Annotated in this window: 76 protein-coding genes, 1 tRNA gene, 1 rRNA gene and 5 pseudogenes (1 of these 83 running past the window's edge); 53 read left to right on the top strand and 30 right to left on the bottom strand. The window is 60.6% G+C overall.

The features are described from left to right. Positions 1 to 97, top strand: a 5S ribosomal RNA gene (rrf, locus tag CKW19_RS17970); the annotation flags it as partial. A gap of 151 nt (positions 98 to 248) precedes the next feature. Here rrf and CKW19_RS17975 read toward each other — a convergent pair. Then, a pseudogene (locus tag CKW19_RS17975) lies at positions 249 to 504 on the bottom strand (lysozyme inhibitor LprI family protein). 238 nt (positions 505 to 742) lie between these two features. Here CKW19_RS17975 and CKW19_RS17980 point away from each other — a divergent pair. After that, entirely contained in the window at positions 743 to 1,231 is a 489-nt protein-coding gene (locus tag CKW19_RS17980; RefSeq protein ID WP_095059056.1) for an SRPBCC family protein, read from the top strand. 321 nt (positions 1,232 to 1,552) lie between these two features. Here the strand turns inward: CKW19_RS17980 and inhA are convergent, their stop codons facing one another. After that, positions 1,553 to 2,239, bottom strand: a complete 687-nt coding sequence (gene inhA, locus CKW19_RS17985) for an isonitrile hydratase (RefSeq protein ID WP_095059057.1) — start codon at positions 2,237 to 2,239, stop codon at positions 1,553 to 1,555. Positions 2,240 to 2,327: 88 nt separating this feature from the next. On the opposite strand from inhA, the gene CKW19_RS17990 reads away from it, so the two are divergent. Continuing rightward, positions 2,328 to 3,335 (top strand): GlxA family transcriptional regulator, encoded by a 1,008-nt coding sequence (locus CKW19_RS17990; RefSeq protein ID WP_095059058.1) that lies wholly within the window; start codon positions 2,328 to 2,330, stop codon positions 3,333 to 3,335. On the opposite strand, the gene CKW19_RS17995 is transcribed toward CKW19_RS17990, so the two are convergent. Beyond that, the gene (locus CKW19_RS17995) at positions 3,311 to 3,700 is read right to left on the bottom strand and encodes a hypothetical protein (RefSeq protein ID WP_095059059.1); all 390 of its coding nucleotides are present in this window, start codon (positions 3,698 to 3,700) and stop codon (positions 3,311 to 3,313) included. The genes CKW19_RS17990 and CKW19_RS17995 overlap by 25 nt on opposite strands. Positions 3,701 to 4,145: 445 nt before the next feature. Further along, a pseudogene (locus CKW19_RS18000) lies at positions 4,146 to 4,756 on the bottom strand (trehalase-like domain-containing protein); the annotation flags it as partial. A 246-nt stretch (positions 4,757 to 5,002) separates the two neighbouring features. Between CKW19_RS18000 and CKW19_RS18005 the strand changes: the two are divergent. From CKW19_RS18005 to CKW19_RS18040, 8 genes are all read left to right on the top strand, one after another. Continuing rightward, positions 5,003 to 6,175, top strand: a complete 1,173-nt coding sequence (locus CKW19_RS18005; RefSeq protein WP_095059060.1) for an MFS transporter — start codon at positions 5,003 to 5,005, stop codon at positions 6,173 to 6,175. 84 nt (positions 6,176 to 6,259) lie between these two features. Continuing rightward, on the top strand, positions 6,260 to 6,994 hold the full coding sequence (locus CKW19_RS18010; protein ID WP_095059061.1) for a thioesterase II family protein: 735 nt from the start codon (positions 6,260 to 6,262) through the stop codon (positions 6,992 to 6,994). Between the two features lie 228 nt (positions 6,995 to 7,222). Beyond that, positions 7,223 to 16,459, top strand: coding sequence for a non-ribosomal peptide synthetase (locus CKW19_RS18015; protein ID WP_095059062.1), 9,237 nt, complete (start codon positions 7,223 to 7,225; stop codon positions 16,457 to 16,459). Positions 16,460 to 16,512: 53 nt separating this feature from the next. Then, positions 16,513 to 17,571 carry a TauD/TfdA family dioxygenase gene (locus CKW19_RS18020; RefSeq protein ID WP_095059063.1) on the top strand — a complete coding sequence of 353 codons (1,059 nt, stop codon included), beginning with the start codon at positions 16,513 to 16,515 and terminating at the stop codon, positions 17,569 to 17,571. 11 nt (positions 17,572 to 17,582) lie between these two features. Further along, positions 17,583 to 20,678, top strand: a complete 3,096-nt coding sequence (locus tag CKW19_RS18025; protein WP_095059064.1) for a non-ribosomal peptide synthetase — start codon at positions 17,583 to 17,585, stop codon at positions 20,676 to 20,678. Beyond that, a complete protein-coding gene (locus CKW19_RS18030) occupies positions 20,675 to 32,479 on the top strand; it encodes an amino acid adenylation domain-containing protein (protein ID WP_095059065.1) in 11,805 nt (3,934 codons plus the stop codon). Before CKW19_RS18025 ends, CKW19_RS18030 begins: the two co-directional genes overlap by 4 nt. A gap of 262 nt (positions 32,480 to 32,741) precedes the next feature. Continuing rightward, on the top strand, positions 32,742 to 33,704 hold the full coding sequence (locus CKW19_RS18035) for an alpha/beta hydrolase (protein ID WP_095059066.1): 963 nt from the start codon (positions 32,742 to 32,744) through the stop codon (positions 33,702 to 33,704). A 240-nt stretch (positions 33,705 to 33,944) separates the two neighbouring features. Continuing rightward, a complete protein-coding gene (locus CKW19_RS18040; RefSeq protein ID WP_095059067.1) occupies positions 33,945 to 34,163 on the top strand; it encodes a DUF4287 domain-containing protein in 219 nt (72 codons plus the stop codon). A 67-nt stretch (positions 34,164 to 34,230) separates the two neighbouring features. Here CKW19_RS18040 and CKW19_RS18045 read toward each other — a convergent pair whose 3' ends face one another. Together CKW19_RS18045 and CKW19_RS18050 are read right to left on the bottom strand one after the other, a co-directional pair. Then, positions 34,231 to 34,530 carry a hypothetical protein gene (locus CKW19_RS18045; protein ID WP_095059068.1) on the bottom strand — a complete coding sequence of 100 codons (300 nt, stop codon included), beginning with the start codon at positions 34,528 to 34,530 and terminating at the stop codon, positions 34,231 to 34,233. A 118-nt stretch (positions 34,531 to 34,648) separates the two neighbouring features. After that, the gene (locus tag CKW19_RS18050; protein ID WP_095059069.1) at positions 34,649 to 35,392 is read right to left on the bottom strand and encodes a tRNA (adenine(22)-N(1))-methyltransferase TrmK; all 744 of its coding nucleotides are present in this window, start codon (positions 35,390 to 35,392) and stop codon (positions 34,649 to 34,651) included. Between the two features lie 339 nt (positions 35,393 to 35,731). Here CKW19_RS18050 and CKW19_RS18055 point away from each other — a divergent pair, with 339 nt between their 5' ends. Then, positions 35,732 to 39,583, top strand: a complete 3,852-nt coding sequence (locus CKW19_RS18055; protein WP_095059070.1) for an autotransporter outer membrane beta-barrel domain-containing protein — start codon at positions 35,732 to 35,734, stop codon at positions 39,581 to 39,583. Positions 39,584 to 39,700: 117 nt separating this feature from the next. Here the strand turns inward: CKW19_RS18055 and CKW19_RS18060 are convergent, their stop codons facing one another. Next, positions 39,701 to 41,899, bottom strand: coding sequence for an OsmC domain/YcaO domain-containing protein (locus CKW19_RS18060; protein WP_095059071.1), 2,199 nt, complete (start codon positions 41,897 to 41,899; stop codon positions 39,701 to 39,703). Positions 41,900 to 42,102: 203 nt separating this feature from the next. Between CKW19_RS18060 and CKW19_RS18065 the strand changes: the two genes are divergently transcribed. Continuing rightward, a complete protein-coding gene (locus CKW19_RS18065; RefSeq protein ID WP_095059072.1) occupies positions 42,103 to 42,555 on the top strand; it encodes a hypothetical protein in 453 nt (150 codons plus the stop codon). 122 nt (positions 42,556 to 42,677) lie between these two features. Further along, a pseudogene (locus CKW19_RS18070) lies at positions 42,678 to 42,791 on the top strand (VOC family protein); the annotation flags it as partial. On the opposite strand, the gene CKW19_RS18075 reads toward CKW19_RS18070, so the two are convergent. Beyond that, complete coding sequence (locus CKW19_RS18075; protein ID WP_095059073.1) at positions 42,788 to 43,183, bottom strand: GFA family protein; 396 nt, start codon at positions 43,181 to 43,183, stop codon at positions 42,788 to 42,790. The pseudogene CKW19_RS18070 and the gene CKW19_RS18075 sit on opposite strands and share 4 nt — an antisense overlap. A 159-nt stretch (positions 43,184 to 43,342) precedes the next feature. On the opposite strand from CKW19_RS18075, the gene CKW19_RS18080 reads away from it, so the two are divergent. Next, a complete protein-coding gene (locus tag CKW19_RS18080; RefSeq protein WP_371856298.1) occupies positions 43,343 to 44,284 on the top strand; it encodes a helix-turn-helix domain-containing protein in 942 nt (313 codons plus the stop codon). Positions 44,285 to 44,335: 51 nt separating this feature from the next. Here CKW19_RS18080 and CKW19_RS18085 read toward each other — a convergent pair whose 3' ends face one another. From CKW19_RS18085 to pvdM, 6 genes are all read right to left on the bottom strand, one after another. Continuing rightward, positions 44,336 to 46,255 carry a tyrosine-protein phosphatase gene (locus CKW19_RS18085; RefSeq protein ID WP_095059075.1) on the bottom strand — a complete coding sequence of 640 codons (1,920 nt, stop codon included), beginning with the start codon at positions 46,253 to 46,255 and terminating at the stop codon, positions 44,336 to 44,338. Between the two features lie 207 nt (positions 46,256 to 46,462). Next, positions 46,463 to 48,880, bottom strand: a complete 2,418-nt coding sequence (locus CKW19_RS18090; RefSeq protein WP_095059076.1) for a TonB-dependent siderophore receptor — start codon at positions 48,878 to 48,880, stop codon at positions 46,463 to 46,465. Positions 48,881 to 49,007: 127 nt separating this feature from the next. Further along, positions 49,008 to 50,657: a cyclic peptide export ABC transporter gene (locus CKW19_RS18095; RefSeq protein WP_095059077.1), complete on the bottom strand. Its 1,650-nt coding sequence runs from the start codon at positions 50,655 to 50,657 to the stop codon at positions 49,008 to 49,010. A gap of 305 nt (positions 50,658 to 50,962) precedes the next feature. After that, complete coding sequence (locus tag CKW19_RS18100; RefSeq protein ID WP_095059078.1) at positions 50,963 to 51,835, bottom strand: formylglycine-generating enzyme family protein; 873 nt, start codon at positions 51,833 to 51,835, stop codon at positions 50,963 to 50,965. 16 nt (positions 51,836 to 51,851) lie between these two features. Next, positions 51,852 to 53,132, bottom strand: a complete 1,281-nt coding sequence (locus CKW19_RS18105; protein WP_095059079.1) for an aminotransferase class V-fold PLP-dependent enzyme — start codon at positions 53,130 to 53,132, stop codon at positions 51,852 to 51,854. A 30-nt stretch (positions 53,133 to 53,162) separates the two neighbouring features. Next, positions 53,163 to 54,512 carry a pyoverdine-tailoring dipeptidase-like protein PvdM gene (pvdM, locus tag CKW19_RS18110; protein WP_095059080.1) on the bottom strand — a complete coding sequence of 450 codons (1,350 nt, stop codon included), beginning with the start codon at positions 54,510 to 54,512 and terminating at the stop codon, positions 53,163 to 53,165. A 206-nt stretch (positions 54,513 to 54,718) separates the two neighbouring features. Here pvdM and CKW19_RS18115 point away from each other — a divergent pair, with 206 nt between their 5' ends. Then, positions 54,719 to 56,338 carry a PvdJ/PvdD/PvdP-like protein gene (locus CKW19_RS18115; RefSeq protein WP_095059081.1) on the top strand — a complete coding sequence of 540 codons (1,620 nt, stop codon included), beginning with the start codon at positions 54,719 to 54,721 and terminating at the stop codon, positions 56,336 to 56,338. 129 nt (positions 56,339 to 56,467) lie between these two features. On the opposite strand, the gene CKW19_RS18120 is transcribed toward CKW19_RS18115, so the two are convergent. Genes CKW19_RS18120 through CKW19_RS18130 form a run of 3 tightly spaced genes read right to left on the bottom strand, consistent with a single transcriptional unit; the run spans position 56,468 to position 61,031 of the window. Beyond that, positions 56,468 to 57,862 carry an efflux transporter outer membrane subunit gene (locus tag CKW19_RS18120; RefSeq protein WP_095059136.1) on the bottom strand — a complete coding sequence of 465 codons (1,395 nt, stop codon included), beginning with the start codon at positions 57,860 to 57,862 and terminating at the stop codon, positions 56,468 to 56,470. A gap of 22 nt (positions 57,863 to 57,884) precedes the next feature. Next, a complete protein-coding gene (locus CKW19_RS18125; protein ID WP_095059082.1) occupies positions 57,885 to 59,858 on the bottom strand; it encodes a MacB family efflux pump subunit in 1,974 nt (657 codons plus the stop codon). Continuing rightward, positions 59,859 to 61,031, bottom strand: a complete 1,173-nt coding sequence (locus CKW19_RS18130) for an efflux RND transporter periplasmic adaptor subunit (RefSeq protein WP_095059083.1) — start codon at positions 61,029 to 61,031, stop codon at positions 59,859 to 59,861. A 297-nt stretch (positions 61,032 to 61,328) separates the two neighbouring features. Between CKW19_RS18130 and CKW19_RS18135 the strand changes: the two genes are divergently transcribed. From CKW19_RS18135 to CKW19_RS18165, 7 genes and pseudogenes are all read left to right on the top strand, one after another. Further along, positions 61,329 to 61,811 (top strand): sigma-70 family RNA polymerase sigma factor, encoded by a 483-nt coding sequence (locus CKW19_RS18135; RefSeq protein ID WP_095059084.1) that lies wholly within the window; start codon positions 61,329 to 61,331, stop codon positions 61,809 to 61,811. 144 nt (positions 61,812 to 61,955) lie between these two features. After that, on the top strand, positions 61,956 to 63,293 hold the full coding sequence (locus CKW19_RS18140) for a lysine N(6)-hydroxylase/L-ornithine N(5)-oxygenase family protein (RefSeq protein ID WP_095059085.1): 1,338 nt from the start codon (positions 61,956 to 61,958) through the stop codon (positions 63,291 to 63,293). Positions 63,294 to 63,864: 571 nt separating this feature from the next. Further along, positions 63,865 to 66,567, top strand: coding sequence for a magnesium-translocating P-type ATPase (mgtA, locus tag CKW19_RS18145; protein WP_095059086.1), 2,703 nt, complete (start codon positions 63,865 to 63,867; stop codon positions 66,565 to 66,567). A gap of 186 nt (positions 66,568 to 66,753) precedes the next feature. Then, positions 66,754 to 67,020, top strand: a pseudogene (locus CKW19_RS18150) (MgtC/SapB family protein); the annotation flags it as partial. 94 nt (positions 67,021 to 67,114) lie between these two features. Continuing rightward, on the top strand, positions 67,115 to 67,528 hold the full coding sequence (locus CKW19_RS18155) for a response regulator (RefSeq protein ID WP_095059087.1): 414 nt from the start codon (positions 67,115 to 67,117) through the stop codon (positions 67,526 to 67,528). 99 nt (positions 67,529 to 67,627) lie between these two features. Beyond that, positions 67,628 to 68,254: a response regulator transcription factor gene (locus tag CKW19_RS18160; RefSeq protein WP_095059088.1), complete on the top strand. Its 627-nt coding sequence runs from the start codon at positions 67,628 to 67,630 to the stop codon at positions 68,252 to 68,254. After that, positions 68,255 to 71,479 (top strand): transporter substrate-binding domain-containing protein, encoded by a 3,225-nt coding sequence (locus CKW19_RS18165; RefSeq protein ID WP_095059089.1) that lies wholly within the window; start codon positions 68,255 to 68,257, stop codon positions 71,477 to 71,479. 217 nt (positions 71,480 to 71,696) lie between these two features. Here CKW19_RS18165 and CKW19_RS18170 read toward each other — a convergent pair whose 3' ends face one another. Beyond that, a complete protein-coding gene (locus CKW19_RS18170) occupies positions 71,697 to 72,605 on the bottom strand; it encodes a LysR substrate-binding domain-containing protein (RefSeq protein WP_095059090.1) in 909 nt (302 codons plus the stop codon). Between the two features lie 104 nt (positions 72,606 to 72,709). Between CKW19_RS18170 and CKW19_RS18175 the strand changes: the two genes are divergently transcribed. From CKW19_RS18175 to CKW19_RS18195, 5 genes are all read left to right on the top strand, one after another. Beyond that, complete coding sequence (locus CKW19_RS18175) at positions 72,710 to 73,576, top strand: pirin family protein (protein WP_095059091.1); 867 nt, start codon at positions 72,710 to 72,712, stop codon at positions 73,574 to 73,576. Positions 73,577 to 73,670: 94 nt separating this feature from the next. Further along, on the top strand, positions 73,671 to 74,354 hold the full coding sequence (locus CKW19_RS18180) for an isochorismatase family protein (protein ID WP_095059092.1): 684 nt from the start codon (positions 73,671 to 73,673) through the stop codon (positions 74,352 to 74,354). Between the two features lie 51 nt (positions 74,355 to 74,405). Further along, positions 74,406 to 75,032: an isochorismate family cysteine hydrolase YcaC gene (gene ycaC / locus CKW19_RS18185; protein WP_095059093.1), complete on the top strand. Its 627-nt coding sequence runs from the start codon at positions 74,406 to 74,408 to the stop codon at positions 75,030 to 75,032. Between the two features lie 212 nt (positions 75,033 to 75,244). Next, positions 75,245 to 76,687, top strand: coding sequence for a mechanosensitive ion channel family protein (locus tag CKW19_RS18190; RefSeq protein WP_095059094.1), 1,443 nt, complete (start codon positions 75,245 to 75,247; stop codon positions 76,685 to 76,687). A 179-nt stretch (positions 76,688 to 76,866) separates the two neighbouring features. Beyond that, the gene (locus CKW19_RS18195) at positions 76,867 to 77,307 is read left to right on the top strand and encodes a carboxymuconolactone decarboxylase family protein (protein WP_095059095.1); all 441 of its coding nucleotides are present in this window, start codon (positions 76,867 to 76,869) and stop codon (positions 77,305 to 77,307) included. Between the two features lie 21 nt (positions 77,308 to 77,328). On the opposite strand, the gene CKW19_RS18200 is transcribed toward CKW19_RS18195, so the two are convergent. From CKW19_RS18200 to CKW19_RS18215, 4 genes are all read right to left on the bottom strand, one after another. Then, positions 77,329 to 78,921 carry a DHA2 family efflux MFS transporter permease subunit gene (locus CKW19_RS18200; protein WP_095059096.1) on the bottom strand — a complete coding sequence of 531 codons (1,593 nt, stop codon included), beginning with the start codon at positions 78,919 to 78,921 and terminating at the stop codon, positions 77,329 to 77,331. After that, positions 78,918 to 80,039, bottom strand: a complete 1,122-nt coding sequence (locus tag CKW19_RS18205; protein ID WP_095059097.1) for an HlyD family secretion protein — start codon at positions 80,037 to 80,039, stop codon at positions 78,918 to 78,920. The genes CKW19_RS18200 and CKW19_RS18205 overlap by 4 nt, the downstream gene beginning before the upstream one ends. A 199-nt stretch (positions 80,040 to 80,238) precedes the next feature. Continuing rightward, positions 80,239 to 81,420, bottom strand: coding sequence for an acetyl-CoA C-acyltransferase family protein (locus tag CKW19_RS18210; protein ID WP_095059098.1), 1,182 nt, complete (start codon positions 81,418 to 81,420; stop codon positions 80,239 to 80,241). Then, complete coding sequence (locus CKW19_RS18215; protein ID WP_095059099.1) at positions 81,417 to 82,199, bottom strand: enoyl-CoA hydratase-related protein; 783 nt, start codon at positions 82,197 to 82,199, stop codon at positions 81,417 to 81,419. The genes CKW19_RS18210 and CKW19_RS18215 overlap by 4 nt, the downstream gene beginning before the upstream one ends. 217 nt (positions 82,200 to 82,416) lie before the next feature. On the opposite strand from CKW19_RS18215, the gene CKW19_RS18220 reads away from it, so the two are divergent. Genes CKW19_RS18220 through CKW19_RS18230 form a run of 3 tightly spaced genes read left to right on the top strand, consistent with a single transcriptional unit; the run spans position 82,417 to position 85,886 of the window. Then, positions 82,417 to 83,523 (top strand): polyamine ABC transporter substrate-binding protein, encoded by a 1,107-nt coding sequence (locus tag CKW19_RS18220; protein WP_095059100.1) that lies wholly within the window; start codon positions 82,417 to 82,419, stop codon positions 83,521 to 83,523. 39 nt (positions 83,524 to 83,562) lie between these two features. Continuing rightward, a complete protein-coding gene (locus CKW19_RS18225; RefSeq protein WP_095059101.1) occupies positions 83,563 to 84,981 on the top strand; it encodes an aminotransferase in 1,419 nt (472 codons plus the stop codon). Between the two features lie 53 nt (positions 84,982 to 85,034). Continuing rightward, a complete protein-coding gene (locus CKW19_RS18230; protein WP_095059102.1) occupies positions 85,035 to 85,886 on the top strand; it encodes a helix-turn-helix transcriptional regulator in 852 nt (283 codons plus the stop codon). 20 nt (positions 85,887 to 85,906) lie between these two features. Here the strand turns inward: CKW19_RS18230 and CKW19_RS18235 are convergent, their stop codons facing one another. Continuing rightward, positions 85,907 to 86,698, bottom strand: coding sequence for a hypothetical protein (locus tag CKW19_RS18235; RefSeq protein WP_095059103.1), 792 nt, complete (start codon positions 86,696 to 86,698; stop codon positions 85,907 to 85,909). Positions 86,699 to 86,796: 98 nt separating this feature from the next. Then, a complete protein-coding gene (locus tag CKW19_RS18240) occupies positions 86,797 to 87,795 on the bottom strand; it encodes an alpha/beta hydrolase (protein WP_095059104.1) in 999 nt (332 codons plus the stop codon). Positions 87,796 to 87,878: 83 nt separating this feature from the next. On the opposite strand from CKW19_RS18240, the gene aroC reads away from it, so the two are divergent. Genes aroC through mtnC form a run of 5 tightly spaced genes read left to right on the top strand, consistent with a single transcriptional unit; the run spans position 87,879 to position 92,021 of the window. Next, the gene (gene aroC / locus CKW19_RS18245) at positions 87,879 to 88,970 is read left to right on the top strand and encodes a chorismate synthase (protein WP_095059105.1); all 1,092 of its coding nucleotides are present in this window, start codon (positions 87,879 to 87,881) and stop codon (positions 88,968 to 88,970) included. Positions 88,971 to 88,998: 28 nt separating this feature from the next. Further along, positions 88,999 to 90,150, top strand: a complete 1,152-nt coding sequence (locus tag CKW19_RS18250; protein WP_095059106.1) for an MFS transporter — start codon at positions 88,999 to 89,001, stop codon at positions 90,148 to 90,150. After that, positions 90,147 to 90,767 carry a methylthioribulose 1-phosphate dehydratase gene (locus CKW19_RS18255; protein WP_095059107.1) on the top strand — a complete coding sequence of 207 codons (621 nt, stop codon included), beginning with the start codon at positions 90,147 to 90,149 and terminating at the stop codon, positions 90,765 to 90,767. The genes CKW19_RS18250 and CKW19_RS18255 overlap by 4 nt, the downstream gene beginning before the upstream one ends. A 20-nt stretch (positions 90,768 to 90,787) precedes the next feature. Continuing rightward, on the top strand, positions 90,788 to 91,333 hold the full coding sequence (locus CKW19_RS18260; protein WP_095059108.1) for an acireductone dioxygenase: 546 nt from the start codon (positions 90,788 to 90,790) through the stop codon (positions 91,331 to 91,333). A 4-nt stretch (positions 91,334 to 91,337) separates the two neighbouring features. After that, on the top strand, positions 91,338 to 92,021 hold the full coding sequence (gene mtnC / locus CKW19_RS18265; RefSeq protein WP_095059109.1) for an acireductone synthase: 684 nt from the start codon (positions 91,338 to 91,340) through the stop codon (positions 92,019 to 92,021). A 108-nt stretch (positions 92,022 to 92,129) separates the two neighbouring features. Here the strand turns inward: mtnC and CKW19_RS18270 are convergent, their stop codons facing one another. Next, positions 92,130 to 92,405: a DUF3509 domain-containing protein gene (locus CKW19_RS18270; protein ID WP_095059110.1), complete on the bottom strand. Its 276-nt coding sequence runs from the start codon at positions 92,403 to 92,405 to the stop codon at positions 92,130 to 92,132. 378 nt (positions 92,406 to 92,783) lie between these two features. On the opposite strand from CKW19_RS18270, the gene CKW19_RS18275 reads away from it, so the two are divergent. The 10 genes from CKW19_RS18275 (at position 92,784) to CKW19_RS18320 (ending at position 101,879) form a co-directional block, all read left to right on the top strand. Next, a complete protein-coding gene (locus tag CKW19_RS18275; RefSeq protein ID WP_095059111.1) occupies positions 92,784 to 94,622 on the top strand; it encodes a long-chain-acyl-CoA synthetase in 1,839 nt (612 codons plus the stop codon). Positions 94,623 to 94,719: 97 nt separating this feature from the next. Then, the gene (locus CKW19_RS18280) at positions 94,720 to 95,238 is read left to right on the top strand and encodes an ankyrin repeat domain-containing protein (protein WP_095059112.1); all 519 of its coding nucleotides are present in this window, start codon (positions 94,720 to 94,722) and stop codon (positions 95,236 to 95,238) included. A gap of 154 nt (positions 95,239 to 95,392) precedes the next feature. Continuing rightward, the gene (locus tag CKW19_RS18285) at positions 95,393 to 95,923 is read left to right on the top strand and encodes a hypothetical protein (RefSeq protein ID WP_095059113.1); all 531 of its coding nucleotides are present in this window, start codon (positions 95,393 to 95,395) and stop codon (positions 95,921 to 95,923) included. An 82-nt stretch (positions 95,924 to 96,005) separates the two neighbouring features. Continuing rightward, positions 96,006 to 96,197, top strand: a complete 192-nt coding sequence (locus CKW19_RS18290; protein WP_095059114.1) for a PLDc N-terminal domain-containing protein — start codon at positions 96,006 to 96,008, stop codon at positions 96,195 to 96,197. Between the two features lie 253 nt (positions 96,198 to 96,450). Next, on the top strand, positions 96,451 to 97,326 hold the full coding sequence (gene speE / locus CKW19_RS18295) for a polyamine aminopropyltransferase (RefSeq protein ID WP_095059115.1): 876 nt from the start codon (positions 96,451 to 96,453) through the stop codon (positions 97,324 to 97,326). 215 nt (positions 97,327 to 97,541) lie between these two features. Then, positions 97,542 to 97,775 (top strand): hypothetical protein, encoded by a 234-nt coding sequence (locus CKW19_RS18300; protein WP_095059116.1) that lies wholly within the window; start codon positions 97,542 to 97,544, stop codon positions 97,773 to 97,775. A 210-nt stretch (positions 97,776 to 97,985) separates the two neighbouring features. Continuing rightward, the gene (locus CKW19_RS18305; protein WP_053157306.1) at positions 97,986 to 98,330 is read left to right on the top strand and encodes a ribonuclease E inhibitor RraB; all 345 of its coding nucleotides are present in this window, start codon (positions 97,986 to 97,988) and stop codon (positions 98,328 to 98,330) included. Positions 98,331 to 98,700: 370 nt separating this feature from the next. Then, on the top strand, positions 98,701 to 100,110 hold the full coding sequence (locus CKW19_RS18310) for a circularly permuted type 2 ATP-grasp protein (RefSeq protein ID WP_095059117.1): 1,410 nt from the start codon (positions 98,701 to 98,703) through the stop codon (positions 100,108 to 100,110). Between the two features lie 12 nt (positions 100,111 to 100,122). Then, positions 100,123 to 101,073 (top strand): alpha-E domain-containing protein, encoded by a 951-nt coding sequence (locus CKW19_RS18315; RefSeq protein WP_095059118.1) that lies wholly within the window; start codon positions 100,123 to 100,125, stop codon positions 101,071 to 101,073. After that, entirely contained in the window at positions 101,070 to 101,879 is an 810-nt protein-coding gene (locus CKW19_RS18320; protein WP_095059119.1) for a transglutaminase family protein, read from the top strand. The genes CKW19_RS18315 and CKW19_RS18320 overlap by 4 nt, the downstream gene beginning before the upstream one ends. A gap of 88 nt (positions 101,880 to 101,967) precedes the next feature. Here the strand turns inward: CKW19_RS18320 and CKW19_RS18325 are convergent, their stop codons facing one another. Next, complete coding sequence (locus tag CKW19_RS18325) at positions 101,968 to 102,774, bottom strand: cytochrome c (protein ID WP_256580350.1); 807 nt, start codon at positions 102,772 to 102,774, stop codon at positions 101,968 to 101,970. A 617-nt stretch (positions 102,775 to 103,391) separates the two neighbouring features. Here CKW19_RS18325 and CKW19_RS18330 point away from each other — a divergent pair. The 3 genes from CKW19_RS18330 to CKW19_RS18340 all read left to right on the top strand — a co-directional run bounded on the left by CKW19_RS18330 (position 103,392) and on the right by CKW19_RS18340 (position 107,592). After that, positions 103,392 to 104,597: an acetyl-CoA C-acetyltransferase gene (locus tag CKW19_RS18330; RefSeq protein WP_095059121.1), complete on the top strand. Its 1,206-nt coding sequence runs from the start codon at positions 103,392 to 103,394 to the stop codon at positions 104,595 to 104,597. A 25-nt stretch (positions 104,598 to 104,622) separates the two neighbouring features. Continuing rightward, positions 104,623 to 106,767, top strand: coding sequence for a 3-hydroxyacyl-CoA dehydrogenase NAD-binding domain-containing protein (locus CKW19_RS18335; RefSeq protein WP_095059122.1), 2,145 nt, complete (start codon positions 104,623 to 104,625; stop codon positions 106,765 to 106,767). 96 nt (positions 106,768 to 106,863) lie between these two features. Then, positions 106,864 to 107,592: an amidotransferase gene (locus tag CKW19_RS18340; RefSeq protein ID WP_095059123.1), complete on the top strand. Its 729-nt coding sequence runs from the start codon at positions 106,864 to 106,866 to the stop codon at positions 107,590 to 107,592. A 53-nt stretch (positions 107,593 to 107,645) separates the two neighbouring features. Here CKW19_RS18340 and CKW19_RS18345 read toward each other — a convergent pair whose 3' ends face one another. The 3 genes from CKW19_RS18345 to CKW19_RS18355 all read right to left on the bottom strand — a co-directional run bounded on the left by CKW19_RS18345 (position 107,646) and on the right by CKW19_RS18355 (position 110,399). Continuing rightward, positions 107,646 to 108,617: a magnesium and cobalt transport protein CorA gene (locus CKW19_RS18345; protein WP_095059124.1), complete on the bottom strand. Its 972-nt coding sequence runs from the start codon at positions 108,615 to 108,617 to the stop codon at positions 107,646 to 107,648. Positions 108,618 to 108,772: 155 nt separating this feature from the next. Beyond that, positions 108,773 to 109,495 (bottom strand): 1-acyl-sn-glycerol-3-phosphate acyltransferase, encoded by a 723-nt coding sequence (locus CKW19_RS18350; protein ID WP_095059125.1) that lies wholly within the window; start codon positions 109,493 to 109,495, stop codon positions 108,773 to 108,775. A 214-nt stretch (positions 109,496 to 109,709) separates the two neighbouring features. Beyond that, positions 109,710 to 110,399: a crotonase/enoyl-CoA hydratase family protein gene (locus CKW19_RS18355; RefSeq protein WP_095059126.1), complete on the bottom strand. Its 690-nt coding sequence runs from the start codon at positions 110,397 to 110,399 to the stop codon at positions 109,710 to 109,712. Positions 110,400 to 110,707: 308 nt separating this feature from the next. Between CKW19_RS18355 and CKW19_RS18360 the strand changes: the two genes are divergently transcribed. Beyond that, a tRNA-Ser gene (locus tag CKW19_RS18360) sits at positions 110,708 to 110,797 on the top strand. Between the two features lie 199 nt (positions 110,798 to 110,996). Here CKW19_RS18360 and CKW19_RS28750 read toward each other — a convergent pair. Beyond that, complete coding sequence (locus CKW19_RS28750; RefSeq protein WP_159953401.1) at positions 110,997 to 111,134, bottom strand: hypothetical protein; 138 nt, start codon at positions 111,132 to 111,134, stop codon at positions 110,997 to 110,999. A 294-nt stretch (positions 111,135 to 111,428) separates the two neighbouring features. Between CKW19_RS28750 and CKW19_RS18365 the strand changes: the two genes are divergently transcribed. The 3 genes and pseudogenes from CKW19_RS18365 to CKW19_RS18370 all read left to right on the top strand — a co-directional run. Then, positions 111,429 to 114,113, top strand: coding sequence for an EAL domain-containing protein (locus CKW19_RS18365; RefSeq protein ID WP_095059127.1), 2,685 nt, complete (start codon positions 111,429 to 111,431; stop codon positions 114,111 to 114,113). Positions 114,114 to 114,142: 29 nt separating this feature from the next. Next, a pseudogene (locus tag CKW19_RS29560) lies at positions 114,143 to 114,238 on the top strand (universal stress protein); the annotation flags it as partial. 156 nt (positions 114,239 to 114,394) lie between these two features. Next, a protein-coding gene (locus CKW19_RS18370) for an autotransporter-associated beta strand repeat-containing protein (protein ID WP_095059128.1) crosses the window boundary here: on the top strand, positions 114,395 to 115,343 show its start. It continues 12,968 nt past the right edge of the window; 949 of the gene's 13,917 nt are visible here — the first part of the coding sequence; it begins with the start codon at positions 114,395 to 114,397; its stop codon lies beyond the right edge, outside the window.

Below are 115,343 nucleotides of genomic sequence, written 5' to 3' on the forward strand. Positions count from 1 at the left end.
TGGAACCACCTGATCCCATCCCGAACTCAGCAGTGAAACGATGCATCGCCGATGGTAGTGTGGGGTTTCCCCATGTGAGAGTAGGTCATCGTCAAGATTAAATTCCGAAACCCCAATTGCGAAAGCAGTTGGGGTTTTGTTTTGTCCGCAGGAAAGTTCGTACAGCAATGACGGACAGGTCCCCGCTGTCATCGTCTACCTACGTAGTGCCGCCCGCGCCAATCGCGAGCAAGCTCAGCCTCAAATGACTAAACCCCCGGTACCGGGCAACTCATATCACCCTCCTGACACTTCAAGTACTGCTTGAACGTCTGAACCCGCGACTGGGTCCTTCTGACTGTCCGGGTTGCTTTTGAGCCGTGAAGTGATCTGCTGATACAGCGCGTTCAGCTCCTTGTCGGCCGCCGCATGCTGTTGCGCCGCGCACTGACTCATCGTCGACGGGTCACTGGCGTTTCCGCAATCCACGGCGAAAACGGGGGAGGTCAGCAACAGCGGTACCATTGCCAGTAGAAAGCGTGAGGAACATGGGGGATGCTCGCGGTTATCAGGGGAAATTGCGGTGCAGTGTAGCGAAGGGGCATTCGCTTGCTCTGCCAGCAGACTCCGACTCTTCCAGAACTTATGCCCGAAAATGCAGCCGAATATTTCGAACAGAATTGATCGCGTATCCTGATTAGTACAACTTCAGGGTTGGTCTTATGGTCTTACTGACCTACTGTTCAAGTACAGGAGGTGACTTATGAACCCAGCATCTGATCGCATCGAAAGGAAAATCCTGCTCAAGGCCAAGCGTTCGCAGGTCTGGCGCGTGGTGGCCAATGCCGAAGTGTTCGGGCAGTGGTTCGGCGTGGCGCTGGAGGGCAAGCGTTTTGTCGCCGGTGAGTGGACGCAGGGGCAGATTACTTACCCCGGTTATGAGCATTTGCGCTGGAACGTTCTGGTAGAGCGGGTTGAGCCTGAGCGGTTGTTTTCGTTTCGCTGGCACCCGTATGCCGTTAATCCGGAAGTGGATTACACCCAGGAGCCCACTACGCTGGTGAAGTTCGAGCTTGAAGACATGGATGACGGCACCTTGCTCAAAGTGTCCGAGTCCGGTTTCGATCACATTCCCCAGGCTCGACGGGAAAAGGCCTTCCGCATGGACAGTCGCGGTTGGGAGGAGCAGATGAACAACATAGAACAATTTCTGACCGACAGTGCCAAGGCCCGCCAGCAGGAGGACGGTTGATCCAGTTATCCGCTACAGGTCGGGAAAATCAAGGCGTCCAGGCTTGATGCCTGAGGTATCTAAGGGTTTTCGGAAAGTGCTTTATAGCGAATGTCTTACACGCGGTGGTAGTGATGTCGCCTGTTGCCCATTGGATCCGATGCGTAATCTGGCCTCACCCACTGAAGCACAGGAAGTGCTCAGGATCATGGATGATCGACCATAGGCAAGGAATGCCGCGACAAGGAGTCGTCATGGTCTTGGAAAAACCCGCTTCGGCGGGTTTTTTTGTGGGCGGTGAAAAGTCATGACTGCGGGCATTTGCATCCCGCAGCCATTTTTTCACTGACGGTCGAGCTTTGCCGCTGCGCGCTGAGTAATCTCGGCGCGCAATTTCAACGAGCCCGCAGCACGTTGGCGCGCTTCTTCAAGGACGCTGGTCGACGCTGTTTTGGGGCTGCCCGCCGCAAATGGCGGTGCCGGGGCGTATTCCAGTTGCAACTGCACCAGCTCGGCGGTGGCCTGGTCGAACAGCTCTGCGGCCAGGGTCAGGGCAAAGTCGATACCGGCCGTGATGCCGCCACCGGTCAGCAGGTTGCCGTCGCGAACGACACGATCTTGCACGGGGATGGCCCCTAAGGGCGCCAGCAGTTCGTGGTACGCCCAGTGAGTGGTGGCGCGTTTGCCCTTGAGCAAGCCTGCCGCACCGAGCACTAGCGAGCCGGTGCACACCGAGGTGACGTAACGCGCGTTAGCAGCTTGGGTCTTGATAAAGGCCAGGGTTTCGTCGTCCTCCATCAAAGGGCCGACGCCACTACCACCGGGGACGCAAATCACATCGAGGGCCGGGCATTCGTCGAACGTAGTGGTCGGTTTCAGCAGCAGGCCGGTGCTGGCGCTGATGGGCATCAGGTCCTTCCAGATCAGATGCACCTTCACATCCGGTAGTGAGGCCAGTACATCGTAGGGGCCGGTCAGGTCCAGTTGTTGAACCTGTGGAAACAACAGAAAACCGATCTGCAACGTCATGGCGCTTTTCTCGTGAAGTGGGTAGACGGTTTGACTGTAGGCTCGTAGTCTTTGGCGCATACGCCAATCTCCCCACGAATTACGCCAAATGCCGAAAACCATTCACGTACTTGCCTTCGCCAACGTGCAATTGCTCGACGTCACCGGGCCGTTGCAGGTATTTGCTTCGGCCAATGACATTGCCCGCCAGCAAGGATTGCCGTCGCCCTATGCGCCGTCGGTGATCGCCAGTGGCGGCGGGGCAGTCATGTCATCGGCAGGGCTGGCATTGCTGGCTGAACCGTTACCGGAGCAAGGCAGCGACACCTTGGTCATTGCCGGAGGCTGGGGCGTTTATGCGGCGGCGGAGGATGCTTCGCTGGTAGCGTGGGTACGCGAGCATGCGCGGGATTGCCGACGGGTTTCTTCGGTGTGCACGGGGGCGTTCCTGCTGGCGGCCAGCGGCTGGCTCGATGGTCGGCGCGTCGTGACGCACTGGACCCGTTGTGAGCAACTGGCGCAGCAGCACCCGCAATTGCAAGTCGAACCCAACCCGATATTCATCAACGACGGCCCGGTCTGGACCTCGGCCGGCGTCACGGCGGGCATAGATCTGGCGTTGGCCATGGTGGAAGAGGACCTCGGGCGGAGCATGGCCTTGGAAGTCGCCCGGCAACTGGTGGTGTTTCTCAAGCGTCCGGGTGGTCAGTCGCAATTCAGCGTGACCCTGTCCTTGCAAAAAGAAGGCAACCGGTTCGATGAGCTTCATGCCTGGATCAGCGAGAACCTCACCAAGGACCTCGGCATCCCGACACTGGCCCTTCAGGCCTGCATGAGCGAACGCAGCTTCGTCCGGCATTACCGCGCCGACACCGGCCAGACCCCGGCAAGGGCCATCGAACTGATTCGGGTCGAGACCGCTCGACGTTTGCTCGGCGACACCGGCGTGCCGATCAAACGGGTCGCGGTGCAATGCGGCTTCGGCAGCGAAGAAACCCTGCGCCGCAGTTTCCTGCGGGCCTTGGGCGTGACGCCACAGGCCTATCGCGAGCGATTTTCTGTTAGCGCCCCAGGTCCGGAGCCCGGTCCTCGTCAGGCTTCTGTTTCCGCCAGCTGATTGAAGTACTTCGTCCGATCCGGTGTAAACGTCACCACCATTGCGGTCCGTGAGCAGGTCAGCGCGCGTTCTTCGCTGAGATCAACGTCCAGATCCTCCCCACGCAAACCCTGCCATTGGGCGAGGTATTTGAGGGAGCCGTACTTTTCGAGTTTCTTCAGGCTACGGCTAACCCCGCCTTTCCAGCCCAGCACCGGCAGTTCGCCGTCGAGGCATTGCTTTGCAAGGTCAGGGAAGCGGGCGGCGCGCTGGCGGCCAACTTCCCAGCATTTGATCAGGCCCTTGTCGTGGGCTTCCCAGAGTGCTTCGCGGTTCAGACCGGTTCGAAGGGGAGTGTCGATGCTGCGATGAATGCGTTGGGTCATTCTGGTTCCTTGAATTCCGGGGGTGTTGGACAGCTCCGCTGTACCCGTTGGATCTGGATGTTAGGTGGGGATTTAATGGCTGGCAACAGGGTATTGCGACGAGTTTGCGGTGGTTTTGTTTAAGGGACGTAGGACGCCGATTGAGCAAAATTTGTGGCGAGGTAGCTTGCTCCCGCTGGGTTGCGAAGCGACCCAAAAGCCTGACAGTGCGATCTGTCAGATATATAGCCATTGCAGGGTTTACGACTGCTGCGCAGCCGAGCGGGAGCAAGCTCCCTCGCCACAAGAGTTCACTTGTTTATGAGGGTGATCTCACGGCTGCCAAAAACTCTTTTCCCCACTCAATTTCCGATCCAGAAAACACGCCGCATTGTTCATCCCAGAAATTGTCCCAGATGTCGGCGCGGCGTAGATAGCCTGGCGAGGCTGGTCCTAGCGGGCGAACGGCGCCGCCGTGGCCGGAGAGATGCGGGAGTTCTATCTCCGGCAGTTCCTGGCGGCCGTCGATGGCATACAGGATATTGAGCTTCTTCGGCTTGCCCAGGCGCATGAAGGCGTAGACGGTGAACGAGGCGTCGCGGATCCAGGTGAAGCGATAATCCCAGTTGCGTTCACCCCCTGGCGTTTCCGGCAGGCCGAAGGTCGCGGCGGCGAGAATGGCCCCGTGTTTGCGTGAGGTCAGCAGCTTCATGGCCAGGCCCGACCGCTGACCAGGCAAATCCGTCGCATCAGCAGTGGCGTGTCGTCCTCGGTATCGCCAATCGGCAGCAGATCGGTAACCTCGACCACTGCGCGGTCACTGAGCCAGCGGGTTTGCAGCACGTTGGTGTCGGGCAGGTAGATTTGTTCGCGACGGGCGTCGGGCAAGTCCGGCGACAATTGGAAAATGCCCGCGTCGGGGCTGTCCAGCAGCGAGCAGAAGATCGACGGGCTGTCGAATTCCGGCCAGCAGAAAAAGTCCACGCTACCCTTGTCATTGATCAGCGCCGCACTGCGCATGTCCCCGATGATACCGTGGGCGTCGATGGGGCTTTGGCGTTCGGGGTGATCAGCCATTGTCGCGAAACTCCGGCAACCAGGGGCCTATGTAGCTGACTGGTCCGGGGCTATGAGAGTTCATTTGGCGAGGGAGGTGAGTTGTCTGTTCTGGCCCCATCGTGAGCAAGCTCGCTCCTACAGTGGAATGCACTCCCTGTGGGAGCTTGCCCGCGATAGGGCCTTCACATTCAACCAACAAATTGCTGCTTTCCCGCCGGTCAGCCGTTATGGCAATTTGCAGACCCCTGATTAGATATGTACCCCATGGCCAACCCCTACCGCGAACTCTTCAAAGCCCCTGGCAGTGGCGCATTCGTACTGGCGGGCATGATCGCGCGCATGCCGATCTCGATGACCGGCATCGGCCTGATCACCATGCTCTCGCAGTTGCACGGGGGCTACGGACTGGCGGGTGCGGTGGCGGCGACTTTTGCGTTGGCCACGGCGTTTTGTGCGCCGCAGGTGTCGCGGCTGGTGGATCGATATGGCCAGGGGCGTATTCTGCCGGTGTCGGCACTGCTCGGTGGCGGGGCGCTGTTGCTGCTGTTGCTGTGCACGCGGTTGCAGGCACCCAACTGGACGCTGTTTGTCTTCGCCGCGTTGGCCGGGTGTATGCCGAGCATGTCGGCGATGGTGCGGGCGCGCTGGACCGAGGTGTATCGCGGCCGCCCGGAGCTGCAAACGGCCTACGCCCTGGAGTCGGTGCTGGATGAAGTCTGCTTCATCGTCGGGCCGCCGTTGTCCGTGGGTCTGTGCGTGGTGGCGTTCCCCGAAGCGGGGCCATTGGCCGCATTACTGGCGCTGGCCATCGGGGTGACGGCGTTCGTCTTGCAACGCAGCACGGAACCGCCGGTGCACCCCCACGAAGAACATCATCAAGGCTCGATCATTCGTTCCCGCGACATTCAACTGCTGATGCTGTTGATGGTGGCCATGGGCATCATCGTCGGCGTGGTGGACGTGGTCAGCGTGGCTTTCGCGCAGCAGCAGGGCCAACCTGCGGCGGCGAGCATCGTGCTTTCGGTGTATGCAATCGGCTCGTGCCTGGCGGGATTGGCGTTCGGTGCGTTGCGTTCCAAGTTGCCGCTGCCGCGCCTGTTTCTGTACGGCGGGGTGGCGACGGCGGTGACGACGTTGCCGTTGTTGTTGGCGGTGAACATCCTCGGCTTGTCCCTGGCGGTGTTTGTCGCCGGCTTGTTTTTTGCGCCGACGCTGATTGTAGCGATGGCGTTGATCGAACAAATCGTGCCGCCGGCCAAACTCACCGAGGGCCTGACCTGGCTGGTCACCGGGCTGAGCATCGGCGTGGCGATTGGCGCCGCCGGTTCGGGGTGGCTGGTGGATGCGTTCGGCGCGCGAAGCGGGTTCTGGCTGGCGATTGCGGCGGGGGCGGTGGTGCTGGGTTCCGCCATTTCGAGCTATCGCCATCTGAAATGATGTTTCCATGGAAAATGTCTGTACGACTAATTCCCGGCATACCTCATCCGTTCACCAATCAGACAACTTTCGAGGAAGAGCCCGGTGACCCAGCTGACATTGCTGTGCCTGCCCTATTCAGGCGCGAGTGCCATGGTCTACAGCCGTTGGCGGCGCAAGCTGCCGGAGTGGATCAAGCTGCAACCGGTGGAACTGCCGGGGCGGGGCGCGCGGTATGGCGAGCCCTTGCACACCGACATGCGGCGCCTGGCGCTGCAACTGGCCCATGAAATCAAAGCCACGCTCAAGGCGCCATACGCACTGTTCGGTCACAGCATGGGCGCGTTGCTCGCCTGCGAAATGGCCCATGCGTTTCGCTCGCTGGGCTGCCCGGAGCCGGTCGCGCTGTTCGCGTCCGGCACCGCCGCGCCGTCCCTGCGCGCCGACTACGACCGGCAATATGCCGAGCCGAAAACCGATGCTGAACTGATCGAGCAACTGCGCACCCTCAACGGCACCAGCGAAGAGATCCTGGCCAACGAAGAACTGATGAGCCTGACCTTGCCGGTGCTGCGTGCGGACTTCCTGTTGTGCGGGCGATTCGAGCCGGTGCAGCGGCCCTTGCTCAAGTGTCCTGTGCATGTGCTCGGCGGCAAAAACGATCGCGCCACCACCGAGCAGTTGATCGGCTGGAGCCAGGAAACCCGCGGCAGCTTTTCCGTGGACATGCTGGCCGGTGGGCACTTCTTCATTCATGAACATGAAGCCAAGGTGCTGCGGGTGATCAAGGATCAGCTCGAAGTGCATCATCGGCGGTACTCCATGGCTGCGAGCGCCTGATGATCGATTAATCCCGTTGTAGGAGCTGGCTTGCCAGCGAAGGCGGTCTTGCAGGTGGCACCATTTCTCCTGTCATGACCCTGTCGCTGGCAAGCCAGCTCCTACAAGAGCGGTGCGATTTACTCCCCTTCTGACACCTATTTCATTCGCTAATTTTTCCGGTCTGCATTCGTTTGATAAGGACGACGTGCCTTTGTGCTTCCCGCCACTGATCCGGATGCCTTGAAAATGAATGCTGAAGACTCCTTGAAACTTGCTCGCCGGTTTATCGGGTTGCCCCTGGAAAAGCGCCAGATGTTCCTCGCGGCATTGGCCAGGGAAGGCGTGGAGTTCGCCCGCTTTCCGATTCCATCCGGCGTCGATGCCGAGGATCGTCAGGCACTGTCTTACGCCCAGCAACGCATGTGGTTTCTCTGGCAACTGGACCCCCACAGCGGCGCCTACAACCTGCCGGGGGCGGTGCGGTTGACCGGGCGTCTGAACCTGTCGGCGCTGGAGCAGGCATTCGCCAGCCTGGTGGCTCGTCACGAAACCCTGCGCACGGTGTTTGCCCGCGATGCCGATGACAGCTTGCGGCAAGCCCCGAGCGCTGAGCCGCTGCGAATCGAGCACGTGGACTTCAGTGCACTGCCCGCCGCTGACCGTGAACGCGCCGTGGCTGAAAGCGCAGAGCAACAATCGGTATTGCCGTTCGATCTCGCAGTCGGCCCCCTGCTGCGGGTGACCTTGCTCAAGCTCGCCGAGCAGGAACATGTCCTGCTGCTGACCCTGCACCACATCGTCTCCGATGGCTGGTCGATGAACGTGCTGATCGACGAATTCATCGGCTGCTATGACGCGTTCGATGCAGGCACGCAACCGCAACTCGCGCCGCTGCCGATCCAGTACAGCGACTACGCCCTGTGGCAGCGTCGCTGGCTGGAGGCGGGCGAGCAGGCGCGGCAACTGGCCTACTGGCAGGCGCAGTTGGGCGATGAGCATCCGGTGCTGGAATTGCCACTGGATCACTCGCGTCCGGCGATGCCGAGTTATCGCGGCACCCGCTTCGAATTCGCGGTCGACGCACAACTGGCCGAACACCTGCGCTCTACCGCGCAGAAACACAACGTCACCCTGTTCATGCTCTTGCTCGGCGCGTTCAACGCGCTGCTGCATCGCTACACCGGGCAAACAGACCTGCGCGTCGGCGTCCCCATCGCCAACCGCAACCGGGCGGAAATCGAAGGGCTGATCGGTTTTTTCGTCAACACCCAAGTGCTGCGTACGCAACTGGACGGCCAGACGCGGGTCGACGACTTGCTGCGCGCCATCAAGGAAACCGCCCTCGGTGCCCAGGCCCATCAGGACTTGCCGTTCGAACGTCTGGTCGAGGCATTGAAACTGGAGCGCAGCCTCAGCCACACGCCGCTGTTCCAGGTGATGTACAACCATCAGCCGCACGTTGCGGACATGGCTTCGGTGAGCACCGCTTCCGGTCTTGAACTGAGTAGCGTCGACTGGCAAAGCCGCACCACCCAGTTCGACCTGACCCTCGACACCTGGGAGAAGGGCGGCAAGCTGCATGCGGCGCTAACCTACGCCAGCGACCTGTTCGAGGCCGACACCATCGCACGCATGGCCGGGCACTGGACGCGTCTGTTGCAGGCGATGGTCGACGACTCGACGCAAAAAATCGGCGAGTTGCCGATGCTGACGGCGGATGAACAGCAAGTGCTGGTGCATGACTGGAACCGCACCGCCGAGGTTTATCCTGTCGAGCAGTGCATGCATCAGTTGATCCAGGCCCAGGCCCGGCGCACACCCGAGGCGCCAGCCTTGGTGTTCGGTGAGCGTCAGCTCAGTTACGCGCAACTCGATGCACGCAGCAATCAACTCGCCCATTGCCTGCGCGAGCACGGTGTCGGTCCGGATGTGTTGGTGGGGATTTGCGTTGAGCGCTCGCTGGAAATGGTCATCGGCCTGCTGGCGATTCTCAAGGCCGGTGGCGCCTATGTACCGCTCGACCCGGAGTACCCGGCCGAACGCCTGACCTACATGATCGAAGACAGCGCGATTGGCTTGCTGCTCAGCCAAAGCGCATTGCTCGCCGCGTTGCCGACCGAGGGCGTCAAGGTCATTGCCCTCGACCAGCAAGGGGACTGGCTCGACGGCTACAGCGAAACCTGCCCGCAGGTTGAGGTGCACCCGCTGAACCTGGCCTATGTGATTTACACCTCCGGCTCCACGGGCAAACCCAAGGGCGCCGGTAACAGTCACGCAGCGCTGGTCAACCGTTTGTGCTGGATGCAGCAGGCGTACGGGATCGATGACAGCGACTCGGTGTTGCAGAAAACTCCGTTCAGTTTTGACGTCTCGGTGTGGGAGTTTTTCTGGCCATTGATGACGGGCGCACGTCTGGTGGTGGCACCGCCGGGTGCGCATCGGGAACCGGCGCGGTTGATCCGGATCATCAAGGATTACGGCATCAGCACTTTGCATTTTGTGCCGTCGATGTTGCAGGCGTTTATCCATGAGCCGGGTGTCGAGACGTGCTCAAGTCTCAAGCGTATTGCCTGCAGTGGCGAAGCGTTGCCGCTCGACGCACAGTTGCAGGTGTTCGCCAAACTGCCGGGCGCCGGGCTGTACAACCTGTATGGCCCGACCGAGGCCGCCATCGACGTGACCCATTGGACCTGCATCGACGAAGGCGCCGACAGCGTACCCATCGGCCGTCCCATCGCCAACCTGCGCACCCATGTGCTGGACGCGCAGTTGCTACCGGTCCCGGCGGGCGTGGCGGGGGAGTTGTACCTCGGCGGCGCCGGGCTGGCGCGCAGTTATCACCGGCGCCCGGCGCTCACTGCCGAGCGTTTCGTGCCGTGCCCGTTCCATGACGGCGCACGGTTGTACCGCACCGGCGACCGCGTGCGCCAGCGTGCCGACGGCGTAATCGAATACCTCGGTCGCCTCGACCATCAGGTCAAACTGCGAGGCCTGCGTATTGAGCTTGGCGAAATCGAAACCCGCCTGATGCAGCATCCGCTGGTGCGCGAAGCGGTGGTGCTGGTGCAGGGCGGCAAGCATCTGGTGGCGTACCTGGTGCTGGAAAACGCCGACGTCGATGCGCAATGGCCGCCAACCCTCAAGGCCTGGCTATTGAGCTCTTTGCCGGAATACATGGTGCCGACTTACCTGATGCCGCTGGACGCCTTGCCGGTGACCGCCAACGGCAAGCTCGACCGCAAGGCCTTGCCGCTACCGGAAGCCGCGCCGCAGCAAGCCTTCGTCGCACCGCAGGATCCGATGCAAACCGCGCTGGCGCAGATCTGGCAGGACGTGCTCGGGCTGGAGCGTGTCGGTCTTGAGGACAACTTCTTTGAGTTGGGCGGTGATTCGATCATCTCTATCCAGGTGGTCAGCCGTGCCCGTCAGGCCGGAATTCGCCTGAGTCCGCGTGATCTGTTCCAGTACCAGACGGTGCGCAGCCTGGCATTGATCGCGCTATTCGACAGCCACAGCGCTGTCGATCAAGGCCCGGTCAGCGGTGAGGTGATTCTGACCCCGGCGCAGCGTTACTTTTTCGATCAGGCCATCGCCCAGCGTCAGCACTGGAATCAGTCGCTGTTGTTGACGCCGCGAGAGGCGTTGAACCCTCAAGCGCTGGAAGCGGCACTGGTCAAGGTCATCAATCACCATGACGCCTTGCGTCTGCGCTTTATCGAAAGTGCTGACGACTGGAGCCAGCGTCATGCATCACCGGTCGAGTCTTCAGGATTGTGGCAGCGTCGTGCGTTGTCGACCGAAGAACTGACCGGGCTCTGCAATGACGCGCAACGCAGCCTCGATCTGGCAGACGGACCGCTGTTGCGCACTCTGCTGGTCGACCTCGACGATGGCAGCCAACGCCTGTTGCTGGCGATCCATCACCTGGCGGTGGATGGCGTGTCGTGGCGGGTGTTGCTCGAAGACTTGCAGCAGGCCTATCGGCAAGTGGCGTTGCCCGCGAAAACCAGCGCCTATCAAACCTGGGCCGCGCACCTGCAACAGCACGTCCAAACACTCAGTGAGCAGTTGCCGTACTGGCAGGCGCAACTGGCTGACGCGCGCGACTTGCCGTGCGACAACCCGCAGGGCAGTTTGCAGCATCGCCACGGGCACAAGATCGAATCGAAACTCGACGCAGGCTTGACCCAACGTTTGCTGCAACAAGCTCCGGCGGCTTATCGCACCCAGGTCAACGACCTGTTGCTCACCGCGTTGGCGCGGGTCATCTGTCGCTGGAGCGGGCACGACTCGACGTTGATCCAGCTCGAAGGCCATGGCCGCGAAGACCTGTTCGACGGCCTCGACCTGACGCGTACCGTCGGCTGGTTCACCAGTTTGTTCCCCGTGCGCCTGCAACCCGAGGCTGAGACTTGTGATGCAATCAAGGCGATCAAGGAGCAACTGCGCGCCGTACCGGCCAAGGGTTTGGGTTATGGGCTGCTGCGCTATCTCGGTGAACCGGCCCAGATCGAAGTCTTGAAAGGCTTATCGGCGCCAAGGATCACCTTCAATTACCTCGGGCAGTTCGACCGTCAGTTCGATGACGAGGCGCTGTTCGTCCCGGCCTCGGAGAGCGGTGGCCAGGCCCAGGGCGACGACGCGCCGCTGACCAACTGGCTGACACTGGAAGGCCAGGTCTATGGCGGACAACTCACGCTGCAATGGGGTTTCAGCCGCGACATGTTCGCCGACAGCACGGTGCAGCAACTGGCCGATGCCTATGCCGAAGAACTCAAGTCGTTGATCGAGCATTGCTGCGCGACAACGGCGGGCCAGGTCACGCCTTCGGACTTCCCGCTGGCGCAAATCACTCAGGCGCAACTGGACGCTTTGCCCGTCGCCGCGCCCGCCATCGAGGACGTTTACCCACTGACGCCGATGCAGCAGGGCATGCTGTTCCACACCCTGTACGAACCTCAGGCCGAGGCCTACATCAATCAATTGCGCCTGGATATTCAGGGCCTTGAAATCGCGGCGTTCGGCCGGGCGTGGCAGGCGGCGATCAATCGCCACGACATCCTGCGCAGCAGCTTCCACTGGCTGGGGCTTGAGTGCGCGCATCAGGTGATTCATCGCCAGATCGACCTGCAACTGCAAGTGATCGAAGCAGACGATATCGACCTCGATGCTTTGGCAACTGAAGCGCGCAGCCGTGGTTTCGAACTGAGCAGCGCGCCGTTGTTTCGCTTGATGCTGGTGCGTCGGGGCCGCGAAGACTGGCACCTGATCTACACCTGTCATCACATCCTCATGGACGGCTGGAGCAACGCGCAATTGCTCGGCGAAGTCATCCAGCACTATGCCGGCCAGACGTTGGCCAAGCCGTTGGGACAATACCGCGACTACCTCGGCTGGATTGCGCAACAACCGCTGCCGGCCGCCGAGCAGTTCTGGAAACAGGCACTGGCGCCGCTGGAAACCCAGACGCTGTTGGCGCAAGCCTTGCCGGCGCCGGTCGAAGGGCGAGGTATGGGCGAGCATCAACTGACTGTTGAAAGTGCCGCGCTGCAACGCCTGAGTGATTTCGCCCGCCAGCAGAAAATCACCCTCAACACCTTGCTTCAAGGTGCATGGGCGCTTCTGTTGCAGCGCTACACCGGCCAGTCTTGCGTGGCCTTCGGCGCGACGATTGCCGGGCGTTCCGCGTCGTTGCCGGGCATCGAGCAGCAGTTGGGATTGTTCATCAACACCTTGCCGATCATTGCCCATCCGTCAGCGTCGCAATCGGTGGGCGATTGGCTCAATCAACTGCAAACCCTGAACCTGAGCCTGCGTGAGTTCGAACACGTGCCGCTCTACGATATTCAGGGCTGGGCCGGGCAGCAGGGGGCGCTGTTCGACAGTCTGCTGGTGTTCGAAAACTTCCCGGTGGCCGAAGTCCTCAAGCAAGGCGCGCCAGCGGGCCTGACCTTCGGCGCGCTGCACCATCACGAAATCACCAGTTACCCGCTGACCCTCGGTATTGAAGTCGGCACCGCGTTGCGTCTGGATTTCAGTTTCGACCGCAGCCGGTTCAGCGCCGCGCAGATCAGCCAGTTGGGCGCGAGTCTGTTGCAGGTGCTGGCGCAGTTCGTAGCCCAACCACAGCAGGCACTCGGTGCTGTCAGCCTGCTGGATGCTCAGGCCCAAGACCGAGTACTGCGTAACTCGCGTCCACCGGCAGCGCGACTGGACAGCCCGTTGCTGGTCCATCAGCGTTTCGAGCAGCAAGCGACATGCACACCCGATTCGCTGGCGGTGGTAGCGGGTGACGAACGCCTGACGTACGCCCAACTCAATGCGCAAGCCAACCAACTCGCCCATCGCCTGCGCGCCCACGGTGTCGGGCCGGGGCAGCGGGTCGGCCTGTCGGTACGGCGCAATGCGCGGATGATCGTCAGCCTGATGGCGATCCTCAAGTCCGGCGCCGGGTATGTGCCGCTGGACCCGGATTACCCGGGCGAGCGCCTGGCCTACATGATCGAAGACAGCGGCATCGACCTGCTGCTGGCGCAATCGGGCCTGCTCGCCGATGTACTGCTGCCGCAAGGTTTGCCGCGCCTGACGCTGGACTTGAGCGAAGACGCCGGGTACTCCACCGACAACCCGGACAACCTTGCCAGCGCCGAAGACCTCGCGTACCTGATCTACACCTCCGGCTCCACCGGACGCCCGAAAGGTGTGTGCCTGGCCCATGCCGCACTGCGCGAGTTCTGTGTGATTGCGGCGGATTATTCAGGCCTGACCCCTGAAGACCGCGTGCTGCAATTCGCCACGTTCAGCTTCGACGGCTTCGTCGAGCAGTGCTATCCACCGCTGTGTGTGGGCGCGGCGTTGGTGATGCGCGGCGATGAACTGTGGGACACCGACATGCTTTATCACCAGATCATTGAGCATGACGTGACGGTGGCGGACTTGCCGGCGGCGTATTGGTTCTTGCTGTCCCGGGAGTGGGCCGCTCAGCCTCGGCGCGACAAGGGGCGTTTGCGTCAGGTCCATGTCGGCGGCGAAGCCATGTCCCTAGAAGGCTTGAAATTGTGGCACGCCGCAGGATTGAGCGATGTGCGTTTGCTCAACACCTACGGGCCGACCGAAGCGACCGTGGTTTCCAGCATCCACGAATGCACCCTGGCCGATACCCGCAACCCCATCGGCGTGCCCATCGGTAAAGCGCTGCCGGGCCGTGCGTTGTATGTGATCGACACAGAGGGTCATCTGCTGCCGAGCGGTTGCGTCGGCGAGTTGTGCATTGGCGGTGATGCGGGACTCGCCCAGCGCTATCACCAGCGCCCGGACTTGAGTGCCGAGCGCTTCATCGCCGATCCGTTTTCCACCACACCGGGGGCGCGGCTGTACCGCAGCGGCGACCTCGCACGCTATCGCGAAGACGGCGCGCTGGAGTATCTGGGGCGCATCGACCATCAGGTGAAAATCCGTGGCTTCCGGGTCGAGTTGGGTGAGCTCGAAGCGCACCTGCAAGGCTTGCCGATGATCAGCGAAGCGGCGGTGCTGGTGCACGAAGCCGTGGGTGGCAAGCAGTTGATCGGCTACGTGGTGCCGGCCAATGCCGAACTGCTGAGCACAGATTCGCGTCAACTCACCGACACCGTTCGCCGCGCCTTGGGTGAGCGTCTGCCGGATTACATGCTGCCCGCGCAATTGGTCCTGATGGCCGCGCTGCCGCTCAATCGCAACGGCAAGCTCGACCGTGCGGCGCTACCGGCGCCGGACGTCTGGGAAGCGGCCACAGGCACCGCGCCGCAGGGTGAGCTGGAAAACCAGCTGGCGCAGATCTGGCAACAGGTGCTGCAGATCCCACGGGTCGATCGCGAAAACAGCTTCTTCGAACTGGGCGGGCATTCGTTGCTGGCCACGCAGATCGTCTCGCAGATACGTCAGCGCCTCGGCCTGTCGGTGAGCCTGCGTAGCCTGTTCGAACACCCGCGCCTTGAGGATTTCGCCGCGCAGGTGCAAACCCTGCAACGCATCTGCGAGCGCCCGGCGCTGGTGGCGGACACTGGCGGCGAGCGGCAGCCGTTGTCCTTCGCTCAGCAGCGCTTGTGGTTCCTGTGGAACCTGGAACCGGACAGTTCGATGTACAACATGCCCGGTGCGTTGCGCCTGCGCGGTGAACTGAAACTTGAAGCCTTGCGCCAGACCTTCGACATTCTGGTGCAGCGTCATGCCGTGCTGCGCACCACTTTCTACGAGGAGGACGGCCAGGCTTGGCAGCGCGTGCAGGGGCAATTGCCGTTGAGTTTTGATGCCATCGACCTGCGGCATTTGCCATCGCCGGATAATGAGGCCCAGCAGTTGGCCCGCGAAGACGTCGCCCGGCCATTCGATCTGCGCCACGGTCCGCTGCTGCGAGTCCGCGTGCTGCGGGTCGCGGATCAGGAACACGTGCTGCTGTTGACCGTGCACCACATCGTTGCCGATGACTGGTCGTTCCGCATCCTGATCAACGAGTTCGTGACGCTGTACCCGAGCCTCAACCGTGGCGAAACGCCTCAACTTCCAGCCCACAGCGTGCAATACGCCGACTTCGCCAAATGGCAGCGTCAGTGGCTGGAGCAGGGCGGGGAACTGCAACGCCAGCTCGATTACTGGCAGCAGCGGCTCGGTGAGCCACTGCCCGTGCTGGAGCTCCCGGCTGACGGCGATCAACGCACGGCCGCGGAAGGCGCCAATGCGCATTTCACCTTCAGCGCAGAACTGAGCCAGCAACTGCGCGACTTCGCCCAACAGCACGATCTGTCGCTGTTCATGCTGCTGTTGGCCGGTTTCACCCTGGTGTTGCGCCAGCGCACCGAGGTCAATCGCGTGCGCATCGGCACCGATATCGCCAACCGAAATCAAGCCGAGCTTGAAGAAATGGTCGGCTTCTTCGTTAACCAATTAGTTCTGCAAATTGACGTGGAGGTCGAGCAGTCGGCCAGGCAGTTGCTGGACGCGTGCCGTCGCGCGGTGCTGGAGGCTTCGGACCATCAAGACCTGCCGTTCGAGCGACTGGTGGAAGCCTTGCGCTTGCCGCGTCGGGCCGGACGCTCGCCGCTGTTCGACATCAAGCTGATTTACCAGGAAGGCGTCGGTCGCCTGCCGTCGATGCAAGGCTTGCAGGTCGAGGACTTTGCGTCGGGGCGTCAAGCCGCCGAGATCGGCATGGTCGCCGCGTTCTACAACGACGCCGAGCACGTTCACCTGAGTTTCGAGACACCGGCCGGCCAGTACTTGCCGAGCACGCTGGAATGTCTGTTCGAGCAGATTCAGGCCGTGCTGCAAGCGCTGTTGCGCGTCGACGAGTTGAGCGTGGGCCAATTGCTGGAGGTGGCCACGGACGTGCAGCGCCGCGCCGAAACGCGCCTGAGTGAACAACGCAAGGCCTTGCTCGGCGGCGCCATGGCGATCAAGCGACGCTCGGCGAACCGCGGCGCGCCGACCGCGCAATCGGCGGCGGACTGATTCAGTCGACGGTGCTCAACCTGCACCGTCGTCAACATTTTCTGGAGGGGTTTATGAGCGTTTCAACGACCAGGTCCATTGCCAAATTGGGTCGTGGTGCCCGCAAGAGCCTGTCCACCGATCCGACGCAACTGGTGAGTTTCGCGCCGATGTTCGAGGGCGTCAGCATGCCGCTGGTGTGCCGTCCGGCCGTACCTGGCGTGAGTCTCGTGGAATGGGCGATCCAGAATCGCGCCCTGATCGAAACCCGCTTGCTGGAACACGCGGTGATTTTGTTCCGCGGCTTCCAGGTCGCCGACATCGCCGAGTTCAACCGTTGCGTCGATGCGATTTCCGGTGGCGCGCTGGAGTACCTGTTCCGCGCCTCGCCACGAACCCAGATCACCGGTCAGTTCAAGATCTACAGCTCCACCGATTACCCGGCGCCGGAGAAAATCTTCCCGCACAACGAGCACTCGTATTCGCCGGTGTTCCCGCGTCATCTGTACTTCTACTGCGACACCCCGTCGACCACCGGCGGTGAAACGCCGTTCGGTGATACCCGTCAGATTTTGGCGCGGATCGACCCGGCAGTGCGCGAGGAATTCCAGCGCAAACGCATCCAGTACGTGCGCAACTATGGCGACGGCATGGGCCTGCCGTGGCAGACCGTGTTCCAGAGCGAGGACCGCGCAGACGTCGAAGCCTACTGCGCGAAGATCGGTATCCAGGCCGAATGGAAGTCCGGCAATCGCCTGCGCACCCGGCAAAACGGCCCGGCCATCGTGCGCCACCCGCTGACCGGCGAACGCATCTGGTTCAACCACGGCACCTTCTTTAACGCGCTGACCCTGCCCGACAGCATCCGCGACAACCTGCTGCGCGAGTTCGGCCCGCAGGACTTGCCACAGAACACCTTTTTCGGTGACGGCACGCCGATTCCCGAGGACGTGATCCGTCACCTGCAAGGCATCTACCGCGACGTGATGGTCGAGTTCGCCTGGGAGAAGGGCGACGTGGTCCTGCTCGACAACATCCTCAGCGTGCATGCGCGCAACGAATTCACCGGCTACAGAAAAATCCTCACGGCCATGGCCATCGCGCAGAAAAGCGCCGACCTGGATCAGGAATAAGGACACCCGACATGAACACCACTGCCCTCGAACCTTCGGTAGACGTATTCCAGACTTCGGCCCAACAGGCGTTCTATCTGCGCGCCCAGGAACTGGCTGGACAAACCCTGTTTGCCGCCCTGACGCTGCCGCTGGCCCAACCGGTGACCGCGCAAGTTTTGCGCGCAGCGCTTGAAACGCTGGGCCAGCGCCACGAAACCCTGCGCACGGTTTATCGCCGCTTGCCGGGGATGAAATGGCCGGTGCAAAGCCTGTGCGATCAACTGCCGCTCACGTTGCTGGACCGCCAGCCTTGCGTGGCTGACGCCTTCGAGCGCAGTCGTGAAGCCATGCTCAACGATCCGATCCGGGTGCTGGCGGTGGCGCCGGTCGAGACCGCTGACGGACAGCATTGGGTCACGGTGCTGACGCTGGCGAGCAGCTTCGATGAAGCCTCGTTGCGCGTGCTTTCAAGCGAACTCGCCAGTCTGTTGCGCGGCGAAACGCTGCCCGTCGACGAAGAAGCACTGCAATACCTTGACTACACCGCGTGGCAGCAAGAACTGCGCGACGAAGACCTCGGCCATCAAGGCGCGGCGTTCTGGCGCAACCTGCAACAAAAGTTCGTCGTGGCGCACCGCTTGCCCTTCGAAAAAGCGGTCGACGTTGCGCGGGTGCGTCGTCAGGCCATGCTCGCTGACAGCCAATGGTTTGGCGACGTGCAGCGGACAGCCGCTGACTTCGGTGTCGAGGCCGAACAGGTGGTGTTGCTGCTGTGGAGTGCCTTTGTTGCGCGCATCGGCAATCAGGACAAGTTGTTGATCGGCTGGCAAGTAGAGGGGCGCAACGAGCAAACAACTGCGACCCTCGGACGCTTCGCCCGTCGCTTGCCGGTGGCCTTCGATTACCGCAGCCATCAAACATTGGCACAAGCGCTGGCATCGTTTACCGCCAACCTTGAGCAATCGCTGTCGTGGCTCGACTGCCTCAACGAGTTCGAGTTGAGCGCCGAAGGCACCGCGCCGCTGCGTTATGGTTTCGTCTATGAAACCGGTGTCGAACCCGCTATCGAGGTCGACGATGCCAACCCCGAAGTCCTGCGCCTGCGGGTTCAGGGTGAGCGGTTGCAGCTGTCGTGTCCGGAGGGCACAGTCCCGGAATCGATGCTGAGCGAATGGCTGGCCCAGTTTGCCGAGTTCAGCCGCCAGTTGCTCGCAGTGCCCGAGCTGACGCTGGCTCAGGCAAGTCTGGTCAATGAGGCGCAACTGAACCGATTGATCGAGAGCTTCAACCCGAACGCCACCGAGCAGGTGTTGCCGTGCCGCTTCCTGCAAGAACTGTTCAGCGAACAGGCGCGGCTGCACCCGCAGCGCATCGCGGTGAGCGTCAACGGTGAGCACCTGAGCTACGCCGAACTCGATGCACGCTCCAACCAGGTGGCCAATACCTTGCGCGGTCAAGGCGTCAAACCGGATCAGATCGTGGCGGTTTACGGCCAGCGTTCGCTGGAAATCGTCATCGCGCTGTTGGGCACGCTGAAGGCGGGCGCGGCGTATTTGCCGCTGGACCCGAACTACCCGATTGAACGTCTGGCGTTCATGCTCGCCGACACAGGGGCGCGTCAGGTATTGGCCTGTCAGCCGTTGCCAGAAGCGTTGCTCAGTGAACACGTTGTTTCCCTGATGCCGGGTGCCGAAGTCTGGTCCGCGTCGCCGACTCAACCTGAACCCCAGGGCGACAGCGCGAACCTGGCCTACGTCATCTACACCTCCGGCTCCACCGGCAAGCCCAAGGGCGTGATGATCAGCCATGCCAACGCCGTGGCTTCGACCCTGGCGCGCAGTGCCTTCTATCGTCAGCCGTTGCGTTCGTTCCTGATGCTCTCGTCGTTCTCCTTCGACAGCTCGGTGGCCGGGGTTTTCTGGGCGTTGGGGCAGGGTGCGACCCTGTGCCTGTCGGACGAAGACAGCTACAAGGATCCGGCGCAACTGGCGGCGTTGATCCAGCGGGAAGAAGTTTCCCACTACCTGACCTTGCCGTCCTATCACGCGCAGATTCTCGAACACCTCGACCGTCAGGCGCTGGCCTGCGTGATTGTCGCTGGCGAAGCGTGCAGTAACGCGCTGGTGCAACGACATCGCGAGGCATTGCCGGGGGTGGCGCTGGTCAACGAATACGGCCCGACCGAAGGCACCGTGTGGTGTTCGGCCTGGGAGCTACCGCTCGGCGAAGACGACAGTATTCCGATTGGTCAACCGATTGCCGGCATGCGCATCCACGTGCTGGGGCCGGACCTGCAACCGGTGGCCGTGGGCGTTGAGGGCGAGTTGTATGTCGGTGGTGCCGGCATTGCCCGGGGTTATCTGCAACGGGCCACGCTGAGTGCTGAGCGCTTTGTGCCCGACCTGTTCGCGAAAACGGCGGGCCAACGCTTGTACCGCACCGGTGACCTGGCGCGTTATCGCGCCGATGGCGTGCTGGAGTATCTGGGCCGGGTCGACCATCAAGTGAAAATCCGTGGTTTTCGCATCGAGCTGGGCGAGATCGAAGCGGCCATGCGCAACGCTCCGGGCATCGAAGACGCCGCGGTGATTGCCCGCGAAACCCCGACCGGTCCGCAACTGCTGGGCTTCGTGGTGTCCCCGACTGACACCGCCGACATCCGCCTCAACGAGCTGCGCAGCCACCTGGCCGAAGCGCTGCCCGAGCACCTGCAACCGACGCGCTTGCAGGTGCTGGAAGGTTTCCCGCTGATGCCCAACGGCAAACTCGATCGTCAGGCGTTGCTCGATCTGGATGTGCGCCGCAGCGCCTTCGTCGCCCCGCGCAACGATCTGGAAAAAGCGCTGGCGGCGATCTGGGCCGAAGCGCTGCACGTCGAGCGCGTTGGCGTGCACGACAACTTTTTCGAACTCGGCGGGCACTCGCTGTTGGCCACGCGCATTCGTGCGCGGATTCAGGAACAACTGAACCTGGCGATCCCGCTCAAGCTGTTCTTCGAAGGCGACACCCTGGAGCGTCTGGCGGCGCAGATCGAGCAGTTCCGTCAGCACAGTGAACATAAAGAAAACGATGTAGACGCTCTCGAAGCGTTGTTCGACGAAGTGGATGAGGAACACGCGCGATGAGTGCTGCACCGGACAGAATGATGACCCTGGCCCAGCGTTTCTGCGGCTTGAGCGTGGACGCCCGGCGTGCGTTGCAACAAAAGATGCACGCCCAGGGACTGACCCTGGAACGGCTGCCGATTCCGCCAAGGGATCCCAGCGTCGACACCCTGCCGGCGTCCTACGCGCAGCAGCGCTTGTGGTTCCTCTGGCAGATGCAGCCCCAGGCCACCGCCTACAACCTGACCGGTGCCTTTCGCCTGAATGGCGCGCTGAATCATGAGGCACTGGCGCAAACCTTGAGCGCGCTGGTGCAGCGTCATGAAGTGCTGCGCACCACGTTTGTCTTCGACGACCAGCAGGTGCTGCAAAAAATCCACCCGCACATGGACGCGCCGCTGGTCGACGTCAGCGCGGGCGACGAGGCCGAGCTGCAACGGCAAATCGCCCTGAATGCCGAGCAGCCGTTCGACTTGCAGAATGGCCCGCTGATGCGTTGCCGGTTGATCCGCCTCGACGCCGAGCAACACGTGTTGGTCATGACTTTTCATCACATCGTCACCGACGGCGGTTCGCTGCCGATCCTGTTGCAGGAGTTCACCCGACTTTATGCGCAACTGAGTGCCGGGCAGCCTGCGCAGCTGCCGGAGCTGGGCATCCAGTACGCCGATTTCGCCCGCTGGCAACGGCTATGGCTGGAGGCCGGTGAAGCTGAGCGTCAACTTGATTACTGGCACCAACAGTTGGGTAACGAACACCCGCCACTGAACCTGCCGACTGACCGTCGACGTCCGGCGTTCCCTAGCCAGCAGGGCGCCAGCGTCGAACTGAAGGTTTCAGCCGCATTGACTGCGCAGTTGCGCGAACTCGCCCGCCGCGAAGGTTGCACCCTGTTCATGCTGTTGATGGCGGCGTTGCAGACGTTGTTGCATCGCTACAGCGGCGAGCAGGACATCCGCGTCGGCGTGCCGATTGCCAACCGCACCCGCCAGGACGTGGAAAACCTGCTGGGCTTTTTCGTCAACACCCAGGTGCTGCGCAGCCAGCCCCAGGCGGACAAGCCGTTTGTGCAGTTGCTGGCTGAAATCAAAGCCGCAGCACTTGGCGCGCAAGCCCATCAGGATTTGCCTTTCGAACAACTGGTCGATGGCCTCGGTGTGGAACGCAGCCTGAGCCACACGCCGTTGTTCCAAGTGATGTTCAATCACCAGCGCGACAGCGCTGATCCACAGCGTTGGGACTTGCCGGGCTTGAGCGTCGAGCCGCTGATCTGGGATGAAAAAACCACCAAGTTCGACCTGATGCTCGACACCGTCGAGGGCGATGAGGCTATCCACGCGTCGTTCGTCTACGCCACCGAATTGTTCGATGCTTCGACCATCGAGCGTCTGGGCCGGCATTGGTTGAACCTGTTGCAGGCGATCTGCGCGGATAGCCGCGTGGCCCTGGCCGATTTGCCGATGCTCGACGAGTCCGAGCAGCACGCGACCTTGCTCGACTGGAATCGCAGCGCGGTATTGAACAGCGATCCGGCGAACGCTCTGTGCGCCCATCAATTGATCGAGGCGCAAGCTGCCGCGCATCCGCACAACATCGCCGTGACCGGCGAGGGCGCCACCCTCACTTACGCCGAGCTGAACAGCCGCGCCAACCGCATCGCCCATCGCCTGCGCGAACGCGGCGTGGGCCCGGACGTAATGGTCGGGATCGCCCTTGAGCGTTCGCTGGAAATGGTCGTCAGCCTGGTTGCGATCCTCAAGGCCGGTGGCGCCTATGTGCCGCTGGATCCGCAATACCCGCAGGATCGCCTGGCCTACATGCTCGCCGACAGCGGCACGCGCCTGTTGCTGACCGATTCCGCATTGCTGCCGCGCCTGCCGTTGAACGACAGCATTGAAGTGATCTGCCTCGATCACGCCAGCGACTGGCTGCTTGAGGCCAGTGCCGACAACCTGCCGAACCTGACAGCGCCGCAGAACCTGGCCTACGTCATCTACACCTCGGGTTCCACCGGCAAACCCAAAGGCACGCTGTTGCCCCACAGCAACCTGACGCGTCTGTTCAGTGCCACCGAACATTGGTTCGGTTTCAACGCCGACGATGTCTGGAGCCTGTTCCATTCCTATGCCTTCGACTTTTCCGTGTGGGAAATCTTTGGTGCGCTGTTCCACGGCAGCAAACTGGTGGTGGTGCCCCACGCGGTCAGTCGTTCGCCAGAAGACTTCGCGAACTTGCTCCGTGATGAGCGTGTAACGGTGCTCAACCAGACGCCGTCGGCGTTCCGCCAGTTGATGCCGTTCGCTTGTGCCGACGCGAAAAACATGGCCCTGCGTTACGTGGTGTTCGGCGGCGAGGCGCTGGACGTGGCCAGCCTGCGTCCGTGGTACGACGCGTTCGATGACCGGCAACCGTTGCTGATCAACATGTACGGCATCACCGAAACCACGGTGCACGTGACCTACCGACCGCTGTCCCGCGCCGATCTCGACGGCGCCAACGGTTCGCCGCTGGGCGAGCCGATCGGCGACCTGCGCTGGTACGTGCTCGACCCGCGCCTGAACCTGGTGGCCAAAGGCTGCGTGGGTGAACTGTACGTCGGCGGTGCCGGCCTCGCTCGCGGCTATCACCAGCGCGCTGACCTGACGGCTACGCGGTTTGTCCCGGATCTGTTTGCCGATGAGGCCGGAGGGCGCCTGTATCGCACCGGCGACCTGGCCCGCTATTGCACCGATGGCAGCATCGAATACTCGGGGCGCATCGACCATCAAGTGAAGATTCGCGGTTTCCGCATTGAACTGGGGGAAATTCAGGATCGCCTGCAAAGCCATCCGGCCATCGAGCAGGCGCTGGTGCTGGCGCCCGAGGTCAATGGCAGCGTGCAACTGGTGGCGTGGTTCACCGCGAACGGCGACGACGGCGATATGCGCCAGTCCCTGCGCGAGCATTTGCAGGCCGGTTTGCCGGATTACATGGTGCCGGCGCACTTGATCAAGCTCGACCAATGGCCGCTGACCGGAAACGGCAAGCTTGATCGCAATGCCTTGCCCAAGCCTGATGCCGCGCTGGCGCAACAGGCCTACACGGCACCGTTGGATGAGATGCAGGCTGCGTTGGCAGCGATCTGGCAAGACGTGCTCAAGCTCGAACGCGTGGGCATCGACGATAACTTTTTCGAGCTGGGCGGCGACTCGATCATCTCGATCCAGGTGGTCAGCCGAGCGCGGCAGGTCGGGATTCGCATCACCCCGCGGGACCTGTTCCAGCACCAAACCGTGCAGAGCCTGGCGAAGGTCGCCGAGCGCAGTGCAGGGTTGTTGATCGATCAGGGGGCGGTGCGTGGTGAGGTGTTGCTGACGCCGATCCAGCATTGGTTTTTCGAGCAGGACATCGAGGCGCGGCATCACTGGAACCAGTCGCTGCTGCTGGAACTGCGCGAGCCGCTGGACAGCGCCAGTCTGCAACAGGCCTTGGCCGCATTGGTGGAGCATCACGATGCATTGCGTCTGCGCTTGTGTGAGGTCAATGGCGTCTGGCAACAGGCCCAGGCCGAACAGTGGAGCAGCGCCGAGGTACTGTGGCAGCGACAGGCTGCCAACGCCGATGAACTGCTGGAACTGTGCAACGCCGCGCAAGCCAGTCTGAATTTGCAGGACGGCCCGCTGTTGCGTGCGTTGCTGGTGGACATGGGCGCGGCGGGCCAGCGATTGCTGCTGGTGGTGCATCACCTGGCGGTGGACGGCGTGTCCTGGCGTTTGCTGCTGGAAGATTTGCAAACCGCGTATCAACAAGCGCAGCAGGCTCAACCGCTGCGTCTGCCCGCGAAAACCAGCGCTTATCAAGCCTGGGCTGCTCGCCTGCAATCCCATGCGCAAAGCACTGAGCTGACCCGCCAGGCCGCTTATTGGCAGGACCAGTTCCGCGACGTGCAGGTCGAGTTACCTGCCGACAATCCGCAAGGCAGCCTCGCCAGCCACCATGCCGTGAGTGTGGAAACGCTGCTCGACAGCACCTTCACTCGCCAACTGTTGCAGGACGCTCCGGCGGCTTATCGGACTCAGGTCAACGACCTGCTGCTGACGGCGCTGGCGCGGGTGCTGGGCCAATGGACCGGCCAGCCGTCGACGCTGGTGAAGCTCGAAGGCCATGGCCGCGAAGATCTGTTCGACGACATCGACCTGACCCGGACGCTGGGCTGGTTCACCTCTATCTTCCCGGTAAAACTGACCCCGGCCAGCGATCTGGCCGGCAGCATCAAAGCGGTCAAGGAACAACTGCGCGCCGTGCCGGACAAGGGCATTGGTTTCGGTATCCTGCGCTATCTGGCCGACGCCGGGCTTGAGGATCTGCCGTCGCCTCAGGTCACCTTCAACTACATGGGCCAGTTCGACGCCAGCTTCGACGAGCACGCGCCGTGGCGCCCGGCCAAGGAAAGCGGTGGCGCCGAGCAGGGTGAATCGGCCGCAATGGACCGGGGCCTGAGCATCAACGGTCAGGTCTATGCCGGGCAATTGCGCCTGAGCTGGACCTTCAGCGGTGACGTGTTCAACCCGCAAACCGTGCAGCGCCTGGCCGATGCCTACGCCATGGAATTGCAGCGGTTGATTGAACACTGCCTCAGCGGTGCCGGTGGTTTGACCCCGAGCGATGTACCGCTGGTGCGCGTCGATCAGGTGCAGCTTGATGCTTTGCCTTTGGCCGCAAACCGGATCGAAGACATCCTGCCCCTGTCGCCGATGCAGCAAGGCATGCTGTTCCACAGCCTGTTCGCTCCAGATGCCGGTGCCTACGTGCCGCAGATGCGCGTGGATGTGCAAGGCCTCGACGTCGAAGCCTTCCGTGATGCCTGGCAACAGACGCTCAATCGCCATAACGTTTTGCGCGCCGCGTTCTTCAGCGAAAGCAATGGCTCGCGGCCGCTGCAAGTGATTCTCGCCGACGCCACGCTGCCGCTGACCGTGTTCGATTGGCGCGATCAGGCCGACGTTACTGACGCGCTGGATCGTCTGGCCGAGGACGACCGATTGCGCGGTTTTGACCTGATGGCGGCGCCATTGCTGCGCCTGACGCTGGTGCAAACTGCCCGCGATACGCACCACCTGATTTTCACCAACCACCACATCCTGCTGGATGGCTGGAGCACTTCGCAGTTGTTCGGCGAAGTGCTGCAACGGTATTCCGGAACCATGCCCGCGCCGGGTGTTGGCCGGTATCGCGATTACATGACTTGGCTGGACACCCGTGATCGCGCCGCTTGCGAAGCATTCTGGCTGGAGCAGTTGCAGACGTTCGCCGAGCCGACCCGTTTGGCCGGTGCCCTGCCGGGGCCGGTTGCGGGGCAGGGCGGTGGTCATCGCACTCTGCACCTGAGCCTGGATCGTACAGCCACCGAACGCCTAAGCGGGTTCGCCCGTCATGCGCGCGTCACGCCCAACACCGTGCTGCAAGCGGCGTGGCTGTTGCTGTTGCAGCGCTACACCGGTCAACAAACCGTCGCGTTCGGCGCCACGGTGTCGGGGCGTCCGAGCGAGTTGCAGGGGATCGAGCAGCAGATTGGCCTTTTCATCAACACCCTGCCAGTGATCGCCACGCCGCACCCCGAGCGCACGGTCAGCCAATGGATCGATGAAATCCAGGCCCTCAACCTCAAGTTGCGCGACGTCGAGTACACACCGCTGGCGGATGTGCAGCGCTGGGCCGGTCACTCTGGCGAGGCGTTGTTCGACACGTTGCTGGTGTTCGAAAACTATCCGGTTGCCCAAGCGCTGGAGGAAGGGAATTCCAGTGCATTGAAGTTCTCCGGCATCAGCAATCACGATCAAACCAGTTTTCCGCTGGCGATTGCCGCCGAGCTGGGCGAATGCCTGGACCTGCGTTTCAACTACGACACGGCGCTGTTCAGCGCCGAGGCCATCGAAGGCTTGAGCACACGTCTGCGCGCGTTGCTCGATACCATGGTGAGTGCGCCGCAGCAGCCATTGGGGCGTTTGAGCCTGCTCGATGCCGCACAAACGACGCAGCAGGTGGAAGGCTTCAACCGCACCGCGCAGACTTGGTCGGATATGCGTCCGGTCAACCAGTGTTTCGAAGATCAAGTGCTGAAGACCCCGGACGCACCGGCCCTGGTGTTTGCCGGCCAATCCCTCAGCTATCGCGAACTCAACCAACAGGCCAACCGACTGGCACACTACCTGCGCAGCCAGGGCGTCGGCGCCGAAGTGCTGGTGGGCATCGCTGCCGAGCGTTCGCTGGAGCTGGTGATCGGCCTGCTGGCGATCATGAAGGCCGGTGGCGCCTATGTGCCGCTGGACCCGGATTACCCGCGTGAACGCCTGCAACACATGTTCGAAGACAGCGGCGTGCACTTGCTGCTGACCCAGCGTCATCTGTTGGAGCGGTTGCCGATTCCAGCCGCCACCACGGCGATCTGCCTGGACGATATGGCGCCGTTGCTCGAAGGCCTGAGCGAAGAAAACCTGCCCTGCGTGGTCGAGCTGCAATCGCTGGCCTACATGATCTACACCTCCGGCTCCACGGGCAAACCCAAGGGCGCGGCCAACCGTCACGATGCCTTGTACAACCGTCTGGCATGGATGCAGGGCGCGTACCCGCTGGACGGGCGCGACACCGTGTTGCAGAAAACCCCGTTCAGTTTCGACGTGTCGGTCTGGGAGTTCTTCTGGCCGCTGATGGTCGGCGCACGCCTGGCCGTGGCCGAGCCGGGCGCCCATCGCGATCCGGCGCAATTGGTCAGCCTGATTGAGCAGTATCAGGTCAGCACTCTGCATTTCGTGCCGTCGATGTTGCAGGCCTTCGTCCAGGGCGAAGGCTTCGAGCGATGCGCCAGCCTGCGGCAGATCATGTGCAGTGGCGAAGCGCTGTCGGTGGATTTGCAGCACAGCCTGTTCGGCGTGTTGCCGCATGTCGGTTTGTACAACCTGTACGGTCCGACCGAAGCGGCCATCGACGTGACCCACTGGACCTGTGTCGATGACGGCGGCTTCAGCGTGCCGATCGGTTATCCGATTGCCAACCTGGTGACCTACATCCTCGACGACAGCCTGCAACCGCAAGTGGCGGGCTGCGTCGGCGAGTTGTACCTGGGCGGCATCGGCCTGGCCCGTGGTTATCACAACCGCCCGGACCTGACCGCCGAGCGCTTTGTCGCCAGCCCCTTCGGTGCGCAGGGCGAGCGCCTGTACCGCACCGGCGACCTGGCGCGTTACCGCGAAGACGGCGTGATCGAATACGTCGGTCGCATCGACCATCAGGTGAAAATCCGTGGTTTACGCATCGAACTGGGAGAAATCGAAGCCTGCCTATTGGAGCATCCACAGGTGCGCGAGGCCGTGGTGATCGCCCTCGATGTCGGCAAATCCAAACAGCTGGTGGCCTACGTCGTGGGTGATGCCGCCATCGATCCACTCAAGCAACACCTGCGCAACGCGCTGCCCGAGCACATGCAGCCGAGCCACGTACTGTTGCTCGATCAATTGCCGGTGACGCCCAACGGCAAACTCGACCGCCGGGCATTGCCGCAGCCGGACCAGCAAGTGCGCGAATACGTTGCGCCGCGCAATGCCGTGGAAACAACGCTGCAAGCGGTTTGGCAGGCATTGTTCGAAGTGCCGCAGATTGGCATGCAGGACAACTTCTTCGAACTGGGCGGCGATTCCATCGTCTCGATCCAGGCGGTCAGCCGTGCACGCAAAGCCGGGTTGAGCATTTCCCCCAAGGACGTGTTCAGCCATCCGACCATCGCCGAACTGGCGACGGTCGCCCAACCGCTCGCGGCGGCTCAACCCGTGCCGACACGGGTTGAGCCGGCAGCGGAAATCGAACTGAGTACCGCGCAATATCAGGCGCTGGAACTGACGGCGGACGAAGTCGAGGACGTCTATCCGCTGTCGCCGATGCAACAGGGCATGCTGTTCCATTCGGTGCAGGACGGCGATTCGGGGCTGTACGTCAACCAGATCGAAGTGGGCGTGCGCGGCGTCGATGGTGCACGTTTGCGCGAGGCGTGGGCCGACGCAGCCCGACGTCACGCGATCCTGCGCACCGCATTCCTGTGGGAGGGCGACAAGGAGCCGCTGCAAGTGGTGTTGCGCCACGCGTCTTCGTTGCTGACCGAACTGGACTGGCGCGGGCTGGATGAGCAGCCTGAGCGCGTGCGCCAATTGGCTTTCGAGGAGCGTGAGCGTGGCTTCTCGCTGAACCGTGCGCCGTTGCTGCGCCTGTTGCTGGTGCGTCTGGAGGACGACCGCTTTCGCCTGATCTGGACTTACCACCACATCCTCATGGACGGCTGGAGCGTGTCGCGCCTGATCGGTGAGGTGTTGCGTCATTACAGCGGTGAGGAGCACGAACCGGTTGCGGCCTATCGCGACTACATCGACTGGCTCGGCCAGCAAGTCGCCGAGGCCAGCGAAGCGTTCTGGAAAGACAAACTCAACAATCTCGAAGGCGCCACGCACCTGGCCCGCGCCTTGCCGGTCAAGGCGCCGCAAGCGGGTTATCACGCGATCTACACGCACCTGAGTGCCGAGCGGTCCGCACGTTTGCAAGCGTTTGCCCAGCAACAGCAGGTGACCCTCAATACCCTTGTGCAAGCCGCGTGGTTGCTGCTGTTGCAGCGCTACACCGGTCAGCGCACGGTGACGTTCGGCGCCACGGTGTCCGGTCGCCCGGAAACCCTCACCGGCTCGGAGAACATGCTCGGGCTGTTCATCAACACCTTGCCGGTGGTCAACACGGTGCCGACCGAGGCCCGCGTCGGCGACTGGTTACGGGAAATTCAGGCCTACAACCTCGACATCCGCGACTTTCAGCAAACCCCGCTCGGCGATATCCAGCGCTGGGCCGGGCAGGGCGGACAGTCGTTGTTCGACAGCATCATCGTGTTCGAAAACCAGCCGGTGGACCGCACGCTGCGCGAGTGGAACGGCGACTCCCTGCGTTTCGAGGACGTTTCCGATTTCGGCCTGACCAGCTTCGCCATGGACCTGATGGTCAGCCTCGATGAAGGGCTGCGCATCGAGTACATGCACCAGCGCGATCAGTTCGACCTGACGACCGTCGAAGTCCTGCGCAGTCACATGGAAAGCCTGATGCAGCGCCTGTGCGAGGACGCCGGGCGTGCCGTCGGCGAGCTGGGGTTGCTGATCCTGGACGAAGGGCGGGCGCTGGACGGCGAGCTGCCGGTGGTGGCTGACGGTGATGAAACACCGGTGCACGAGCTGATTCGTCAGCGTGCACGCCGGCAACCGGATCATACGGCGCTGGTCTTGAGCCATGCCGATCGCGATGCCGAGCACTTGAGCTACGCCGAACTGGACCGTCGCTCCGATGCCCTTGCGGTGCATCTGCTGGAACAAAGCGTGCAGGCCGAGGACGTGATCGGCGTGTTCATGGAGCGCTCGCTGGAACTGGTGGTGTCGTTGTTGGCGGTGATGAAGTGCGGCGCTGCGTACGTGCCGCTCGATCCGCAATACCCGCAGGAGCGCCTGCGCTACATGATGGCCGACAGTGACATGCGTCTGCTGCTGACTCAGGAGCGCTTGCGCGATGTTGCGCAGCTCAATCCGGGCACTGTGATGATTGCCGTGGATCGTCTGGATCTCGAAGTCGACGTGGCAACACCGAAACCTGGCGTGCACGCCGAACAACTGGCCTACCTGATCTACACCTCGGGTTCCACGGGCAAACCGAAAAGCGTCGCCGTGGCTCACGGACCGTTGAGCATGCATGTGCAAGCCATCGCCGACCTGTACGAAATGGACCCGGGCAATCGCGAATTGCATTTCATGTCGTTCGCCTTCGACGGTGCCCATGAACGCTGGATCACCGCGCTGATCAGCGGCTCGACCCTGGTGATCCGCGACAACACGTTGTGGACCGCTGAGCAGACCCTGGCGGTGCTGCACCGCCAGCGCATCAGTGTCGCCTGCTTCCCGCCGGCGTACCTGCTGCAACTGGCCGAGCACGCCGAACTGCAGGGTGGCAACCCACCGCCGGTGCGCATCTATTGCTTCGGCGGCGACGCGGTGCCGGACGCCACGTTCGAACGGGTCAAGCACACGCTCAGGCCGCAATACCTGGTCAACGGCTACGGCCCGACGGAAACCGTGGTCACGCCGCTGCTGTGGAAAATCGCTGCCGATGGCCAGTGCCAGGCGATGTATGCGCCGATTGGCCAACGCGTCGGCGCCCGCAGCCTGCATGTGCTGGACATGGACCTCAACCCGTTGCCGGTGGGCATGGTCGGTGAGTTGTACATCGGCGGGCGCGGTGTCGCACGCGGCTATCACCGTCATCCGTGGCAGAGCGCCGAGCGCTTTGTTGCCGATCCGTTCAGCCGTGAAGGCGGGCGCCTGTACCGTACGGGTGATCTGGTGCGCCGTCGCGAGGATGGCGTGTTTGATTACGTCGGGCGCATCGACCATCAGGTCAAGGTGCGCGGTTTTCGCATCGAACTCGGCGAAATCGAAGCGCGGTTGCGCGAGCAGGCCGGAGTCAACGATGCATTGGTGGTAGTGCGGGAAAACGGGCAAGGTCCGCAATTGATCGGCTATGTGGTGGCGGCTGAAGACGATGGCCTCGGCCCGCGTTGCCAGGCGGCATTGCGCGAGAGCCTGCCCGACTACATGGTGCCGACGCAGGTCGTGGTGCTGCCGCGCTTCCCGCTGACGCCCAACGGCAAACTCGACCGCAAGGCATTGCCCGATCCAGCCTTCACGGGCCGCGACTACGTGGCCCCGCGCACGCCGCTGGAATGGGCGTTGGCGGACATCTGGCAACAGGTGTTGGGCATCGAGAAGGTCGGCATCACCGACAACTTCTTCGAACTGGGCGGTGATTCGTTGCGCACCCTTAAAGTGATCTCGAAAGTCCGCGCTCTGAATCTGCCGGACTTCCAGCTGAAACTGCGCGACATGATGGCCAAACCGACGATTGCCGGGTTGTCCGGTGTCGATGAACAACCTGTGCGGCAGTGCCCGCTACCGCTGTTGCTGCTCAATCAGGTGGTAGGCGATCAGCCTGCGCTGTTCTGCCTGCACGCCGGTTTCGGCACGGTGTTCGACTACGAGCCGCTGGCCCGGCGCCTGGAGGGCGAGCGCACAGTTTACGGCGTGCAATGCCGGATGCTGCTCGATCGGCAGTGGCAGGACACGTCGCTGGCGCAAATGGCCGGGGATTACGTCGAAGCCATTCGAGGCAAGCAACCGCAAGGGCCGTACCATTTGCTGGGTTGGTCGCTGGGCGGGGCGTTGGCGTTAATGGTCGCTGATTTGCTTGAACAGCAGGGGCAGCGCGCCGCGTTCGTCGGGCTGGTGGACAGCTTTGTGCCGACGCCAGCCAATGCCGTAGCGAGCCCGGATGAGTGGCGCGTGGATCTGGCCGAATTTCTTGGCGCGACGCTGGGCATTGATACCGATGTGGTTGAACGGGCGTTGCATGCAGAAGCGGAGGGGGATCACGAGGCTGTGGCGCGGATCATTCGTGCAGTCATCGACACGCAAAGCGAGCAGGCCAGCGGGTATGCCTTGCTTGGTGCCGATGAGTTGGCCCAGACGTTCATGGTCAGCATGCGATTGAAGGCGCTGTCGCGGCAGGTCGATGCGTTGCCGATACCGCAAGCCGAGCTGTGCTGTTGGTGGGCCGATGGCAACCCGACGGCGGAGCGCGGGACCCTCGAACGCCAGCAACCGCGGTTGCGCAAGGTGCAAACGGTGACGGCCAGCCACTTCGATATTCTGCAAATGGATGAATGTCTGGAGGCTGTGGTGGCGTTGTTAGGCCGGGAGGTGGTGCCCCAGCTCTGAGCCAATAAATTGTGGTGAGTGGGCTTCCCTGTGGCGAGGGGGCTTGCCCCCGTTGGGCTGCGAAGCGGCCCTAAAACCAGCCACTGCGGTTATTCATGCATACCGCATTGTGCGGATTTGCGGCTGCTGCGCAGCCGAGCGGGAGCAAGCTCCCTCGCCACAGGTTTTCATTCAGCCTGAGGTTATCGAGTTCGCCCTAACGAACAACCCTCACGCTTCGTTTACCACGGTAAGCCTGTTTATTTTTTGGAGACTACCGCCCATGGCACTGCACCCGGACATCGAAGGGTTTCTTGAGCTGGCCGAGTTCGGCCGCCTCAGCGGCAAGAGCCAGCCCATGCATGAGTTGACCCCGGACGAGGCCCGCCAGCAATTCGAACAGACCTCACAGTTGCTCGATACCGCGCCGGTGGGTGAACTGACGGTGACGGCTGTGAGCATCCCTGCACGCGATGGGCATTTGCTCAGTGCACGTCTTTACGCCAAACCGCAGTCGGACAACGAACCGCTCCCGGTGTTGCTGTACTTCCATGGTGGCGGTTACGTGGTGGGCAGTCTCGATTCCCACGACACCTTGTGCCGACGCTTGGCACTAGCGGGGGAGTTTGCCGTGTTGTCGGCAGATTATCGCCTGGCGCCCGAGCACCGTTTTCCCACCGCTTACCACGATGCCGAAGACGTGACGCGCTGGCTGGCGAGCGGCGCGCCGGCGCTGCGGCTCGATGCGCAGCGGGTGGCGCTGGCCGGGGACAGTGTTGGTGGCAGCCTGGTGGCGTCGCTATCGATTGCCATCGCTCAGGACCCGCAGGCCTGGCCGCTTTCGCCACGCCTGCAAGTGTTGTTGTACCCGGTGATCGACGCCGTGAAAAAACGCCCGTCCCTGGAGCGATTCGCCGAAGGCTATCTGCTGGAAGCCACCACGCTGGAGTGGTTCTACCAGCAGTATCAGCGCAGCGAGGCCGACCGCAGCGACTGGCGGTTTTCACCCCTGTTCGCCGAACGCCTGGAACGACTGACGCCCACCGTGCTGTGGCTGGCCGAGTACGACCCATTACTGGATGAAGGTCTGGCCTGGGCCGAAAAACTGCGCGCAGCGGGCCAGCCGTTAGTGCTGGACGTGAAAGCCGGCATGACCCACGACTTTGCACGTATGGGCGAAATGGTCCAGGAAGTGCCGGGAATGCTGGCGCAACTGGCGGCGCAGATCAGCGAAAGCCTGGGTTGATACGGGCAATCCCTGTAGGAGCAAGCTTGCTCGCGATAGCGGCAGCCCATTCAACATCCCTGTGCCTGACACTCCGCCATCGTGAGCAAGCTCGCTCCCAAAAAAGTCCGCTACTTGACCCCGGTCGCGTAAGCATCAGCCTGTGCTTTAATTTGAACACTTCAATACAGCGTTCCACACGCAACTTGCAACGCGACATAACTTGTCGCCTGACTGTTGAGCCGAAAGGGAGTTTGCATCGTGACTGAAGAGATAAAAACCAAAGGCCCCGCCTCGTACTTCCCATCCATTGAAAAGAAGTACGGGCAACCAATAAGCCACTGGCTGAACCTGCTTAAAACAGTAGACGACAAAAAGCATATGGAAAGGGTGGCCTGGCTCAAGGCGGAACACGGTATGGGGCATGGCCACGCTAACGCTTTGGTTGCGTATTACCTGGCCACCGCCAAGAGCGACTGACTTGGGTTTTGTATTGAGCCAACACCGAACAGCGTCGCGTGTTGGCTCACTCAAAATGACGATTCAATCAGTCTCTGCGTTTATCAAGACATTGGCGGCGTAGCACCGTGCTGTTGATGTCCTTGCAATTGACCGAGTAATCGTCATCGTCATAGTCTTTGTTTTTTGCCTTGTCTTTGGCCTTTCCACAATTGCCATTGTCATTGCAATTGCCTTTACCCTTTTGATTGTTGTCGCTGTTGTTTTTCAGACAGTTTCTGACGTCACTGGCACTGCCCGCATCATCACAATCCGAACCGGCATAGGACAGCGATGGCAAGGCCAGGGAGAGCAGGGCGGTACACACAGCGGCCGCTACGATTCGCATAACAAAACTCCTGATTAGAATGCTTTTGCGCAACTATTGCCTTGAGACACTCACGGCTGACTATAGCAGGCCTCGGTATAAACGAATGCGTACGGCTTTATACCTTGCGTAACTCGACTCAAGCCTGTTCGCCGCTCGACGATCTGTCGAACGACCCCTGGGCCGGGCTCAACGCCAGCATTTCGCTGATCCAGCGAGCCTGCCGGGCGATGTCTTGTACCTTTTCCTCGGGCACCTGCCGCGCTCGCTCGAAGTGGCTCAGGGTCCGCTGCTTCTCACGCAGCAAGCGCTGCCACTTGGCCAGGAACACCGGGCTGCGTGCCTGCATCTGAAGCGGGCCGAAGTACAGCTCTCTGGCGGAATACATCACCGGCCCGGCGTGCTCGGCGACGATGACTTCATAGTAGAAACGGTTCTCCCGCAGCACTTCTTCGCTGAGGATGCGGTAGCCATTGTCCATCAGCCATTGGCGCAGAGGCTGTTCGCCGCCGTTGGGTTGCAGGATCAGGCGCTCTTGGCCGCTCAGGCACGCCTTGCCGCTGTCGAGAATGTCGCGGATGGTTTCGCCGCCCATGCCGCAAATGCTGATCGCGCTAATCCCGTCTGCCGGCTCGATCGCCGCCAGGCCGTTGGCCAGGCGCACGGTGATATTCAGTTCCTGGCCGCTCTCGCGCACCCTGCGTTGTGCTGCACCAAACGGTGTCAATGCGACCTCGCCGGCCACCGCCATCGCAATGGCGCCACGGCGCATCAATGCCACCGGCAAGTAGCCGTGATCCGAGCCGATATCGGCCAGGCGTGCACCCGCCGGCACATGTGCCGCCACGCGCTCCAGGCGCATGGACAATGTCTGTTCGTTCAACTGCAGCCTCTTACTCGCCCGGGTAAACGTTGCCGTTCATGCGTGAACAAACAATCCGGGGCAATTCTTTAAATAGGGATGAGTGCCATCTGGCGTGAGAGCCTCGCGACAGAAAGCAATCGGCCGGAAGGGTACATGGAAAAAGGGCCTGCACCTACGCTTGGTCTGGGTCATAACGCCGAACGGCGACTCACCCGGTTCTGATGTGCTGATTTTTCAGCTTTTTCGTCGCCCGCATTGAAAATCAACTAACGTTCATGACGGTGCGCAGCAGAACTTCAGGGAAGACGAAGTACCGACGTTACCAAACCAACGGTATAGCAAGACTGGGAGGTCAATATGCGATCCACGTCCGCGACAGAATCCATCGATTACAGCTTGGGCGGCCGCTGTGCTTTGCTGTTTGTCATCATCAACACGTTCTGGCTGCCGGATGCGCAAGCCGCGTGCGGGTCGGCGGCGCCCGGGGCCTATATCCTGTCCCAAACCTGTACGCCCGCGGCTGGATTTGATGCATCCATCACCACGCAACCGGGTACGACGATCACCACGTCTATTGGCTCGTCGGTGCTCAGTCGCGCCAATAACGGCAACTCGGCGATCACCCTCAGCGGCACCACGATCACCAGCACGCCGCCCACCGCCGCCAACGCGGTCTTCGCCAACGTGATAGGAGCGGGTGGTTCAGGGAATGCCACGCTCACGATTGATGGTGGCGTAAACACGGTCAACCTCGGTGGCTCTGGACTCGATGCGCTGGCGATCACCAACGTCAATACCGGACTGTCTACCGTCTCGGTCACGTCCGGCACTACGCTGACCATCCTCAATACCGTCGAAGGCAACGAACACGACGGCATCGATGTGAATGCCAGTGGCGGTGGCGCGATCAATGTGGCGCATAACGGCAACGGCTCGATCACCACCTCAGGCGGCAACGGCATCTGGGCCAAAGGCACGGGCAGCGGTAACGTCAATGTGAGCGTCGCAAGTGGCGTCAGTTTCCTCGTCGACAACGCCAGCGAACTGTCCAGCGGTCCGCCTATTGGCGACGATTCGTCGCCCACCGCGGGTGTTGGCAATCACGCCGGGGTCCATACCCGTGCGATCAACGGCAACACCACGGTCGATAATGCCGCCACGGTCGAAGGGCGCGGCATGAACGCTTTTGGCATTTTTACGGAAGGCGGCACCGGCGACACCACGTTGCACAACAGCGGCTCGATCACCACCAACGGGTTGAACGGCTTCGGTATCCGCGCGCTCTCGACTACCGGCAGCATTGCCGTGGTCAACGATGGCACGATCACCACGACCGGTGGCGGCGGCCACGGTATCTACGTTAACGATAACGTTGGGGCTCTGGGCAATATCAGCATCCAGAACAATGCTCAGCTCAATGTTGGCAGCACCACCGATATCACCGGTTCGCGCGCCATCTACGTGATCAAGCGCGGAACCGGGGACGTGAACGTAACGGGCAATGGCAATATCAATGTCGTCGGTGGCCTGACGACCACCCGCGCCTACGGCATCATACTCAGTGCAGAAGGTGGCAACATCGCCGTGGATTACGCGGGTGACATCTCGGCCAGCGGCGCCGGTGCAGGCGGCATTCGGGCCGAAGCGAGGGCGGGCAGTGTGCGTGTCGATTACACCGGCAATCGCATCGAGACGTTCAACGGCAATGCGAACGGCATCTACGCCTCGACCCAGTCGGCCACGGGAACCGTGGACATCAATGCTGGCGGGACGATCATCACCCACTCCAATACCGGCGGTGGCGACGGCACCGGCATCGGCTCGTTCGGCCTGCAGGCCTTGTCCCAGGGCGGCGATGTGAATGTGGCATTTACCGGGCCGCGTATCGACGTCAACGGTTCCGGCGCCGCCATCGTGGTCGGCAACGCGTTCGATTCGGGAACCGGATTGGGCAGCCTCAATGTCAGCAACAAGGGCGAACTCATTGCGCGGGGCAATCAACAACAGGGCATTCGCACGTTTTCAACCACCGGGCAGCAGACGATCACCAACACCGGTGCGATCCAGACGCTCGGTGCCAGCAACAGCCAGGGCATTCGTGCCGAGGCTTCAGGCGCCGCCAATGTGACGGTCAACAATTCTGGGGCGATCACCACCAAGGGCACCGGATCATCGGGGATCGACGCGCAGGCGCAAGGCGGATCGGTCAGCGTCAGCAACAGCGCGGCGATTTCGGGCGGATGGGCAGACAGCAGCGGCGTCACCCTGGCCGGTGCCACGCAAGTGTTGAGCAACACGGGCAACATTGCGGCGCTCAGCGATTCGGCCGTCCATGCGGATGCGAGCGGTACCGGTAGCACGTTCACACTCAATAATGCGGGGCAAATGACTGGCTCGGTCACGGCGGCAAGCGCTGTCAGCCAAGTCGCCAACTCAGGCACCTGGACCTTGCGCAATTTTGCCGACAGCACCGGCAGCGGGACCCGAGATACGTGGGGTGTTGCGGTCAGCAATCTGGGTTCGGCGACCGGCAATAGCATCGATAATACCGGTCTGATTCGCCTGGCGTCCCAGCCCACCTCCGGTATCGTCAACTTCGACAGCAGCGGGGCTTATTTACCCCTGGGCCAATCGGCCAATACGCCTTCAACGGGCGGTGTGGTGCAAGGTCAATTGCTGGGCGTGAGTCGTTTCACCCACAGTGGCACCCTTGACCTGCCCGGGAGCAGCAGCACCGTGGGCAACGTGCTGCTTATCAGCGGCGCGACCACTGCCGGTGCCGATGGGGGCGGGGTGTTCGTTTCCAACGGGGGCAGTCTGCTGCTCAACAGCACACTGAACGAAGGGGGAGCAAACAGCCGTTCTGACGTTTTGGTCGTCGACTCGACCTCGACAGGCAGCGGCGGTGCTACCAATGTTTCCGTCAGCAACATTGGCGGCCTGGGGGAGGTGACCCAAGGCAACGGGATTGCAGTGGTTGAGCTGACCAACAAGTCTGCCACGGCGAGCGACCCGAATGCCTTCCGCCTCGCGCGTCGGGTCGTCGCCGGGCCGTATGAGTATCGTCTGCAACAAGGCGCCGAGGATGGCAGCGCTAAGGACACTTGGTATCTACGCTCGGATGCCTTGATTCCGGATGATCCTCCAGGGCCTGATCCAGATCCAACGCCGGACCCAACGCCGGATCCAACACCAGACCCGGTGCCAAACTACCGGCCCGAGGTCTCGCTGTATGGTGCGCTGCCTGCGCTGGCCCTTGTCTACGGCCGGACGATGGTCGATACCCTGCATGAACGGGTCGGCGAAGAGCGCCTCAACCCTGGCGACCCGTTACCCGCCGAGGACCAGGCCACCTATTCGCCGTCGATGGGTTGGGGACGGGTGATTTATCGCAGCGGCAAGCAGGACGGGGATCGAAAAAATGCCTTGGGCAACACGCCGGAATACAACTATGACCTGACCGCGTTCCAGGTCGGTACCGACCTCTATCGCAAGGTCGACACAGATGGCAGCCATGATCAGGCGGGTGTTTCCCTGTCGGCGGGCACCCTCGATGCGGGCGTCAGCCATTACAACGGCCTGGCGGCCGGTCAGGACACCTTGCGTGCGTATGGGGTGGGCGCCTATTGGACCCATTTCGGACCTTCGGGCTGGTATCTGGACGGTGTGCTGCAAGTCAACCGCTTCGATATCGAGGCCAAGCCCAGCGAGTTGCCTGAACTGGAATCCCGAGGCTGGGGTTACACCGCTTCACTGGAGAGCGGCTACCCCTACGCAGTCGACAAAAACTGGTACGTCGAACCTCAACTCCAGGCCATCTACAGTACCGTTGACCTGGATGACAGCGATGACGCCGGGGCCAATGTGCGGTTCAAAGACGTGGAGTCATTGGTCGGGCGTTTGGGCGTGCGCATTGCCAGGGACTGGGAAACCGAAGGAACGGACAAGACCGCACGCCGCACCAACGGCTGGATTCGCCCGAGCGTCTGGCATGAATTCAAAGGGCAGCCGAAAACCGAGTTCAGTTCCCAGTCGGGTTACGTGCCGTTTGAGTCGGATATTCAGGGGACATGGGGCGAGGTCAACCTGGGGGTGGATTACCAGGCCAACCAGCGCACCACGTTCACGGCCTCGGCCGGTTATCGGCAGGGGTTCGACGGTGACAGTCATGGCTATGACGCCATGCTGGGGTTCAAGATCAACTTTTAACTGTTGTAGGAGCGAGCCTGCTCGCGATGGTCGTTAACGGAAACGCGTGCTTACTGGTTAAACGCAGCGCATTTGAGTCCATCGCGAGCAGGCTCGCTCCTACATAAAACAGAAAGGCTATTTGGTGGTGACGTTGGCCCGCGCTGTGTGCAGCTTCTTGTAGCTGTCGATCAGGCGCAGGTGTTTGTCGAGCCCTTCGAGCTTCATGCTCGTCGGCGTCAGGCCGTAGAAGCGGACGCTGCCGTCCACGGAGCCAATCACGGCGTCCATCCGCTCGTTGCCAAACATGCGACGGAAGTTGACCTCGTAATCGGCCAGTTCCAGGTCTTCGTCCAGCTTCATCTCCAGCACCGCATTCACGGCTTGGTAGAACAAGCCGCGCTCGACCGTGTTGTCGTTGTACTGCAGGAACATCTCGACCATTTCTTTCGCTTCGTCGAACTTCTGCAAGGCAAGATAGATCAGCAGTTTCAGCTCCAGAATCGTCAACTGACCCCAAGCGGTGTTGTCGTCAAATTCAATGCCGATCAACGTGGTGATGTCGGTGTAGTCATCCAGCTCGCTTTCTTCCAGGCGCTTGACCAGTGCTTTCAGACCGGCCTTGTCCAGGCTGTGCAGGTTCAGGATGTCTTCACGGAAGAACAGCGCTTTGTTGGTGTTGTCCCAGATCAGATCGTCCACCGGATAGATTTCCGAGTAGTCCGGCACCAGGATGCGGCAGGCAGTTGCGCCGATGTGCTCGTACACCGCCATGTAGCTTTCCTTGCCCATGTTTTCGAGAATGCCGAACAGTGTCGCGGCTTCTTCGGTGTTGGAGTTTTCACCCTGGCCGGAGAAGTCCCACTCGACAAATTCGTAATCCGACTGGGCACTGAAGAAGCGCCACGAGACCACGCCGCTGGAATCGATGAAGTGCTCGACGAAGTTGTTCGGTTCCGTCACCGCATGGCCTTCAAAGGTCGGCTGCGGCAGATCGTTGAGGCCTTCGAAACTGCGGCCCTGCAACAACTCGGTCAGGCTGCGTTCCAGCGCCACTTCGAGGCTCGGGTGCGCGCCGAAGGAAGCAAACACGCCGCCGGTACGCGGGTTCATCAGGGTGACGCACATCACCGGGAACTCGCCGCCCAGCGATGCATCCTTGACCAGCACCGGGAAGCCTTGCTCTTCCAGGCCCTGGATGCCGGCCAGAATGCCGGGGTATTTCGCCAGCACTTCCTGCGGCACATCCGGCAGGGCCATTTCGCCTTCGATGATTTCGCGTTTGACCGCGCGCTCGAAGATTTCCGACAGGCACTGCACCTGCGCTTCGGCCAGCGTGTTACCGGCGCTCATGCCGTTGCTCAGGTACAGGTTTTCGATCAGGTTGGACGGGAAATACACCACCTCGCCGTCAGACTGACGCACGAACGGCAGCGAAACGATACCGCGCTCTTCATTGCCGGAGTTGGTGTCGTACAAATGCGAGCCGCGCAGCTCGCCATCGCGGTTGTAAATCTTCAGGCAGTATTGGTCGAGAATCTCGGCCGGCAGTGCGTCTTTAGGGCCAGGCTGGAACCAGCGTTCGTCCGGGTAATGCACAAATGGCGCATTGGCGAGCTCTTCGCCCCAGAACTGATCGTTGTAGAAGAAGTTGCAGTTGAGACGCTCGATGAATTCGCCCAACGCCGACGCCAACGCGCCTTCCTTGGTCGCGCCCTTGCCGTTGGTAAAGCACATCGGCGAGCTCGCATCGCGGATATGCAGCGACCAGACGTTGGGAACGATGTTGCGCCACGAAGCGATTTCAATCTTCATGCCCAGCCCGGCGAGAATGCCCGACATGTTGGCGATGGTTTGCTCCAGCGGCAGATCCTTGCCCGCAATGTAGGTGCCTGCTTCTGAGGTAGAAGCAGGCATCAGCAGCGCCTGGGCATCGGCATCGAGGTTTTCCACTTCCTCGATCACGAACTCAGGCCCGGCTTGCACGACCTTTTTCACCGTGCAACGGTCGATGGAACGCAAAATGCCTTGGCGGTCTTTGTCGGAGATGTCGGCCGGCAACTCGACCTGAATCTTGAAAATCTGGTTGTAGCGGTTTTCCGGGTCAACAATGTTGTTCTGCGACAGGCGGATGTTTTCGGTGGGGATATTGCGGGTTTCGCAATACAGCTTCACAAAATAGGCCGCACACAACGCCGACGAAGCCAAAAAGTAGTCGAACGGACCCGGAGCCGAACCATCGCCTTTGTAGCGAATCGGTTGATCGGCGATCACCGTGAAGTCGTCGAACTTGGCTTCAAGTCGAAGGTTGTCGAGAAAGTTGACCTTGATTTCCATGAGGGTTACCAGATTGCGAGCTTCAAATTGGCCGCCATTATCCGGCTTTTCACCGGGAAGTCTTGCGCTTTTGCGCAATGCCCGCTGGCCGGTCCGCCTGCCTGGCCCTGTTGATGAGCCGGCCGCCAGCCAGCGGCTGAAGCGCCATAAATGAGCTATACCCGCTAATCTCCCTTTGCAGTTCTTTTCGCAGGAGTTTGGCCATGAAACTCAGGCATTCGCTGGCAGCGCTATTGATCGTCAGCAGTCTCTACGGCTGCACCACGTCATCCGGCCACAGTGTGTATGTTCCGTTGGTTGCCACGCGGCAGAACGTCGGTCAAATCGGCAATGTCACGCTGTCCCAGTGGGACAAGCAAACCGGGCTCAGTTTCTTCATCAGCGGTGCGCCCAGTGGTGCTGTTTTGCCTCTGCGTCTCTACAGCTTCATCAACAAAGGCAGCTGCCAGCAACCGGGGCCGGTGGCCTACGCGATGAACGATACCGTCACCACCGAGCGTCAGCCGATACGCGGTTGGACGTTCTCGAGGAGCGCGCCGGTCGAGCTGTCAGCCTTGCTGGCCGGTAACTACTCCGTGGTGGTGCGCACGGCGGCGACCGATGGCAGCGTCGAAATCTTTTGCGGCGATATCAAGGAACAAAGTGTGGCGAAGTAACGAACGCCGGGCGCGAATGTTGGCTGACGATGTCGAGCTAGAATGAACCGGCCAATGTCCGATTCTGGAGAACGCACATGTTTAGCAAAAACACGATTTGCCTCTGGTACGACGGTGATGCCCTGTCGACGGCGATCACCGATCCGGATCCTGCCGCAGCCAAACGCGCCTTCGAAGCGATGATGCAAATGGGCAAGATCGACATTGCAGGCATTGAGGCGGCGTTGAAAGGTTAGTCGTCTTCGAAACGCCCGATGCCTTCGCGATCACCCGCGTAGTGTCGGGTGAGCGGGAAGGGCGGCAACCAGGATTCGCGGCGCACGGTCCAGCTTTCGTAAGTGGGTTTGAGTTGGTCGGGTGCATCGAGTGACCCCAGATTCACTTCGATTTCGTCGCCGCTGCGCGCAAACACCGACGAGCCGCAACGGGGGCAGAAAAACCGTCCGGCGTAGTCGCGGGTTTCGCCCTTAATGGTCACCGCCTCCTGAGGGAATATCGCGGAGGCGTGAAACAACGCCCCATGGTGTTTGCGACAGTCCAGACAATGGCAGAGGCCGACCCGGTAAGGGCGGCCCGTCGCCACGATCTGCACGTTTGCGCACAGGCAACTTCCGGTGAATCGGTCCATATTGCGCCTCCTCTCGAATCGAGCGTTCATGAAGCATAGGCCGTCACGCGCCTGTCATTTACACCTGATAGATTCTGCGCGCCGCTTCGGCCCACTCAAGGCGACTCTCAGGTGTACTCAAGCACAACCCGCCAGCCAATTATCCTGCGCTCCGACGACATGCGCTGCGACGACTTTGGTGCAGTGTTTTCAAGGATGTTCGGCAACCTGTATGCCGACTCTCCACCGCCGCCGCGTAACATCATCATCGGTGGGGTATACGGCCGGCACGAAGGCGTGAGTTTCAGACGCATGCACTACCGGGGGGATTTCTCGGTCGACTTTCCCGAGCCTCTGGACGAGATCACTTTCGTCATTCCCACGGCCGGCAAGATCATCTTCAATCACGCCACCGAGTCGGTCGGCTTTGGTCAGATCGGCTTGGCCATCGACAAGGCCGATGTGCGTTCGGTGCGCTTTATTGAGAATCACGCGCAGCATGGCATTTCGATACGGCGCGCACTGATCACTGAGCGACTGTCGACCTTGCTGGGCAAGCCGATCCTGGAAAAAGTCGTGTTCGAGCCGGTGGTGGATCTGAAGGTGTCGGCCTTTCAGGGGATCCGTGCGCTGGTGGACCTGGCCACAGGCGCCGAGTTTGATCTGCTGATGAATACCGGTTCGCTGATGCCGTCGCGCCTGCGCGAAATGCTGGTCGATGCCGTGCTGGAGACCTGGCCGCACAACTTCACTGAAGCCCTGCGTCGCCCGGCGCCGATCATCGCGCCGCGGCATGTGAAGCTGGCGCTCGAATTCATTCAGGCGCATCCCGATAACCTGGTCAGCGGTACGGAACTGGCGAGCCTGACGAACGTCAGCCTGCGTGCGTTGCAGGACGGTTTTCAGCGTTTCGTCGGGATGTCGATCGTGGCTTACCAGCGGCAAGTGCGTCTGGAACGTGCCTATGGCGTGCTCACGCAAGGCGTCGCGCCTTCGGTGACGGAGGTGGCGTTGCAATTCGGTTTCAGCAATGTCGGCAGGTTCAGTCAGTATTTTCAGAGTGCCTACGGTGTCAGTCCGGTAGAGGTGAGGAAGGGGGTGCGGGTACGGCAACCGGCCTGATCGTTCGTGGTTCAAACCGCCGCGATGGCGGTTTGAACCGGTGGAGTTCCGTTAGAACAGATAACTGGCCTTGAGGCTGCCAAAACTGCCGTGGCTGTCACCGCCGCCCATGGCACCGAGCTCGGCACCCACGCTCAATGCGCCCAGATTTGCCATCACATTCACCCCACCCAGGAACTGGTCGCGGTTGTCGAAAGCGGCGCGCTGTTCGACGTCAAGACCCAGCAGATGGCCTTCGCTGTCGATTTCGTTGTCGCCCAATACGTGTTCGTAACCGACCTGTACACCCGGCACCAGTTGCCAGGCGCCAACGCTGACGGCGTTGAACGAGGCGTTGAGGTTGGCCACCGCGCTTTTGCGGGTCTGGTTGATGTCGTCGACGTCGAGGGCCAGCTCGCTGCCTTTTTCCTGGAAACCCGCCAGGTTCAGGTGACTGATGCGCACGCCGAGGCTCGGTTCCAGGGTCACGCCGCTGACCGGTACGCGGTAACCCAACGCCAACGTGGCACCGGTGAGGTTGCCGTGGCTGTCGCCTTTGGCCGTGCCCAGACCGCCGCCGAGGTCGCGGCTGCTGTCGTAGTCGATGTAGCCGGCGCTGGCGTCGGCGTCGATAAACAGACCGCGCTCCAGACCGTTCGGTGCAAACCGCGCACCAGCGCTGAGGAAAGTCAGGTCGGTGTCCGCTTCGCCCCCTGCGCCGCCGACGCTGCCCTTGCTGTAGCCAAAGCCACCGTAGGCGCTGAACTGCTCGGAGAAACGCTGTGTCAGGCCGATCATCAGGCCCTGGCTGTGCTCGTTGCTGCTCTCGGCGTGGGCCGAGCCGTCAGTGCCCAGATAGCCCGCCAGCGCGGTGCTCCACAACCGGTATTGCCCGGCCTTGAGGTCAATGCCGCTGGTGAACGGCGCCGCGGCCTGATCGATCATCGTGTTTTGACGCAGCAAATAGCTGGCGGCATCGGCATGCACCTGGCCGCCGACGGTGGACTGCACACCGCCAAGGTCACCGGCGTCGATGGCCGATTGCAGGTAGTAGTTGTAGTCGCTGTAAGTGCCGGACAGGCGGGTGTTCTGCAATTGTTGCAGCAGCTGCGCACCGGCCGCGGCATTGCCGACAAAACCTGCCTGGCCCGGCAGGCTGTTGTACTCGACCATCTTGCCGCGCAGCACGTAGATCGTCTCTTGCGACAGACCCAGGCCTTGCTTGAGGTAGTTGTCCATCGTGCCGTACTGCGCGGTGACTTCGTCCAGGCCGGCTTGCAGGTAGCTGGCCTCTACGCCGAGCAACGGCGCATAAATCGCCGCCATGCTCGGCGGCAACGCTTTGAGGGTCGCGGCCATGCGAGCAGCGGTGTAGTCGTTGGTCGCCAGGTAGTCGCTCATGATGGTTGCGCTGTCGACCCCGGCGATGCTTTGCAGCACGGCGGCGGTCCAGCCGGTGCGGTCCTTGCCAGCGGTGCAATGGAACAGTGCGGCGCCGTCAACCGCGGCGAGTTCATTGAACAGCCGGGTGAACTGGCCGCGCATCCCGGCGTCCCTGACGAAGGCGCGGTTGGTGTCTTGCATCATGGCGAGGGCTTCGGCGGCGCTGTGGAACGAGATGTTGGTGATGTTCGAGCCCGATGCGGTGGCGCCGATGATGTCGATGTTGCTGTAGGTCGCCCCGCTGATCAGGGTGTCGGGCGTGGCGGCGATTTCGCTCGGCGTGCGCAGGTCGTAGATCGACTTGATGCCCAGGCTGTTCAGGGTGGTCAGGTCTGCCGCAGACGGGGTCAGTGCATTGGAGCGATAGAACACCCCGGCGCGCATCGTGCCGTCGTTGGCTGTGGAATAGGCGGTGGTGGTGCCGGCGACATCCCGGAAATTGTCCATGCCCTTCAGGCGCGGGGTGTTGAGCGGGGCGGTCTCGGCAGCCTGGGCGGCGGCGATGGACAGGCTCAGAACGGACAGCGAACACACAAGACGTTGAAACACGATGCAGCCTCATTGATCAAGCGGTGGGCTGGCTACTATCTGATTCGAAATGACGCTTAATGTTACAAACTCTCGGTGGCAGAAAATGCCTGCGCGATCTGTCCAGAAGGTTCGTTTTCTGTCTGGTCAGCTGTTTTTTGGGGTGTCCAAAAAACAAAACCGGACCGCAAGGGGCCCGGTGGTGTGCAGCGATGAAGCCTTCGTCAATCAGTACTGGGCGCGTACGCTCAGGGTAAAGGTGCGCGGGTCACCGTAGAAGTTGGTGCCCCAGGCCGCATCGACGCGGTCGTAGTACTTGCGGTCGAACAGGTTGTTGGCAGTCAGTGTCGTCGACAGATGATCGTTGAACTTGTAGCCGATCTGGGCCGTGGTGACGGCATAGCCAGCTTGTTTGAATTTCACGTCACGCTGGTAGTACGTTTCGCTGACGGCACGCACGCCACCGCCGATGTTGAAGTCCTTGAGCGGTCCGTCGGTGAAGTCGTACTTGGTCCACAGGTTGTAGTTGTGCTTGGGCGTGATGGTGCTGAAGGTCTTGCCTTTGTTGGCGTCTGCGGCTTCCAGGTACTTGGTGCTGGTATAGGCGTAACCCGTGACGATGCTCCAGTTGTCGGTCAGGTTACCGCTCAACTCGGTTTCCCAACCCTGGCTGCGTGCCTTGCCCTCGGTCATGTAGGCACCGGTGGAGTCGTCGTACTCGGCCCGGTTTTCATCGTAGATGCGGAATGCAGCGATGCTGGCGTTCAGGCGACCGTCGAAGAACTCGCGCTTGAGGCCGATCTCATACTGTTCGCCTTCGCGGGGGCCAACCGGCTCGCCATCACTGCCGATTTCGCTTTGTGGCTTGAATACGCCGGTGTAGCTGAAGTAGGTCGACAGCTCCGGGGTGATCTTGCCGATGATAGCGCCGTACGGCACGACTTTGTGGGTGATGCTGGTGTGCGCTTCGCCGTAGTTGTTGAAGAAGGCGTTCTCGTTTTTCGCGTCGCTTTCGTACCAGGTTACGCGGCTGCCGCCGATGACATCGAGCCAATCGGTGACGTTGAATTTGGCGCGAGTGTAGAGGCCGTACTGGTCGGACTTGGACCAGTTGCCGTTGACGTGCTCGTAGTCGTTGCGTGGAATGTCGATGCTGCCCGGATCGTACACGTTGATCGGAAAGTACTCGCCACCGCCGTAGGTGAAGTCCTTGTCCAGATGCTGGTACTCGCCGCCCAGGGTGAACTCGTGCTGGCGATCGGCAAATTCGAATGGTGTGGTGACGAAGCTGTCGACGCCGATGGTCTTGATGTGGGTGTAGTAGTCGTACGCCACCGCCCAGCTGTCGCCGGTCTCGGGATCGACCGGACCGTCGGCCCAGGTGAAGTTACGCTCCGGGGTTTCGGCATCGCGGTAGGTCACGGTGGTCTTGAACTGACCGCCGTTGTCCAGCGCGTGGTCCACTTCAGCAAAGGTTTCCCAGACTTTTTCGTTGAGGGTGTTCCACTTGGCATCGACGAAGGTCGAGCGGGGGACGTCCAGCATGCTGCCGTCGGAGTAAGCCGGGAGGCCGAATGCCGGGGTGGAATTGTTCTTCTGGAAGGCGCCGCCGACCGACAGGGTGGTGGCCGGGTCGAGGTCGAACTCCAGACGACCGTAAACCATCGGGCGTTCGTTCTTGGCGTAGTCGACGTAGGATTTGTTGTTCTCGTAGGCGGTTACGAAACGCCCGCGAAAGGTGCCCTGGTCGTTCAACGGGCCGGTGACGTCCACCGAGGACCGGTAGTGGTCATAAGAACCGCCCGCCACTTCGCCACTCAGGGCAAATTTGTCCAGGGCGCGCTTGCGCACCACGTTGATCGTACCGCCAGGTTCGCCAGCGCCCTGATACAGGCCCGACGGACCGCGCAGCACTTCGACGCGGTCGTACATCGCCAGGTCGAAGCTGGTGGACAGGTCGCCCTGACCGGTCGGTTGCGACACGCCGTCGACCTGCACCTGGTCGACGAGGAAGCCACGCATGTAGACGTCGTTGAGGCTGGAACCGGCGTTGTAGGTCTTGATCGTCACGCCGGTGACCTGGCGCATGGCGTCTTGCAGGCTGTTCAGGTTCTGGTCGTCCATGCGCTGGCGCGTAACGACGGACACGGACTGCGGGATGTCTTTGACCTTGATATTGCCCTTGCCGATGCTGACTTCATCGCTGGTGTAGGAGTGCGTGCCTTCGGTGGTCGGCCCAAGCGCCAGGCCCGTGATCGAAGTGGCACCCAGTTGCAGCGTGCTGGAGTTGTCCGCCGTCGGTACCAGTGAAACCGTGTTGCCATTCAGTTGAAAACCGATGCCGCTCCCCAGCAGCAAGGTTTTCAGTGCCTGCTCCGGCTCCAGGTTTCCGGACACCGCAGTCGACTTGAGGCCGTTGACCATGTCCTGGCTGTAGAGAATCTGCAGGTTGGTCTGTTGACCCAGTTGGCGCAATGCACTGGCCAGCGACTGAGACGGCACGTTGACATTCACCGGCGCGGCTTCAACCTGGGAGGTGCCCAGCAGCAACAGGGTCAGCAGCGCGCCCGGCAAGACCGTTCGAAATTTCTTTTGCCGTTCGATGGCGAGTGCCAGCGGTGCGCGGGACAGAGTAAGGCTTTGCATTGCTCGAATCGCTCCAGAAGGGGGTGTGCAGATTTTTTGTTAATGATAATTATTATTAGACGGGCCGCTTCGGCTAAACCGGAAAACAAACTTCAAAAAACAATGACCTGCGTGTCGACTGCCGCTGTCAGGCGGCGGTGCGCTCGGTCACGACCCGCCCCGATGCCATGCGCACCAGTTGATCGGCCATGTCGAAATAGCGGTCGTCGTGGGAGATGACGATGATGGTTTTTCCCAGGCGCTTAAGGTCCGGGAGCAGCTCGGTGTAGAAGATCCGGCGGAAGGTCGGGTCCTGGTCGGCGGCCCATTCGTCAAACACCAGCACCGGGCGTTCTTCGAGCCAGGCATTGACCAGCGCCAGGCGCTTGCGCTGTCCGGTGGACAGGTCGGTGGTGCTGAAACGACCGTCGTTGACGCTGACCTTGTGCGCAATCTCCAGCCGTTGCAGGTATTGATTGGCGTCTTCCGGAATGTGCTGATCGCCTTGCACCACGTCATCGAACAGGTAGTAGTCGGCGAAAATTGTGGTGAACAACTGGCGATAATCGTCACGGTTCTGCGCGTCGATGCCTTGACCGTTGAGCAGGATGGCGCCCTGCTGCGGCGCGTAGAGGCCCAGCAGCAGTTTGATTAGCGTGGTCTTGCCACAACCGTTTTCGCCGACGATGAATATGATCTCGCCTTGTTCGATGGTCAGGTTCACCGGCCCCAGGCGAAACGCTTCGCTGCCCGGTGCGGCCGGGAACGCATAGCTGACATTGTCCAGTTGCAGGCGGTTGACCACGCTCGGCGCGATGCCTTTGTCGTTGAGCAACAGGTGCGGCTCGGGTGAGGAAAACTGGCTCGACAGCTCGGCGATGCGACGGAACGCAATGCGTGCCCGGCTCACGATCGGCAAGGTGCTGACCAGATGTTCAATCGGGCCTTTCATGTACAGCAGCACCAGCACGAAGCCGCTCATGACTGCTTTGTCGGCGCTCGGCCAGAACGATTGCAGGGCCAGTGCCAGGCCGATCACCACGAAGAACAACATCGAGCCCAGGGTCTTGGCGATCACGAAGGTGTTGATCGAACGCACTTGGGTGTTGCAGATGAAATCGGCCGTGCCCAGGATGCCCGACTCGAACATGCGCTGGCGACGCGGACGGTGAATGCGCAGCTCCTTGGCGCCACCGGCGATGGCGTTGTAGTGCTTCTGCAAGTCGTCTTCGGCGTCGCGGGCGGCCATGAAACCCTGGATGCCCTTGCCCTGTGCGTAGAATTGAATACCGCTGCCGATGGCAATCGCCACCACCATCATCAGGAACATCGGCCACGACAACATGGCCAGGTAACCCATGCAGCCGAGGGTCACGGTCAGGGAAATGGCCAGGGGCGCGAAGGCGAAAGCGAAGTCGCTGATGGTGTCGACGTCATGGGTCAGCACCGGGATCAAGCGATGGCTGCGGTAGCGCTCGATCTGTTCGATGGGCGCTGAAAGCACCTTCTCCCCGAGCTCTTTGCGCAGCTTGGCGATGATGTGCTGGCCGACGTAGTTGGTGCCGATGTCCGAGCAGATCGAGCTGCCGAGCGCCAGCAGGCACAGACCACCGAACAGGGCGACCACGCCTTGGGTCAGGCCATCCGCCGAGTGCAGCGCGTTGTTGATCGTGGCCAGCAGCACCGTCACGCACAGACCGCCGACCATACCCAGAAGGATCGACAGACTGACAACCAGCCGGAACGGTTTCAGGAGGGTGAACAATTCATGAATTGCACCACGCGTTGGCTGGGTCATGAGCAGAGGGTTCCTTGGGTGTTGAGGCAGATACCCAGTAGAACGTCTGATGGAGGGCTTAATTTAAACGGTGGACGATGCAAAACCTGTGGGAGCGAGCCTGTCAATCAACAACGATGTCGGATGTACCGGCCTGATCGCGAGCAAGCTTGCTCCTACAGGTTGGGTGTCGTTCGAGAACTTTGAGTTCGACGCAAAAACTGTAGGAGCTGGCTTGCCAGCGATGGCGGCCTGTCAGTCAACAACGATGTCGGATGTACGGCCTCTTCGCGAGCAAGTCTGCTCCCATAAGGGTTGGGGAGGAATCAGAGCGTGCGCACGACGCGGAAACCGATCCAGTCGCCACGGGTTTGCGGGTCGATGTCGTTGCGGTTACCCGAGCGGGAAAACACGGGTGCTTCGCCCCAGTCGTTGCCGCGAATGCGCAGGGTGTCGCAGTTCGGTTCGGTCCAGGAGCTGCCGTCGGTGGGCGCGCCAACGTAGTCCGGGTGGTAGCAGTCGGCGATCCACTCGTAGACGTTGCCGTGCATGTCGTACATGCCGAACGCATTGGGCGGGTAGCTGCCGACCGGCGAGCTGTAGCTGTAGCCATCGACCGGGCCGTAGGTGTTGGCGTGGGTGGCGATGCTGTATTCGGTGCCCGGGTCGAACGGGAAGGGGAACGGTCCGCTTGAGCCTGCACGGGCGGCGTATTCACGCTGGGCCTCGCTGACGATGTGGTAGTGCTGACCGGTTTTCATCGACAGCCACGCGACATAGGCGCTGACCTCGGCGAAGTTCATGCACACCGCTGGCTGGCGCGGGCCCTGGGGGTAGCGCGGCTTGCTGTTGATGCACTCGCGACCGGGGCGGGTGTCGCCGTCGGGCAGGGTGGTCCCGGTTTCCTTGAGGTACTGGCTCCACTCGCCAGCGGTGATCTGGTAGCGACTCATGGCGAAGGGTTTGTCGAACGTCACCTCATGCAGCGGACCTTCGTCGGGCTCGCGACCGAGCTCGCCTTCCGGGGTGCCCATGGTGAACGTGCCTGCCGGCAGCACCACCATTTCCGGGCAATTGCGGCAATCCTTGAAAACCTTGCCTGCCAGTGGCGGGGTATGGGCCTGGGCGAGGCCCGGCAAGGCGCTGCCGAGCACGGCCAACAGCGTCAGCGCGCCGAGTTTTTTCAGGGTGCTTTTCATAGTGGCTTTCGCTCAGTCAGATCTGGTTGGCCAACAGTTCCATCAGACGGTCGATGTGCGCTTCGGTGTTGAGCAAGCCCGGCGAGACACGAATGATCGGCCCGACATCGCGATCAACGGCGTCGCACACTACGCGCTGGTCCATCAGGTAGTTTGCGACCTCCTCACAGTCCCGGTTCTTGATGCGGAAAAAGGTGAAACCGGCCGAATACTCAGGCGACAGCGGCGTGACCAGCTCCACCGACGGGTGCGCTTGCAGACGCTTTTTCAGGTAGCTGTTGATCTCGTGGATGCGTGCAGCGACGTCGGCCTTGCCCAGTTCCAAGTGCAGCTTGAACGCCTCGGTCAGCGCCCAGCGGTGCTCGAACGAGTGATAACCGCCATAAGTCATCACCGTCGAAAACTGAGTCGCTTCGGAGAAGGTCGGGATGGTCGGGGTGACGTCCTTGAGCTCGTCGGAGCGGGCGCAGATGATCCCGGTGCCCCGTGGGCCGAACATCCATTTGTGGGTGCCGGCAATGAAAAAGTCGCAATGCATGTCCGGGAAATCGACGTTCTCCACGCCGAAACCGTGCACGCCATCGACCACGTAGAGGATGCGGTCCTTGTCGTCGCGGCCGCGGTTTTTCTCTTCCACCAGTTTGCCGATCTCGCCGATGGGTAGCTTCACGCCGCTGCCGGAGTGCACCCAGGTCATGCCCAGCACACGGGTCTCGGGGCGAATGTTGCTTTCAATCGCCGCCAGCACTTCGGCGGTCGAGACCTTGGACGGGTCTTCGAACAGTTTGATTTTGCGGACCTGGGTGCCGTCCTTCTGGGTGCGGTATTCGAAGACGCTGTTGGCGGCGTAGTGCTCGTGTTCGCTGGTGAGAATTTCCTGATCCGAGCGCACGTGGATGCCCGCGTAAATCATCGCCAGGCCTTCGGTGGTGCTGCCGGTCAGGGCGATCTGCGACGGCTTGGCTTTCAAGTAGCGACCGGCCCAGACGCGCACTTCTTCCTCGCGCTTCTCGGTTTCGCCACGATGCCAATCCATCGCCAGGCCCGGGTTGCGGTCGAGGTTGGCGCGGTGCATTTCGATGGCTTCGCGCACGGGACGCGGGTGCGAGGTCACCAGGAAATTGGCGAAGTGCAGGTAGTTCGGGTCCTGGGTGAACAACTGGCGCAACTGGTCCCATTTGTCCTTGGGCAACGGCGCGGGGCTGGCGGCCAGTGCCGGCAGATTCACGGCCGAGGCCAAGGGGATACCGGCGGCCAGGATGCCGGCCTGCTTGAGGAATGAACGACGGTTGGTCATGGATTCGGTTCGCTTTGGCAAAAGTAAAAATCAGTTCTGGACGACGGGCCGGGAGGACTTCTGCACCTGGTCCCAAACCCGCAGGAAATTGCCGCCCCAGAGCTTGGCGATGTCGGCTTCACCGTAGCCGCGGCTGATCAGTTCGGCGGTCACGTTGCGGGCCTCGCTGACGTCTTTCCAGCCGTCGAGGCCGCCTCCGTCGTTGAAGTCAGAGCTGATGCCGACGTGGTCGATGCCGATTTTCTTCACGGCATAATCGATGGCGTCGCCGTAATCCTTGAGGGTGGCCTTGGGTTCTTCGTCGAGGATCGAATAGAGCTGGCTGGCGTACTCGCCGAAACGCTGTTCCGGCCAGACGGTGATCACCGGGTCGCCGGGCATCAGCGCCATCTCCAGGCCTTGCAACGGTTGCAAGTCGAAGCGGGCGCGCAGGGCGTTGAGCTTGTCTTGGGTGGCCTGGCTCAGCGGGCGGATGTAGGTCGGGAAGCCGACAATCTGCACCACGCCGCCGCTGTGTTTGATCAGCTGCATTTCCTGGTCACTGAGGTTGCGCGGGATGTCCACCAACGCTCGCGGAGCCGAGTGGGACGCGATCATCGGCGTGCGGCTCAGTTGCGCGACTTGCTCCAGGGCCTTGGTCGACATCTGCGACACATCGATGATTACGCCCAGGTCGTTAAGGCGCTGCACCGCTTGTTTGCCGATGTCCGAGAGCCCGCCGAGGGCATCCCGTGAATCGTTGAAAAATGGCAGCGGTCGCGACGAGTCGGCCCAGGCGTTGTTGCCCACATAACTGAAGCCGAACATGCGCATGCCTCGGGCCGCCCACTTGTCCAGCACATTGAGGTCATTGCCCAGCGGGTAGGCGTTGAGCATGCTCATGAAAATCGCGAACTTGCCTTCACCGTGCAGGCGACGGAAATCGTCGGGGGTGTAGGCGATGGCCACTTGATTGGGAAAGTCGCGGACCATCGTGCTGATGATCTTGTAGCGGGTCTCTTGCTCGTGCCGGGCTTCGTCGATGAAACCGGCAGTAGGGCGATGGGGGGCGTTGGGGCCGTTCCAGATTTCCGGCCAGCCGAAGATCGTCAGCGCTGCGCCGGACAGGCGACCGCGCCCGGTCTTGACCAGGTCGAACTGGCCTTCGCCGTCCTTGTCCACCTCGTTGCCGGCGGTACCGAAATCAATCGGCACGGTGATGTGGCTGTCGAACGACAGGATGCGCTCCTGCAAGGCATCGGCCTGTTTCATCACCTTGACCGGATAGCCGGGATTGTCCTTGAACCAATAATCCCAAGCCGCGTAGCCGGCACCCGCGCTGATCGCCAGGGCCAGCGGCAGGCCGATGTAAAGAGCCTTTTTCGAACGTGGTTTTGTCATTGCCGTCTCAGTCGGGGTCGCCGTCAGGGTGCAGGCGCGGGGCCTTTGCTATCTGGGGGGAACGAGTGGACGGGCTGAGAATTTAGGTGTTTGTGCCGGCCTCTTCGCTGGCAAGCCAGCTCCTACAGTGAAGCCGTTAAATTTGTCGGCGCAACAAACGTTCTAGCTTGGATAAAGCCTGCTCCATGGCTGACACAGGTAGGGCAATGACGATTTCTCGACGATGGTTCCTCGCGGGTGTGGCGCTGACCGGTGCTGCCCTGCCCGCGGTGTATTACGGGCATCGCGAGTTGACCAGAGCGGACCCGACGATCACACCCGGCGAAGCGTCGTTCGAGGTGGCGGATGTCGCCGGTCAGCGCCTCGCGGATACGCTGCGCGGTGTCTGGCAGATTCGTTTCGAAGGGCGTGACGCCGGCATCGAGGGCTTGCCGCTGGAGGGCCTGGAAGTGTTTCTCGACATCGGTCACAAGGGGCGCGGTGTCAGCGGTTTCCTTGATACCGCCGAGCGTTTGCGCGCAAGCGAAGAGCCCCGTTACCGCGTGCTCGGCGATCTGGCCGGGGCGAATCCGGCGCAGTTGAGCTGGCGGCTGGTCAATGCCAACGGCAGCTGCGACTACGAGTTCAACATGACCCTGGACGAGGTCTGGGCCGGTTTCGGTAACGCTGGCAGCGGCACCCTCAGTGGCCGCGTGCTGAATCTGGATCGTCCGCTGATGCTGACCGCTCAGGACAATCGCTTCATCGCGGTCAAACGCGTGTTCCCCGAAGCACGCGAACGCACCGGGCTCAACCCGACTTTGCTGGCCTGGCTGGTGTCCCCGGAGCATCGGCTGTTTCACCAGCTCTGGCATGCCTCCCGGGACAAGTGGCACAAGTTGTCTGAAGACCAGCGCGGCGCCTTGCGCGGCCTCGGCTGGCAGCCCGGCCCTCGGGACCAGGAGCGCGATGCCCGGGGCGAGCGCAAGGATCGCAATGGTTCGGGGGTGGATTTTTTCTTCATGCACCGGCATATGCTCGGCACGGCGCGCACGATGCAGGACTTGCCGTCCTGGTCGCGTTTCCCGTTGCCGCAGCCGGAACTGGCCCGGGACCGGCTCGGTTTCGCTCGCTACTTCGACAACCACGACGGCACCTCGCTGCCACCGACCTGGCTGGCCGAAGACGATGACGAGTACACGCAGTGGGTCAGCGACATCAAGACCAGCGAGACCTATCACAGCAACTTCCAGGTATGGGAATCGCGCTACCGCGACCCGCGTTACCTGTCGACGCTGACGTTGGGTCAGTTCGGTTCAGAGGTCGAACTGGGCCTGCACGACTGGCTGCACATGCGCTGGGCCTCGGTGCCGCGCGATCCCTCGAACGGCCAACCGGTGCCGTTCGCCCGTGATCCCTCGGACTTTTCCGCACGCTGGTTTGCGCCGGAAAACGATTTTCTCGGCGACCCGTTTTCCTCCCATGTCAGCCCGGTGTTCTGGCACTTTCATGGCTGGATCGACGATCGCCTGGAAGACTGGTTTCGCGCCCACGAGCGCTTCCATCCGGGGCAGGTCAGTCGGTTGCAGGTCAACGGTGTGCAATGGTTCGCGCCGGGGCGCTGGGTCGAAATCGATGACCCGTGGCTGGGGCCGGTCACTCATGGTTGTAGCACCACGCCGGGATTGCAGGCTGGAAAGTCAGTGGAAATGGACCCGGAAACCATGAAGCTGGCGTTGCGGATTACGTTTGGCGAGGATGAAAAGAAACTGGCGGATCTGTTTCGCAAGGTCCCACAGCGGCCGTGGTATGCGCGCCATCTGAAGGCCAGGCAAACTCCGGTTTGATACCGCGTAATCGTTCAATCGCTGGCAAGCCCGCTCCTACAGGTTTTGTGTCGTGCCCGAACCAGGCGGCAACCACAAAACCTTGTAGGAGCGGGCTTGCCCGCGATGGCGTCCTGTCAGGCAATAAAGCTATAGAGTCTGCCACCCGCCACCTAACGCCTTGTACAACGCAATGCTCGCCTGCATCCGCGACAGCCGCAGTTGCACATTCAAATCCTGCGCTGCATACAATGTGCGTTGCGTCTCCAGCACGATCAGCAAATCCTCGGCGCCGGCCTGATAACGACTCTGCGCAATGTTGAACGCTGTCTGCGCCTGGCTCAGTTCTTCACTCTGCCACTGACGCTGCTCGTCGAGCCCGCGAATGCTGTTGAGGGCTTTCTCGACGTCGGCGAAGCCGTTGATGATCGCGCCACGGTAAATCTCCAGCAGTTCCTCCTGCCGGGCCGTGGCCTTGTCGCGCTGGGCGCCGAGGCGGCCGTTGTTGAAAATCGGCGCGAGCAATCCGGCAGACAGGTTGTAGAACGGACTGCGCAGAATGTCGCTGGCACTGTCGGAGCCGGAGCCGATTTCGGCGCTCAGGGTCACGGTCGGCAGCATCGCGGCGCGGGCGATGCTGACATCGGCTTGTGCGGCAGCCAGTTGCGCTTCGGCCCGGGCGATGTCGGGACGACGGCTGAGCAACTGGCTGGGCACGCCCGCATTGATGGCCGGCCAGGTCAGTTGATCAAAGTGTTCCTGATCCAATGACAACGCCTGAACCGGGCGCCCAAGGAGCAGGGCGAGGCTGATTCGCGCGTCCTGCGCCTGTTGCTGCGCCAGCGGCAATTGCCGTTGCTGCGCGGCCACCAGGCTTTTTTGCTGCGCCAGTTCCAGCGCTGTGGCGGAGCCGGAGTCGAAGCGGGTCTGCACCAGCTTCAACACGCTTTGGGCGTTGGCCAGGTTCAGCTCGGCGATGCGGCTTTGTTCCTGTAGCGACAGGGCTTGCGCGTAGCCGTTGGCGACACCGCTGAGCAACGTCAATTCGACCGTTGCCTGATCGAACTCGCTGGCTTTGAGGCCTAATTGCGCACTGTCCCGGGAGGCGCGCTGGCCGCCCCAAAAGTCGATTTCATAACTGGCCGTGAGGCTGGCGTCGAAGTAATCCACGGCCTTGTTGCTGTCATCGGCATCGAGTTGGCTGTAGCCATCGCCGCGCAGCAGTTTCTCGCGATTGGCATTCACCGCCGCCTTGACCTCGGGCAGTTGCGAGCCACCGGCAATCACCGTGTCGGCCCGCGCCTGGCGCACCCGGGCGATAGCGGCGGCGAGGTCGTAACTGCCAAGCCGTGCCTGTTCGATCAGGCGTCCCAGTTGCGGGCTGCCGAAGCGGTTCCACCATTGCTGGTTGTCGTAAGCGGCAACCGCCGTGTGTGGCGATTGCCAGGCGGCGGGCGGCTGGATGCCGCTGTCCGGGCGTTGGGCTGGGCTGCCACAGGCGCTGAGCAACAGGCACGCGGTCAACAGGCTGAGGGACGGCTTGATCGAGAGCGGCTTCATGGAAAGATCATTCACTGGTAAGGGCCGTGACCGGGTCGAGTCGGGCAGCTTTGCGGGCCGGCATGAAGCCGAAGACAACACCGGTGACCAGGGCGCAGCCGAAGGCGCCCAACACCGCTATCAAGGAAAACGCGACGGCGACTTCACTGAGAATCAGCGCGCCGCCGACGATCAGCGCCAGGGCGATCCCGGTGAGTCCGCCCACCACCGAGAGCATCACCGCTTCGGTGAGGAACTGGCGCAGGATGTCCCGCTGCCGGGCGCCGGTGGCCATGCGGATACCGATCTCGCGGGTGCGCTCGCGCACGGTCATAAGCATGATGTTCATCACGCCGATGCCGCCCACCAGCAACGAAATCGCGGCAATCGAACCGAGCATCAGCGACAGGGTGTTTTGCGTATGTGCCTCGGCCTGGATCATTGCCGCATTGTTGGTCAGTTCGAAATCCTTCTTGCCGTTGTGCAGGCGCAGCATCAGCTGTTCGATGGCCTGTTCCGCCTCCTTGACCTTGCGCGCATCGGCGGCGGCGATGGCGATGTATTCGGGATTGTGCGTGCCGAACAGTCGCACGCTCGCAGCGGAGTAGGGGATGGCGATGCGGTCGTCGCTGTCGGAGTCGCCGGAGCTGGCGCCTTTTTCCGCGAGCACGCCGACCACCTGGAATGGCACGTTTTCGATCAGGATGTATTGGCCAATCGGGTTGGCCACGTCCTTGAGCAACTTGGTGCGCACCTTGTGGCCGATCACTGCGACGGCGGCGGCGTTCTGTTCATCGGCATGGGTGAAGTAGCTGCCTTCCACCACAGGCCAGTTGAAGATCGCCGGGAAGTTGGTGTCGTTGCCGCCGACGTAGCTCAAGTGATCGAGGTTGCCGAAACGCACCCCGGCTTCCTGGCCGTTGACCGGCATGATTCGCATCACCTGCGGCAGGCTGGCGATGGCCGCGACGTCGTCGAGGGTGACGATCCCCGGTGGCGTGCGCGGATTGGGCGCCGAGCCGCTGAGGTAAATGATGTTGGAGCCAAACGCGCCCATCTGTGCCATCACCTGGCGCTTGCTGCCTTCGCCGACGGCGAGCATCACCACCACCGAGGCCACGCCGATGATGATGCCGAGCAGCGTCAGTGCGGTGCGGAACTTGTTGATCCACATCACCCGCCACGCCGCTTGCACCGCATCCACCAGTTCGCCTTTCCAGGCACCGGTGGCTTCGGCACCTTCGCTCAGGCGTTTGCGCAAATCCACGGCTTGCAGGGCGCCGGGGTTGGCCGAGTGTTGCGCGGCGGGATTGTCCCGGGCGCTGTCGCTGATGATCTCACCGTCGCGAATTTCGATGATGCGCTTGGCCCGGGCCGCGACTTCGCGGTCGTGGGTGATCAGGATGACCACGTGGCCCTGGCTGGCGAGTTCATCGAGCAGCGCCATGACCTCGGCGCCGCTGTGACTGTCGAGGGCGCCAGTGGGTTCGTCGGCGAGGATGATGTGGCCGCCGTTCATCAACGCACGGGCAATCGACACACGCTGTTGTTGCCCGCCGGATAACTGATGCGGACGGTTGCCGGTGCGCGAAGCCAGCCCGAGACGGTCGAGCAGGGCAGCGGCGCGGGCATGGCGTTCGGCGGCCGGCAAGCCTGCGTAGATCGCCGGCATCTCGACATTTTCCTGGGCCGAACCGGACGGGATCAGGTGGTAGCCCTGGAACACGAACCCGAAGGCTTCGCGACGCAGCCAGGCCAGCTCATCGCTGTCCAGGGCGGCAACGTTTTCTCCGGCAAAACGGTATTCGCCCGAGGTCGGGCGGTCGAGGCAGCCGAGGATGTTCATCAGCGTCGACTTGCCGGAACCGGACGCGCCGACGATGGCCACGAATTCACCGGCATGGATCGACAGGTCGATGCCGCGCAACACGTGAACTTCAGGCGCGTCGCCGCCACCGTAGACTTTGCGGATGTCCGAAAGGTCGATCAGGGGCGTCTGCATTCAGCCGCCACTCCCATCGACAGGGCCGATCAACAGGTGATCGCCTTCCTGCAAGCCGTCGAGGATCTGCACGCGCAAGCGATCGCTGATGCCGGTGCGCACATCGCGCTGCTCGATGCTGCCGTTCTTGGCCACGACCTGGGCGGTTTGCAGGTTGGCCTGGGTGCCGGTTTGCAGGGCGGCGACAGGCGCGGTGAGTACGTTTTTTGCCTGATCAGCGACAAAAAACACCTGGGTGGTCATTTCCGCCATCAGCGCGTTGTCGGCGTTGTCGACGTCCAGTAACACGGTGTAAAGCACCACACGGGCGCTCCCGCTTTTGCTGGTGCTGACCGGGCTGCCGCCGCCCTGGCTGGTCTGGTCCAGCGGCTTGGGCGGTACCGGCAGGATTTGCCTCACGGTGCTGGTCCAGCGCCGGGTGCCGCCGCTGAGGGTGGTGAACCAGGCGTGCATGCCGGGTTTGACGTGGCCGATGTCGGCCTCCGACACCTCGGCCCACACCGTCATCGGCGACAGTTTGGCGATGCGCAGAATCAGCGGTGTCTGTTGCTGGGCGTTGAGGGTCTGGCCTTCCCGGGCGTCCAGCGCCACCACGGTGCCGGCCATCGGTGCGTAAATCCGCGTGTAGCCGAGTTCGGCCTGATCGCTGCGCAGGCTGGCTTCGGCCTGGCGGATCTGCGCCTGGAACATGTCGACCCGTGCTTGCGTGGCGCGCAGTTCGGCCTGGGCGGTCTGCACGTCTTCTTCACGGGTGGCGCCGCCAGCGGCGAGGTTCTGCTGGCGCTGGAATTTCTGCCGGGCGAGATCGTGTTGTGCCCGTTGTTCCTGCAACTGTGCCTTGAGGTTTTCGACGGAGAAACGCCCCGCGTCGAGTTTGGCCTGTTGCGTAGACGGATCGATCTCCACCAGCAACTGGCCTTCCTTGACCACGTCACCGACTTCCACGTGGATCTTGTGGATCTGCCCGGACGCCTGGGCGCCGACATCGACATAACGACGCGGTTGCAGAGTTCCCAGCGCGGTGACACTGCTTTCAATGTCGGCGCGGCTGACCTGCACGGTGGCGAACTGGTCTCGGCCCGGCGGAATGAACTGCCAGGCGGCGACGGCAATGGCGGGAATCAGAAAAAGTGCGGCAAGCAGGGCACGTCGGGTCTGTCGAGGGCGTTTCATGCAGGGTTCCGGCCTTGGGAAGTAGGTCCGTCGTTCAGCAGCGGGGAGACCGGGCGGAGACGGGGAGCTGTCCTTGTAAACGATCAAAGCACCGGCCAATTTAGCCGGCGACACAATTCCCTATGGGCGCGAGCAGGGAATACAACTATTTACCGCACGATTTGACTCAGTACTTTAAATCTATATGAGAATTACTATAAATTACGCGATTCGAATTGCCACTACCGTGCCACTGTTTATTTTAACGGTCACGCAAAGGGCTCAAGGACAGAAACCGCACCCGTGCGGACGGGAGTCATGTTGGAAAACTACTATCGGGAGCTGGTGTGTTTCCTGAACGCCAGGCTCGGCAACCGCCAGGTCGCCGAAGATGTGGTGCATGACGCCTATCTGCGGGTGCTGGAGCGCACCAGCGACGCGCCGATCGAGCAACCACGGGCATTCCTGTATCGCACCGCACTCAACCTGGTCATCGACGATCATCGGCGCAATGCCTTGCGTCAGATCGAGCCGCTGGACGTGCTCGATACCGAAGAACGCTACTTCACGCCGTCACCGCATACTGCCCTCGATCACGGCCAGCGCCTGGAAATGCTCCAGCGTGCCTTGGCCGAATTACCACGGTTGTGCCGCGAAAGTTTCCTGCTGCGCAAGATCGAAGGCCTGTCCCATCCGGAGATTGCCGAACAGCTTGGCATTTCCCGTGCGCTGGTCGAAAAGCACATTGTTAACGCCATGAAGCATTGCCGTACACGAATGCGACAGTGGGATGGCCATTGAGCTGACGGATTCACCAACACGTTAAATTTTGTTTCAGTGTCCTCGTTCCTACTCAACAGACGACCTGTTGTGCTGCCCTTGGCCGGTCAGGTCACTTAGGTTCAATGCCCCATTGTTGAGGGGTTTATCCAGAGGACACTGGAAATGACACAGGCAATTGCATCGCCCATCGTTCACGACCTGATCGGCGTCGGTTTCGGCCCTTCGAACCTGGCACTGGCCATCGCGCTGCAAGAGCGCGGGGCAAGGCAGGGCGAACTGGATGTGCTGTTTCTCGACAAGCAGGCTGATTACCGCTGGCACGGCAACACGTTGGTGGCCCAGAGCGAGTTGCAGATTTCCTTCCTCAAGGACCTCGTGACCTTGCGCAACCCGACCAGCCCTTACTCCTTCGTCAATTACCTCAAGGCTCACGGGCGCCTGGTGGACTTCATCAACCTGGGCACCTTCTATCCGTGCCGCATGGAGTACAACGACTACCTGCGCTGGGTCGCCGGGCAGTTCACCGCGCAAAGCCGTTACGGCGAAGAAGTGCTGACCATCGAGCCGGTGCTGCACAACCAGCAGGTCGAGGCGCTGCGGGTGATTTCCCGCGATGCCCTAGGTCATCAACATGTGCGCACCACCCGTTCGGTGGTGGTCAGCGCCGGTGGCACGCCACGCATTCCCGAGGTGTTCAAGGGGCTCAAGGATGACGGCCGGGTGTTCCATCATTCCCAGTACCTGGCGCAAATGGCCAAGCAACCGTGCGTGGACAACCGGCCGATGAGCATTGCAATCATCGGTGGCGGGCAGAGCGCGGCGGAAGCCTTCATCGATTTGAACGACAGCTTCCCGTCGGTGCAGGTGGACATGATCCTGCGCGGCTCGGCACTGAAACCGGCCGACGACAGCCCCTTCGTCAACGAAGTGTTTTCGCCGGAGTTCACCGACCTGGTGTTCCAGCAACCGGACAGTGAACGCGAGCGGCTGGTGAATGAGTACCACAACACCAACTATTCGGTGGTGGATATTGACCTGATCGAGCGCATCTACGGCATCTTCTACCGGCAGAAAGTCTCGGGCATCGCCCGCCATGCGTTCCACACCTTGACCACGATCGAGAAAGCCACGGCCAATGAACGGGGTATCGAATTGGTGTTGCGCAACAATGCCACGGGTGAAGTTTCGGTCCGTCATTACGACGCGGTGGTGTTGGCCACCGGTTACGAGCGGCAGATGCACCGCAAACTGCTGGCGCCGCTGGAAGCCTATCTGGGTGATTTCGAGGTTGATCGCAACTACAAGCTGATCACGGACGAGCGCTGCAAGGCCGGGCTCTACATGCAGGGTTTCTGCCAGGCCAGTCACGGGCTGAGCGACACCTTGTTGTCGATCTTGCCGATCCGCGCCGACGAGATCGCCGGTTCGTTGTATGAGCACGGCAAGCATCGCGGGCACAGTCGCTCAGTGGTGGATTTGTTGTTGGCTACTGCCAGCTGAAATGTGTAGCGGCCACGAGGCCCTATCGCCAGCAAGCCGGCTCCTACAGTAGGTTTACGTCGCAATGCATATCCCTGTAGGAGCCGGCTTGCCGGCGATAGGGCCCTCAACAACGGCAAAAATGTCGAATCCTGAACCCTTCCTGAAGAATCCCGCGATTCCCCCAACCCGATCTGTTAACGGGTTTACGCTGCAAACATCGGGGCGTAAGCTTCGCGCGTTTTCATCCATTACGGAGACCCACAGTGGGTACTTGTTCGAGTGACAGTTGTCGGCCGGTCTCGGTAACCGGCATTTTCTCGGCAAGATAACGCGCAGTCTCCTGTGCCGTTGTCTCGCCGACAAGCGAGCAGCGGCATCCCGATCATGGCCAGTCCCGGCCATGTCCCGACGTCCCTCTCATCGACGCTGAACAGTGCGTGGTTTCGACTTTTTGTCGTGGCCGCCGCTCTATCGACACGCCTGTCATTCGTGACCGGCGCGCCAGGCCTTGCTTTGCCGGTTGTTCCGGCGACAGCGGCGTGGACCTGCCTGCTCGACGGTTTCCCGGCTGACCAAAGGGGCACCAGCCATGAAACTTACCCTCAAGGAACTCTTCGCAGGCTTCCTGCGTAACCGCCACATCGCCCGGCACTTCCGCCGTCTGGCGTTGCTGGAAACCTTCACCGACACCACGGTCAGCCGTGAAGTCCCGCCCACCCTGGCGCAAACCCTGGTGGCCGCTGCCGGCAGCGACACCAATACCCTGGGTAGTCACACCGACGGCTTGAGCGAATTCGAAGCCGATGCCCTGCGCGAGCAATTCGGCCTCAACGAAGTCGAGCACGAACAGCCGCTGCCGTGGTGGACGCACCTGTGGCACTGCTACAAAAATCCGTTCAACTTGCTGCTCACATTGCTGGCGGTCATCTCCTGGCTGACCGAAGACATGAAAGGCGCCGTCGTGATTTTCTCCATGGTGGTGCTATCGACCCTGTTGCGTTTCTGGCAGGAAACCAAATCCAACCAAGCCGCCGATGCCCTAAAGGCGATGGTCAGCAACACCGCCACGGTGATGCGCCGCGACCTTGAAGACCGTGGCGCGCAGCGTATCGAACTGCCGATCAGACAACTGGTGCCGGGTGACCTGATCGTGCTGTCGGCCGGTGACATGATTCCCGCCGATTGCCGGGTGCTCAGCGCCAAGGACCTGTTCGTCAGCCAGGCGGCCATGACCGGCGAATCGATGCCGGTGGAAAAATTTCCCCGCCAGCAGGACCGCGATACGCTCAACCCCCTGGACCTGGACAACATCCTGTTCATGGGCACCAACGTGGTCTCCGGCACGGCCATGGCGGTGATTCTCACCACCGGCAACAGCACCTATTTCGGCGCCTTGGCCCAGCGCGTCGGCGCCACCGACCGGGCGCCGACGTCGTTCCAGACCGGAGTCAACAAAGTCAGCTGGCTATTGATCCGCTTCATGTTCGTGATGGCGCCGCTGGTGTTGTTCATCAACGGTTTCACCAAGGGCGACTGGACCGAAGCGCTGCTGTTCGCGCTGTCGATCGCCGTGGGCCTGACCCCGGAAATGCTGCCGATGATCGTCACCTCGACCCTGGCCAAGGGTGCGGTGTTCCTGTCGCGCAAAAAAGTCATCGTCAAGCGCCTCGACGCCATCCAGAACTTCGGCGCCATGGATGTGCTATGCACCGACAAGACCGGCACTCTGACCCAGGACAAAATCTTCCTGGCGCGCAACGTCGACGTCTGGGGTAACGACTCCGATGACGTGCTGGAAATGGCTTACCTCAACAGCTACTACCAGACTGGGCTGAAAAACCTGCTGGATGTGGCGGTGCTCGAACACGTCGAGATCCACCGTGAACTGAAAGTCGGCACGGCGTTTCGCAAGGTCGACGAAATCCCGTTCGATTTCACCCGCCGGCGCATGTCGGTGGTGGTCGCCGAGCGTGATCAACCGCACCTGCTGATCTGCAAGGGCGCGGTGGAAGAGGTGCTGGCGGTCTGCTCGCGGGTGCGTCACGGCGAAGACGATGAAGCCTTGACCGAAGAACTGCTGGCGCGCATCCGTCAGGTCACGGCCGCGTTCAATGCTGAAGGTCTGCGGGTGGTGGCGGTTGCGGCGCGGCCAATGGTCGAAGGGCGCGACACCTACAGCCTGGCCGATGAACAGGCACTGACGCTGATTGGATACGTGGCGTTTCTCGATCCGCCGAAAGAAAGCACCGCGCCCGCCCTCAAGGCCCTGGCCGCCCATGGCGTGGCGGTGAAAGTGCTGACCGGCGACAACGAACTGGTGACGGCGAAGATCTGCCGCGAAGTCGGCCTGGAACAGCAAGGCCTGCTGATGGGCAACGACGTCGAGCGCATGAGCGATGCCGAGTTGGCGCAAGCGGTGGAGACCACCAACGTCTTCGCCAAACTGACGCCGTCCCACAAGGAACGCATCGTCCGCCTGCTCAAGGGCAACGGCCATGTGGTCGGTTTCATGGGTGACGGCATCAACGATGCCCCGGCCCTGCGCACCGCCGACATCGGTATTTCGGTGGACAGCGCCGTGGACATCGCCAAGGAAGCGGCCGACATCATCCTGCTGGAAAAGAGCCTGATGGTGCTGGAGGAGGGCGTGCTGGAAGGGCGCCGGACCTTCGCCAACATGCTCAAGTACATCAAGATGACCGCCAGTTCGAACTTCGGTAACGTGTTCTCGGTGCTGGTGGCCAGTGCGTTCATCCCGTTCCTGCCGATGTTGCCGATGCACCTGCTGGTGCAGAACCTGCTCTACGACATTTCGCAGATCGCCATTCCGTTCGATAACGTCGATGAGGAAATGCTCAAGCAACCACAGCGCTGGCAGCCGGGGGACGTCGGACGCTTCATGCTGTTTTTCGGGCCGATCAGTTCAATCTTCGACATCACCACGTTCGCCTTGATGTGGTACGTGTTTGATGCCAACACCCCGGATCACCAGACCCTGTTCCAGTCCGGCTGGTTCGTGGTCGGGCTGCTGACCCAGACGCTGATCGTGCACATGATCCGCACGCCGAAAATCCCGTTCCTGCAAAGCCGCGCCGCCATGCCGTTGCTGGTGATGACCGGACTGATCATGGCTGTGGGGATTTTCCTGCCGATGGGACCGCTGGCCCATTACTTCAAATTGCAGGCGTTGCCGTCGCTGTACTTCGTGTTTCTGCCGGTGATTCTGCTGGCGTACATGGCGCTGACCCAGGCGGTGAAGGGGTTCTACATTCGCCGGTTTGGCTGGCAGTAACACCGCGAGCATTGTGGCGAGGGGGCTTGCCCCCGTTGGGCTGCGAAGCAGCCCCAAAACAAAGCGACGCGAACGATCAGATAGATCAAGTAGGCAGGCTTTGCGACTGCTGCGCAGTCGTACGGGGGCAAGCCCCCTCGCCACAAGGGGATCGTGTTTTTTTCAAGGAGCTTCATCATGCAAGCCATCAACAACATCAACCGTCAGCCCCTGGATGTGATTTCGGCGGAGGTCACCAACATCATTTACGTCATCGCCCGGCGGCCCCAGCAGAAAGCCGTGCTGGCAATGCTCGAGGCCGAACTGGAGCGCAGCAACTATCCGGCCAGTGATGTGGATGTGCATGCCTTCGGCACGGACGAAATCGAAATCGAAGCGACGCTGGCGACGACCTCGGTCGATGGTGATGAACTCGATGCACTGGTGACGCGACTAGGTCAAGCGTCGGATTGACCCGGATGCATTTGGGAAAAGTCCTACAGATTGATCCTTGTTGCTTCCGTAGCCTGTGCGGCCTCATGAATCCGACATACCGAGGGAGGCCACGTTGCCGAGTAAATCGTTACGTATCCTGATTGCCGATACGCAGCACTTTCACCGTATGAGGATCGAGCGGCTGTTTAACCAGCTGGGTTATTTTCGGGTGGCTCCGGTGCAAGGCGTCGAAGAGCTGCTGAGCTTGATGGAGTACAGCACCGAGCCCTTCGATCTGGTGGTTGTCAATGGAGCCTTGGCCAATGGCCGGTTGAATCTGTTCGACTTCTTTGTCGACAACCCACAGGCCCGTCACGCGTTTATCTTCGATGGTCGGCAGGCGCAGTTGCCGCCGATGGCGGGCAATGTCCGGCACAACGTCAATGTCAGCCATGCTGTACTGCCGGACCTGGCGTCCATCGCGCAGTTGATGGCCACAGTCGACCCGCGTCGACCATTCGTCGGAACTGTCATTTCTGTCAGGTAGTTCCTTCCAACTTTTCATGCAAGAGTTTCAGCGCAGCCGTTGCGTCTTTACGCGGCCCGTCATTTTTTCGGTCGTGGTGTTTTTGCACAGGGAGTTTTCATGAAATCAGCACTGGTTGTGGAAGACCATCCGGTGGTTTGCTCCATGATCAAACTCGTACTCAGGGAGCTGGGGTTCAAGCAGATCCATGAAGCAACCCGTGGCGATGAGGTCATGTCGAAGCTACGTGAGCATCGACCGGATATCGTGCTGCTGGATTTGAGCCTGCCTGGCGTGGACGGGCTGGATGTACTAGACCGAATCAAGGCCGAAAAGACTCATTCTCGAGTGGTGGTTTTCACTTCGCTTGATGCCCGGTTTTATCAGGAACGTTGCATGCGTGCCGGGGCGGCGGCATTTGTCCCCAAGAGCAAGGACCTGGATGATCTGAAAGCCGCGATCAACACCGTGCTGGCCGGTTACACCTGCTTCGTCCAGCTATCATCGAGTCTCGTTTCGATGGGGGCGTTGCAGCGCAGTGAGAAAGAGTTGATTGACCTGCTTTCCAACCGTGAATTGACCATTCTGCAATATCTGGCAAAAGGCTTGAGCAACAAGCAAATCGCCGAGATCATGCACCTGAGTTTCAAGACCGTCAGCACTTACAAGACGCGGTTGATTGAAAAGATCAACGTGAAGTCGCTGGTGCATTTGAGGGACTTTGCCTTGCGCAATGGCCTGATCTGAATGAACGCATTCCGACGACTGTCTGTCATGGTGTTGGCGAGCCTTCTGCTGTGGTCATCGGCTGCCTGGGCGCAACCGCATTCGCTGGCGCTGCTGGGACGCTCCAGCCTCGAAGGTGTTTCCGTCAAACTGACGGACACTGAATCACGCTGGTTGCAGCAAAAGGGACGATTGGTGCTGGCGGTCTCTACCCCGGACTATCCACCCTTCGAGTTCAATACCGCTGGCAAGGTGTTCGAGGGCATCACCGCCGATTACGCCGGTCTGCTCGAGCAATTGCTGGGCGTCAGGATCGAGGTTCAACGCTACCCGTCGCGAGCCGAAGCGGTACAGGCCATCAAGGAAGGGCAGGCTGACCTGCTGGGAACGGCCAATCGTTTTGAAGCCGAAGACCCGCAGTTGCAGATGTCCAGCGCTTACGCGGTCGATCAACCGGTACTGGTCACCCGCACAGACTCAACCGAGGCTCTGGACCCGACGCTGGCCGGCAAACGGCTGGTGACGCTTTATCACTACTTGCCCCAATACAGCGTGCAGCAGTTCTATTCCAGCGCGCAGCTGGAACTCTTCCCATCGACACTGGCCGCCATGGGCGCGGTGGCGTTCGGTCAGGCTGATGTCTATCTGGGGGATGCCATCAGTGCCCATTACCTGATCAGCAAAAACTATCTGGGCAATGTACAGCTGGCAGATTTTTCGCCGATGGAGTCCGGTCGTTTTGCATTCGCGATGGGCCGCGAAAACCCGCAGTTGTTGCACATCGTCAACAAGGCGCTGGCGGTGGTCACGACCAATGAACAAATGAATATCCTGCGCCGCTGGGGGGCGAACGGAGCGTCCATTCCGGGTAATCAGTCGCTGCAATTGAGCGTGGCAGAGCAGCGTTGGCTCGATCGACACCCGCGTGTGAAAGTGGCGATCAATGTCAACATCCCACCGATTTCATTCATCGATAGCGAAGGCCAGTTTCGCGGGATCGTGATTGATGTGCTGACGAAAATCAGCCAGCGCACCGGGCTGCAATTCGATCTGCAGGGCATGAAGTCCGTGGCGGACATGTTGGCGGGTATCCAGGATGGCCAGGTCGATGTGCTGGCGGGCATTGGCCTGAGTTCCCAGCGTGAAGGTCAGTTGCGGTTTACCCGCTCGTTCCTGAACAGCCCGTCGGTGCTGGTGACCCGGGTGGCACCGGACAGCCCCAGGACGCTGGACGACATGGCCGGAAAAGAGCTGGCGCTGACCCAGGGCAACATTTCCGGTGAGTTCATTCGCCAGCACTTTCCTCTGATCCGGCTGGTGGACGCGCCCCTGACGATTGATGCCATGGAGATGGTCGCCCAAGGTGAAGCACAGGGCGGCCTCAATTCGTTGATCAGTGCGCGTTACCTGATTGCCCGTCAGTTTCGTGATCGTCTGCAGGTGACCAGTACGGTGGGCACCGACCCCGCGCGCAGCACGTTGGCGACCAGCCGGGACGCGACTGAGCTGCACTCGATCCTGGACAAGGCGCTGTTAAGCATCCCCCCCGATGAAATCGACGAACTGACCCATCCCTGGCGCTATGACTCGATGGTGGAGCAGAGCTATTGGCTGCGTCATCGGCAGGCGATTTTTCAGGCGTTTGCTGTGGCGGGAGTCATGCTCCTGCTCGCGTTCGTGGGGATTTTTTGGCAGCGTCGGCAAATTCGTCAGCGTCAGCTATTGCTCAGTCAATTACAGGAGGCCAAGGAGGCTGCCGACGATGCCAATCGTGCCAAGACCACGTTTCTGGCGACCATGAGCCATGAAATCCGCACCCCGATGAATGCGCTGATCGGTATGCTCGAACTGGCACTGAAACAAGCGGATAAAGGCGTGACGGATCGTTCCGCCATCGAGGTGGCGTCCCAGGCGGGGCAGCAGCTGCTGGCCCTGATCGGCGACATTCTGGACATCGCCCGGGTCGAATCCGGACAATTGTCGCTGACACCGGAACGGGTCAATTTGCGTGAACTGGTGGCATCGGTCTGTCGGGTTTTTGAAGGGTTGGCGTTGCAGAAAAACCTGCAGTGGCGGGTCGAACTCGACGAGCAAAGTGACTGCGATGTGATGCTCGATCCCACCCGCCTCAAACAGGTGCTGTCCAATCTGTTGAGCAACGCGATCAAGTTCACCGATGAAGGCGGGGTGAGCCTGACCTTGCGGGTAGAGCCAAGACCCTCGGCGCATCTGGCCGTCAGCGTGCGCATTGCCGACAGCGGTGTCGGTATCAGTGCTTTCGACCAGCAACGCCTGTTCAGTCCGTTCGTGCAGGCGGGCAACCACCAGCAGTCGGTCCGGCAGGGTTCCGGTCTGGGGCTGGTAATCAGCCGAACCCTGTGCGAGATGATGGGCGGGCGATTGCAGCTCGACAGCGCTCTGGGTTACGGGACTCAGGTGCACATCAGTCTCGATTTGATGACCTTGCCAACACTGCCCGCCAGTGAGCTGTCCCAAGGGGAAACTCTGCTCTGGACGGGCTCATTGACGATTTTGGTGGTGGACGATTATCCAGCCAATCGCTTGTTGCTTTCACGGCAGCTGAGCTATTTGGGGCACCACGTGATGTTGGCGGAAGATGGCGCGCAGGGGCTGGAACTATGGCTTGAGCATCAGTTCGACCTGGTGATTACCGACTGCAACATGCCAGCGCTCAGCGGTTACGAACTGGCAGGTGCGATACGCGACGAAGAGCGCAGACAGGGCTTGCCGCCGACGCTGATCCTCGGGTTTACCGCCAATGCGCAAAGGGAGGAAAAGGTCCGCTGCCAGGAGGCGGGCATGGACGATTGCCTGTTCAAACCTATCCGCTTGATGGATCTGCAGGCATGGTTGGCCCAGCAGTTTTCCAGCGCACCGTCGAATCAGACCGACGACCCGGAGGTATTCGATTTGAGTGGGCTGGATCGCTTTGTCGATACGGACTGTGAACTCATGGATCAATTGCTGCACGACCTGGAACTGACCAACCGCGAGGATCGTGTTCATCTGCTCGCCCTGCATACCAGCGGTAATCGCATCGCTTTGCGCGAGCTGGCGCACCGGATCAAGGGCGGTGCGCTGATGGTCCGGGCGCTCGCTCTGGTGGAGTGCTGCGAGCAACTGGAACGTGCACTCAATGACAATCAGGCGCCACTGATCGACGAGGCCGTCGATCAGTTGCAACACGCCATGACCCGGCTCGACCGGCGGCTTCAGCAGGATTGAACTCAGTCCAAAACGGGCGCGATACCTTTGGGGCTGGTCAGACTGAATGCCATGCTACGGGACGGTACTGAATGGCGCTGACGAGTGGCATGGTGAAGACAGTTGCTCCCACAGGGTTATTGGATGTACTCGACATTGGCGTATAACCGAAATACCTGTGGGAGCTGGCTTGCCAGCGATGGTGGCGACTCGGTCAGCTCAAAGCTTGCAGCTGCCCTCATGCAATATCACTGCGGCTGAATTCATCCCCGAGAAAATCGATCAACGTGCGCACCGACGGCAGCAACCCCCGTCGCGACGGGAAGATCGCATGGATGATACCGGTTTTTGGCGCCCAGCCCGGCACCAGTTCCACCAGTCGCCCGGCGGCGATCTCATCGCGCACCACCACGTTCGGCAGGTGCACCACGCCGATACCGGCGATGGCCGCATGGCGCAAGGCCAACAGGTCATCGGTGACCATCCTCGGCGCATGCCGGATCAGCGCCGTGCTGCCATCGGCACCGAACAATTCCCACTGATATTCACGTTGCGCCGCGCCCCAGTGCAGGCTCGGCAAACCACTGAGGTCGGCTGGCGACGGTGGGGTCGACAGGCGCTCGGCGAACGCCGGACTGCCGACGACGCTTTGGGTGCTGTTGCCCAGGACCTTCATCACCATGTCGGTGTTTTCCAGCGGTGGGAAGCGCACCCGCAGCGCCAGATCGAAGCCTTCGTGAATCAGGTCGACCCGGCGATTGGTGCTCTCGATGAACAACTCCACCAACGGGTACTTGAGCAGATAGCGGGTCAGCATCGGCCCGACCCAGGAGTTGAGCAGCGCCGTCGGGCAACTGACGCGCACCAGGCCCTGGGGCTCGGAGCGGTTGCGTTCGATCAGTTCGGCGGCGCTTTCCGCTTCCACGCGCATGGCCAGGCAGCGCTGGTAATAGGCCTGGCCGATTTCGGTCAGCGAGCAATGACGACTGGTGCGATGCAGCAGGCGCACGCCGAGGCGCTCTTCGAGTTCGGCGATGCGCCGGCTGAGCTTGGATTTGGGCATGTCCAGTGCCCGACCGGCCGCCGCGAAACCGTGATGTTCCACCACTTGGGTGAAGTAGTAGAGGGTGTTGAGGTCTTCCATCATCGTTCCTCTGATAGAACGCTAAAGCTGATTTTTGCAGTCTAGCGCATCAAAGGTCACGGTTTTAAGCTTTGTCCATGGCTTCACTCACCTCATCAGGAGACACCATGAAAAACATCATCGGTATCTACACCAGCCCACGGACCCATTGGGTAGGCGACGGTTTTCCGGTCCGCACGCTGTTTTCCTACGACAACCTGGGAAAGCACATCAGCCCGTTTCTGCTGCTCGATCACGCCGGCCCCGCTGAATTCACCCCGACCACCGAGCGACGTGGCGTTGGTCAGCATCCGCACCGCGGCTTCGAAACCGTGACTATCGTTTACAAGGGTGAAGTCGAACATCGCGACTCCACTGGCAGTGGCGGCAAGATCGGCCCCGGCGACGTGCAATGGATGACCGCCGCGTCGGGCATCCTGCATGAGGAGTTCCACTCCGAAAATTTCGCCAAAAGCGGTGGCACCCTGGAGATGGTGCAACTGTGGGTCAACCTGCCGGCCAAGGACAAAATGGCCGAGCCCGGTTACCAGACGATCCTCGATGGCGACATCCCGAACATCGCCTTGAAAGACAACGCCGGCAGCCTGCGCCTGATCGCCGGTGAGTTCGACGGCCATACCGGCCCGTCGCGCACGTTCACGCCGATCGATGTCTGGGATCTGCGCCTCAACGGCGGCAAGTTGCTGACACTGGACCTGCACGAAGGTCGCAACACAGCCTTGGTGGTGCTGCGCGGCACGGTTCAGGTCAATGGGCTGGAACTGATGCGCGAGGGCCAGTTGGCCCTGCTTGAACGCGATGGCAGTCAGTTGACCCTCGAAGCCAATGGTGACGCGGTGGTGTTGCTGCTCAGCGGCGAACCGATCGACGAGCCAATCGTCGGCCATGGTCCGTTCGTGATGAACACCGAGCAGGAAATCCACCAGGCCTTCGCCGACTTTCAGTCCGGCCGCTTCGGCCAGATGCACGGTTAATCCGTAGCCCTTCCATAACCCGACGCTACACAGGATGAGTAGGCCGGTTTTCAGGCCAGGGATGGCTGTTGCCCAAACGAAAGAGGAAACGCTCATGAACACCGTCAACGCGGCCAACTTCAACGGCCAGAAACCGACCATCGACCCCAACGACAGCGCCATGCTGTTGATCGATCACCAGAGCGGACTGTTCCAGATCGTCAAGGACATGGACGTACCGCAATTACGCGCCAACGCCATTGCCCTGGCCAAGGCTGCGACCTTGCTCAAGATGCCGGTGATCACCACTGCTTCCGTACCGCAAGGGCCGAACGGGCCGTTGATACCGGAAATCCATGAAGCCGCGCCCCATGCGCAGTACGTGGCGCGCAAAGGTGAAATCAACGCTTGGGACAACCCGGAGTTTCACGCCGCCGTCAAAGCCACCGGCAAGAAAACCCTGGTGATCGCCGGCACCCTGACCAGCGTTTGCCTGGCATTCCCGTCCATCGCGGCGGTGCACGAAGGCTACAAAGTGTTTGCCGTGGTCGACGCTTCGGGCAATCACTCGAAACTGGCCACTGATCTGACAATCGCGCGTTTGGCTCAGGCCGGGGTTGTGCCGATCGATATCATGGCTACGCTTTCCGAGTTGCAAGGTTCCTGGAACCGTCCGGATGCTGAAGAGTGGGCCGCCGTCTACGCCCAGGCCATGCCGCACTATCAATTGCTGATCGAAAGCTACCTCAAGGCTCAGCAAGTCGCGAACGAACACGAAGTGCTGGATTCGCAGCGCTGATCGAAATCCCCACGCCGACTTCGGCATCGATAACACGCGAGGACTACTGCAATGACCACTTCCTACAAGCGTCTCGACAAGGATAACGCCGCGGTTTTGATGGTTGATCATCAGGCGGGCCTGCTGTCGCTGGTGCGCGACATCGACCCGGATCGTTTCAAGAACAACGTGCTGGCCCTGGCCGACCTGGCCAAGTACTTCAAGCTGCCGACCATCCTCACCACCAGTTTCGAAACCGGCCCCAACGGCCCGCTGGTGCCGGAGCTAAAGGCACTCTTTCCAGACGCGCCGTACATCGCTCGCCCGGGCCAGATCAACGCCTGGGACAATGAAGATTTCGTCAAGGCGATCAAGGCCACCGGCAAGAAGCAACTCATCATCGCCGGTGTGGTAACTGAGGTGTGCGTGGCGTTCCCGGCCCTCTCGGCCCTGGCCGAAGGTTTTGAGGTGTTCGTGGTTACCGACGCGTCAGGCACCTTCAACGAACTGACCCGGGAATCGGCGTGGAGCCGCATGACCGCTCAGGGCGCGCAACTGATGACCTGGTTCGGCCTGGCCTGTGAACTGCACCGCGACTGGCGCAACGACGTTGAAGGGCTGGGGACCTTGTTCTCCAACCACATCCCGGATTATCGCAACCTGATGACCAGCTACAACACACTGGCCAACAACAAGTAATCCAGCCAACACACGTTCCCCTGTGGGAGTGAGCCTGCTCGCGATGACGGTAGAACAGACACTGTTGCAGTGACTGTCAGGCCGTCTTCGCGAGCAGGCTCGCTCCCACATTTGTTTTTGTGATGCTTGCCGAATCCCGCCGAATCAATTGCTCCTACACTATGGCCAATCTGTTCGATTTCCCCGTCATTGGCCTTTGCTGGAGTTGCTTGATGCTGTCATTGCTCACCGAACACCCGCTGATCTGCGCGATGTTGCTGATCCTGATCGACCTGGGTTTGTGGCGCTTGCTCAGTGCGACGGGCAGTGCCTGGCGGCTGTTGGTGCGGGTGGTGATTTTTGCGCTGTTCAGTTTTCTGCTGTTCAACGAGGGCCTCAATCCGCTGGAGCCCGCGCCGTGGCCTGACAACGTGCCCCTGCATTTGGCGGCCACCGGTTTGCAGATCGGTTGGTGGCTGTTCGGCGCGCGGACCCTGACCGTGTTGATCGGCGCCGTGATGATGCAACGGGTCGGGCACACCGGGCGGCTGCTTCAGGATTTGCTTGGCGCGGTAATTTTCCTGATTGCGGTCATCGCCGCGCTGGCCTACGTGCTCGAACTGCCGGTCAAAGGCGTGCTGGCGACCTCCGGCGCATTGGCGATCATCGTCGGTCTGGCCTTGCAGAGCACCCTCAGCGACGTGTTCTCCGGGATCGTCCTGAACACCACCAAACCCTATCAACTGGATGACTGGATCTCCATCGACGGCACCGAAGGCCGGGTCACCGACATCGACTGGCGGGCCACGCGCCTGCAAACCGCCCAAGGCAGCCTGGCGGTGATTCCCAACTCATTGGCCGCCAAGGCCAAAATCATCAACTTCAGCCGCCCGAGCGATATGTTTGGTGTTTCCATCACCCTTCAAGTGAGCCCCCATGCGCGGCCGAATACGGTGATCGATGCCCTTGAGCGCGCCATGCAAGGCTGCCGTTTCCTGTTGGATACGCCCGCACCGAACGTCGCGCTGAAAAGCTCCGGCAGCACGGGTGTGGAATACGAAATCAGCGGGTTTGTTGCGTCCATGAGCGAGAAACGCACGGTGCGTAATCAGCTGTTCGACCTGGCGTACCGGCACTTGCAGGCCTCCGGGGTCAACCTGTTGTCGAGCGTCGAGCCCACGCTGTCGGGCAGCCTGTCGCGGCCCCGGGCACTGCTCGACAGTTCGCCGATTTTCTCTACGTTGCGCCAGGAAGAAAAAGACACCTTCAGCCAGAACATGTCGCTGCAAACCTTTCGTGCCGGCGAAACGATCCTGGAGGCGGGGGAGGTCAGTGATCACTTGTTCATCATCGAGTCGGGGGTGGTGACGGTGACGCTGACCCGGCACGGTGAACCGTTCGAATCCGGGCGCATGGGGCCGGGTGAAGTGATTGGCGAGGCCGGCATCCTGGACGACAGTTCGGTGCCCGCGCAGTTTACCGCCAAGACCTTTTGTGGCTTGTACCGCATCGAAAAGTCGTACCTCAAGCCATGCCTGGATGCCCGTCACGACATCGGCGATGCGATGAAAACCTTGCTCGATTACCGGTTGCACAAAGCGAAAACCCTGACTCAGGATTTGCCGGCGATGGTGGAGAAAAAAGGCTTTTTGCAGTGGCTGCGCAATCGGGTCTGAATTTGCTGGTGAATGGCCGCTGCGCGGATCGCTCCCACATTTGACCGCGTTTTCCTGTGCTCGCGATGACGGCAGTGAGCAAAACCCAATGGCCTCCTCGACTTCTGGAATATTGGCTATTTGTGCAACCGGGGCGGGGGGCTAACGTAGTCACACACCCACTTGCCCTGGAGCAGACCATGCAACCGCGTATCGATTTCTACACCGCGTCCCCTGATGCCCTCAAAGCGATGATCGGGTTGGAAACCGCAGTGTCGAAGCTGCCGCTGGAAAAAAACCTGATTGAACTGGTCAAGCTGCGGGCTTCGCAGATCAACGGCTGCGCCTTCTGCATCGACATGCACACCAGCGACGCAATCAAGGGTGGCGAAACCCCGCGTCGCCTGTTCGCCGTAACGGCGTGGCGCGAGGCGCCGTTCTTCAGCGACCGCGAACGTGCCGCGCTGCTCTGGACCGAATCCCTGACCCAGCTCAGCCTGACCCACGCGCCGGACGAAGACTACGAAGTGGTCAGCGCCCAGTTCACGCCCAAGGAAATGGTCGATCTGAGCGTGGCGATCAGCACCATCAACAGCTGGAACCGTCTGGCCGTCGGTTTCCGCAAAACCCCTCAGGCCTGATGTCGACAAGGGGGCCGAGGTTCAATGAGCATCGGCACTCGGCGCGGCTGGAGGTTGTACCTTGCGCATCAGCGGCACCATGGCCGTGGCGATGATGAAGCAGACCATGATCATCAGAAACGCGTCGCCGTAGGTTTGTGTCTGCGCTTCGCGATAAGTCAGCAACCACAGTTGATGCAGGGCGGCAGTGACGCCGACGTCGCCGCCCTGGCCGAGGGCGGCGAAGTTGTTGCCGACCTGGGACAGCCATTGGTAGAGTGCTTCGTTGGTGCTGTTGAGGTTTTCCGCCAGCCGCGTGAAATGCAGGTTGGTGCGGTCATTGAGAATGGTCGCGCACGCGGCGATGCCAATGGCGCCACCCAGATTGCGCATCAGGTTGAACAAGCCCGACGCATGTTTGAGCCGCGCCGGTGCCAAACCACCGAGGGTCAAGGTCACCGCTGGCGGCACCGCCAATTGCTGGGCAATGCCACGCAAGGCTTGCGGCAGCATGAGTTCTTTGGCCCCCCAGTCATGGGTGATCGGGCTGAAATCCCACATCGACAACGCGAACAACCCAAGGCCGGTCATCATGATCCAGCGCAGATCCACGCGGTTGGCCAGAAAGGCATACAGCGGAATCGCCATGATCTGGAACACCCCGGTGGAGAAAACCGCCAGGCCAATGTCCAGCGCGCCATAGCCACGCACCCGGCCGAGGAACAGCGGCGTCAGGTAAATGGTGGCGAACAGGCCGATGCCGGTGACAAACGAGAAGAAACAACCGAGGGCGAAGTTGCGATCCTTCAAGGCCCGCAGATCGACAATCGGGTTGGCCACGTGCAAGGTCCGGCCGATGAACGCCAGCCCAGCGAGGCCGCTGATCCACGCCGTGGTCACAATCGTGTGGTCACTGAACCAGTTCCAGCGCGGGCCTTCTTCGAGGGTGTATTCCAGGCAGCCGAGGAACAGCGCCAGAAACACCATGCTCAAGTAGTCCGCACCTTTGAGCAGTGACAACTCCGGTTGATCGATTTTCACCAGCATCGGCACGGCCACCGCGACGAAAATCCCTGGGACGAGGTTGATGTAGAACAGCCAGTGCCAGGACGAGATGTCAGTGATCCAGCCGCCGATCACCGGACCGAGGGTCGGGGCCAGCGATGCCACGGCGCCGATGGTGGCGGCAGCAATCACCCGTTGCTTGCCGGTGAAGAAAAAGAATGCCGTGGTGAACACCAGCGGAATCATCGAGCCGCCGAGAAAGCCTTGCAGGGCGCGAAAGGCAATCATGCTCTGGATGTTCCAGGCGGCGCCGCACAACAGGCTGGTCAGGGTGAAACCCACCGCCGACGCGCAAAACAGCCAGCGTGTGGAAAATACCCGGGACAGCCAACCGGACAGCGGAATCACGATGATTTCGGCGATCAGGTAGCTGGTCTGCACCCAGGCCGTTTCATCAGTGCCCGCAGAGAGCCCGCCGCCGATGTCGCGCAATGACGCCGAGACAATCTGGATATCCAGCAGCGCAATGAACATGCCGATGCACATGGTGGCGAAGGCAAAGACTTTGGTCCCGGTCGCCATGCTCGCCGCATCGAACGGCTGCGCCGGGACGGCGAGGGCGCGGTTCATGGTGCGCTGGCCACGGAAGGGGTTTCAGGTGCCTTGCGAGTGTCGACTTCAGCGGTCACCGACAGGCCGGGACGCAGGTGACCGAGCAGGCTGTCGGCCGGATCGAGGTGAATGCGCACCGGCACCCGTTGCACGATCTTGGTGAAGTTGCCGGTGGCGTTTTCCGGCGGCAGCACACTGAATTGCGAACCGCTGGCGGGGGCGAGGCTGTCCAGATGACCGTGGAATTCCTGCCCCGAGAGCACGTCGGCATGAATCACCACCCGTTGCCCCGGGATCATGTGCGCCAGTTGGTCTTCCTTGAAGTTGGCGTCGACCCACAAACCGCTGGCCGGCACCACCGAGAGCAATTGCGACCCGGCCTGGGCATAGGCGCCAACCCGCGCTCGACGGTTGCCGATCACACCATCGACCGGTGCCCGCAGTTCGGTGAATTCAACATTCAACTGCGCCAGATCGCGTTCGGCTTTTGCTTGAGTCAACGCCGCGCGGGCCTGCTGTTTTTGAGTGGCGATCACATTCAACTGGCGTTGCGTAGCCAGCAGTTCGGCTTGGGCGCGGTTGCTTTGGGCCTGTGCGGTCTTGAACGTGGCGTTGGCCCGTTGCGCGCTTTCCACCGAGACGGCGTTGGTGGTGACCAGTTTTTTGTAACGCGCATCGTCGTCCCGGGAACGGGAGGTTTCAGCCCCGGCGGCATCAATGCCGGCCCGGGCCTGGCCGATGACGGCTTGTTGCAGTTGTTCGGTTGCGTCGAGGTTGGCGAGCAACGCCTCTTCGGCCGCGACGGCGCCTTCTGCCTTGGCGAGGTGTGCGCGATAGTCTCGCGCATCGAGGCGGATCAACACGTCACCGGCCTTGACCTTCTGGTTGTCGCTCACCAGCACTTCATCGATGTAACCCGCGACTTTGGGCCCGATTACCGTCACGTCGCCACCGATGTAGGCATCGTCGGTTTCTTCGATGAAACGCCCGGCCGTCCACCAGTGCGTGCCGTACACACCGGCCAGCACCAATGCCGCGATACCCAGTGTCGGCAGCAGCAGGCGTTTGTGCAGCGGTGGTTTTGCGGGCTTCACCGGGGAGGCCAGGTCAGGTTCAACGGTGGGCATGCTGGTCATGGGGATTACCTGTCGGAATCAGTTTTGATTGCGACTGTAATATGATGTAGGTAATATTTAGTGGCAATTGTTTTTTGTTGCCGGTCGTCAGGTGTGGGCCGAGAGAAGAGGGGGAACTGCCGGAACAGGACTCTTTAGGTGATCAAGTGTGGCGAGGGAGCAAGCTCCCTCACCACAAGGTTCGCGTTAACCTGATGGGTTAAACGCGTTCGAAAATCGCGGCGATGCCTTGGCCGCCACCGATGCACATGGTCACCAGCGCGTAACGGCCGCCAGTGCGATGCAGTTCGTGGATGGCTTTGGTGGCGATGATCGCGCCGGTTGCGCCGACCGGGTGGCCCAGGGCGATGCCCGAACCGTTCGGGTTGACCTTGGCCGGGTCGAGGTCCAGTTCCTGGCTGACGGCGCAGGCCTGGGCGGCGAAGGCGATGTTGGCTTCGATCACGTCCAGGTCGGCGACGGTCAGACCGGCGCGCTTGAGCGCCAGGCGGGTGGCCGGGATCGGGCCCAGGCCCATCAGCTCAGGCTCAACGCCCGCGTGGGCGTAGCTGACCAGACGAGCGAGTGGTTTCAGGTTGTTGCCCTGAACCGCAGCACCGGTGGCCATGACCAGCGCGGCGGCGCCGTCGTTCAGACCCGAAGCGTTGCCGGCGGTGACCGAGCCGTCCTTCTTGAACGCAGGCTTCATGCCCGCCAGTTGTTCCAGGGACGTGGCGCGTGGGTGCTCGTCGACGTTGAACAGTTTGACGCCTTTGCGATCCTGGATTTCCACGGTCGCGATCTGCTCGCTGAAGTAGCCGTTGGCAATCGCGTGGGCCGCACGTTGCTGATCTTCAAACGCCAGGGCGTCCTGCATTTCGCGGGTGATGCCGTTGCGTGCTGCGACGTTTTCGGCAGTGATGCCCATGTGGATGCCATGGAACGGGTCATGCAGGATGCCGAGCATGTAGTCGATGACCTGGGCGTTACCCATGCGCGAACCCCAACGGGCGGCCGGCATCAGGTACGGGCCACGGCTCATGGATTCGGCACCGGCGCCGACGACGATGTCGGCATCGCCGAGCATCAGCGTCTGCGCGGCGTTAATGATGGCTTGCAGGCCCGAACCGCAGAGGCGGTTGACGTTGTAGGCCGGGGTTTCTTTCGGGATGCCGGCGTTCATCGCGGCAACGCGGGATATGTAGGCGTCGCGGGTTTCGGTCGCGATCACATTGCCCATCACCAGATGGCCAACGAGCGCCGGGTCCACGGCAGCCTTTTGCAGGGCGGCTTTTACAGCCGTGGTTGCCAGGTCGGCCAGTGGCACGTCCTTGAGCGAACCACCGAAAGTACCGATGGCGGTACGGGCGGCGCTGACGACGTAGATTTCCGGGGTGTTCATGGCTGGTTTCCTCTCGGTGAATGCTTTTCTGTGCTGCGATTGAGCAAGGCGTTCAAGGCCGTTTTGGCCTCATCGGTATTCAGGCGCGCGATAAACAGCAGGTTTTCTTCGCGCAGGGTGGCTTCCAGTTCTTCCAGGGACGCCTGTTTCATCAGTTGTCGCGATTGGCGCAAGGCTTGCTGGGGCATCGCCAGAAAGCGTTGGGCAATTTTTGTCGCCGCCGCCAGGCATTGTACGCCGTCGTCGAAGGCCTCATTGGCCAGGCCCAGTGCCGCCGCTTCGTTGCCATCAAGGCTATCGCCCAGCAACAGCAGACGTGCGGCGCGGGCGTGGCCGAGTCGACGGGGCAGCAGCAGGCTGGCGCCGAATTCAGGGCACAGGCCCAGGTTGACGAATGGCATGCGCAGTTTGGCGTTACGGGTGACCAACACCTGATCGCAATGCAGCAGCAGTGTAGTGCCGATACCGACGGCCGCCCCGCACACCGCGGCAATCAGCGGTTTTTGCAGACGGGTGACCACCTTCATCAGACGGAACGCCGGGCTGTCCAGATGCGTCGGCGGATGCTGGAGAAAATCCACCAGGTCATTGCCACTGGTAAAACAGCTCGGGCCACCGGTGAGGATGATCACACCCGTCAGCTCGTCCTCGTCAGCGGCCAGCAACAGATCGGCCAGCTGCGTGTACATGGCGTTGTTCAGCGCATTGAGCTTGTCGGGACGGTCAAGCGTCAGCGTCAGAACGCCGTCACATTGCTCGTGTTTGATCAGGTCAGTCATCGAATGCCCAGGGTGGTCGAATCAGGCCGCCACTTTAAGCGCCCGGCAAAGCCGGGATCTATGGCTAAACGGGTCAACTGCACTGCCGCTTTTTGCCATGCCGCTGCACAAAACAGTGCACACACCCATTCGGGGTATGGTGCCGCCCAGCGAATCCACCAATAGTGAGCACATCCGCTCATCCAGAGCCGAACTCGCTTGATAAGGTGCATTTGCTATGGGCAAGACACTGCTTAAGGTGATTTCCAGTCTGTTTGTTGTACCGCTGACCCTCAACGCCTACGCCGCCGAGGTGAACGACGCCAATACGCTGCGGCTGTACAACTGGGCGGATTACATTGGTGAAAATACCCTGGCGGATTTTGAGAAGGCCACCGGCATCAAAGTCATCTACGACACCTTTGATGCGTACGAAACGGTGCAGGCCAAGTTGCTGACCGGCCACTCCGGCTATGACTTGATTGTGTTGAACGCGTCCCTCGCGCCTCCGTTAATCAAGTCCAAGGTGTTCCAGCCGCTGGACAAGAAACAGCTGCCGGGCTGGACCAACCTGGACCCGAAAGTCCTGGAGGATTTGCAGGGGTTCGATCCGGGCACCACGTACTCTGCGCCGTACACCTGGGGCAGTAACGGCGTCACTTACAACGTCGACAAAATCAAGGAACGCATGCCGGACGCGCCGATCGGCTCGCTGGCGATGATTTTCGATCCGAAGATCATCTCGCGCTTCGCCGATTGTGGCGTGACCTTGCTTGATGCGCCGACCGAAGTCATTCCCATGGCCCTGAAGTATCTGGGACGTGATCCGGGCAGCGCCGCCCCGGCGGATCTCAAAGCCGCGCAGGCGCTGCTGCTGTCGGTCAGGCCGTTCATCCGCAAATTCGACTCGGTCAATTACCTGACCAGCCTGCCCAATGGCGATGTGTGCATGGCCATGACCTGGTCCGGCGACTACGCCACCGCCATGGCCCGCGCCGCAGAAGCGAAGAAAAAGATCGACCTTGCGTACTTCATTCCCAAGGAAGGCTCGCTGATCTGGTTCGACAACCTGTACATCCCGGCCGACGCGCCCCACGTCGCCAACGCTCACAAGTTTCTGGAATACCTGATGCAGCCGCAGGTGATGGCCGACGTCAGTGACTACATCAATTACGCCAACAGCAACGCGGCAGCCACGCCCTTGTTGAATGCCGACGTGCGCAACAACCCGGCCATTTACCCCGATGCGCAAACCCGCGAACGCCTGTTTCCGCAGAAAACCCAGGACGCCAAGGACATGCGCGCCATGACCCGGGTCTGGAGCACGGTAAAAAGCGGGATCTGATTTGTTCGATCGTTAGTCAATTCGGTTAGAGGTTTACTTATGGCGACGCCAACACGCACCGTTCTTTCGCCGGCGGACGAGTCCCGGCTGGTCAAGGCCGACAAGGCTCATCACATGCACGGCTACCACGTGTTCGACGAGCACGCCGAACAAGGCTCGCTGAACATCGTCGCTGGCGACGGCGCCTACATCTATGACAGCCAGGGCAACCGCTTTCTCGATGCCGTGGGCGGGATGTGGTGCACCAACATCGGGCTGGGCCGCGAGGAAATGGCCGAGGCCATCGCTGATCAGGTGCGGCAACTGGCCTACTCGAATCCGTTTTCCGACATGTCGAACAACGTGGCGATCCAGTTGTGCGAGAAACTCGCCAGCCTGGCCCCCGGTGACCTCGATCATGTGTTCCTCACCACCGGCGGCTCCACCGCGGTGGACACCGCCTACCGGCTGATCCAGTACTACCAGAACTGCCGCGGCAAACCGGAAAAGAAGCACATCATCGCGCGCTTCAACGCCTATCACGGCTCGACCACGCTGACCATGTCGATCGGCAACAAGGCCGCCGACCGGGTGCCGGAGTTCGATTACGCCAACCCGTTGATCCACCACGTCTCCAACCCGAATCCGTACCGCGCCCCGGACGGCATGGACGAGGCGCAGTTTCTCGAATTCCTGGTCAAGGAGTTCGAAGACAAGATCCTCTCGATTGGCGCGGACAAGGTCGCCGGTTTCTTCGCCGAACCGATCATGGGCTCGGGCGGGGTGATCATTCCGCCCCAGGGTTATCTCAAGCGCATGTGGGACGTCTGCCAGCGCTACGACATTCTGTTCGTCGCCGACGAAGTGGTGACCTCGTTCGGACGCCTGGGCAAATTCTTTGCCTCTTATGATGTGTTCGACGTGCAGCCCGACATCATCACCACGGCCAAGGGCCTGACCTCGGCTTACCTGCCGCTGGGCGCCTGCATCTTTTCCGACCGCATCTGGAAAGTCATCGCCGAACCGGGCAAGGGCCGCTGCTTCACCCACGGTTTCACCTACAGCGGCCATCCGGTGTGCTGCACGGCGGCGCTGAAGAACATTGAAATCATCGAGCGGGAAAACCTGCTGGCCCATGTCGACACCGTTGGCGCCTACCTCGAAGAACGCCTGGCGACCCTGCGGGACCTGCCGCTGGTGGGTGACGTGCGCTGCAAGAAACTCATGGCCTGCGTAGAGTTCGTCGCCGATAAACGCACCAAGGCGCTGTTTGCCGACGAGATCAACATCGGCGAGAAAATTCACGTGAGGGCGCAGGCCCGGGGCTTGCTGGTGCGGCCGATTCTGCACCTCAACGTGATGTCGCCGCCGCTGATTTTGACGTTTGTCCAGGTCGATGAAATCGTCGAGACCCTGCGCCAGTGCATCCTGGAAGTGGCGGCCGAGCTTCAGGCCAGCGGTCAGTATGGCGGGCAATGACTTTGCCCGGCGCACGGTTACCAAGGGCCGGCTCACCCGCTAGACTGCGGGGCATGAGCAAAGCACAAGACGATACGTTGGTAGCCCTGACCTTTGGCGCCTTGCACCGCTGGCACGGCGACATGCGCGAAGCCTTCGCCCACATCGATGAACCCGACGCCCTGCGCCACCTGGCGTCGGCGTTCGGGCATCTGGTGGGCATCGAATCGGTGATGATCAGCCTTGAGCACAAGGATCGGCCGCCGCAATTGCTGTATCAGCGCGGCATTGCCGAGCAGTACCGCGACTCGATCATCGACCGTTATTTTACCGGGGGCTACTTGCTCGATCCGTTCTGCCTGGCGGTCGAGCAGGGTCTGGCGCAAGGGTTCTACCACCTGGAAGAAATCGCCCCGGACAACTTTTTCGACAGTGAGTACTACAAGACTTACTACCTGAAGGCCGGCAGCTCCGAAGACAGTTTCTACCTGGTCGACACCGGCCATGACAGCCAGATCTCGGTCAGTCTGTTCCAGGGCTTCGGTGGGGAAATCCTGCGGGCCGAGCAATTGAATCTGCTGCGGGCGGTCGAGCCCTTGGTGCGCGAATTCGTGAGCGAGTTCGGGCGTCGGGGCTTACAGCGCAACGAGGCGCTGCAAGGCCAACAGGCAATCGGGGAGGGCGGCGATATCAAACACCGGGTGCAGGCGGCGTTCGAGCAGTTTGGTTGTGATTTGCTGACCGAGCGCGAGCGGGAAGTGGCGCACATGGTCCTTCGCGGGCACTCGGTGAAGTCCACGGCGAGCCAATTGAACATCTCGCCGGAAACCGTGCGCATGCACCGCAAGAACCTGTACCTGAAGCTGGAGGTCGGCTCTCAGTCGGAGCTGTTTGCGCTGTTCATCGAGTGGTTGCGCAAGCACTGAGCGGGAACGATCAACACCGGTTATCGGTGCGTGGCGATCCAGATCAGCAACCCGGCCTGAAACACCGCAAACGCCACCAGGCAGGTAATGGTGAAGCGCAGTCCGGCGTCTTCGCGCTTGTACTTGCTGACTTTCTCTTCGTGCTTCTTGAGTTTGACTTCCTGCTCGGCCAGGTTCTGCTCGGCTTGCTGGAGCATCTGCGCCGCCTCGAGAATTTCCACGACCTGCAGTTTTTCGCTGTTCCAGTCCGTCAGCAGGTCGCCGACCTTCACGTCCTTGACGCTGCCCTTCAAATGCTGGGCGTCGGCGTAGACCACGTCGAAACCGTGCACACGCAAAAAGTGATCGCGGCGCAGGCGCGTGTCTTCGTTCAACGCATCCTTGTTGTTCAGGTCGGAGCCGTCAACGGTGTAGCCGGACCAGCGCTTCTTCGCCCAAACAATGCCTTGGGCCGCCATGAATCGGCCGATGCCGCGGTTCATCGGTTCAATCTGCAGACCGGTGTCCGGCCCGAAATGCACGCGTTTTTCCACGTGATCGACCCAGACGTCCAGATGATTCTGTTCCTTGCGCACACGCTGGCCGGGCAGGTTGATGCTCATGCGCATCAGGCTGCGTTCCTTGTCGTTGCGCTCGGCGTAGCCGAATTCGACAAAGCGCAAAGGCCGTCCGCCGGTGTTGCGATCGGTCTGCAGGGGCGCGAGACGGAGCATCTTGTGGTGCTCGGCCTGAACATCCGCCCAGGGCAGCTCGACCGCTGGCGGTGCGTCTTTTTCAGCGGGGGTGTCGGGTGAGGTCTGGGTATCAGTCATAGCGGCGAGTCCTGTCCAAGCTCTGCTTGTCGCCAGCGTGTGTGCTGGCGACAAAGACTTATCGGCCGTTTTTCCCAGGACTGGAGGGCAAAAAGCGCTTAACTGGAGCGAAGTCCGTCAATAAATCCGATGATCCGGGTGCCGAGCTCCGCCGCCAGTGGCAAATTCGGATCTTTGTAAGAGGCCAGTTGACGTTTGACGTCGTTGGGTACGATCCGCAGGACGTGGTTCATGCCTTCGATCACCACCAGTTCGGCATCCGTTTTTGCCGCCTTGAGCAGCCGTGCGTCATTGACGCCGACCTGGATGTCGTTGCTGCCCTGAATGATCAGCGCCGGCATTTTCAGCTTGGAGAACGCGGCGGCCGGGTCCTGGCGGAACAATGAAATCAGGTAGGGCTGCACGCTCGGACGGAAAATCACTTGTAGCTGCGGCGGGACGTTTTGGTCGGTTTTCCCGGCTTTGAGGCTGTCGAGCAATTCATTGCTGCGCAACATCAGCGGGGGCGGCAGGCGATTGCTCAACTGCTGACGAATGACCTCATCGACGGGGCGGGCGCTGCCGGACAAGGAAATCACCCCCGCCGCATCGACGCTCGGCGCAGCGAGGCTGGCGATCAAGGCCCCTTCGCTGTGCCCGAGCAGAATCAACTGGCCGAAGCGCGGATCGGATTTGAGCTTGCGCCCCCAGGCTTCGGCGTCGGCCACATAGGCTTCGATTGACAGGTTACGTTCGTCCGGGGTCGCCGCCAGGCTCGCCGCGACGCCGCGTTTGTCATAACGCACGCTGGCAATGTTGTGTTTGGCCAGCACCCAGGCCAGCCGTTTGAGACTGTCGTTGCGTCCGCCGTCGGTGTTGTTTCCGTCGCGATCCGTAGGACCGGAGCCGGAAATCAGCAGGACAACCGGTACCGGGTTGTCGGACTTGGGCAGCAACAGCGAGCCGAAAAGCTCACCTGCGCCGGTATCCAATGTGATCGGTCGTTGCAGGACTGTCGCCTGGGCGAAGCCGGAAATCAGGGTAAGGCTCAAGGCTATAACTCGCAGCATCATCACGCCATCATGATCAAGGTGCCGGTTGGACTCGCAGGCACCCATAAGGTTCGAGGATGAACTACTTGGGTTGCCTGCGTATACTGGCGCGCATTACGTATTCAGGTTCATTTCACGGAGCGTCCTGCATGTCCGGCAATACCTACGGCAAGCTATTCACTGTCACCACCGCGGGCGAAAGCCATGGTCCGGCGTTGGTCGCCATTGTCGATGGCTGTCCGCCGGGCCTGGAGATCTCCCTTGAGGATCTGCAGCGCGACCTGGATCGCCGCAAGCCCGGCACCAGCCGCCACACCACCCAGCGCCAGGAAGCCGACGAAGTCGAAATCCTCTCGGGTGTGTTCGAAGGTCGTACCACCGGTTGCGCCATTGGCCTGCTGATCCGCAACACCGACCAGAAGTCCAAGGACTACTCGGCGATCAAGGATCTGTTCCGCCCGGCCCACGCCGACTACACCTACCATCACAAATACGGCGAGCGCGATTATCGCGGCGGCGGCCGCAGTTCGGCCCGTGAAACCGCGATGCGCGTGGCGGCCGGTGCGATTGCGAAGAAGTACCTGGCCAGCCAGGGCATCGTCATTCGCGGCTACATGAGCCAGCTCGGACCGATCGAAATCCCGTTCAAGACCTGGGATTCGGTGGAAGAGAACGCGTTCTTCAGCCCGGACCCGGACAAAGTGCCTGAGCTGGAGGCCTATATGGACCAGCTGCGTCGCGACCAGGATTCGGTCGGCGCGAAAATCACCGTGGTGGCCGAAGGTGTGATGCCGGGCCTCGGCGAGCCGATTTTCGACCGCCTCGACGCGGAGCTGGCCCATGCGCTGATGAGCATCAACGCGGTCAAGGGCGTTGAGATCGGCGCCGGTTTCGCCAGCGTCGCCCAGCGCGGCACCGAACATCGTGACGAAATGACCCCGGAAGGTTTCCTCAGCAACAATGCTGGCGGCATTCTCGGCGGTATTTCCTCCGGTCAGCCAATCGTCGCTCACCTGGCGTTGAAGCCAACCTCGAGCATCACCACGCCGGGCCGCTCCATCGACATCCATGGCAACCCGGTCGAGGTCATCACCAAGGGTCGCCATGACCCGTGTGTCGGCATCCGTGCCACGCCGATTGCCGAAGCGATGATGGCCATCGTGCTGATGGACCACCTGCTGCGTCACCGTGGGCAGAACGCCGATGTGCGGGTGAGCACGCCGGTGCTGGGTCAGCTTTAATGGCTGACCTCAAAGCCGCTGCTGTCTGATGACGACAGCGGCGCTGCCGTACTGGCGGCTCTCCAGTTTCTATCTGTTCTATTTCGCCTTGCTCGGTTCGACGGCGCCGTTTCTGGCGCTGTACTTCGATCACCTGGGTTTCAGCGCCGCGCGCATCGGCGAACTGGTGGCGATCCCGATGCTGATGCGCTGCGTGGCGCCGAACATCTGGGGCTGGCTGGGCGACTACACCGGGCGGCGGCTGGCCATCGTGCGTTTCGGCGCGGTGTGCACGCTGCTGACGTTCTCGCTGATTTTCGTCAGCAAGTCCTACGCCTGGCTGGCGATGGTCATGGCTTTGCACGCCTTTTTCTGGCACGCGGTGTTGCCGCAGTTCGAAGTCATTACCCTGGCGCATTTGCAGGGCCAGACCTCGCGCTACAGCCAGATTCGCTTGTGGGGCTCGATCGGTTTCATCATCACCGTGGTGGCGCTGGGCCGGTTGTTCGAATGGCTGAGCCTGGACATCTACCCGGCGGCGCTGGCGCTGATCATGGCTGGCATCGTGCTCAGCAGCCTGTGGGTACCGAACGCGCAACCGGCGCCGGGCAATCGGGTGGCGGGGGAGGGCTTTCTCAGACAATTGCGCAACCCCGGCGTGTTGGCGTTTTACGGCTGTGTGGCGCTGATGCAGATGAGCCACGGGCCGTATTACACATTTTTGACCCTGCACCTTGAGCGATTGGGTTACAGCCGTGGCGTGATCGGCATGCTCTGGGCGGTCGGCGTGGTCGCCGAAGTCCTGATGTTTTTGGCCATGAGCAAGATCCTCGCGCGGTTCTCCCTGCGCCGGGTGCTGATGGCGAGTTTTCTGCTGGCGGCGCTGCGCTGGTTGCTGCTCGGGTCGTTGGCTGAATTTTTGTGGGTGTTGCTGTTTGCCCAGGTATTGCACGCGGCGACTTTCGGCAGCTTTCACGCCGCTGCCATTTCATTCGTGCAACGTAGCTTCGGTGCGCGCCAGCAAGGGCAAGGCCAGGCGTTGTACGCCGCATTGGCCGGCACCGGCGGCGCATTGGGCGCTTTGTATTCCGGCTATAGCTGGAACACGCTCGGCGCCGCATTGACCTTTAGTATTGCCAGCCTCGCCGCTGTCGCGGCTGCCGTTATCATTGCCACATGTATGCAAGAGGACAGGCCATGAGCCTTACCCGTGAACACCTCGCCCAGGAAATCATCGACGCCGGGCGTTTTCTGTATGGCCGCGGCTGGTCGCCGGCCACCAGTAGCAATTATTCGACCCGACTGTCACCGACCGAAGCCTTGCTGACTGTATCCGGCAAGCACAAAGGCCAGTTGGGCCAGGACGATGTGCTGGCCACCGACCTCTCGGGCAACAGCCTGGAGCCGGGCAAGAAACCGTCCGCCGAAACCCTGCTGCACACCCAGCTCTATAGCTGGCGGGCGGAAATCGGTGCCGTGCTGCACACCCATTCGGTGAACGCCACGGTGCTGTCGCGCCTGACGCCGCAAGACTTCATCGAGTTCGAAGACTATGAACTGCAAAAGGCCTTCAGCGGTGTGACGACCCACGAATCCCGGGTGCGGGTGCCGATTTTCGACAACGACCAGGACATTGCACGCCTGGCCGCCAAGGTGCAGCCTTGGCTCGACGCCCATCCCGATTGCGTCGGTTACCTGATTCGCGGTCATGGCCTCTACACCTGGGGCGCACGCATGAGCGATGCCCTGCGGCAGATCGAGGCCTTTGAATTTTTGTTCGAGTGCGAGTTGAAAATGCGCTCGCTCTTTAAAGCTTGAACCGTTAAGGAGTTGCCCTGATGAGCAGCCTGTCCGTCTATCACGTCTCCAGCCCTGAAATCCCCAACAAGGTGCTGACCCATTTCGAAGACATCGCCTCGACCCTGGCCGAGCAGGGCGTGCGTTTCGACCGTTGGCAGGCCGCTGCGAAACTCCAGCCGGGCGCCAGCCAGGAAGAAGTGATCGCCGCCTATCAGACGCAAGTCGACCAGTTGATGAGCGAACGCGGCTACATCACCGTCGATGTGATCAGCCTCAACAGCGATCACCCGCAAAAAGTCGAACTGCGCGCCAAGTTCCTCAACGAACACCGCCATGGCGAGGACGAAGTGCGCTTTTTCGTCGCCGGGCGTGGCTTGTTTACCCTGCACATCGACGATTATGTCTACGCCGTGCTCTGCGAGAAAAACGACCTGATTTCGGTGCCGGCCGGTACCAAGCACTGGTTCGACATGGGTGAGCATCCGCATTTCATCGCGATTCGCCTGTTCAACAACCCGGAAGGCTGGGTCGCCAATTTCACCGGCGAAGACATCGCCAACCAATTCCCGCGTCTGGAGGACTGAGTCGATGCCGATCAAAGCGATCCTCACCGACATCGAAGGCACCACCAGCGCGGTGAGTTTTGTGTTCGACGTGCTGTTTCCCTACGCCGCCAAACACCTGCCGGACTTTGTCCGCCAGAACGCCGCGCGTGCCGATGTGGCCGCGCAACTCACTGCCGTGCGCAGCGACAGCCAGGAGCCGAACGCTGACGTCGAGCGCGTCATCGAGATCCTGCTGGGCTGGATCGCCGAGGACCGCAAGGCCACGCCATTGAAGGCGTTGCAGGGAATGGTCTGGGAGCAGGGATACCAGGCCGGGCAATTGAAGGGCCACGTGTACCCGGACGCCGTTGAAGCGCTCAAGCGCTGGCATCAGGACGGCTATCAACTGTTTGTGTACTCGTCCGGTTCGATCCAGGCTCAACGCCTGATCTTCGGCTGCTCGGAGGCGGGGGATTTGACGCCGCTGTTCAGTGGCTACTTCGACACCACGTCAGGACCCAAGCGCGAGGCGCAGTCCTACGCCAACATCACGCAGGCGATCAACGTCGAGGCGGGGCAGATTCTGTTTCTGTCAGATATCGTTCAAGAGCTGGACGCTGCACGTGAAGCCGGGATGGCCACGTGCGGCCTGGCCCGTGAGGGCGGGGAACTAACAGGACATGTCACCGCGGACAGCTTTGCGCGGATAGATCCTGCTGTCTTCTAAACACTACAAAACCTGTAGGAGCAAGCTTGCTCGCGATTGCGATCTGTCATTCAACATCAATGTTGATTGACACCCCGCTATCGCGAGCAAGCTCGCTCCTACAGTTTTTTACAGCGAGTGATAAGTCGGCAGCGCAAACCGTTGCTGACTTTGCAGCATGCAAATCTGCGGCAGCTCACTGGCCTGTTCCGCGAGATCACGGCGTATGGCGCTGATGACCCACGACAGTTGGTCACCATTGTGCAATTGCTGATAGGAAATCGAGCGTTTGAACACTTTGCCCTCAGCACTCAGGGTCAGCAGGATTCCGCCGTCAGGCCGATTCTGGGTGGTGACTTCGAAGTTGGAGAACAATGACGAAAATTTTTCCTGGATCAGGTTCATGTCTTTCGGCTCCGTTGGCTTTTAATGGCAAGCATGCGGAGAGGGTTGCAGTGATTGTGCCAGCATTTGTTTTTTAGAAAATCCTATAAAAAACGATGACTTGGTTTTTGTGGTGATTTTTGCTTTCGTGCATTCTGCATGAATGGCCATCGTGCATCCTGCATTTTGCGAGGTCGCTCGGCGACTCGATGGAACCATTGCGCAAGCCCGGGTTCGCGATGAGAGGCGGATTGCGGAACAACTTGCGGACCAAGGTCGCGGACCAAGGTCGCAGATACAAAACATTTCAAAAACCGCGTGTACAGCTCAAGAACCGTTGACGTATTTTCGGGTTCAATCACCGTTGCCCGACAATAAAAAGATCGAACGGGAGCTAGCATGAGCCGTACATCGAAGGACACGATTACCTGGAGCATGATGCTCCGCAAGCTGCCTTCCATTGCCAAAGCCATCCCACGGGTGGTGAAAGGCATGAAGGTCGCAAACGTCACGGACCCGACCCAGTCGTGCGGTCTGGGCTGGAGTTTCGAGCAGGCCACGTTGCGCAACCCCGATGGCCCGGCCCTGCTGCAGGGCCCGGTGACGCTGAGCTACACCGACGTCAACCAGTGGGCCAATCGCATCGCCCATCACCTGATCAGCCAAGGCATCGGCAAGGGCGATGTGGTGGCGGTGTTCATCGAAAACCGTCCGGAACTGCTGGTGACCATTCTGGCCGTGGCCAAGGTCGGGGCGGTCAGTGCGCTGGTCAACACCTCGCAGACCCGCGACACCCTGGTGCACAGTCTGAACCTGGTGGCGCCGAAGGCGATGGTGATCGGCGAGGAATTGGTCCCAGCCTATTCGGCGGTCCGTGAGCGGGTGGCGATCGAAGCCAGACGCACCTGGTTTGTCGCCGACAAGGATACCTCTCGCCAACCGGGTATTGCCCCCGAAGGCTTCATCAATCTAATGACCGCCAGCCTCGACGCGTCCAGCGACAATCCGCTCAGCAGCCGGCAGATTTTCTTCGACGACCCTTGTTTCTATATCTACACCTCGGGCACCACGGGCTTGCCCAAGGCCGGCGTGTTCAAGCATGGCCGCTGGATGCGCAGCTCCGCGAGCTTCGGGATGATCGCCCTGGATATGCAGCCGGACGACATCGTCTACTGCACCTTGCCGCTGTATCACGCCACTGGGCTGTGTGTGTGCTGGGGTTCGGCCATCAGCGGCGCTTCCGGTTTTGCCATCCGCCGAAAATTCAGCGCCAGTCAGTTCTGGAATGACGTGCGTCAGTACCGGGCCACCACCATCGGCTACGTCGGTGAATTGTGCCGGTATCTGGTGGACCAGCCACCCAGCGCCGAGGACAACCGGCACGGCGTAAAGAAAATGATCGGCAACGGCCTGCGTCCCGGGGCCTGGAACGCGTTCAAGACCCGGTTTGCGGTCAATCACATTTGCGAGCTCTACGCGGCCAGCGATGGCAACATCGGCTTCACCAACATTCTGAATTTCGATAACACCATCGGTTTTTCCCTGATGTCCTGGGAACTGGTGGCGTATGACCACGACAGCGGGGCGCCAATCCGTGATGCCAAGGGCCTGATGCGCAAAGTCGCCAAGGGCGAGCAGGGTTTGTTGCTGGCGAAAATCGACGACAAGGCCCCGCTGGATGGTTACACCGATCCGCAGAAGACCGCCAAGGTGGTGCTTGATGATGTGTTCGAGAAGGGTGACCGTTACTTCAATACCGGTGACTTGCTGCGTAACATCGGTTTCGGTCACGCGCAGTTTGTCGATCGCCTGGGCGATACCTATCGCTGGAAGGGCGAAAACGTCTCGACCACCGAGGTCGAGAACATCCTCCTGCAACATCCGCATATTTCCGAGGCCGTGGCTTACGGCGTGGAAATCCACAACACCAATGGCCGGGCCGGCATGGCGGCGATCACGCCCGCCGAATCCCTGGCGACCCTGGATTTCAGTGAACTGCTGGCCTTCGCCCAACAGCAAATGCCGTCTTATGCCGTGCCGCTGTTCCTGCGGGTGAAAGTGAAAATGGAAACCACCGGAACCTTCAAGTACCAGAAGACCCGTCTCAAGGACGAAGCTTTCGACCCGGGCAAGACTGGTGATGATCCGATCTACGCCTGGCTGCCCGGGACGCAGACTTACGTGCAGGTGACCGAGCAGTTGCTGTCTGACATTCACAGCGGCAAGTACCGCTATTGAATCTGGCTATGGCGACCCATGAGAAAAAACAAGTGACAGTGTCGGACGCGCTCGGGAAACTGTCGGCTTTTACGAATGACAGAAAACGGAGTGCCCGATGTCAGACAAAAGCCGCCAGATGACCCCCGAAGAAGCTGCCGAATTTGCCGAACAGGTATTCAACAAGGCACGGGAAGGTGATGCGGCAATGATGGCCGCGCTGCTGAGCAAGGGGTTGCCGCCGAACCTGCGCAATCACAAGGGTGACACCCTGCTGATGCTGGCCGCCTACCACGGCCACGTGGACACGGTGAAAGTCCTGCTGGAGCACAAGGCCGACCCGGAGATCCGCAACGACAACGGCCAGAGCCCGATTGCCGGTGCTGCCTTCAAGGGCGATCTCGCGGTGATCAAGGCCTTGGTCGAAGGTGGTGCGCAGGTTGAAGGTTCGTCTTTCGATGGCCGCACGGCGCTGATGATGGCAGCGATGTTCAACCGCGTTGAAGTGGTCGACTACCTGATCAGCAAAGGCGCCGACCCGAAAGCCAAGGATGCCAATGGCATCACGGCACTGGACGCGGCCAGAACCATGGGTGCTTCCGATGCTGTTGCTCAGTTGGAAAAATTGCTGGGTTGATTGGTTTCAAAAGATCGCAGCCTGCGGCAGCTCCTACATTGGGAGGGTGTCCCTCTGTAGGAGCTGCCGCAGGCTGCGATCTTTTTGGTCATTTGAACCTATCCTTGCGGTATCCTTCGCGCCCTCAAAATTCCCTTCGCTACAGGATCCGCCCATGAAAACCGCACTCGTCGAACTCATCAGCAAAATCAGCTCCGGGTGCATGGGCGAAGACGAAATCCTCAAGGTCGCCGACGAAGCGGCTCAGGCCTACGCCGATCCAGCGGCGTTTCTGACGGCCAATCCGGACATCAACTACGACGAGACTTTCCCGATCCCGCTGGGTGAATGGGTCGTCGTCGGCAGCCTGCCGGAGACCGTGCTGTTCCAGGCGGACACCTACATGGACCTGTTCGCCCAGATCGTTGCCTCGTTCGGCCCTGGCATCGATTTCAACATCAAACCCAAGCAATTGGCCAAGACCGAAGCCTTGACCGCGCTCAATCGCATCCAGGTGCAGATGAGCAGCCTGAACAAGGAAAACGGCGGTTACACGCTGATGAACTTCAGCCAGCTGCTGGACGACGAGTTGCAAGTGGTGCTGGTCTTCGGCAACGACGTGCCGCGAGTGCTGGAATTGTGCGCCGAAGTCGGCATCGCCGCCGCGCCGTCGCTGGAAGCCCTGAAAGTGGCCATCCACGTCTGATCGCAAAACAAAGTCAAATTAAGGATGCCTGCGCGACGACGGACTATCCTAAGCGGGCTTATCACTCTTTCGGAGCATCACCATGGGTTCAACGTTCAACAATCTGGTTGCCTTGATCATTTTCGTCCTGGACATCTGGGCCATCATCAATGTGGTCAAAAGCAGCACCGGGACCGGCATGAAAGTCGTCTGGGTGTTGTTGATCGCGCTGTTGCCGGTGCTGGGGTTGATCATCTGGGCCATTGCCGGACCGCGGGGCAATGTCAAAATCTGAACAAGCGACACTGAACCGGTAGGAACGTGGCTTGCCCGCGATGCACACGACGCGGTCTGCCCGATAGAGCGAGGCGATCCTATCGCGGGCAAGCCTCGCTCCCACAGGATTGTGGCGAGCCGATCAACAGAGGTTCGACCTGTCATGTTCCGCAACGTAGAATGCGCGCCTTTCCCGGTCAATCGAGCCGATCGATTGGCCATCATGGGCGGGTAACCGTCCGTTGCCACCCGCATTCATCGGAGCACTTCCCATGAGCAACATCCCCGCCAGCGACTACCTGGAAACCCTCTACGAAGGCTACGGCCAGCGTTTTCGCATGGAAAAACTGCTGCACGAAGTGCGCACCGAACACCAGCACCTGGTGATCTTCGAAAACCCGCGCATGGGCCGCGTGATGGCACTGGACGGCGTGATCCAGACCACCGAAGCCGACGAATTCATCTACCACGAAATGCTCACCCACGTGCCGATCCTGGCCCATGGCGCAGCCAAACGCGTGCTGATCATCGGCGGCGGTGACGGCGGCATGTTGCGCGAAGTGGCCAAGCACCGCAGCGTCGAACACATCACCATGGTCGAGATCGACGGTACCGTGGTCGACATGTGCAAGGAATTCCTGCCGAACCATTCCAAGGGTGCGTTCGATGATCCACGCCTGAACCTGGTGATCGACGACGGCATGCGTTTCGTCGCCACCACCACCGAAAAATTCGACGTGATCATTTCCGACTCCACCGACCCGATCGGCCCGGGTGAAGTGTTGTTCTCGGAAAATTTCTACCAGGCCTGCCACCGCTGCCTGAATGAGGGCGGCATCCTGGTGACGCAGAACGGCACACCGTTCATGCAGATCGAAGAAGTGAAGACTACCGCCGGTCGCCTGCGCAGCCTGTTCCCCGACTGGCACTTCTACCAGGCCGCCATACCGACCTACATCGGCGGCGCGATGACCTTCGCCTGGGGCGCAACCGACACGGCTTATCGCAAACTGTCGCGCGACACCCTGCAACAACGCTTCGCCGGCAGCGGCATCGTCACCCGCTACTACAACCCGGAAATCCACATCGGCGCCTTCGCCCTGCCGCAGTACGTGCTGCAAGCGGTGAACAAGCCAAGCAACGACTGATGGATTGAAACGTAGACCTGTAGGAGCGAGCCTGCTCGCGATGGACGTGAACGATGACGCGGGATGTCTGATTTAACGCGGCGTTCTCAAGTTTTTCGCGAGCAGGCTCGCTCCTACAGAGATCTGCGATGGGTGCAGATCCGGCGGAACATTAGACAGCTGACAAGGTCGAGATAGGTGTAAGCCCGTCCATGGGTTTTATCGAGGAGGCACCAATGCAAAAGTGGAAAGTCACCTTCGTAGATGATCACGGCGAACAAGTTGACGAAGTATTCGAGAGCGCGGAATGCCCGAACAACGAGCAGGCCGCCAAACTCATCAAGGAACGCTTCCTTCCTGTCGCCGCCGAACTGGATCTGAACGATCTGGAAGGGCGTACCGCCGATGCAGGCGTCAAAAGCCTCAAAAGCCAGAACAGCATTCAAATCCTCGGCATTACGCCAATCTGAACATCTCCTGTCGCATTCTCATCCAGACCTTGGCAGCAGCTCTATCTTGAAGCTACTCTGCAATCGAGATCAGCGAACGGATCGCTAAGGTCTGGTCTTGTCAGCTCCATGCTTGTTTCCCGTCGGCACATCGGTTGCCGTCGCTCGCGCTGTTCGGTTGCGGGCGCTGGGAGTACGGAAAGTCTATCCATCGTTTGAGGAGGACGTTTCATGAGCACAGCCTATCAAGAAGACATCAGCAGCAGCGTGTTGCGCCGCATGAAAGAAGGCGGTTTTGATTTTTCACGGTTTCATCCCATCGAGTTCTACGCCATTTTCCCGGACGAGGAGCGGGCGCGCAGGGCGGCAGGTCATTTTCATCGTGGTGAATCCCTGAATGCGCAGATCAGCGTGCGTGACGACGGTGCCTGGGCGTTGGAGTTGAGTAAAGTCATGTATGCCACTTACGACGACATCGGCGATTTCGAACAGGGTTTCGAAGCGGTGGTCGAGCCATTAGGGGGCATTATTGAAGGCTGGGGTGTGAAACAGGAGGTACGAGGGCGACTCGCATAAAATTATGAACAGTGACAACCAGCAAATGACGGCTGACCTTCGGGTTGGCCGTTTTCGTTTTTGCCGTCGATCATGAGGCCACGACTCTCCGGCTTTTCGTAGGAGCTGGCTTGCCAGCGAAGGCGTCTTTGAAGTGCAGCACATGACTCATAGGCCCCCATCGCCAGCAAGCCGGCTCCTACCGACTATGCTGGTCGTAGGCGTTCATCACGCCTTGTAATGGAGCGGGGGCGATCGGGTTGGGGTAATTACCGCACAGGATTGGTGCGGTGCATGCGTTGTGATTATCCAACCGATTGATATCAAAGCGTTTCTGCCGATGGCACGGGCCTTGCGAAGGCCTGCATGTCCGGGTGACAAGGAGTACGGCATGATCCGCACCTATTTTGATGAGATGTACGATGCCGGCGGCCAGGTCCGCCCGCATTATCGGGAGTTTGCCCGTTGGCTTGCCGAGACGCCTGACGAGCTTCTGGCACAACGGCGACGCGAGGCCGATCTGTTATTTCATCGCGCCGGGATTACATTCACGCTCTATGGGGACGAGCAGGGGACAGAGCGCCTGATTCCCTTCGACACCATCCCCCGCAGCATTCCCGCCAGCGAATGGCGGGTGGTCGAACGTGGCTGCATTCAACGGGTCAAGGCGTTGAACATGTTCCTCGCCGACCTCTACCACGAGCAACGCATCATCAAGGCCGGCATCATTCCGGCCGAGCAAGTGCTGGCCAACGAGCAGTATCAATTGGCGATGCAGGGGCTGGATCTGCACCGCGATATTTACTCGCACATTTCCGGCGTCGATCTGGTCCGTGACGGCGACGGCACGTATTACGTGCTCGAAGACAATCTGCGCACGCCCAGCGGCGTCAGCTACATGCTCGAAGACCGCAAGATGATGATGCGTCTGTTCCCCGAGCTGTTCGCGGCGCAACGCATTGCCCCTATCGATCACTACCCGAATCTGTTGCTCGACACCCTGAAAAGCTCCAGCCCTATCGACAATCCGAACGTGGTGGTGCTGACGCCGGGGCGCTTCAACAGCGCGTTCTTCGAGCACGCGTTTCTGGCGCGGGAAATGGGCGTGGAACTGGTGGAAGGCGCGGACTTGTTCGTGCGCGATGACAAGGTCTACATGCGCACCACCGACGGGCCGAAAGCTGTCGACGTGATCTACCGGCGCCTCGACGATGCATTTCTCGACCCACTGGCGTTCAACCCGGAATCGATGCTCGGCGTGCCGGGACTGCTGTCGTCCTACCGCTCCGGCAATGTCGTATTGGCCAATGCCATCGGCACCGGCGTGGCGGACGACAAATCGGTGTATCCGTTCGTCACCGACATGATCCGCTTCTATCTGGATGAAGAACCGATCCTGAAGAACGTGCCCACGTGGCAGTGTCGTAATCCCTCTGAGCTTTCCCACGTGCTGGCCAATCTGCCAGAACTGGTGGTCAAGGAAACCCAGGGCTCCGGCGGTTACGGAATGTTGGTGGGGCCTGCGGCGACGGCGGCGGAAATCGAAGCGTTCCGTGCGCGCATCATCGCCAAACCCCATGCCTATATCGCGCAACCGACGTTGTCGTTGTCGACCTGTCCGACGTTTGTCGAAAACGGCATCGCACCGCGCCATATCGACCTGCGTCCGTTTGTCTTGTCTGGCCGTGAAACCCGGGTCGTGCCCGGCGGTTTGACCCGTGTCGCGCTGCGTGAAGGCTCCCTGGTGGTGAATTCATCCCAGGGTGGCGGAACCAAGGACACCTGGGTGGTCGAGGAATGAAGGAAGCCTGACATGTTAAGTAGAACTGCCTCGGATTTGTATTGGATGTCGCGTTACCTGGAGCGGGCGGAAAACCTCGCACGGATGCTCGATATCAGTTATTCGCTGTCGCTGATGCCACAGGATGGCCGTGGCAACGGTCTGCACGAACTGGCGATGCCGCTGCTGATTACCGGCACCCTGGAGGATTACCTCGAACGCCACGGCGAACTGCATGCCGAACGGCTGCTGCATTTTTTCGCCCTGGATGCGGCCAACCCGGCGAGCATCTACAGTTGTCTCGGCGCGGCGCGGGCCAGTGCCCATGCGGTGCGTGGGCGAATTACTGCCGACATGTGGGAAAACATCAACGCGACCTGGCTGGAGATTCGCGGCATCGCCCAACAGGGGCTGAGCCGCTACGGCATGAGCCGTTTCTGCGAGTGGATCAAGGAACGTTCCCACCTGTTCCGAGGTGCGTCCTACGGCACCATCATGCGTAACGACGCGTTCCGTTTCATTCGCCTGGGGACGTTTATCGAAAGGGCCGACAACACGCTGCGACTGCTCGATGCCCGCTACGAAATGGCCGGTGATCAAGCGGAAGCGGTCAGCGATGGCACGGCTCACGCGTATTACCAGTGGAGCGCTCTGCTGCGGGCCTTGTCGTCATTCGAGGCATACACCGAAATTTACCGTGACGCGCCAGGCGCTCGGCATGTCGCCGAATTGCTGTTGCTGCGGGCCGACGTGCCGCGCTCCCTGCGCGCCTGCACTGAAGAAATCGACCAGATCCTCGCCCAGTTGCCAGGGGCCAATGGCCGTCCCGCACAACGGCTGGCCGCGGAAATGGACGCACGGCTGCGCTACACCGGCATCAACGAAATTCTTGACGAAGGCCTGCACGCCTGGCTGACCGAGTTCATCCCGCTGGTGCGCCAGTTGGGCAACGCCATTCACAGTTCTTACCTGGAGGCTGCATGAGACTTTCCATTAGCCACGAAACCACCTATCACTACGAGGATCAGGTGCGGGCGAGCATCCAGTACCTGCGACTGACACCCCACGACAGCGAGCGCCAGCATGTGCTCAGCTGGCAGCTCGATTTGCCGCGCCCGGTGCGTGCGCAACTCGATCCGTTCGGCAACATCCTGCACGTGCTGACCATGGATGAACCCCATGAGGCGATCATCATCGGGGCCCGGGGCCAGGTTGATATCGATGAATTGAGCGAGGCCGAGCATGAGAGCCAGTCCGCGCTGCCGTTCCTGCGATTCACCCGATTGACCGAAGCCGATGCTGCCCTGCGCGCATTCGCCGAGAAGGAGTGCAAGCAACGTCGCGATCGCACGGCACTGATCGATTTGATGCATGGGCTCAATCAGCACATGACCTATACGCCGGGCTCCACCGAGGTCGACACCAGCGCGGCCCAGGCCTTCGCCGGGCGCTCGGGCGTGTGTCAGGACCACACCCATGCGTTCCTGGCCTGCACCCGCAGCCTGGGCATTCCGGCGCGTTATGTGTCGGGGTATTTGTACAGCGAGAACTGCGAGCATCTGGCCAGTCACGCCTGGGCTGAAGCCTGGCTGGATGACGCGTGGTACAGCTTCGACGTGACCAACGAACTGGCCCGGCCGGAACGTCACCTGAAACTCGCTGTGGGCCTGGATTACCTCGATGCCTGCCCGGTCCGCGGCATGCGCCGTGGCGGTGGCTGCGAACAGATGCACGCCAAGGTACTGGTGTCACCGACGCCCGCGCCGGTGATTTCCGTGCAACAGCAATAACCTGACAGGTCACCCTCGTAGGCGCTGCCGCTGACTGCGATCTTTTGATACTAAAGATCAAAAGATCGCAGCCTGCGGGGGAGGTTGGTCAGGGTTGGATTTTGCGCCCCGCCATGTGTTTCAAATACCCCACCAACATCCCCAGGTCCTCATCCGGCAACACCTGCGTCGAGAACCCGGGCATCTTCGCCTGCGGCCACTGACGCAGACTCTGCGGATCACGGATGTAGCGCTTGAGGAAGTCCGCGCCGAAATACTCGGTCGGGTTGTACGGAATGTTCAGGTCCGGCCCGAACTGCGCATCCCCGGCACCGTTCAATCGATGACAGGCCAGGCAGTTTTTCTGAAACAGCGCAAAGCCCTTGTTCACCGGATCGTCCGCCTTCAACGCCGGATCGGGCAGCAGGGCAGGGAAGCGCTCCGCCACCGGGGCCATGCGCTTGATGCTGGCGACTTCGAACGGCCATTGCTCCGGGCTGATGTTGCCGGCCTGCGGATCGGTCCACACCAGGTAAAACGGCCCGGCGCTGTGTTTGCCTTCGGCCATGGGTGGCCACGGTTGTTTCGGGTCTTCAATCGCCAGCCAGGCCCGGGCACCCTGGGTATTGAGCAGCGGCGCGGCGGCCATCTCGGCGGCAAAGCCATCCAGCGCCACCGCTTGCAGATGATCGTCAGGCTTGATGCCAGTCAGCAACGCCGCCACCGGCACGGCGCGATAGCTCATGTTCCGTTTATAGGAAACGTCGTTGCTGATGTTGATGGTTTGAACTTGAGGATGCTTGAGCAGCGCCTCGGTTTGCCAGGTGCGACTGTTCGCGCCCAGCTCCAGATTCAGCTGTGCGGCCAGCAGGGGCGTGCCGAACAGCAAGGCCCCCAACGCAATAAGCTTTTTCAATGGATCGCCATCCCTGTCATGGAAGTGCCGCAAAGATTGGCACAGCCATGCTGGCCCGGGTAGCGAGCCAGTTACATTTTTATCTTGGCGATATAAAAAACCGTGGCGCCGAATGTTACGAACGACTAGCCGATCACCTTGGTCAGGTTCGGCAGAATCAACAACAACGTAGTGGCGAAAAGAATGAGCCCGGCTTGACGTACTTTTGATTGTTTGAACATGGCTTGACCGCCTTTATTGTTATTTCCTGATGCCTGCCTGCATTGCTCCGTATTGGCAGGACGATGCACTTCCTGTAACGACGAGCGCCTCGGCAAAACCCGACGACAACTTCGTACAAGTTCACCTTAGAGTCCGCGGCGCGCTTGGTTTAGATCCATTTCATATGGTGTTCGCAGAATTTGCTCTAAAAAAGGTATGAGGCCTATTGCCAGCTCCTTTGCCGCCCGTTGGCTAGACAGCTTGGCGTCCTGAAACGGTTAATCCGATAGCCGACTACCGTTCGTCTGAGCGTGAGCGTCAACGTCTGTGAGCGCTGCGGTCATTGAATCAAACCCGGCTCGGGCCAAGAGTGAGCATTCTGAATTTACTCACCTGCACTGCGGTTCGAGGACGTCATGACCCAAGCTTTGATATTCGACGCGTTACGCACGCCCCGTGGCAAAGGCAAGGCTGACGGCGCCTTGCACAGCGTCAAACCGGTGAACCTGGTCGCCGGTTTGCTCACTGCCCTGCAACAGCGGACCGCCCTCGATACCAGCCAGGTCGATGACGTGGTGCTCGGCTGCGTGACGCCGATCGGCGATCAGGGTTCCGACATTGCCAAGACCGCGGCCCTGGTGGCTGATTGGGACGTCAGCGTGGCGGGGGTGCAGATCAACCGGTTCTGCGCGTCGGGCCTGGAAGCGGTGAATCTGGGGGCGATGAAAGTGCGTTCCGGCTTCGAAGACCTGGTGGTGGTCGGTGGCGTCGAATCCATGTCGCGGGTGCCGATGGGCAGCGATGGCGGGGCGTGGGCGCTGGACCCGGCCACCAACCTGCACAGCCATTTCACCCCACAAGGGGTGGGCGCCGACCTGATTGCCACGCTTGAAGGCTTCAGTCGCCATGACGTCGATGCCTACGCGCTGCATTCCCAGCAAAAGGCCGCGCGGGCACGGGCTGATGGCTCGTTCAAAAAATCACTGGTGCCGGTGCAGGACCAGAACGGCATCATCCTGCTCGATCATGATGAATTCATCCGCGACGACTCGACGCTCGAAGGCCTGGGCAAACTCAAGCCGAGCTTTGAAATAATGGGGCAAATGGGCTTCGATGCCACCGCGCTGCGGGTCTACAGCCATGTCGAGCGGATCAACCACGTCCACACCCCCGGCAACAGCTCCGGGATCGTCGACGGCGCGGCACTGATGCTGATCGGCTCCGAGGCCAAGGGCCGGGCGCTGGGCTTGCAGCCACGGGCGCGAATCGTCGCCACGGCGGTCACCAGCACCGATCCGACCATCATGCTCACCGGTCCTGCACCGGCCACGCGCAAGGCACTGGCCAAGGCCAGGCTGCGGGTCGAAGACATCGACCTGTTCGAAGTCAACGAGGCCTTCGCCTCGGTGGTGCTGAAGTTCATCAAGGACATGGCGGTCGACCCGGACAAGGTCAACGTCAACGGTGGTTCCATCGCCATGGGCCACCCGCTGGGCGCCACCGGTTGCGCCATCCTCGGTACGTTGCTCGATGAGCTGGAAACCCGGCGCCTGCGCTATGGCCTCGCGACGTTGTGTGTCGGCGGCGGCATGGGCATTGCCACCATCATCGAACGCCTCTGAGCCCCGAATCCAAGGAAACGCATACATGACCGAAGCCATTCGTTACGAAAAGGGCCAGGACGGGATCGTCACCCTGACCATCGACATGCCGGGCCAGAGCGCCAACACCATGAACGCGGTGTATCGCGAGGCCATGGCTGACTGTGTCGCCCGCCTTGTGGCCGACAAGGAAAACATCGCCGGCGTGATCATCACCTCGGCCAAGAAAACCTTTTTTGCCGGCGGCGACCTCAATGAACTGATCAAGATTGGCAAACCCGAAGCCAAAGCCTTCTACGGCAGGGTGTTGACCCTCAAAGGTCAGTTACGCACCCTGGAAACCCTCGGCAAACCAGTGGTCGCGGCCATCAACGGCGCGGCGCTCGGCGGAGGCTGGGAAATCTGCCTCGCCTGTCATCACCGGGTCGCAGTGGACAATTCGTCAGTGCAGCTCGGCCTGCCGGAAGTGACCCTTGGCCTGTTGCCGGGCGGCGGCGGGGTGGTGCGCATGGTGCGCATGTTGGGCCTCGAAAAAGCGCTGCCGTATTTGCTCGAAGGCAAGAAAGTACGGCCGCAGCAAGCGCTGCAGGCGGGATTGATCGATGAACTCGCGGCAGATGGCGAAGAGTTGCTGGCCAAGGCACGGGCCTGGATTCTCGCCAATCCTGCGGTCGTGCAACGTTGGGATGTGAAGGGCTATCAGATTCCCGGCGGTACGCCGTCGAACCCGAAAGTGGCGCAAATGCTGGCTATCGCGCCGTCCATCTTGCGCAGCAAAACCCAGGGCACGCTGCCCGCACCGGAGAAAATTCTCTGCGCGGCGGTCGAGGGCGCCCAAGTGGATTTCGACACCGCACACTTGATCGAAACCCGTTACTTCACCGAGTTGACCACCGGCCAGGTGTCGAAAAACCTGATCGGCACCTTCTGGTTCCAGCTCAACGAAATCAACGCGGGCGGTTCGCGGCCTCAGGGGCATGCCCCTTATGTCACCCGTAAAGTCGGCGTGCTCGGCGCCGGAATGATGGGCGCCGGTATCGCGTTTGTCAGTGCCTCGGCCGGTATCGACGTGGTGCTCAAGGACATCAACCTGGCAGCGGCCGAGAAGGGCAAGGCGCACTCGGCGGCGTTGCTGGATAAAAAAGTCGCTCGCGGACAGATGACCACCGAACAACGAGACGCCGTGCTTGGCCGTATCCAGCCCAGCGAAAGCGATGCTGACCTGAGTGGCTGCGATCTGGTCATCGAAGCCGTGTTCGAGGATCGTGAGCTGAAGGCCAGGGTTTCATTGGCGGCGCAGAAAGTTGTCGGTGCGGACGCCGTGATCGCTTCGAATACCTCGACCCTGCCGATCAGCGGCCTTGCCACGGCCGTGCCGGACCCAAGCAAATTCATCGGCCTGCATTTCTTCAGTCCCGTGGAAAAAATGCCATTGGTGGAGATCATCAAAGGCGCCAACACCAGCGATGAAACCCTGGCCCGAGGCTTCGATTTCGTCCTGCAAATCAAGAAGACCCCGATTGTGGTCAACGACAGTCGCGGCTTCTTCACTTCACGGGTGTTTGGCACTTTCACCAACGAAGGCATCGCCATGCTCGGCGAAGGCGTCAGTGCGCCGATGATCGAGACTGAGGCCCGCAAGGCCGGCATGCCTGTCGGGCCTCTGGCGATCTCCGACGAAGTTTCCCTCAGCCTCATGAGCCATATCCGCGCGCAAACCGCCAAAGACCTGCAGGCAGAAGGGAAACCGCTGATAGAGCATCCGGCGTTCGCCGTGATTGACTTGCTGCTCAATGAATACAAGCGTCCGGGCAAGGCCGCTGGAGGCGGTTTTTACGAGTATCCGGCGAGCGGGCAAAAGCATCTGTGGCCGGAGCTGAAAACCCGCTTCGAAAAAGCCGATGGGCAGATTTCGCCAAAGGATGTACGTGATCGCCTGTTGTTCGTGCAGGCCATCGAAACCGTGCGCTGCGTGGAGGAGGGCGTGCTGACTTCGACGGCGGACGCCAACGTCGGCTCGATCTTCGGCATCGGTTTTGCCGCATGGACGGGCGGTGCATTGCAGTTTATCAACCAGTACGGCGTGCAGGACTTCGTTGCCCGAGCGCAGTATCTGGCCAGGCAATACGGCGAGCGCTTCGCGCCGCCTGCGCTGTTGCTCGAAAAAGCCGCAAAAGGAGAGCCGTTCTAAAGGGTGTGATGGTGCATTTCGGGGCTTGCCTTGGCACCGTGTTTCGAGGCAGGCTCTGGGGTGTGCATTATTCCCATCACGTGTCAGGTATTTTTTATGTCGTTACGCATCTGCATTCTGGAAACCGACAACCTGCGTCCGGAATTGGTCGACCAATATCAGGGCTACGGGCAGATGTTCAAACACCTGTTTTCGCAGCAACCCATTGCTGCTGAATTCACGACCTACAACGTGGTTCAGGGCGACTATCCCGATGATGAGCAGACCTTCGACGCCTATCTGGTGACGGGCAGCAAGGCCGACTCCTTCGGCACCGACCCGTGGATCGAAACCCTCAAGGCCTACCTGCTGACCCGCTACGAGCGTGGCGACAAACTGTTGGGCGTGTGCTTTGGCCATCAATTGCTGGCGCTGCTGTTGGGTGGCAAGAGCGAACGCGCGACCCAGGGCTGGGGCGTCGGCACGCACAACTACAAACTGGCTGCCAAGGCGCCGTGGATGAACCCGGTGCGTGAAGAGCTGACCTTGTTGATCAGCCACCAGGACCAAGTGACCTCACTGCCGGAAAACGCCACGGTGATCGCCTCCAGCGATTTTTGCCCGTTTGCCGCGTACCACATCAACGATCAGGTGCTGTGCTTCCAGGGCCATCCGGAGTTCATTCATGACTACTCCCGGGCATTGCTGGAAATTCGCCAGCAGGCGCTGGGCGAGCAGGTTTACTCGAAAGGCATCGCCAGCCTGGAGCAGGAACACCACGGCACAACGGTTGCCGAATGGATGATGCGGTTTGTGGCGCACAAGCCGGCAAACCAAGCTATTTAACAGGCGCAACCTCACCTGTGGTGAGGGAGCTTGCTCCCTCACCACAAAGTCTGTCAGAGCCACCCTGACTTCTTGAAGCTCGCCCACAAACTCACACACCCCACGGCAATAAATCCCAACACGGCGAAATATCCGTAGTGCCAGGTCAACTCCGGCATGTTCTGGAAGTTCATCCCGTAAATCCCCGCCACCGCTGTCGGGAACGCCAGAATCGCCGCCCATGCGGCAAACTTGCGTTGCACCACGCTCTGACGTGACGCCTCTAGCAAAACGCCGACCTCGATGGTCTGGCTGGCAATGTCCGCGAGCGTCGTAAGGTCTTCCATCTGCCGCGTGACATGAATCTGCACATCACGAAAATACGGGCGCATGTTCTTGTCGATGAACGGAAAGCTCAGCTTTTGCAATTCCTCGCCGATCTCCACCATCGGCGCTGCAAATCGGCGCAAGCGCAACACATCGCGGCGCAGGCTGTGGAGTTTTTGAATGTCGTGCTCGTTCAGGGAACTGCTCATGACATTGCGTTCCAGCTCGTCGATTTCCCCATGGATCGCTTCGCCCATCGGCTGGTAGTTTTCAATCACGAAATCGAGGATGGCATAGAGAACGAAATCTTCCCCGTGTTCGAGCAATATCGGACGCGCCTCACAACGCTGTCGGACAGACGCGTAGGACGCCGAATGACCGTTGCGCGCAGTAATGATGTATCCATTGCCGGCAAAGATATGCGTCTCGATGAACTTGAGTTTGCCGTCCTCCCGTATTGGTGAATACGTGACGATGAACAGCGCATCACCAAAGGTTTCGAGTTTTGGTCGACTGTGTTTTTCCAGAGCGTCTTCGATGGCCAGTTCATGCAGGTTGAACTGGCGTTGCAGATTGAACAGCTCCTCTGCATTCGGCTCTTCGAGGCCGATCCAGACGAAGTGCCCCGGCTTTGCAGCCCAGGCCGCGCCTTCGTCGAGGGTGATATCAGTGACTTTCTTACCCGCGCTGTAAACGGCAGCAGCAACAACTCTACCCATGGTTTTGATTCACTTATTGGTAGCTCTTATGGTTATTGTTTATTTCTAAAGGCGCTCAGCTTAGCCTTCTGCTCCTTGAGAGTCAGTGAATTCTGCCGAGTTCGCCAGCATAAGTTTGCAGGCAAAAGAAAACCCGCACTGGGCGGGTTTTGTTTTCAGGCGGCTTGCAGTTGCCGGTCCATCGATTCGATGCATTCGCGCATCTGTTCACGGCACTGGGCGATCAACGTCGGCATGTCGTCCAGGCTCAATCCAGCGGTAGGAATAGCCGGCAGCGAGCGAATCAGAATTTTCCCACTGTGCCAGCGGTTCAGTCGCATGTGCTTGACGTAACTGCTGACACACACCGGCACGATCGGCACTCCGGCAGCGATGGCCATCTGGAAGGCGCCTTTCTTGAACGGCAGCAACTCCTCACCCAGATTGCGCGTGCCTTCCGGGAACACCCAGATCGAGGTGTCTTCGTTTTGCAGGGTGTGGGTGGTGGTCAACATCGACTGGCGAGCTTTTTGCGCATTGCCACGGTCGATCAGTACGTTGCCGGCCAGCCAGAACAATTGGCCGAACAGTGGAACCCATTTCAGGCTCTTTTTGCCGATGCACACGGTACGGCGGGGCACCACGTTGCCGAACACAAACAAGTCATAGTTGGACTGATGGTTGGCGATGATCACGCAGCTCTCGGGCTTATCCAGCAACGGCCCGACTTCAGCTTTCACCCGCAGGCGCAAAATGCACATGGCCGGCCATGCATAGAGGCGCGCGCACAGGCGGCTATTGTCCGGATTGAACGGTCGGCACAGGCCGAGCATCACGCCCAGTACACCCGCCACAATAAAGTGCAGACCCATCAATGACATACGCAAAACAAACAGCATTTGCAGGCCCCACCGGGACAAAAGGTGGCGCAGTGTACGGATGTGCACTGTTTTCGGCAATTGCCGTTACAGATGTAGGAGATGGCCGATGTTTGTGCGTATGTTTCCGACTTGTTGGTCAGATGCAGCCTAGAGCGGTTACAGACATTTAACTGCGTTATGTACGAAAAAGCCCGACACGACGGTCGGGCTTTTCGTTATCGCAGCAAAGGACTCAGCCCAAATGCTCCTGGTCCTGAATGATTGCGCTATCCAGGGTCTCCAGCAGCGCTTTGCGCACTTTCAACTTGGTATTTTTATGGGCAGTCATGTTGATTTTCTTCAACTGACGAGCTGCCGCCAACGCAGCCCCCTGAAGCTCCTCGGCCGACACCACGACGTCGAGGAATCCAGCATCCACGGCGCTCTGCGGATTGAACATCTCACCGTTGATCACCGAGCGATGGAATGCCGACTTGCGCAGGCGATCACGGGCCAACTCAATACCGGCGTGGTGCATGGTCATGCCGATCTGCACTTCGTTCAGGCCAATGCTGAAGGCGCCGTCGACACCGATGCGGTAGTCGGCCGACAACAGCAAAAACGCGCCCTTGGCCACGGCATGCCCAGGGCATGCGACGATCACCGGGAACGGGTGCGAGAGCAGGCGGCGGGCCAGCGTCGAGCCGGAGGTCACCAGGGTCACCGCTTCCTTTGGCCCGGACGTCATCACCTTCAGGTCATAACCGCCGGACAGAATGCCTGGCTGACCGGTAATGATCACCACCGCACGATCAGCCACAGCCTGATCCAGCGCAGCGTTAAACGCAGCAATCACGTCCGGGGAGATGGCATTGACCTTGCCATTGCTCAAGGTCAGGGTCGCGATACCGTCTTCGAGATGGTAAGAAATCAACTCACTCATGACGCTAATCCTTTTAGTAAAGTTGCGCAGACGTTACCCACCGTCGCAGGCCAGGTAAAGCGCCGTGACTGACCCGCCAGTCACCCTTTTCCCGCCCGCCGAGCGTAGTCCGCCGTGCTGGCTGCCGATTTCCCTCTATATAGAAGAAGGCGCGAAGCCGGAGATTGGCCGGTTTGCCATGGGCCCAAGCAGGGGGAAACACCAGATTGCGTTAACCACATGAAAATTCTGAAAAAAATGTTTGCCATCGGAAATGCTTTCGACTACATTAGCGCGCCTCGACAGACAGAACATGTTTGAAGAGATACGGTGAAGTGTCCGAGTGGCTTAAGGAGCACGCCTGGAAAGTGTGTATACAGGAAACTGTATCGAGAGTTCGAATCTCTCCTTCACCGCCAAATTTAAACCTAAAGGCCCCGTTTTACGGGGCTTTTTTGTGCTCGCTGTATTTTGTTCCCCATCTGGATTTCGTTGATTTTCGCTCTGTGAACTCTGTCCTGCTTTCCGCCGGAGGCGTCACCCATTATTGCGGCGTGTGGGATTTTCTTCCGTGGCTCAATTGGCAGGTAGTTTTTCCGCACGCGTCTCTGTTTGCGCTCAAATCAACCTTTCGCTGACAACGTCATGCTCAAACGCAATGAAGTTGAGCGACCTCTGCACCCCCGTCATCCGCTTTTCGATCTCTCGACGTGCATCAGCCTCGTCGCCATTGAAAGGGGTGTGATTGATTTCCATCGACGATTCCCACATCACTAGCAGCTCCACGTGACGCCGATCTTGCGGAAGCAGACGGTCGCACGCACCCAGACATCGGTGTTTTCTCCGCTGTCCTTGCTCCGATTGAGACTGCGCTTTGACCACTTTTGCGACGAGTCTGTCTACCCGTGCGAATCATGGAAAAGATCAATTTGCGCGTCGCTACGCAAAAAACTGTTGAGTACTTCATTTTTTTGACGCCAAGTATTTTCTGACCGACTAATCTAAGAACAGACCTGCAATGCCCCCAATTGGATTTGTCGAGGCTTTCTCATGCAGTGGCGTTCACATTCCTTAGCGGTCCGTCTTACGGCAGGTATTGTTTCCATCATTTTGTTCGTCTACGCGCTGGCTGGCCTGGCGCTTTACCAGAGCAAACAACAGCATGAACTTCAAGCGATCATCACAACAGAGAACCTGGCGCGGTCCTTGTCAATCAACGTCTCTGGCATCCTTGATAAAGTTGATGTCGCCCTGTTCGCGGTCACCAGCGAAATCGAGCGGCAAATGGCTGCCGGAGGCATTGATGGGCCGTTGCTCAACGGGTATCTGACACAGCAGCAGGCGCATATTCGGGATTGCGAAGGGCTGTGGGTGGCGGACGAGAAAGGTAATGTCCCTTGGGGTACGTTAATGACCGCCGGCAAGATAACGAATATAACCGACCGAGAGTATTTCCAACGCCTGCGTGAGAATTCGCATCTGGGAATGGTCGTATCCAAGCCTGTGATAGGACGCACCACAAAAGCCTGGTCGGTCCTCCTGTCCAGACGCATCAACCACGCTGATGGCTCCTTTGCAGGTGTGGCGCTGGGCTCGTTGCGAATGATGGAGTATTTCACCGACATGTTTTCCACTATTGATGTTGGGAAACAAGGGGTCATCGCTATTCGTGATGAGGAGATGGCGCTCATCGTCCGGTTTCCGAAAGTAGCCAATGATAGCGGGCAAGTTGGCGCCAGGCTGGTTTCAGCCGAGGCTACAGAAGCGACTCGATCGTCCCCGGAGGCCGGGAGTTACACCGCCGTGGCTCCAGTAGATGGCATCGAGCGACTCTACAGCTATCGAAAAATTGCTAATTACCCTCTGTATGTTTTTGTCGCAAAAAGCACCGACGACTTTCTTGCTCCCTGGCGAAAGGAAGTGGTTATCACACTTTTGCTGGTGGCAGTTTTCACCCTGGCCATTCTTGTTTTCACGCGTACCAGCTATCGACGTGAAACTGAATCGCGTAAGGCGAAAAAAATGGAGGTCTTTCGTACCGTGTTCCGCACCAGCCCGGATAGTCAAGTCATCACCCGCCTTGAGGATGGGCGACTACTTGAGGTCAATGACGGATTTACACCCGTATTTGGCTGGACACGGGAAGATACTATTGGCAAAACGGTTTTTGATATCGATATCTGGCGCTACCCGGAAGAGCGTCACACGTCGGTTCGTCTCTTGCAGCAAAACGGATATTTCATTGATCGTGAAGCTGAATTTGTCAGCAAGGATGGCCGAACGTGGCCCGGTCTGGTTTCGGCGCACGTGATGACCCTGGATGACACTTTGTGCATTCAGGCGATCGTCCGGGACATTAGCGATCGAAAGGCTGCCGAGCAGCAGATCCAACGGCTATCGTTCTCTGACCAGCTCACGGGATTGCCCAATCGCCGACTCTTTATGGATCGACTGGAGCAAGCATTGATTTCGAGTGCTCGCCATCAATGGATCGGTGCATTGATGTTCGTCGATCTCGATGATTTCAAGTCAATCAATGAAACCATGGGGCATGGCCAGGGTGACTTGTTTCTAATTGAAATCGCCCACCGATTGAGGCGTTGTGTGCGGGAGGGCGATACCGTCGCCCGCCTTGGAGGCGACAAATTCGCTCTTATTCTGGAAAGCCAGAGCGCCAATACTCAGGAGGCGGCGAGCCATGCTGAAAGCATTGGCGAAATAGCTTTGCGGAAGATCGAGCATCCTTATGAACTGTGCACATCCATCCTGCACCGAACGGGCAGCATAGGTATCACTCTGTTCGGCGAACAGCATGAGGATGCAAGCGAGCCCTTGAAGCGCGCCGAGTTGGCTATGTACCAGGCCAAAGCCTGCGGACGCAACGTCTTGCGCTTTTTTGACCCACAGATGCAGGCGATCGTCAGCGCTCGAATCGCACTTGAGGATGGCTTGCGCGAGGCGATCAAACAACACCAAATCCTGCTGCACTATCAACCGCAGATCACGGACCAAGGTCGCATTACAGGGGTGGAAGCGTTGGTGCGCTGGGAAGACCCGCGCGGCGGTATGATTTTTCCGGCAGATTTCATTCCACTGGCAGAGGCGAGCGGCTTGATTATTCCGCTAGGCCAGCAGGTGTTGAAGATGGCCTGTCAGCAGTTGGCGGTATGGGCAGATAGAACCGAATTCTCGCACCTGAGCATCGCCGTCAACGTCAGTACTCGGCAGTTTAATCAGGATGACTTTGTCGAACAAATACGGTCTGTGCTCAAGCGCTGCGGTGCCAATCCTCATCGTCTCAAGCTGGAGATTACTGAAAGTATGCTGGTCTCCAACGTCGAGGATGTGATTGCCAAGATGAATGCGTTGAAGTCCATCGGCGTTGGATTTTCGCTGGACGACTTTGGCACCGGTTATTCCTCCCTGGCGTATCTCAAGCGCCTGCCGCTGGACCAGCTCAAGATCGACCAGGAATTTGTCCGCGATATCCTGGTGGACCCAAACGACGCTGCAATCGCCAAGACGGTGGTCGCATTAGCACGCAGTATGAGCTTGTCGGTCATTGCTGAGGGGGTGGAAACGCAAGCTCAGCGCGACATGTTGGCGGATTTGGGTTGCCGTAACTATCAGGGGTATTTATTTGGTCACCCCATGGCAGTAGATGCATTAGAGGATTACATCGAAAGCGGAATGGACCTCGTCCTTACAGATCGCTCGGGGTATCAGCGTAAGTGAGGCCCCCATAGTCCTGTAGCGGGTTTTGACCCGACAAAGCGCTGGCCGACTTTGCCGGGCATCACCGAACCGATGTAATCGTGATGAGAAATGCGCATCGCAAGGGGCTGGGAAAATGGGTGGGTGTACGGGCTATTCGCACATTTTCAGAATTTTCTTAGTGATATATCTGCCTGGATTTGACGTATCGGCGTGCACTGGGTGCGTGTGGTTGTCAGCACGTACGTGTTGAGCGGGCAACTCGACAGGGCACAACCCAATAAGAAAAAAAGGGAAAGATCATGAATCATGTATTTCGCCTTGTCTGGAGTGCACGTTCAGGTACTTTCGTAGCCGTCAGCGAGCATGCGAAGTCCCATGGTAAAGGTCGCCGCGGTGGGCGGCGGGTTCGCAGGCTCCGGACGCTGGCCTTGTTGTTGTCGGCGGGCATGGCGTTCAGCCCCATACTGCAGGCGGCCGATCGGTATTGGGATACCAGCGGCACGACACTGGGCTCGGGGGGGACCGGCACCTGGAATCTCTCCAGCGCTTTTTGGAGCCCCAACAACGACGGCGTCAGCGGCCCCTACAGCGTCTGGAACAACGTCGCACTGGACGACGCCTTCTTCGGTGGTACCGCCGGCACCGTGACCTTGGGCACACCGATCACCGTGCACAACCTCACCTTTCAAACCACCGGTTACACGCTCAGCGGCAGCACCCTGACCCTGGGGGGAATCACGCCCACCATCAACGTTACTGGCGGCGCCACCATCAACTCGATCCTGGCGGGCAGCGCGGGTCTGACCAAGGCGGGGGCCGGTACCCTCACCCTCAACGGCGCCAACACCTTTAGCGGTGGTGTCGTGGTCAATACCGGCGGCCTGGCCCTCAACGGCGATTCTGCGCTGGGTGCGGCGGGCAACGGTGTCACTATGGCCGGCGGCACAAGCTTGAGCAGCACCGGTGCCCTCGCAGCGAGCCGGAACATCACCCTCACCAGCGGGACTCTCTTGCTGAGCGGCGCAGGAGTCGGCTCGGCCCGCTTCACCGGCGCCGGCGGGCTCAGACTCAATGGCGGTGTCAGCCTCACCAACGCCGCCAGCAACTATACCGGGGCGACCATTTTCGGTAACGGGAATGGCGGCAGCTTTTCGTTCAACTCCATCGCCGATCTGGGCGTGGCCAGTTCCCTGGGGGCGCCAACGACGGTGGCCAATGGCACCATCACACTTGGGTCCGGCGGTGGTG

This window comes from Pseudomonas sp. Irchel s3f7 (assembly GCF_900187615.1).
Taxonomy (GTDB): domain Bacteria; phylum Pseudomonadota; class Gammaproteobacteria; order Pseudomonadales; family Pseudomonadaceae; genus Aquipseudomonas.

Bases quoted from the DNA above. Each gene is read 5' to 3' on its own strand.
- CKW19_RS17980 (WP_095059056.1), top strand. From the start codon at position 743: ATGAACCCAGCATCTGATCGCATCGAAAGGAAAATCCTGCTCAAGGCC.
- inhA (WP_095059057.1), bottom strand. From the start codon at position 2,239: ATGACGTTGCAGATCGGTTTTCTGTTGTTTCCACAGGTTCAACAACTG.
- CKW19_RS17990 (WP_095059058.1), top strand. From the start codon at position 2,328: ATGCCGAAAACCATTCACGTACTTGCCTTCGCCAACGTGCAATTGCTC.
- CKW19_RS17995 (WP_095059059.1), bottom strand. From the start codon at position 3,700: ATGACCCAACGCATTCATCGCAGCATCGACACTCCCCTTCGAACCGGT.
- CKW19_RS18005 (WP_095059060.1), top strand. From the start codon at position 5,003: ATGGCCAACCCCTACCGCGAACTCTTCAAAGCCCCTGGCAGTGGCGCA.
- CKW19_RS18015 (WP_095059062.1), top strand. From the start codon at position 7,223: ATGAATGCTGAAGACTCCTTGAAACTTGCTCGCCGGTTTATCGGGTTG.
- CKW19_RS18020 (WP_095059063.1), top strand. From the start codon at position 16,513: ATGAGCGTTTCAACGACCAGGTCCATTGCCAAATTGGGTCGTGGTGCC.
- CKW19_RS18025 (WP_095059064.1), top strand. From the start codon at position 17,583: ATGAACACCACTGCCCTCGAACCTTCGGTAGACGTATTCCAGACTTCG.
- CKW19_RS18030 (WP_095059065.1), top strand. From the start codon at position 20,675: ATGAGTGCTGCACCGGACAGAATGATGACCCTGGCCCAGCGTTTCTGC.
- CKW19_RS18035 (WP_095059066.1), top strand. From the start codon at position 32,742: ATGGCACTGCACCCGGACATCGAAGGGTTTCTTGAGCTGGCCGAGTTC.
- CKW19_RS18045 (WP_095059068.1), bottom strand. From the start codon at position 34,530: ATGCGAATCGTAGCGGCCGCTGTGTGTACCGCCCTGCTCTCCCTGGCC.
- CKW19_RS18055 (WP_095059070.1), top strand. From the start codon at position 35,732: ATGCGATCCACGTCCGCGACAGAATCCATCGATTACAGCTTGGGCGGC.
- CKW19_RS18060 (WP_095059071.1), bottom strand. From the start codon at position 41,899: ATGGAAATCAAGGTCAACTTTCTCGACAACCTTCGACTTGAAGCCAAG.
- CKW19_RS18065 (WP_095059072.1), top strand. From the start codon at position 42,103: ATGAAACTCAGGCATTCGCTGGCAGCGCTATTGATCGTCAGCAGTCTC.
- CKW19_RS18075 (WP_095059073.1), bottom strand. From the start codon at position 43,183: ATGGACCGATTCACCGGAAGTTGCCTGTGCGCAAACGTGCAGATCGTG.
- CKW19_RS18080 (WP_371856298.1), top strand. From the start codon at position 43,343: ATGCGCTGCGACGACTTTGGTGCAGTGTTTTCAAGGATGTTCGGCAAC.
- CKW19_RS18090 (WP_095059076.1), bottom strand. From the start codon at position 48,880: ATGCAAAGCCTTACTCTGTCCCGCGCACCGCTGGCACTCGCCATCGAA.
- CKW19_RS18095 (WP_095059077.1), bottom strand. From the start codon at position 50,657: ATGACCCAGCCAACGCGTGGTGCAATTCATGAATTGTTCACCCTCCTG.
- CKW19_RS18100 (WP_095059078.1), bottom strand. From the start codon at position 51,835: ATGAAAAGCACCCTGAAAAAACTCGGCGCGCTGACGCTGTTGGCCGTG.
- CKW19_RS18105 (WP_095059079.1), bottom strand. From the start codon at position 53,132: ATGACCAACCGTCGTTCATTCCTCAAGCAGGCCGGCATCCTGGCCGCC.
- pvdM (WP_095059080.1), bottom strand. From the start codon at position 54,512: ATGACAAAACCACGTTCGAAAAAGGCTCTTTACATCGGCCTGCCGCTG.
- CKW19_RS18115 (WP_095059081.1), top strand. From the start codon at position 54,719: ATGACGATTTCTCGACGATGGTTCCTCGCGGGTGTGGCGCTGACCGGT.
- CKW19_RS18125 (WP_095059082.1), bottom strand. From the start codon at position 59,858: ATGCAGACGCCCCTGATCGACCTTTCGGACATCCGCAAAGTCTACGGT.
- CKW19_RS18130 (WP_095059083.1), bottom strand. From the start codon at position 61,031: ATGAAACGCCCTCGACAGACCCGACGTGCCCTGCTTGCCGCACTTTTT.
- CKW19_RS18135 (WP_095059084.1), top strand. From the start codon at position 61,329: ATGTTGGAAAACTACTATCGGGAGCTGGTGTGTTTCCTGAACGCCAGG.
- CKW19_RS18140 (WP_095059085.1), top strand. From the start codon at position 61,956: ATGACACAGGCAATTGCATCGCCCATCGTTCACGACCTGATCGGCGTC.
- mgtA (WP_095059086.1), top strand. From the start codon at position 63,865: ATGAAACTTACCCTCAAGGAACTCTTCGCAGGCTTCCTGCGTAACCGC.
- CKW19_RS18160 (WP_095059088.1), top strand. From the start codon at position 67,628: ATGAAATCAGCACTGGTTGTGGAAGACCATCCGGTGGTTTGCTCCATG.
- CKW19_RS18165 (WP_095059089.1), top strand. From the start codon at position 68,255: ATGAACGCATTCCGACGACTGTCTGTCATGGTGTTGGCGAGCCTTCTG.
- CKW19_RS18170 (WP_095059090.1), bottom strand. From the start codon at position 72,605: ATGATGGAAGACCTCAACACCCTCTACTACTTCACCCAAGTGGTGGAA.
- CKW19_RS18175 (WP_095059091.1), top strand. From the start codon at position 72,710: ATGAAAAACATCATCGGTATCTACACCAGCCCACGGACCCATTGGGTA.
- CKW19_RS18180 (WP_095059092.1), top strand. From the start codon at position 73,671: ATGAACACCGTCAACGCGGCCAACTTCAACGGCCAGAAACCGACCATC.
- ycaC (WP_095059093.1), top strand. From the start codon at position 74,406: ATGACCACTTCCTACAAGCGTCTCGACAAGGATAACGCCGCGGTTTTG.
- CKW19_RS18190 (WP_095059094.1), top strand. From the start codon at position 75,245: ATGCTGTCATTGCTCACCGAACACCCGCTGATCTGCGCGATGTTGCTG.
- CKW19_RS18195 (WP_095059095.1), top strand. From the start codon at position 76,867: ATGCAACCGCGTATCGATTTCTACACCGCGTCCCCTGATGCCCTCAAA.
- CKW19_RS18200 (WP_095059096.1), bottom strand. From the start codon at position 78,921: ATGAACCGCGCCCTCGCCGTCCCGGCGCAGCCGTTCGATGCGGCGAGC.
- CKW19_RS18205 (WP_095059097.1), bottom strand. From the start codon at position 80,039: ATGACCAGCATGCCCACCGTTGAACCTGACCTGGCCTCCCCGGTGAAG.
- CKW19_RS18210 (WP_095059098.1), bottom strand. From the start codon at position 81,420: ATGAACACCCCGGAAATCTACGTCGTCAGCGCCGCCCGTACCGCCATC.
- CKW19_RS18215 (WP_095059099.1), bottom strand. From the start codon at position 82,199: ATGACTGACCTGATCAAACACGAGCAATGTGACGGCGTTCTGACGCTG.
- CKW19_RS18220 (WP_095059100.1), top strand. From the start codon at position 82,417: ATGGGCAAGACACTGCTTAAGGTGATTTCCAGTCTGTTTGTTGTACCG.
- CKW19_RS18225 (WP_095059101.1), top strand. From the start codon at position 83,563: ATGGCGACGCCAACACGCACCGTTCTTTCGCCGGCGGACGAGTCCCGG.
- CKW19_RS18230 (WP_095059102.1), top strand. From the start codon at position 85,035: ATGAGCAAAGCACAAGACGATACGTTGGTAGCCCTGACCTTTGGCGCC.
- CKW19_RS18235 (WP_095059103.1), bottom strand. From the start codon at position 86,698: ATGACTGATACCCAGACCTCACCCGACACCCCCGCTGAAAAAGACGCA.
- CKW19_RS18240 (WP_095059104.1), bottom strand. From the start codon at position 87,795: ATGGGTGCCTGCGAGTCCAACCGGCACCTTGATCATGATGGCGTGATG.
- aroC (WP_095059105.1), top strand. From the start codon at position 87,879: ATGTCCGGCAATACCTACGGCAAGCTATTCACTGTCACCACCGCGGGC.
- CKW19_RS18250 (WP_095059106.1), top strand. From the start codon at position 88,999: ATGACGACAGCGGCGCTGCCGTACTGGCGGCTCTCCAGTTTCTATCTG.
- CKW19_RS18255 (WP_095059107.1), top strand. From the start codon at position 90,147: ATGAGCCTTACCCGTGAACACCTCGCCCAGGAAATCATCGACGCCGGG.
- CKW19_RS18260 (WP_095059108.1), top strand. From the start codon at position 90,788: ATGAGCAGCCTGTCCGTCTATCACGTCTCCAGCCCTGAAATCCCCAAC.
- mtnC (WP_095059109.1), top strand. From the start codon at position 91,338: ATGCCGATCAAAGCGATCCTCACCGACATCGAAGGCACCACCAGCGCG.
- CKW19_RS18270 (WP_095059110.1), bottom strand. From the start codon at position 92,405: ATGAACCTGATCCAGGAAAAATTTTCGTCATTGTTCTCCAACTTCGAA.
- CKW19_RS18275 (WP_095059111.1), top strand. From the start codon at position 92,784: ATGAGCCGTACATCGAAGGACACGATTACCTGGAGCATGATGCTCCGC.
- CKW19_RS18280 (WP_095059112.1), top strand. From the start codon at position 94,720: ATGTCAGACAAAAGCCGCCAGATGACCCCCGAAGAAGCTGCCGAATTT.
- CKW19_RS18285 (WP_095059113.1), top strand. From the start codon at position 95,393: ATGAAAACCGCACTCGTCGAACTCATCAGCAAAATCAGCTCCGGGTGC.
- CKW19_RS18290 (WP_095059114.1), top strand. From the start codon at position 96,006: ATGGGTTCAACGTTCAACAATCTGGTTGCCTTGATCATTTTCGTCCTG.
- speE (WP_095059115.1), top strand. From the start codon at position 96,451: ATGAGCAACATCCCCGCCAGCGACTACCTGGAAACCCTCTACGAAGGC.
- CKW19_RS18300 (WP_095059116.1), top strand. From the start codon at position 97,542: ATGCAAAAGTGGAAAGTCACCTTCGTAGATGATCACGGCGAACAAGTT.
- CKW19_RS18305 (WP_053157306.1), top strand. From the start codon at position 97,986: ATGAGCACAGCCTATCAAGAAGACATCAGCAGCAGCGTGTTGCGCCGC.
- CKW19_RS18310 (WP_095059117.1), top strand. From the start codon at position 98,701: ATGATCCGCACCTATTTTGATGAGATGTACGATGCCGGCGGCCAGGTC.
- CKW19_RS18315 (WP_095059118.1), top strand. From the start codon at position 100,123: ATGTTAAGTAGAACTGCCTCGGATTTGTATTGGATGTCGCGTTACCTG.
- CKW19_RS18320 (WP_095059119.1), top strand. From the start codon at position 101,070: ATGAGACTTTCCATTAGCCACGAAACCACCTATCACTACGAGGATCAG.
- CKW19_RS18330 (WP_095059121.1), top strand. From the start codon at position 103,392: ATGACCCAAGCTTTGATATTCGACGCGTTACGCACGCCCCGTGGCAAA.
- CKW19_RS18335 (WP_095059122.1), top strand. From the start codon at position 104,623: ATGACCGAAGCCATTCGTTACGAAAAGGGCCAGGACGGGATCGTCACC.
- CKW19_RS18340 (WP_095059123.1), top strand. From the start codon at position 106,864: ATGTCGTTACGCATCTGCATTCTGGAAACCGACAACCTGCGTCCGGAA.
- CKW19_RS18345 (WP_095059124.1), bottom strand. From the start codon at position 108,617: ATGGGTAGAGTTGTTGCTGCTGCCGTTTACAGCGCGGGTAAGAAAGTC.
- CKW19_RS18350 (WP_095059125.1), bottom strand. From the start codon at position 109,495: ATGCTGTTTGTTTTGCGTATGTCATTGATGGGTCTGCACTTTATTGTG.
- CKW19_RS18355 (WP_095059126.1), bottom strand. From the start codon at position 110,399: ATGAGTGAGTTGATTTCTTACCATCTCGAAGACGGTATCGCGACCCTG.
- CKW19_RS28750 (WP_159953401.1), bottom strand. From the start codon at position 111,134: ATGGAAATCAATCACACCCCTTTCAATGGCGACGAGGCTGATGCACGT.
- CKW19_RS18365 (WP_095059127.1), top strand. From the start codon at position 111,429: ATGCAGTGGCGTTCACATTCCTTAGCGGTCCGTCTTACGGCAGGTATT.